Here is a 109,391-nt window from a genome sequence, read left to right as displayed (position 1 = left end):
GATGGCGCGGGCGGCGCTGACGGTGATGGCCGATGGGAGTGAGGGGGGCGACCCGGCCTTCCGTGCCGCCAAGCTGACCCACGCCCGCTTCTTCGCCGAACAGTACCTGCCCCAGGCCGCCGGCCTGCTGCTGCCGATCACCGAAGGCTGGCGCAGCGTGACCGGGGCGGAGGAGGATTGACGGCCCTCAGGCCTTGATCCCCAGCCGCTTCACCTCTTCGGCGGTATCGCGCCACTCCTGGGCGTAGTCGACATCCTGGTAGTTCTCGAACCACGGGCCGCCGCGGGTGTAGTGCACCGCCTGCGGCGTGCCCTGCGCCGGCTTGGGGTACCAGCCCTCCAGCCAGTTCCAGCCGGTGTCGAGCGAGCCGATCTGGTCGTCGGACAGCCACTGGAAGCGGTGCAGGAAGGCGCCGGTCTCGCGGTTCACCACCTCCGGCGTCAGGGTCTTGTTCGAGGGGTGGCCGCAGTTGAACAGCATCAGGCTGGACCAGTTCTTGCGGGGATAGGCGGCCTGGGCCTTGCCGTCCATCTTCACCGCTTCCTTCGGCTGGTAGTCGTGCTGCACCACCATCACCGCATAGCGGTCGTCGGCCTGGGCGAACAGGTCGGCGATGTCGCCGAACCACAGGAAGTCGCAGTCGCAGAACACCGCCCAGCCCTCGAACCCGGCCAGGGCCGGCACCAGGAAGCGGCTGAAGGTGAATTCGGTGGAGCCCAGCGTGTCGACCGGCCGGGTGTAGATGCCCTGGGCCCGCAGCTCCGGCAGCTTCAGCGGCGTCACCTCGACCGGCTTGGACGCGTGCTGCAGCACCGAATAGCGGCAGACCTGCCAGGCGATGTCCTCGCGCGAATCGTATCCGACATAGAGGCGCAGAGGTTCGCTCATTCCCACACTCCCACTTTGCGACCGGCTCGCAATCCGCGCCTTCCCTAGCACGGGTCCGGACCGCAGTCTAACGCTCGCCCTTGCGATAGGGCACCATCAAGGCCTTGGGCACCGCGGCGCGGCGCGACATCGCGATCAGCGCCAGGATGCTGAGGAGGTAGGGCAGCATCAGGAAGACCTGGTACGGCACCACCCCGCCGGCCAGCTGCTGCAGCCGCACCTGGAAGGCGTCGAAGGCGCCGAACAGCACGGCGCCGAGCAGCGCCTTGCCCGGCCGCCAGGAGGCGAACACCACCAGCGCGATGCAAACCCAGCCGCGCCCGGCCACCATCTCGAAGAAGAAGGCGTTGAAGGCCGACATGGTCAGGAAGGCGCCGCCCACCGCCATCAGCGCCGACCCGGCCATGACCGCGCCGAGGCGGACCGCGACCACGTCGACCCCCTGGGATTCGGCCGCCGCCGGGTTCTCGCCCACCGCCCGCAGCGCCAGGCCCAGCGGCGTGCGGTACAGCACCCAGGCGGTGGCGGCGACGGCGGCCAGCGCGAGATAGGTCAGCGGCGTCTGCTGGAACAGCACCGGCCCGATCCAGGGCAGGTCGGACAGGCCGGGCAGCGCGACCGGCTGGAACGGCTCGATCCGCGGCGGGGTCGAGGCGTTGGGCAGCACCATGCGGTAGGTGAAGTAGGACAGGCTGCTGGCCAAGAGGGTGACGCCGATGCCGGTGACGTGCTGCGACAGGCCGAGCGGCACGGTCAGCAGCGCGTGCAGCAGGCCGAAGGCGGCGCCCACCCCGGCCGCGAAGATCACCCCGGTCCACAGGTCGCCGCCCTGGTACACCCACATCCAGCCGGCCATGGCGCCGGCGGTGAAGATGCCCTCGATGCCGAGGTTCAGCACCCCGGCGCGCTCGCAGATCAGCTCGCCCAGCGTGCCGAAGATCAGCGGCGTGGCGATGCGCAGCGCCGCGGCCCAGAAGCTGGCGGCCAGCAGGATGTCGAGCACAGCACTCATCGCCAGCGCACCCGGTAGCGCAGGATGGTGCTGGACAGCAGCACGGTCAGCAGCGAGGTGGCGACGATCAGGTTGGCGATGTAGCTGGAGACGCCGATCGCCCGGCTCATGCTGTCGGCGCCGACGAACACCGCGGCCACGAACAGCGCCGCCAGCAGCACGCCCAGCGCATGCAGCTGCGCCAGCATGGCGACGACGATGCCGGCATAGCCGTAGCCGGGCGACAGGTCGAGGGTCAGGTAGCCCTTCAGCCCCGCCACCTCCCCCACCCCGGCCAGGCCGGCCAGGGCGCCGGAGATCAGCCCGACCCGCAGCATCACCCGGCCGACCGGCATGCCGGCAAAGCGGGCCGCGGCCGGGTTGGCGCCGGTGGCGCGCATCTCGAAGCCCCAGACGGTGCGCGTGGTCATCAGCCAGACCAGCACGGCGGCGGCGACGGCGATCAGCAGCCCGGCATGGATGCGGGTGCGCGGGATCAGCTTGGGCAGGGCGGCGGCGTCGAGCAGCGGCGCCGATTGCGGCCAGCCCATGCCCATCGGGTCCTTCATCGGCCCTTCCAGCATCATCGACACGAACAGCAGCACCACGAAGTTCAGCAGCAGCGTGGTCACCACCTCGTCGACGCCGAACCGGGTCTTGAGCAGGGTCGGCCCCAGCATCCACAGGCCGCCCGCCACCGCGCCCGCGGCCAGCACCAGCGGCAGCAGCGCCCAGCCGGGCAGGTCGAGCGCGCCGGAGCCCAGCGCCGCCGCCGCCAGCGCGCCGAGATAGAGCTGGCCCTCGGCGCCGATGTTCCACAGCTTGGCCCGGAAGGCGACGGTGGCGGCCAGGCCGGTCAGGATCAGCGGCGTGGCCCGCGACAGGGTCTCGGCCACGGCGAAGCGCGAGCCGAACGCCCCTTCGGCCATCACCCGGTAGGCGTCGAGCACCGGCGCCCCGGCCCAGAGCAGCGGGATGGCGCAGAGCAGCAGCGCCAGGATTGCGGCGCCGACCGAGACGCCAAGCACCAGCAAGGATGAGGCCCGCTCGCGCGGCTCAAGACGCATGAGCGAACTCCGGCTCCTGCCCGGCCATCATCAGGCCGAGCGCGCGGATGGTGAGGCCCTCGGCCGGACAGGGCGGGGTCAGGCGGCCGCGATACAGCACGGCGACACGGTCGGACAGGGCGAAGATCTCGTCGAGATCCTCCGAGATCAGCAGCACCCCGGCGCCGCGGTCGCGGGCGGCCAGCAGCCGGGCGTGGATCTCGGCCACCGCGCCGACATCGAGGCCGCGGGTCGGCTGACAGGCCAGCACCAACCCGGGCGACCGGTCCAGCACCCGGCCGAGGATCAGCTTCTGGATGTTGCCGCCGGACAGCAACCGCGTCCGCGCCTCCGGCCCCTGGCACTTCACGCCGTAGGACCCGATCAGCCAGCGGGCGCGGGCGCGCAGCGCGCCGCGGCGCAGCAGGCCCCAGCGCTGGGAATCGGGCCGGCGGTAATCCTCCAGCGCGAAATTCTCCCACACCGCCATGTCGCCGACCACGCCATCATGGTGGCGGTCCTCCGGGATGCGGCCGACGCCGGCCGCGACCATGGCGGCGGAGACGCCGACCGGGGCCGCGCCGCCGAACAGCACGATGCGGCCCGATTCGGGCATCGCCAGGCCGGAGACCAACCCGGCCAGCGCCGCCTGGCCATTGCCCGAGACCCCGGCGATGCCCAGCACCTCGCCGCCGCGCAGTTGCAGCGAGACATCCTCGAGCCGCAGCCGGCCGTCGGGTCCGCGCAGGCGGATGCCGTCCAGCGCCAGCACGGGGCTTCCAGGCGCCGCCGGCCGCTTCTGGGTCACCGGCACCGGGCGGCCGACCATGGCCTCGGCCAGGGCGGCGCGGTCGACGCCGGCGGTCGCGATCTCCGCCACCACCCGGCCGGCGCGCAGCACCACCACCCGCCGGCTGATCGCCAGCACCTCGGCCAGCTTGTGCGAGATGAAGACGATGGCGAGGCCCTGTTCCGCCAGCCGGCGCAGCGTGGCGAACAGCCCTTCGGCCTCCTGCGGCGTCAGCACCGCGGTCGGTTCGTCCAGGATCAGGATGCGGGCGTCGCGGTACAGCGCCTTCAGGATCTCGACCCGCTGGCGCTCGCCGACCGACAGCGACGCGACGGCGGCATCGAGCGGCACGGCCAGGCCGGAGCTTTCGATCAGCGCCGCCAGCTTCGCCCGCGCACTCGCGCGGCGCTGGGCCGGGCGCCACAGCGATTCCGACCCCAGCACGATGTTGTCGAAGACGCTGAGATTGTCGGCCAGGGTGAAGTGCTGGTGCACCATGCCGATGCCGGCGGCCAGCGCCGCCTGGGGCGAGCCCGGGCGCAGCGGGACCAGGCCGCCGCCCGGCCCCGCCACCTCGACCGTTCCCGCATCGGCGACGTAATGGCCGAACAGGATGTTCATCAGCGTGGTCTTGCCGGCGCCGTTCTCGCCGAGCAGCGCCAGCACCTCGCCCCGGGCGAGGTCGAGATCGATGCCGTCATTGGCGACCAGCGCGCCGAAGCGCCGGGTGATGCCGCGCAGGCGCAGGGCCGACGCGGCCTGCGCGGCCTCCGGGGTGATCATCACAGCGTCGGCTTCGGCTCGCTGTCGTCGACCTTGACCGTGAAGGCGCCGCTTTCGATCTCCTTCTGCCGGGCCAGGACCTTGTCGATGATGGCCTGGTCGACCAGCTTGGGATCCAGCGCGGCGAGTGAGGCGCCGCCGGCCTTCATGCTGCTGTAGGGGCCGTAATCCTCGGCCTTCCAGCTGCCGCCGGCCACCGCCTTGAGGGCGCGGTCGATGGTCGGCTCCATCTGCCACAGCGCGCTGGCCACCACGGTGCCGGGGTATTCGGCCTGGGTGTCGATGACGTTGCCGATGGCCAGCACCTTGCGCTCCTTCGCCGCGTCGGAGACGCCGTAGCGTTCGGCGTAAAGCACGTCGGCGCCGGCATCGACCATGGCGAAGGCCGCCTCCTTGGCCTTGGGCGGGTCGTACCAGGAGCCGATGAAGGTGATCGAGAACTTCGCCTGCGGGTTGACCGCCAGCACGCCGTCCATGAAGGCGTGCATCAGGCGGTTGACCTCGGGGATCGGGTAGCCGCCGACCATGCCGATCCTGTTCGACTTGGTCTTCAGCCCGGCGACCATGCCGGTGAGGTAGGAGGCGTCCTGGATGTAGTTGTCGAACACCGAGAAGTTCGGCTCGGCCGGCGGCAGGCTGGAGCCCATCAGGAAGGCGGTGTCGGGATAGTCCTTGGCCACGGCGCGGGCGCCGCGCTCGACCCCGAAGGCCTCGCCGATGATCAGCTTCTTGCCGCCCTCGGCGTATTCGCGCATCACGCGCTCATAGTCGGTGTTCGACACGTTCTCGGAATAGACGTAGTCGATCTCGCCGCGGTCCTGGGCCGCCTTCAGCGCCTTGTGCAGCCGGCTGACCCATTGCTGCTCGACCGGCACGGTGTAGACCGCCGCCACCGCCAGCTTGTCCGCCGCCCAGGCCTGCGGCAGCGTCGCGGCGCCCAGCGCCAGCGCGGCCACGCCCAGCACGGCGCGGCGTCCGATTCGTCCCAGCATCGATGCCCCCTGTTTCTTGTCGTTCTGACCAACCGGTCAAGTGTGCAGAAACCAGCGGGCGGTGCAACAGGCCGCCGGGACCACCGTCACATCCGTGCGGGCTGTCTCGTCTCTGTCTCTGAACGGGCACGGACGCGGTGTGCGGCCCCGGCCCGTCCTGGAGAGACGACATGACCTCGAATTCCAAGCGAGTCCTCGCCACCGCGGCCCTGGCCGGAATGCTGGCGCTGGGCTTCGCCGGCGGCCAGGCTTGGACGGCTGTCGCCGCGGCGGCGCGTGGCGAGACCGTTACCCCGCTGACGGCGCAGAAGCTGGCCAACATCCCGGGCAAGACGCTGACGGCGCTGACCGTCGACTACGCGCCGGGTGGCGCCTCGCCGGCGCATCACCACGCCGCCTCGGCCACGGTGTTCGCCTATGTCGTGTCCGGCGCCATCCGGTCCCAGGTCAATGGCGGCCCGACCGCGGTGTTCCAGGCCGGCCAGTTCTGGATCGAGCCGCCCGGCTCGGCCCATGGCGTCAGCGAGAACGCCAGCACCACGGAGCCGGCGAAGCTGGTGGCCATCGCGGTCGGCGACGACGGCGCGACCCTGACCACCTTCGACAAATAGGCCCGGGAAGGGCGGCCTGCGCTACAGCTTCCGGGGGTTGCCCTTCAGGATCTTGCCGGGGATGGCCGGGTCGCCCTGCGGCTTCAGGGTCACGCTGTCACCGGCGACCGAGATCGCAGCGCAATCCCCATCCTTGCGGGTCTTGCCGACCTCGACCACGCAGAGGGCTCCGTCCTCCCGAATCGACCATCGGATGGATTTCGGCCTGCCCGCAGCGTCGCCGCCGTCCATGGTGAAGCGCCCGGTCCCGTCCGCCAGGATGTAGAGGGCGACCTTGTCGCCGGGATCGCCGGGCGTGGTGAAGACGAGCGTGTTGCCGATCAGGGCCTTGACCGCCGCCTTGCCGGCGGAGACAGCCTCATTCCCCGTCGTCTGCGCCAGGGCCGCGCCGAAGATCGCCGGCTGCAACAGCACGGCCGCGACCAGCATCCGCAGTCTCAGCGACATCTCCGTCCCCTCCCCTATGTCCGATCCGCCACCCCCTCAACCCCGCAGCCCGATCACCTCGCGGCCGATCAGCATGCGGCGGACCTCGGAGGTGCCGGCGCCGATCTCGTACAGCTTGGCGTCGCGCAGCAGCCGCCCCGTGGCGAATTCGTTGATGTAGCCGTTGCCGCCCAGGGCCTGGATCGCCTGCAGCGCCATCCAGGTCGCCTTCTCCGCGGCGTAGAGGATGGCGCCGGCCGAATCCTGGCGGGTGACCCGGCCGCGGTCGCAGGCCTGACCGACGGCGTAGACGTAGGCGCGGCTGGCGTTGAGCGCGACATACATGTCGGCCACCTTGCCCTGCATCAGCTGGAACTCGCCGATCGCCCGGCCGAACTGCTTGCGGTCGCGGACATAGGGCAGGACGATGTCGAGGCAGGCCTGCATGATGCCGAGCGGGCCGGCGGCCAGCACCGTGCGCTCGTAGTCCAGGCCGCTCATCAGCACCCGCACGCCGCCGCCGACCTGGCCCAGCACGTTCTCCTCCGGCACCTCGCAATCCTGGAACACCAGTTCGCAGGTGTTGGAGCCGCGCATGCCGAGCTTGTCGAGCTTCTGGGCGGTGGAGAAGCCCTTGAACCCCTTCTCGACCAGGAAGGCGGTGATGCCGCGTGGGCCGGCCGCCGGGTCGGTCTTGGCGTAGACCACCAGCGTGTCGGCATCCGGGCCGTTGGTGATCCACATCTTGGTGCCGTTGAGGACGAAGCGGTCGCCCTTCTTCTCGGCCTTCAGCTTCATGCCGACCACGTCGGAGCCGGCCTCCGTCTCCGACATCGCCAGGGCGCCGACATGGTCGCCCGAGATCAGCTTCGGCAGATAGCGGCGCTTCTGCTCGTCGCTGCCGTTCAGCTTGATCTGGTTGACGCAGAGGTTGGAGTGGGCGCCGTAGGACAGGCCGACCGAGGCGGAGGCGCGGGAGATCTCCTCCATCGCCACCATGTGCTCGAGATAGCCCATACCGGCGCCGCCATACTCCTCCTCCACGGTCACACCGAGGACGCCGAGGTCGCCCATCTTGCGCCACAGGTCCATCGGGAACTGGTTGTCGCGGTCGATCGCGGCGGCGCGCGGCGCGATCTCGGCGTCGGCGAAGCTGCGGACCGAATCGCGCAGCATGTCGGCGGTCTCGCCGAGCATGAAGTCGAGGCCTTGCGGCGCATTGGGGATCATGGCGGGCGTCGCTCCCAGTCACAGCGTGTTTGGCCGCACTGTAGCAAAGCCCGGGCAACAAATGAAAAGCCCTGCGATGCCGGGACATCGCCCAGCCCTTGAGACAAAAGAAAAGCCGCGCGATCTGGAAGCATCGCGCGGCCCGTCCCCCGCAACGGGATCGGAGTCCCAGGCGCCCGTGGGCCAGGCGCCTGGGGCCGATCCCCCGATCAGCCGAAGCCGATCAGAGCACGAAGTCGGTCACGACCAGCGCGGTCGCGCCCTTCACCTGGATCTCGAAATCGGCATGGCCGTCGCCATTGATGTCGCCGCTCAGGATCCCGTTCTGGAAGTGCAGCTGACCGGCCACACCCGAGAAGTTCGCCGCGCCGATGAAGTTGAAGGCCTGGTCGCCCACAACCTTGGTGCTGGCGTCGATGAAGTGCAGGTCGATCTTGTCGCCCTGGGCGTGCGTGAAGTCGAGGATCACGTCCCGACCCGCGCCGACCGTGGTCTGGCCGATCGACAGGAACCGGAAGGTGTCGGCGCCCAGGCCGCCGGTCAGGGTATCGGTCCCTGCGCCGCCGTCGAGGATGTCGTTCCCGGCCTTGCCATCGAGGATGTCGTTCCCGGCCAGGCCGGCCAGGCCGTTGGCAAGCTCATTGCCCGTCAGGCTGTTGTTCAGGGCATTGCCGACGCCGTTGTTGCCGCCATGAGCGACGAACAGCAGGTTCTCGACGTTGTCGCTCAGCACCCAGTTCTTCGCCACGACCACCGTGTCGAGCCCGCCGTTGGCCAGCTCCTGCGTCCGGTCGCCGTTGTTGTCGGCGTAGTAGACGTCGTTGCCGCTGCCGCCGATCATGATGTCCGCGCCGGCACCGCCGACGATGACGTCATTGCCCAGGCCGCCCGTGATGGTGTCGTTGCCGGCATCACCATAGAGCGTGTCGTTGCCCGTGCCGCCATCGAGGCGATCGGACCCGTTGTTGCCATGGATCAGGTCGTTGCCGAGATAGCCGTTCAGGATGTCGGCATTCGCGGTGCCGTTGATGTGGTCGCTCGACCCGGCCACGTCGCCGACGATGTTGGCCAGGCTGTTGGCGCCCAGGCCGACCACGTTCAGCACCGAGCCGAGCAGGCCGGTGACGGCGCTGAGCGGGCCGACATGGCCCAGGCCGCTGACGTCGATGCCGCCCAGCGCGTCCCCGATCGAGGACAGGATGGTGTCGAGCGCCGCTTCGAGGGTGTTGCCGCCGCCGAGCAGGCCGGACAGCAGGTCGTTGATGTGCAGCAGGCTGCCGACGCCGTCCTGACCCAGGAGGCCGCCAACCACGCCTTCGACCGTCGACAGCACGCCGCCGAGGATGCCCTCGACCACGCCGCCGAGGTTGCCCAGGCCGCCGGTGCCGCCGAGGCCGCCCAGCACATTGCCGCCCAGCAGGCCGTCGAGCAGGCCGGTGACCGTGCCGAGCAGGCCGCCCAGCAGGTCGCCGCCGAGCAGGTTGCCGCCGGTGAGGCCGCCGAGCAGACCCTCGACCGTGGTGAGGATGCCGCCGACCAGGTCGCCGCCGATCGGCAGGTTGCCGAGCAGGTCGTGCAGCGTGTCGGTGATGCCGCCGAGCAGGTCGCCGCCCAACAGGTTGCCGCTGAGCACGCCGCCAAGCAGGCTCTCGACCGTGCCGAGCAGGCCGCCGAGCAGGTTGCCGTCCAGGATCCCGCCGCCGACGCCGCCGAGCAGGTCGCCGCCGAGCAGGCCGCTCAGCAGGTTGCCGACCGTGCCGAGCAGGCCGCCGAGCAGGTCGCCGCCGAGCAGGTCACCACCGAGCAGGCCGCCGACCAGGCCTTCGACCGTGCTGAGCAGGCCACCGAGCAGATCGCCGCCGAGCAGACCCCCGAGCAGGTCGCCGCCGCCGGTCAGGCCACCAAGCAGGCCACTGACCAGGTCGAGCACGCCGCCCAGGAGATCGTTGCTGCCGCCGATGCCGCCGAGCAGGTCGCCGCCGAGGATGCCGCCGAGCAGGCCGCTCACGGTATCCAGCAGGCCGCCGAGCAGGTCGCCGCCGAGCACGCCGTCCAGCAGGCCGCCGCCGAGCAGGTCGCCACCGAGCACGCCGTTCAGCAGGCCGCCGACGGTGTCGAGCACGCCGCCCAGCAGGTCGCCGTCCAGCAGGCCGCCAAGCAGGTCGCTGCCGCCGAGAATGCCGTCCAGCAGGCCGTGCGCGGTGTCGAGCGCGCCGCCGAGGGCGCCGTCAGCCGCGGCGCCGCCGAGCAGGCCGCCACCGAGCAGGCCGCCGAGCAGGCCGTTGACGGTCTCGAGCACGCCGCCGAGCACGCCGCCCAGCAGGTCGCCGCCGAGAATGTTGTGCAGCAGATCCTCGACCGAGCCGAGCAGGCCGTCGGTCAGCCCGGTGCCAAGGGCCCCGCCGAGCAGGCCGTTGAGCAGGCCGTCGACCAGACCGAACACGCCGCCGAGCAGGCCTTCGCCCTCGCCGCTGCCGAGAACGCCGTCAAGCGCGCCCAGGACGCCCTTCACGGTTCCGATCACGCCGCTGAGAAGATCCTCGCTCAGGAGATCCCCGAGCGCTCCATCGCCACCGAGCAGACCGCCGAGTAGGCCGTCGCTGCCGAGCAGGCCGCCGAGGAGACCGTCGTTGCCAAGCAATCCGCCGAGCAGTCCGCCGTCTCCGAGCAGGCCGTCAAGAAGACCCATCTTATTCCTCCTCCAAGAAACCCTTGCCAAGCTGACAGCCCGGCCGCCGCCCACAGGGCCAGCCAGCCGGCATTCAGGCAAAAAACGATAGGGCTGTCCATAGAAATTCTCGTTTTTTACTTTTCAATGACGAAATAGATAGATGAGTTTGATTCCATATAAGTTCTATCTGCAGGTTGAGTTCTTTATTTTCACACCTGCAGTTATTTTATTAACTTATGAATATAAATTAATTTCCAAATTCCAATCGAAAGCGACCGTTTGATGCGCAAAGCCGCTCTGGATCCCGCCAGCGTCGAACCGCACGCGCCGGGGCCATCGCCCCAGCGCCCGAATCCGGAACGTATCAAACACAACCCTGGCGCGCAGCGGCTACGGCCGGCCGACCGAAAGCAATACTGTCCAGCGGATCAACAGTCAGTCGTCGCCAGCGCGCGGCGGTCTCTGCTCTTGGCATGGTCTTGCGGCCGGGCAAGTCACGCCCGAAAAGCCATGCTATCGTCTGGTCCGGGGATGGACGCCGAGAGGGCAGTACTATGCGCATCATGGCGAAGGCGGTCATCGCGGCCGGTGTTCACCGTGCCGGCGGGCAAGTACCTGCTGTCGCTCGAGGTCGGCCAGACCGAGGTCGGCCTGCCGGTCGAGGTCGGGTCGGGCGCCACGGTGCAGCCGGAGGTGGTGCTGCAGGCCGGCGTGCTGGTGCTGAAGGCCACGGCAGGCAGCGCTCCGGCGGAGAAGGGCCTGAGCTGGAAGATCGTCTCGGCCCAGGCGGACATCCAGGGCAACCGCAAGGAGTTCGGCTACAGCTTCGACGCCGAGGCCAGCTTCACCCTGCCGGCCGGCGGCTACCTGGTGCAGGTCGAGCTCGACGACCGCAAAGCGGAGCAGCCGGTCGAGGTCGAGGCCGGCAAGCGCGGCGAGGTGACGATCGCCCTGCCCTGAGCAACGGGGCCCGTGTGGAGGGGCCATCATCGCATTGACCTTGCGGGAACGGCTGGACAGAAGCGATGATGGCCCCTTACAACCCTGAGTATTCATGACGGGTTATGCACTGCAATCGTGCAGTCGGCCCAGATCCGATTGATGGAGGCGTGTTGACATGGAGACCACGGGCATTGGCGAAGCCGAACTGCGCGACGCGCTGAAGAAGCTCGCGGTCGCGAGCGACCTGCGCTTCGGCCAGGTCGTCGGGCTGGCGGCGCTGGTGGCGCTGCTGCCGGGCGTCGAGACGGTGAGCGAGGAGAAGGTCAAGCAGCTCGTCGAGCACCTAACCAAGGGCGTGCCCGGCGGTCAGAATCTCACGATCCCGGCGGTCAACATCGCCTCCAACGTGATCAAGGCCGCGCGCGAGACCAAGAACGCCAGCATCGCCGGCACCGTCGGCACCGCCTGAGGCGGATGCGGAACCGGCCCCATCCCGCATCCGGCGGGATGGGGCGACGGTTCACAGCAGGATCAGGGCCGCCAGGCCGAGAAAGGCGAAGAAGCCGACCACGTCGGTGACGGTGGTCAGGAACACGGCGCTGGACACCGCCGGATCGATCCCGAAGCGCTGCATCGCCAGCGGGATCACAGTGCCCGAGAACGCCGCCGCCAGCAGGTTGATGATCATGGCCGCGCCGATCACCACCGCCAGGCGCGGATCCCCGAACCACAGCCACACCACCCCGCCGGCAATCCCCGCGAACAGCAGGCCGTTGATCACGCCGACCAGCACCTCCTTCCACAGGATGCGGGCGGCGTTGCTGTCGGTCAGCTCGCGCATCGCCAGCGCCCGCACCGCGACGGTCAGGGTCTGGGTGCCGGCATTGCCGCCCATCGAGGCGACGATCGGCATCAGCACCGCCAGCGCCACCACCCGGCTGATCACGTCCTCGAACAGGCCGATCACGGCCGAGGCCAGCACCGCGGTGAACAGGTTGACGAACAGCCAGGAGAAGCGCGAGCGGGTGGTGGCGGCGACGTCGCGGTAGAGGTCGCTCTGCTCGCCGATGCCGCCGAGCCGGAAGATGTCCTGCTCCGCCTCCTCGTCGATGACGTCGACCACGTCGTCGAGGGTGATGACGCCGAGCAGCTTGCCGTTCTGGTCGACCACCGGCGCCGAGACCATGCCGTAGCGCCGGAACAGCAGCGCCACCTCCTCCTGGTCCGTCTCCGCCTGGATCGGGTGGATGTCCTCCAGCCCGAGTTCGGCCAGCTTGGCCGGGCGGCGGCCGCGCAGGAAGCGCGACAGCGGCAGCTGGCCACTGGGCTTGCCGTGCACGTCGACCAGGAACAGGCTGTAGAACTCGTCCGGCAGCTCCTCGGCCGCGCGCAGCCAATCGATGGTCTTGCCCACGGTCCAGTAGTCCGGCACCGACACCAGCTCGCGCTGCATCAGGCGGCCGGCGGAATATTCCGGGAAGTCGAGCCCTTCGAGCAGGACCCGCCGCTCCTCCGCCGGGATGTTGGCCAGGACCTCGCGCCGCTCGTCCTCATCGAGATTCTCGATCAGGGCGAGGGCGTCGTCCGAATCGAGCTCCTGCACCGCCGCCGCGACGTCGCGCGGCCCGAGCAGGTCGAGCACCTCCTCGCGGACGTCCTCGTTCAGCCAGGTCAGCGCCTCGGCGTCGGTGGTCAGCTGGACCCGGATCAGGCCGACGACGACGCGCCGGTCGTCGGGATGCAGGGCCTCCAGCAGCGCCGCCAGGTCGGCGGAGTGGAGCGGCGCCAGCCGCTCCTCCACCTCGGCGAAGCGCTGGGCGTCCAGCGCCTCCTCGATTGCCTGCACGAAGCCGGGCGGCAGGCCGTACTCCTGGGGTTCGGCCGTGGCCGTGTCGACGTCAGGCCCCGAAGTCACCTCACACCGACAGGGCTTCGAGCGCCAGGTGCGACGCCTGACGGGCATGGGTGTCGATCGGGCACACCGCCCCCGCCAGCTGGGCGTCGACCGTCGCGATCGCGGTGACGTTGACCAGGCCGCGCACCGTGACCGACGGGGTCAGGATGTGCGCCGGCCGGGCGACGCCGAGCAGCAGGGGTCCGATCGAGATCGCCTCGCCCAGCACCTTCAGCATGTTGAAGGCGATGTTGGCGGCGTCGAGCGAGGGCAGCACCAGCAGGTTGGCGGTGCCGGTCAGCTTGCTGTCCGGGAAGATGCGCTGGCGGATCTCTTCCGACAGCGCCGCGTCGGCGTGCATCTCGCCCTCGACCTCGAGGTCCGGCGCCTGCAGGCGGATCAGCGACAGGGCGTGGCGCATCTTGACCGGCGACGCGCCGTCCATGGTCCCGAAATTGGAATGCGACAGCAGCGCCACCTTGGGCACGATGCCCAGGCGCTTGATCTCCTCCGCCGCCAGAAGCGTGGTTTCGGCGATCTGCTCCGGCGTCGGGTCGGGGGTGACGTAGGTGTCGGTCAGGAAGAAGGTGCCGCGCGGCAGCACCAGGGCGCTCATCGCCGCCGGGGCGGTGACGCCGGGGCGCAGGCCGATGACGCTGACGATGTCGCGCAGATGCGGCCGGTACGGGCCGAAGCTGCCGCAGATCATGGCGTCGGCTTCCTGCTTCTGCACCATCAGCGCGGCGATCACCGTGCTGTTGGTGCGCACCACCGTCCGGGCCACGTCGGGCGAGACGCCGCGGCGGGCCAGCAGCTGGTGGTACAGGCGCCAGTATTCGTTGTAGCGGGGATCGTCCTCGGGATCGACCAGCTCGACGTCGCGGTCCAGCTTCAGCCGCAGGCCCAGCTTCTCGATCCGGCGCTCGACCACGCCGCGGCGGCCGATCAGGATCGGCTTGGCCAGCTGATCGTCGAGCACCACCTGGGCGGCGCGCAGCACGCGCTCGTCCTCGCCCTCGGCGTAGACGATGCGCTTGGGCTCCTGCTTGGCCAGGTTGAACACCGGGCGCATCACCAGGCCGGAGCGGAAGACGAACTCCTCCAGCTTGCCGACATAGGCGTCGAAATCGGTGATCGGCCGGGTGGCCACGCCGGAATCCATCGCCGCCTTCGCCACCGCCGGCGCGATCTTGATGATCAGCCGCGGGTCGAACGGCTTCGGGATCAGGTATTCCGGGCCGAAGCTGAGCTGCTGGTCGCCATAGGCGGTGGCGACGATGTCCGACCCCTCCTGCATCGCCAGGTCGGCGATGGCCTTCACCGCGGCGATCTTCATCGCCTCGTTGATCGCCGTCGCGCCGACGTCGAGCGCGCCGCGGAAGATGAAGGGGAAGCACAGCACGTTGTTGACCTGGTTCGGATAGTCCGACCGGCCGGTGGCCATCACCGCATCCGGACGGATGGCCTTGACCTCCTCCGGCATGATCTCCGGCGTCGGGTTGGCCAGCGCCATGATGATCGGGCGGTCGGCCATGCTGGCCACCATCTCGCCGGTCAGCACCCGTGGGGCGGACAGGCCGAGGAAGATGTCGGCGCCGCCGATCACCTCGCCCAGCGTCCGCGCCTCGGTCTTGCGGGCGTAGCGCTGCTTGCGCGGGTCCATCAGCTCGTTGCGGCCGTCCCAGACCACGCCGACGACATCGGAGACCCAGATGTTCTCCAGCGGCAGCCCCATGTCGACCAGCAGGTCGAGGCAGGCCAGCGCCGCGGCGCCGGCGCCGGAGGCCACCAGCTTGACCGATTTCAAATCCTTGCCGACGACGCGCAGCCCGTTGGTGATGGCGGCGGCGACGATGATGGCGGTGCCGTGCTGGTCGTCGTGGAAGACCGGAATGTTCATCCGGGCTCGGGCCTTCGATTCGACCTCGAAGCACTCCGGCGCCTTGATGTCCTCGAGGTTGATGCCGCCGAAGGTCGGCTCCAGCGCCACGATGATGTCGACCAGCTTGTCCGGGTCGGTCTCGTTGACCTCGATGTCGAAGACGTCGATGCCGGCGAACTTCTTGAACAGGACGCCCTTGCCCTCCATCACCGGCTTGGCGGCCAGCGGGCCGATGTTGCCGAGGCCGAGCACCGCGGTGCCGTTGGTGATCACGGCCACCAGGTTGGCGCGGCTGGTCATCTGCGACGCCTGGGCCGGATCGGCCACGATCGCCTCGCAGGCCGCGGCAACGCCGGGCGAATAGGCCAGCGCCAGGTCGCGCTGCGTCGCCAGCGGCTTGGTCGGCGTGACCGCGATCTTTCCGGGCGTCGGCAGGCGGTGGTAGTCGAGCGCGGCTTCGCGCAGATCGCTGGACATTCGCGGGATCCGGAAAGCGTTTCGGGTCGACCCGTTATAGGGAGCGTTCCGCCCTGGCGGAAGGGCCGCAACGGGGCGCAGTGGCGCGAAACGCGAAAGGCCCGCCTTTAGGGCGGGCCTTACGATAATGGTGCGGTCGAGAAGACTCGAACTTCCACGGGGGTTAGCCCACAGCGACCTCAACGCTGCGCGTCTACCAATTCCGCCACGACCGCACGGCAGACAGGACCAAGAGGGCCTTGCCTTCCGAGGTGCGGGGGGATTAGCAGATCGGATGCGCCCGATCAAGCAGCCCGATGAGATGATCGCGATTCCGTCGTCAGTCGCTCCCGAAACCGCCCTCCGAGACAGCCCGGACTGGCGATTCGACGACGGGGCCGTGCCCTACCCCGAGGCCCTGGCGGCGATGGAGGCCCGGGTCGCAGCGATTCGCGCCGGCACCGCGCCGGAGCTGGTGTGGCTGCTGGAGCACCCGCCGCTCTACACCGCCGGCACCAGCGCCCATGATGCGGACCTGCTGACCCCCGACCGCTTCCCGGTCTACCGCACCGGCCGCGGCGGCCAATACACCTATCACGGGCCGGGACAGCGGGTCGGTTACGTCATGGTCGACCTGAAGCGGCGCAACCCGGATGTGCGCCGCTACGTCCAGTCGCTGGAGGAGTGGCTGATCCGCGCCCTGGCGCGGTTCCAGGTGAAGGGCGAGCGGCGCGAGGGCCGGGTCGGCATCTGGGTCGAGCGCGACGGTTTCGAGAAGAAGATCGCGGCGATCGGCGTGCGCGTGCGGCAATGGGTGACCTTCCACGGCGTGGCCCTGAACGTCGACCCCGACCTGTCGCATTTCGCCGGCATCGTGCCCTGCGGTCTGGCCCAGTACGGCGTCACCTCGCTGGTCGATCTCGGCCTGCCGGTGACGATGGCCGATGTCGACCTGGCCCTGCGCGAAGCCTGGGACGAGGTGTTCGAGGGGTAGGCCTCAGAAGCCCTGGAGCAGGAAGTCCAGGGCATCGACGATCACCGAGTGCTGATCGGCCAGGGAGGCGACGACATCGCCCAGTTCGCCGATCGGGATAGAGGCCATGTCGGTTGTCACGAGAACGTATTGCTGCCCGTCGACCGACAAGATTGGCTCCAACCGAACCATCGGCTTCGCAGGATAGGAACCGACAGGGACCATCGGGACGATGATCCTCGTCTGAAGGTGGTCGTGAAACTCCGATTGGACGCCCAGTGCCAGCACGTCATCGGCCCCTTTCAGCCGATGCACATCGAATCGCATCAGAAGCGCCGATACTTCGCGAGAATTGTGCCCTCTCGCTTGATCCTTTCGACGTGACTCTTGATCGCCTCCGCGTTCTGTTCTTTCCAAAGCTCGCCTTCGCGGCGGCGCACGGCCTCAACGATGGCGTCCTCAGCGATCCGAGACACGTTCAGCCCATACTCTTTGGCTCGGCGAGTGGCTTCGACCGAGAGGTTGAGATTGGTCGGACGGCGCAACGCCCGATCCAGATTCTGGCGGCTATCGAGCTTGGACATGGATAAATCTATGCGCAAGTTTATGCGCATGGCAAGTGCTACTCGGCCTACCGAACCGAACCAATCCGAAGATCCAAAGGATCAAAACAACCGAAGCTTCTCCAGGCTCAAACCTTCCCGCTCGACCCATTCGTTGTGGCTGGCGATCGCCTCGGCGTTCCGCTCCTTCCACAGCACCGCCTCCCGGCGCCTGCCGGCATCGGCCGCCTCCGTCGGGTCACAATCTTTCGCCTTATCCTGATCGGGCATCTGATACCCTCCCCCGTCCGATAGACGCATCCGTCCAGAGGCCCATCATGCTCCTCCAGGCCGAGACCATCACGCTCAAGATCGGCGGCCGGGCCCTGTTCCAGGATGCCAGCTTCGCCATCCATCCCGGCGAGCGGGTCGGGCTGGTCGGCGACAACGGCAGCGGCAAGTCGACCCTGATCCAGGCGCTGCTGGGCGAGATCGAACTCGACCGTGGCCGCATCATGCGCCGGCGCGGGTTGGTGATCGGCCATGTGCCCCAGGCGGTGCCGGTCGCGATCATGCCCCTGACCCTGCACGAGGCGTTGGTCCAGGCCTTGTCGGAGCAGGCCCGCGACGATCAGGCCTGGCGCGCCGACATGGTGCTGGACGAGTTGGGGATCGAGCCGGAGCAGTGGCACCGGCAGAAAGTCGCCGAGCTGTCGGGCGGCTGGCAGCGCCTGCTGCTGGTGGCGCGGGCGACTCTGGCCGAGCCCGACCTGCTGATCTTCGACGAGCCGACCAACCATCTCGACGTCGGCAAGGTGATGCGGCTGGAGCGCTGGCTGACCGAGCATCTGCGCCTGCCCTTCCTCCTGGTGTCGCATGACCGGGAGTTCCTGGACCGGGTCACCGACCGCACCATCATCCTGCGCGGCGACCGGGTACGCAGCTACGGCGCCTCGTTCTCTCAGGCCAGGCAGGAGCTGATCCGCGAGGACCTGGCGGCGATGCAGCAGGCCGAGCGCGACGAGAAGGAGGTCGATCGGCTGGAGCGCGCGGCCAAGCGGCTGATGCTGTGGGCCAACCTGAAGGGGCACAACCCCGGCATGGCCCAGCGGGCCAAGGCAGTGGCGTCGCGCGCCGAGCAGCGCCGGGCGGAGGCAACGGTGGCGCATCGAGAGGCCCGGCGGGACATCAACCTGGACACGTCAGAGGTCCAGCGCGCGACGCTGATCCGGATCAAGGACCATGTCGTGCGCACCGAGACCGGGCGCGAGCTGCTGCGCATCGAGCAGGAGTTCGTGCGCCGCGGCGACCGTATCGCGCTGCTGGGCCTGAACGGCACCGGCAAGTCACACCTGATCCGGGACCTGATGGCGGCGATCACCCGGGCGATCGCAGGCGACGCGCCGATCGGCGCGTCGATCACCGCCAACCCGCAGCTGCGGCCCGGCTATCTCGACCAGCACCTGTCCGACCTGCCGCGGCAGCTGCCGGTCAACCGGGCGCTGCAGGCGGCGTCGACCCTGCGCGACGCCGAGCTGGTGCGCGAACTGCACAACATCGGCATCCCGATCGAGAAGCAGGCCACGCCGATCGGCAATCTGAGCTACGGCGAGCAGCTGCGCGTCACCTTCCTGCTGCTGCGCCTGCGCCAGCCCAACATCTACCTGCTGGACGAACCGACCAACCATCTCGACATCGCCGGCCGCGAGCGGCTGGAGGACCTGCTGTCGCGCGACGACACCACCTGCGTCTTCGTCACCCATGACCGGCGCATGCTGCGCGGCATCGGCACGCGCTACCTGGAGATCCGCAACCGCCGCCTGGTCGAGGTCGAGGGGCCGGACGACTTCCTGGAGCGGGCGGCCGCCGCGGCGTAGCGGTTCCCGGCATTCGTGCCGGGCTGGGCTTCTATTCTTCGCGCCCTGAAGCGCAGCCGGCACGCGCTATCGGAAGATCCGCGACCGACGCTTGGTCGAGATCGCCAGGCTCGACGGTTTCCTGGAGCGGGCCGTCGTCGCGGCGGAACGGGCCCCGGCGGCCAGCGCGACACGGGTGGCGAGGGTCAGCGGCTCGGGCAGCGCATCGAGCGCGAACCAGCCGATCTCGGCCAGCGCCGCCGGCTCGCGGTTGACTGGCGCCCCGCTCGCGATCACCGCGCGATAGACCGGCGCCACCCAATGGGTGCCTGCCGCCATGTCGATCTGGTCGACCAGGCACAGCAGCCCGTCGAGCCGGATGGCGATGCCCAGCTCCTCCTCGATCTCCCGGGCCACCGCGGCCTCGACCGTCTCGCCGAAATCGACCTTGCCGCCGGGCAGGCCCCAATGCCCGGCCTCCGGCTCGCGCCGGCGCTGCACCAGCAGCAGCCGGTCGTAGTCGTCCAGGATGAAGGCGCCGACGCCGAGGCGCGGGACCGCCGTCGCGGCGGGATCGGTCACAGCGTCGGCCATTGGGCAAACCCTCGGTGATCGGGAGCCGCCGCCTCGGCGATCTGGACCCGGTCGACCAGCGCGACGTTCGGGCCCCGGCGGCAGGCGGCCGCCACCACATCCACTGCGCCGGCCGGGCCGGACAGCAGCGCTTCGACCGACCCGTCGCGGCGGTTGCGCACCCAACCGTCCAGCCCCGCCGCCTCGGCCTCGCCGGCCAGCCAGGCACGGTAGCCGACGCCCTGGACCCGGCCGGTGATGCGCAGCGACAGCGTCTTGCGGTCTGCGCTCATGCATCCCGCTCCGGCGCTTCCGGCAGGTCGCCGCCATACAGCGCCGTGGCGACCAGGCGGATGGCATAGCGCGCCTCGGCCTCCAGCCGCTCGGCCTCGAACCAGAACATGTCGACCGTCAGCGTCGGCGGGTCGGAGACGTGCAGCGCCCGGTTGCGGGCCCGGCGCAGCGTGTCGAAGCGCTCGTCCAGCCCGGCCTCGGCGAACAGCCTGCCGGCGCTGAGGTAAGGGTCGACCGCCCAGCCCGCCGCCATCGCTTGCTCGCGCAGATGCGCCTCGACCACCGCCACGGCCAGGATCACGGTGGCGACCCAGGCCCCGGCGCCGAACACGGTCTCCAGCTCGACCAGCAGCGCCTGGGTGTGGTCGCCGACCGTCACGGCGCCGCGCAGGCGGCCGCCCTCGCCCTTGCCGGCCATCACGTCGGCGAACCAGCCGGTGCGGGCCTCGACCTCGTCCGCGGCGCCCTTGCTCAAGCCCGGACGCTCATCAGAGCCTGGACGATCATTGGGCGAAGATCTCCTCGCATTTGCGCAGGTCGCCCTCGATCCGCGTCTTCTCGGGGCTGGGCGGGCGCTTCGGGCCGGCCAGGTCCTTGATCCGGGTGCAGTAGTCGGCCCAGGCGCCCATCGCCCGTTCGTCGACCCGGATCATGTAGGGGTCGGAGGGGCCGGGCGGCGGGTGCAGGTCGTCGTCCTTGATGGCGCCGACCGGCGGCGGCGGCCCCGGATTCTCCGGCGGGATGAAGTAGTCGCCGCATCCCGCCAGCAGCAGCAGCACCGGCAGGACGAGATGGGCGGATCGGTTCGGCATGGCGCTCTCCCGGCTCTCAGGCCGCTGCGAACTCAAGGATCTTCTGGTCGACGGCCAGGCTGTCGCCCGGCTTGGCGTGCACGGTCCCGACCACGCCGTCGCGTTCGGCGCGCAGGATGTTCTCCATCTTCATCGCCTCGACCACCGCCAGTTCCTGCCCGGCGCGGACCGGCTCGCCCGCCGCGACCGCCAGCGAGACCAGCAGGCCGGGCATCGGCGACAGCAGGAAGCGGGACATGTCGGGCGCGGCCTTGACCGGCATCAGCTCCGACAGCTCCGCAGCGCGCGGCGTCAGCAGCACCATGTCGACCTCGCCGCCGGCATGGGTCAGGCGCAGGCCGACCGGGCGCCGGTCGATCTGGGCGACCACGCGTTCGCCCTCGACCGTGCCGTCGAACAGCATGCCGCCCGGCCGCCAGTCGCCATGGACCACGAACAGGCGCCCGTCGAGCAGGACGCGCCAGCCGCCCGTCGCCTCCTCCACCGTCACCGGCCGGTTGGCGCGGCCGCTGCGCAGCACCCAGCTGCGTGGGCCGTCGACCGTGCCGCGCAACGCCTGGCGGTGCAGCAGCGCGGCCCCCAGGGCGGCCAGCCGTTCGGCGACCTCGCCCGCCGGCATGGTGCCGTGGAAGCCGTCGGGGAACTCCTCGGCGATGAACCTGGTGGTCAGCCGGCCCGCGACAAAGCGCGGATGGTGCATCAGCGCCGCCAGGAACGGGATGTTGTGGCTGACGCCGCGGATCACGAAGCCGTCCAGCGCGCCGCGAATCGAGGCGATCGCGGCGTTGCGGTCGGCGCCGATGCCGACCAGCTTGGCGATCATCGGGTCGTAGTGCATCGAGATCTCGCCGCCCTCCTCGACGCCGGTGTCGACGCGGACGTGCGGCCCCTCCTCCGGCGCGCGGTAGCGGGTCAGCCGGCCGATCGAGGGCAGGAAGCCGCGCAGCGGGTCCTCGGCATAGACCCGGGCCTCGATCGCCCAGCCCTTCAGCCGGACATCCTCTTGGCCGAACGGCAGTTCCTCGCCGGCGGCGATGCGAATCATCAGCTCGACCAGGTCCAGCCCGGTCACCGCCTCCGTCACCGGATGCTCGACCTGCAGCCGGGTGTTCATCTCCAGGAAGTAGAAGGACCGGTCGGCGCCGACAATGAACTCGACCGTGCCGGCGGAGCGGTAGCCGACGGCGCGGGCCAGGGCGCAGGCCTCCTCGCCCATCGCCTTGCGCGTCGCCGCGTCGAGGAAGGGCGACGGCGCCTCCTCGATCACCTTCTGGTGGCGGCGCTGGATCGAGCACTCGCGCTCGCCGAGATAGACGGTGTTGCCGAAGCTGTCGGCCAGCACCTGGATCTCGATGTGGCGCGGCTCGTCGATGAACTTCTCGGCGAAGACGCGGTCGTCGCCGAACGAGGACCGCGCCTCGTTGCGGGCGGAGCGATAGCCTTCGCGCGCCTCCTCGTCGTTGTTGGCGACGCGCATGCCCTTGCCGCCGCCACCGGCCGAGGCCTTGATCATCACGGGATAGCCGATGCGGCGGGAGACGGCGACCGCCTCCTCGTCGTCGAGGATCGGCGCGAGATGGCCGGGGACTGTCGAGACGCCGGCGGCCTGGGCCAGCTTCTTCGATTCGATCTTGTCACCCATCGCCTCGATGGCGGGCACGCCCGGGCCGATGAAGGCGATGCCGGCGGCCTCGAGCGCGGCGCAGAAGCGCGGATTCTCGGACAGGAAGCCGTAGCCGGGATGCACCGCCTGGGCGCCGGTGGTGCGGCAGGCTTCGACGATGCGGTCGATCAGCAGGTAGGACTGGGACGACGGCGCCGGGCCGATCGCCACCGCCTCGTCGGCCATCCGGACATGCACCGCGTCGGCATCGGCGTCGGAATAGACCGCGACGGTCTTGATGCCCATGCGCCGCGCGGTGCGGATGACGCGGCAGGCGATCTCGCCGCGATTGGCGATCAGGATCTTGTCGAACATCATCCCTGTCTACGGCCTTCCCAGCGAAGCGTCGATTGTGGCGCACCCACGCTGCGCCGCAACAGCAAAGCGGATCAATCCCCCGTCGGCGCCAGGACGCGGTTGGCGACCGGCGACGACAGGATCATCGACGAGGTGGTGGCGCCGAAGGCGGCGAGACGCAGCAGCGTCTCGTCGAGGTGCTGGATCGACCGGGCCACGACCTTGAAGACATAGGCGTCCTCGCCCGCGACCTCATGGCATTCCACCACCTCCGGCACCGACCGGGCGAATTCCTCGACCGCTGGGAACCTGTCGGCGCGGCAGCGCAGCCGGACGAAGGCCGACAGGCTGTAGCCCAGCCGGCCGCGGTCGATCTCGGCGCGGAAGCCCTTGACGATGCCCTGGTCCTCGAGCCGCTTCACCCGCTCGGCCACCGCCGGGGGCGACAGCCCGACCAACCGGCCGAGCTCGGCATAGCTGGCCCGGGCATTCTCCTGCAGGGCCAGCACGAGGGTGCGCCCGATGGCGTCGAGGCGGAGTTTCGCGTCCATCCGAATCGCCCCCGTTGGTTTCGATCTCGCATTGGTTTAATCGAAGGATCGGCGAACCACCATTCGCGATCTCTCTGTTCTGACACGAGGCGGACGGCTAACAAGACCGTGATGATCGATCCTTTCCTGTTCGCCAAGGGCATCGCGCTCGGTATCGCCATTGCCGCGCCGGTCGGTCCGATCGGCGTGCTGACCATCCGACGGACGCTGATCCACGGCCCCCGCCACGGCATCCTGACCGGCGTGGGCGCGGCCCTTGCCGACGGGGTGTTCGGCCTGATCGCCGCCTTCGGCATGGTGGCGCTGAGCACTTGGCTGATCAGCCTGAAGACCGGGCTGCACCTGATCGGCGGCACCGTCCTGCTGGTTCTGGCCATCCGCACCCTGCTCCATGCCGGCCATATCGAGCGCGATCCGGAGAAGGGCCGCACCGAAGGCGGTGAGATCCGGGCGGTGGCCAGCGCGTTCCTCCTGACCCTCAGCAACCCGATGACGATCCTGACCTTCGCCACCGCGTTCACCGCGGTCGGGCTGGCGGAGACGCTGTCCTTCGCCTCGGGCCTGATCCTCGTCGCCGGGGTGTTCCTCGGCTCCGCCTCCTGGTTCACCGCGCTGAGCCTGGTGGTGAGCGCGACCGGCGGCCGCCTGACGCCGCGGACGCTGCTGTGGATCGACCGGGTCGCCGGCGTGCTGCTGCTGGTGTTTTCGGCCTACATGTTCCTGGCACTCTGGCTGCGCTGGTAGCCGCTTCGCTGCGTTCTGGCGCATTGACAAGCCGCGCCGCTGTGGACGAGTGTGGCCCGCCCCGAAGGGGAGGCTCGAGACTCTCCTCCCGGAAAAATGAACGGACGCGTCCTGGAATGAAGCTTTCGACCCTCCGCGCCGGTGTGGCGCTGCTCCCGCTCCTGTTCGCCGTTCCGGCGATCGCGCAGCAGGCCACGACCCCCGCAAAGCCGGCGGAGGCGGCGCCCGCCGCCCCGGCCCAGCCCGCAGCCCCGGCCCCGGCGGCACCCGCCGCCCAGACCCAGCCGCCGGCGGCACAGGGTCAGCAGGCCCCGACGCCCAAGGAATTCCTGATCGACGCCGGCGGCTGGAAGGGTGGCGCTTTCGCCAACCCGAACACCCGGCAGTTCAGCTATTGCGGCATCCAGAAGGTCTATGACGCCGGGCTGACTCTGGTCTTCCAGATGAACCCCAACTACAACTTCAACCTGGCCGTGCTGAAGCAGGGCTGGGGGCTGAAGGAAGGCGACAAGGGCCAGGCCCGCATCCGGGTCGACGCCACCTACGACAAGAAATTCGACGCGGTCCCGGGCAGCCCGGAAGCCTATGTCGTGCCGACCGGTCAGAATGGCGACCTGTTCCAGGCGCTGGCCAAGGGCAGCAAGGCGATCGTGACCACGCCGAAGGGCGAGTTCACCTTCCCGCTCAGCGGCACGCTGGCCGGGCTCAACGCGCTGCGCGACTGCAACGAGGCGGCGCGCAAGCTGATCGCCTCGGCGCAGGGCGCCGCCCCTGCCGGCGGGGGCGCGCCGGCTGCCGCGAACAACGATCCGCGCGCCCTGATCGGCGCCCAGGGCTTCGGCATGCCGGTCGGCGCGCTGCAGGACACCCTCCACGCCGCCGGGCTGGAGAACGTCGCCATCGCCGATCCGCGCAAGCTGCCGCGCGACCCGCTGCAGATCAACCAGGCCTGGCAGGTCGGCACCGACGGCAAGGTCGTCGGCGGCCTGCACCAGGAGCCGCGTGGCGACGCGATCGAGATCGACCAGTTCGCCAAGCGCTATCTCGAGATCATGAAGTCGGTCTGCGCCACCGACTGGCAGAGCAGCGACCAGCCCTCCGTCGTCAACGGCCCCTACGCGATCAAGCGGGCCGAGCTAAGCTGCAAGATGGGCGAGCAGGCGATCAGCGCGTCGCTGGTCTTCACCCTCGACGACAACTACTACACCGCCTTCTTCCACCAGAGCCTGCTGGCCGAGAAGTCGCTGTCCGAGGACGCGTCGAAGAAGCTCGGCGACTTCATCGAAAAGCAGATGGCGCTGGTCGAGGAGAAGGCCAAGCAGGAAGGCAGCCAGGGCGCGGCGCCCGCCGCCCCGACCGACCAGCCGGCACCGGCGGCCGCCCCTGCGGCACCGGCGACGCCGCCGGCCGACGGCCAGGCCGCCCCGGCAGCCCCGACAACACCGGGCGGCTGACGGCGAAACCGGTCCTGTCGTGACCATGAGGGCGGATCCTTCCGGGATCCGCCCTTGTTGTTTCAGGAGAGAACCGGCCAAGATCACGGGCCGATGGAGGCTTCGATGACCCGGACCGCGCCCCCCCGTCCCCCGACCGCCCCGGACCTCCCGCCCAAGGCCGGTCTGACCGATGCCGCCGACGTCGCGGCGCTGGTCGCTTCCGACCACCGCGACCCCTTCGGCGTGCTCGGCCCCCATCCCGCGGCCGGCGGCACCGTGCTGCGCTGCTTCCGCCCCGACGCTGCAGCGATCGAAGCCATCGACCCGGACAGCGGCGTGGTGCTGGCCGCGTTGGAGCGGCGCCATCCGGATGGCGTGTTCGACGGCCGGATCGACGCCCCCTTCCCCGCCCGCTACCGGTTGCGCATCGATTACGGCGCGGCGGGCGGGGTGTGGGAGGTCGAGGACCCCTACCGATTCCCGTCCAGCTTCGGCGAGCTCGACCTGCATCTGCTCGGCGAAGGCACCCATCTCGAGCTCTACGAACGGCTCGGCGCCCATCCCAGGACGCTGGACGGCGTCGACGGCACCGTCTTCGCGGTCTGGGCGCCCAACGCCCGCCGCGTCGCCGTGGTCGGCGACTTCAACCGCTGGGACGGCCGTCTGCATCCGATGCGCCTGCATCCCGGCATCGGCGTGTGGGAGATCTTCCTTCCCGGAATCGGCCCCGGCGCCACCTACAAGTTCGAGATCCGCGGCCCGGACGGCACCCTGCTGCCGCCGAAGACCGACCCCTTCGCCTTCCGCGCCGAGCATCCACCGGCCACCGCCTCGATCGTGCACGGCCTGCCCCGCTATGACTGGGACGACGCCGCCTGGATGGACAGCCGTGCCGCGGCGCAGCGGCGCGACGCGCCGATCAGCGTCTACGAGGTGCATCCCGGGTCCTGGCGCCGGGTGCCGGAGGAGGGTGACCGCCCGCTGTCCTGGCGCGAACTGGGCGACCAGCTGATCCCCTACGCCGTCGGGCTGGGCTTCACCCATATCGAGCTGATGCCGATCAGCGAGTTCCCGTTCGACGGGTCCTGGGGCTATCAGCCGATCGGGCTGTACGCCCCGACCAGCCGGTTCGGCCCGCCGGAGGATTTCGCCGGCTTCGTCGACCGCTGCCACCGCGCCGGCCTCGGCGTGCTGCTGGACTGGGTCCCCGGGCATTTCCCGACCGACGAGCACGGCCTGGCCCGATTCGACGGCACCGCGCTGTACGAGCACGCCGACCCGCGCCAGGGCATGCACCAGGACTGGGGCACGCTGATCTACAATTACGGCCGGGCCGAAGTGCGCAACTTCCTGCTCGGCAACGCGCTGTTCTGGCTCGACCGCTTCCATGTCGACGGGCTGCGGGTCGATGCCGTCGCCTCGATGCTGTATCTCGACTACAGCCGCAAGGCCGGGGAATGGGTGCCGAACCGCTTCGGCGGGCGCGAGAACCTGGAGGCGGTGGATTTCCTGCGCCAGACCAATGTCGAGGTCTTCGGCCGGCATCAAGGCGTGACCACGGTGGCCGAGGAATCGACCGCCTGGCCGGCGGTGTCGCGGCCCGCCCATCTCGGGGGGCTGGGCTTCGGCTACAAGTGGAACATGGGGTGGATGAACGACACCCTGCGCTACATGCAGAAGGATCCGATCCACCGGACCTGGCACCATTCCGACCTGACCTTCGGCCTGCTCTACGCCTTCAGCGAGAACTTCGTGCTGCCGCTGAGCCATGACGAGGTGGTGCACGGCAAGGGCTCGATGCTGGGCAAGATGCCGGGCGACGACTGGCAGAAATTCGCCAATCTGCGGGCCTTCTACGGCTTCATGTGGGCCCATCCCGGCAAGAAGCTGCTGTTCATGGGCGGCGAGTTCGCGCAACCCGCGGAGTGGAGCCACGACCGCAGCCTGGACTGGCACCTGCTGGGTGACGAGCGGCATGCCGGGATGCAGCGGCTGATCGGCGACCTCAACCGCCTGTACCGCGAGGTCCCGGCGCTGCATGCGCGCGACTGCGAGCCGGAAGGCTTCGCCTGGATCGACGCCAGCAACAGCACCGATTCGATCCTGGCCTGGCTGCGCCTGGGCCATGACGGCGACCGGCCGGTGCTGGCGGTGTCGAACTTCACCCCGGTGCCGCGCCAGGGCTACCGCATCGGCGTGCCCCATGGCGGCCGCTGGATCGAGCGGCTGAACACCGACGCCGCCGGCTATGGCGGCTCCGGCCTGGGCAATTTCGGCGGGGTCGAGGCCGAGGCTTCGCCCTGGCACGGCCAGCCGCATTCGCTGCTGCTGACCCTGCCGCCGCTGGCGACGGTGCTGTTCGAATGGGCGGGCTGAGGGCCCGCCCTCCGGCTACGGCTTGACGGTCTCGGCCTGGCGCTTCAGTTCGTCGGCGGTGCGGGCGATCTGGCTCTGCAGGTCCGCCAGCTGCTGCCGCGCCGCGGCGAGGTCCGCCTGGGTCTTGCTGAGCTGGTCGGTGGCCTGGGCGACCTGCCCGTTCACCGCGGCGGCATCGGCGTTCAGCCGGGCGTAGCTGTCGCGCTGCGCCGCCTCCTGCGACCGCAGCTGGTCGAGCTGGCCGGCCAGGCTGTCGACCTCGGCCTGCTTCGCCGCGGCGGCGGCCTCGACCTCGGTCGCGCGGGCCTGCGCGGCCTGGACCCGGAGCCCGACCGCATCGGCCTCCTTGCCCACCGCCGCACGGCGGGACTCGGCCTCGGTCACAGCGTCACGGCCGCGGTCGATCTGCGTCTGCAGCTGGGCGGCTTCGGCCTTCAGCGCATCACGCTCGGCGCCGGCCTGCTTCAGCGCCGCCAGCTCCTGCTGCGTGGCGCCGAGCTTGGCCTGCACCGCGTCGCGCGCCTGGCTGGCGCTGCGGCTTTCGACGCCGAGATAGATCGCAGCGACCAGCGCGACGAAGGCGACGATGATCGCGGCGGCGATGGCGATTCGCGGCGCCTCGGCATCGCGCTTCGGGGCGGGTTCGGCCAGGTCGGCCGGGTCGGCCGGGCTGTGATCGGGATCGGCGAGGGTCACGCGGACGGTCCTTTCAACGGACGATTGGGGCGGCGATGACGGTTGACGAAGGCGCGTCGGATGGCGAGATGCCTTAGCCACGAAACTTGGTGAAATCGTGTCATAGGCCAAGGGCGTCTCGTCGCGCCGGCCGGTCGCGAGGGCCATCGCGATGGTCGGTGGACGGGTCCCGCCGCACGCCCCATCCTGCCGATCGGACAGAAGGAATCCACGATGCCCTTGCCCGACCGCCTCCCGGCCGGCCAGCCCTGGCCGTTTGGCGCCACCCTCGCCGAAGGGGGCGTGAACTTCGCCCTGTTCTCCGCCCATGCCGAGCGGGTCGAGCTGTGCCTGTTCGATGCCGAGGGGCGGCAGGAGGTCGCACGCCGCGACCTGACCGCCCGGACGGACCAGGTCTGGCACGGAATGCTGCCGGGGGCCGGCCCAGGCACCGTCTACGGCTACCGCGTCCACGGCCCCTATGCGCCGCTGGACGGGCACCGCTTCAACCCGAACAAGCTGCTGCTGGACCCCTACGCCAAGGCGCTGGCCGGCGGCTTCCAATGGGATGACGCCGTGCACGGGTACAGCCGCGGCGCCCCGGAGGCCGACCTGTCCTTCGACCCACGCGACAGCGCGCCCTTCGTGCCGAAATCGGTGGTAATCGACCCGGCGCATGACTGGGAGGGCGACGAGGCGCCGCGCACGCCGTGGGGCGAGACCGTGCTGTACGAGGCCCAGCTGCGCGGCCTGACCATGCGCCACCCCGGCATCCCCGAACCGCTGCGCGGCACCCTGGGCGGCCTGGCCCATCCGGTCATGGTCGACCATCTGCGCCGGCTCGGCGTCACCGCGGTCGAACTGATGCCGGTGCACGCCTTCCTCGACGAACGGGCGCTGTTCGAGCGGGGTTTGCGCAACTACTGGGGCTACAACACCGCCGCCTTCTTCGCCGTCCACCCCGCCTATGCCGGTGCGCCCTCTTCACTTTCATACCGGGCACCGCTCGATGCCCTGCGCAATGCAGTCAAGGCGCTGCACCGGGCCGGGATCGAGGTCATCCTCGACGTCGTCTACAACCACACGGTGGAGAGCGACGTCTTCGGCCCGACCCTGAACTTCCGCGGCATCGACAACCTGTCCTACTACCAGCACGCGCCGCATGACCGGCGCGAGCCGTTCAACCCCACCGGCACCGGCAACGCGCTCGACCTCGGCCATCCCCGGGTGCTGCAGCTGGTGGTGGACAGCCTGCGCTGGTGGGTGGAGGCGGCGCATGTCGACGGCTTCCGCTTCGACCTGGCCACCACCCTGGCCCGGGTCGGCGGCGACTTCACCTCCGCCGCCCCCTTCCTGCAGGCCGTGGCGCAGGACCCGGTGCTGGCGCCGTGCAAACTGATCGCCGAGCCCTGGGACATCGGCCCCGGCGGCTATCGCGTCGGCGGCTTCCCGACGGGATGGTCGGAGTGGAACGACCGCTATCGCGACGGCATCCGGCGCTATTGGCGCGGCGACGCCGGGCAGCGGCCGGAGCTGGCGCGCCGCCTGTCCGCCTCCGCCGACCTGTTCGACCATGACGGGCGCGGCGCCCGCACCAGCGTCAACTTCGTCACCGCCCATGACGGCTTCACCCTGGCCGACGTGGTCAGCTACGCCGGGAAGCACAACGAGGCGAATGGCGAGCGCAACCGCGACGGCACCGGCGACAACCATTCAGACAATCTCGGCGCCGAAGGCCCGGCCGACGATCCGGCGATCCTGGCCCGCCGGCTGCGGCGCCGGCGCAACCTGATCGCGACGCTGCTGTTCAGCCAGGGCACCCCCATGCTGCTGGCCGGCGACGAGCTGGGCCACAGCCAGCAGGGCAACAACAACGCCTATTGCCAGGACGGCCCCCTGACCTGGCTGGACTGGGCCGGCGCCGACCCGGCCTTCATCGACTTCATGGGCCGCGTGGTGGCGCTGCGCCGGGCCCATCCGGCGCTGCGCCGCACCGACTTCCTGCACGGCGCCCCGAGCGGAGCGACATCCGGCACCGGGGACGCCCTGCCCGACCTGGCCTGGCTGCGGCCGGACGGCCAGGCCATGGCCGGTGGCGACTGGGACGCCCCGGACTCCGTTCTTGGCATGCTGCTGAGCGAACCGACCGCCCCACCCCTGCTGCTGCTGTTCAACGCCGGCGCCGGGGACGTCGACTTCACCCTGCCGGCGCTGGGCGCCTGGCACGCCTGGCTGGACACCGCGCGCACGCCCAGCGTGCCGCAGTTCGATCCGGCGGCCACCGCCTATCCGCTGGCCGCCGAAAGCCTGGTGTTGCTGGCGCTCGGCATGGTGTCGCCGGCGGATATTGGGAATGACTTTCAGTAATGCTGCGACTGTTTCTCAATCACACAAGTAAAACTTTACGGACTCTTGTAATCGTTCTAGGGTACGGCCCGTGATACTGACAGACACAAGCCGAGGCGACCATGCAGGGCGACAAGAAGGTTCTCACCCACCTGAATGCGGTGCTGAAGAACGAGCTGACCGCGATCAACCAGTATTTCCTGCACGCCCGGATGCTGAAGAACTGGGACGTCAAGCGCCTGGCAAAGAAGGTGTATGAGGAATCGATCGGCGAGATGAAGCACGCCGATCTGCTGATCGAGCGCATCCTGATGCTGGAGGGCCTGCCCAACCTGCAGGATCTCGGCAAGCTCGGCATCGGCGAGAATGTGCCGGAAATGCTGGCCTCCGACCTCGGCCTCGAGACCTTCAACCAGAAGACGGTGAAGGAGGCGATGGTGCACTGCGAATCGGTGCGCGACTTCGTTTCCCGCGACATCCTGCTGAAGATCCTCGATGACACCGAGGAGCACATCGACTGGATCGAATCGCAGCAATACCTGATCAGCCAGATGGGCGTGCAGAACTACATCCAGCTGGTGTCCAGCGAAGAGAGCTGAAGTCGGCTCATCAGATCAAGTCTCGGCAAGGCCCCGTTTCGGCGGGGCCTTTTTCTATTGCATTGGGACTTCGTAGGTTGGGTTCGCTCTTGCGAACCCAACGCTGGCTCGGGCGACACGATGTTGGGTTCGCCTCGGCGAACCCAACCTACGCGAGCGCTCCAGCCGATCAGCGCTTCGGCTTGTTGATGGCGTCGAGCTGGCGCTGAAGGTCGTCGAGGCGCTGGCGCAGCGTGTCGAGCGAGCCGGTCTCCGGCGCTGCGGCGGCTTCGGCCGAGGCGGGCTGGGCCGGCTGGCCGGGGGCCTTGCCGCCGGCGCCCGGGCCGGTGCCGGGGACGGCGAAGGGCGTGAACATCTGCATGGCGCGCTCGAACAGCGCCATGTTCTGCTTGCTCATCTCCTCGAAGGCGCCGAACGGGAACACCCCGCTGACATCCTTGAAGTAGGTCCGCATCTGGTCCTGGTTGCGGGCGAAGGCCTCCATCGAGGATTCCAGATAGCGCGGCACCATGAACTGCAGGTTGTCGCCGTAGAGGGCGATCAGCTGCCGGAGGAAGCCGATCGGCAGCATGTTCTGCCCGCCCTTGCCTTCCTCCTCTACGATGATCTGGGTCAGCACCGAGCGGGTGATGTCCTCGCCCGACTTGGCGTCGAAGACCAGAAATTCGGCGCCGTCCTTGACCATCTGGGCCAGGTTTTCGAGCGTCACGTAGCTCGACGTCGCCGTGTTGTAGAGGCGGCGGTTGGCGTATTTCTTGATGGTGATGGGAGCGGCCTTCGGCTCCTCGGCCGACGGGGCGGGATTGGGCGCGGCCTGCGTGGTCGGCATGGTGGTCCCTATCGCTTCTTCGGGCCGCGGACACGGCCGCTTTCGCTGATTTGAGCCTATACTGGTCCGACCGGATCGGCATGTCACGATCCTTTCGCATCGCAGCACGCCGAACCCCGGGACCAGGGGCATAGGCAGGGATGCCTGCAGTGGTTATGATCGCCCGCCATGACCGCGCCGAAACCGCCTCCCCCGAATCCAGCCCCCCCAAATTCACCCCATGGCGACGGCGACAGCCCCGAGGCCCTCGCCCGCCGTTTCCTCGATCTCTGGCAAGAGCATTGGACCGCAACCCTGACCGATCCCGAGACGCTGCGAGGCTGGGCCGCCCTGTTCGACCCGGCCCATGCATCGCGCTGGCTGGCAGGGCTGGGCGGCGCGGCCGGAGCCGGCGGCGATGACAAGGCTAGGCCCCCGGCCGCTGCCGCTGCACCTGGGCGCGGCCGCCCTGAGCTGGACGAGCGGGATCGCCGCCTTGCCGCTCTGGAACAGCGTGTCGCCCAGCTCGAATCCGCCCTGGCCGGAGCCGCTGCGCCGCGCCGCCGAACGCCTCGCAAGCCTGGCACCTGACGCCGCCGTCGCGACCCTGACGGCGGAGGCGACGCGCCGCGCCGCCGCCTTCCTGACCGGGCTGGAGCGCTACACCCACCACGCCTACAGCCGCGACCTGCCGGATCCGCCCGTGCTGTGGCAGGCCGGGTCGGCCCGGCTGCGCGATTACGGCCCAGCCGGCGGCCTGCCGCTGCTGGTGGTGCCGTCCCTGGTCAACCGCGCCTATGTGCTGGACCTCACCGCGGAGCGCAGCCTGCTGCGCTTCCTGGCGGCGCAGGGCCTGAGGCCGCTGCTGCTGGAATGGGATGTGCCGCAGGGCGAGGAGCGCGACTTCACCCTGAGCGATATCGTCACCCGGCGGCTGGAGCCGGCGCTGGACGCGGTGCGGGCCGTAGCCCCAGGGCCGGTCGGGTTGCTCGGCTACTGCATGGGCGGCACGCTGGCGGCAGCGCTGGCGGCGCGGCGGGGTGCCGACATCGCCGGGACCGCCTTCCTCGCTGCCCCGTGGGACTTCCATGCCGGCGCGCCGCACCAGGCCGAAATCGGCCGGATGGCGGCAGCGGCCAGTCTGCCGATCGTCGCCTCGCTCGGCGTGCTGCCGGTCGACGGCATCCAGGCGCTGTTCGCCACCCTCGACCCGCTGACCGCGCTGCGCAAGTTCAGCGCCTTCGGCCGGCTGGACCCGGCCTCGCCGGAGGCGGCGCGCTTCGTCGCGCTGGAGGATTGGCTGAACGACGGCATCCCGCTGCCGGGCCCGGTGGCGCTGGAATGCCTGGCCGGCTGGTACGGCGAGAACATGCCGGGCCGCGGCCTGTGGCGGGTCGACGGCGACCCGGTGCGGCCGGAGGCGATCCGCATGCCCAGCCTGCACCTGATCCCGGCCCGCGACCGCATCGTGCCGCCGGCCAGCGCCAGGGCCCTGGCCGAGACGATGCCCGGCGCCGAGCGGATCGAGCCGCCGCTGGGCCATATCGGCATGGTGGTGGGCGGCACCGCCGAGACCCAGGTCTGGCGACCGCTGGCGGGCTGGCTGGCCGACGCTATTCGAACCTCACGACCAGCGTCACGGGCGCGAGCAGCAGCCCGTCGTAGCGCAGGGTCACCACCCCGCCGCGCGTCGGCCCCGTCGGCGCGCCGAAAGACCCCAGGCTGACCCGCTGGCCCGGCTGCAGCGCTTCGCCCCGGGCCGCCAGATCCTGCGCCAGCCAGATCACCGCGTTCAGCGGATTGCCCAGGACGGCAGAGCCCGGCGCCTCGGTCAGCACCTTGCCGGTCTCGTCGGTCAACGAGACCTTCATCGTCGCCAGCCGATCGGCCAGACTTGGCTCGATCGGGATCGCCGGACCGAGCACGCCGAGCCGGGCGCCGACATTGATCGCGGTGATCGCCTCGGCCGTCGGCTTCTCGGTCGGCGCCAGCACCAGGTCGGACAGCTCGATGAAGGGCTGCAGCGCCGCGAGATGGGCCAGCACTTCCCCCGGCGTCTTCGCCTGGTTCACCCCGTCGTCGCCGATCACCGCGACCAGGTCGGCCTCGACCATCGGGCGGGCGGCGAAATCGGCCGGGATCGGCGTGATCGGCTCGCGCAGCATGCCGCCCAGCAGCACGCCGGAGACGGGATGGCCGACGCCCAGCCGGTCCTGCATCGCCTGGCTGGTCAGGCCGACCTTGTAGCCGACCGGCTGCCCGGCATCGGCGGCCAGGTCCTGCACCAGCGTCTTCTGGACGCAGGCGGCGGTGGCGGCGTCGATGCCGGACAGGCCGGTCACCGGCGCCTTGGCTCGCCAGGCCTCAGCCAGCCGTGCCGCGGTCGCGGCGCAATCCTCGGCCGCCACCGCTGGCATCGTTCCCATCAGCGCGGCCAGCGCCAACGCCCACTGCATCGCCTTGCGCATCGATCCCGCTCCCTTTCGGTTGGGCGCTTCCGTGGCGGTTGCGCTGGCGGAAGCGCCGTGGCTATCGTCATCCTAACGCAATTTCCACCGGTGCGGCCGACCGCGCCGAACAGCAGAGGAAACGCCTTCATGGCCAACGTCGTCATCGCCGCAGCCGCGCGCACGCCGGTCGGGGCCTTCGCCGGCGCTTTCGCCGCCATCCCGGCGCATGAGCTGGGCATCGCCGCGATCACCGCGGCGCTGGGCCGGGCCAAGGTCGACGCCGCCGAGGTCGACGAGGTGGTGCTGGGCCAGGTGCTGACCGCCGCGGTCGGCCAGAACGCGGCGCGCCAGGCGGCGATCGGCGCCGGCATCCGCAAGGAAGCCACCGCCTACGGCATCAACCAGGTCTGCGGCTCCGGCCTGCGCACCGTGGCGCTGGGCAGCCAGGCGATCGCCCTGGGCGATGCCAGCATCGTGGTCGCCGGCGGACAGGAGAGCATGTCGCTGGCGCCGCATGCGCTGCATCTGCGCGCCGGCACCAAGATGGGCGACGCCAAGATGGTCGACACCATGATCCGCGACGGGCTGTGGGACGCCTTCAACGGCTACCACATGGGCAACACCGCGGAGAACGTGGCCCGGCAGTGGCAGATCAGCCGCGAGGACCAGGACCGCTTCGCCCTGGCGTCGCAGCAGAAGGCCGGTGCGGCGCAGCGCGAGGGCCGCTTCAAGGACGAGATCACGCCGTTCACGGTCAAGGGCCGCAAGGGCGATGTGGTGATCGATGCCGACGAGTACCTGAAGCCCGACACCACCATCGAGGTGCTGGCCAAGCTGCGCCCGGCCTTCGACAAGGAAGGCACGGTCACCGCCGGCAACGCCTCCGGCCTCAATGACGGCGCCGCCGCGCTGATCCTGATGACCGAGGAGGAGGCGCAGCGCCGCGGCATCACCCCGCTGGCCCGCATCGCCTCCTGGGCCACGGCCGGCGTCGACCCCGCGGTGATGGGCTCGGGCCCGATCCCGGCCAGCCGCGCCGCGCTGAAGAAGGCCGGCTGGTCGGCCGGGCAGCTGGACCTGATCGAGGCCAACGAGGCCTTCGCCGCCCAGGCCTGCGCCGTGAACAAGGACATGGGCTGGGACCCGGCCAAGGTGAACGTCAATGGCGGCGCCATCGCCATCGGCCACCCGATCGGCGCGTCCGGCGCCCGGATCCTGACCACCCTGCTCTACGAGATGGGCCGGCGGGACGCCAAGAAGGGCCTCGCCACCCTGTGCATCGGCGGCGGCATGGGCATCGCCCTCTGCGTCGAACGCTGAGGGCTTTGCGTGGAACGCTGAGGCCGGCGCAGACCGGCCGAAGCGGCATTCCGCCGATTTCCCGGGCCGCCCGCCGAATCCTCGTCGCGGCCGGCGGCCCATCAATCCAACCCTGGGAGGACGTCACATGGCACGTGTAGCGGTTGTGACCGGCGGGACGAGAGGTATCGGCGAGGCGATCTCGCTCGCCCTGAAGGAAAAGGGCTATAAGGTCGCCGCGACCTATGCCGGCAACGACGAGGCGGCCCGCAGCTTCTCGGAGCGGCACGGCATCGCCGTCTACAAGTTCGACGTCGCCGATTTCGGCCAGTGCGAGACGGCGATCGCCAAGATCGAGGCCGAGCTCGGCCCGGTCGAAATCCTGGTCAACAACGCCGGCATCACCCGCGACGGCACCATCCACAAGATGGACCGCAACGCCTGGGATGCGGTGATCGACACCAATCTCGGCTCCTGCTTCAACATGTGCCGCTGCGTCATCGACGGCATGCGGGCGCGCAGCTTCGGCCGGATCGTCAACATCGGCTCGATCAACGGCCAGGCCGGGCAGTACGGCCAGGTGAACTACGCCGCCGCCAAGTCGGGCATCCACGGCTTCACCAAGGCCCTGGCCCAGGAAGGCGCCGGCAAGGGCATCACCGTCAACGCCATCGCGCCGGGCTACATCGACACCGACATGGTCCGCGCCGTGCCGCCGAACGTGCTGGAGAAGATCGTCGCCCGGGTGCCGGTCGGCCGGCTGGGCAAGGCGTCGGAGATCGCCCGCGGCGTGCTGTTCCTGGTCGATGACGAGGGCGGCTTCATCACCGGGTCGACCCTGTCGATCAACGGCGGCCAGCACATGTACTGAGCCGGCGGGGCCGGCAGCCCCCGGCCGGCCCCTAGGCTGCCTGCGCGATTCCCTCCACCCGCTCCCGGAAGCTCTGGCCCCAGGCCCTCATGGCGTCGAGCACCGGGGCCAGGGTGCGGCCGTACTCGGTCAGGGAGTACTCCACCCGCGGCGGCACCTCGGCGAAGACCTGGCGGTGCACGATGCCGTCGGCCTCAAGTTCGCGTAGCTGCAGCGTCAGCGACCGCTGCGACACACCAACGAAGTGCTTCCGCAGCTCACCGAAGCGCCGCGGCCCGTTCAGCAGCTGGTAGAGGATCACCGGTTTCCACTTGCCGCCCATGACGGCGAGCGTGACTTCGACCGCGCAGCCATAGGATCGCCGGGCCTGATCTCGTGGCGACATCGCTCTCTCCCATGGGTGCAAAAGAGTATCCTATGGCAAGAAATGTTGCCTTCTTGCGTGAAGGCCTGCAAGCCGCAACATGACGCCCAGGCCGTCAGCCCGGCGGCAAGCCACGATATTCGGAGACCTGGAGCCATGCGCCTCTATCGCTTTCCCCGCATCGGCAGCATCGACAACCTGACCCTCGCCGAGGCCGAGACTCCTGTGCCCGGCCGCGGCCAGGCCCTGGTCCGGCTGCGCGCGGCGTCGCTGAACTACCGCGACCTGATGGTGGCGACCGGCCGCTACGGCCGCGGCGACGCGCTGCCGGACCTGGTGCCGCTGTCGGACGGCGCCGGCGAGGTGGTGGCGGTCGGCCCCGAGGTCACCCGCGTCAAGGTCGGCGACCGTGTCGCCGGCATCTTCATGCAGAGCTGGATCGGCGGCGGCATCGACCCGGCCGACCCCGCCAGCGCCCTGGGCGGCGCGGCGCATGGCGTCCTGGCCGAATACCGCGTCTTCGACCAGGACGGGCTGGTGCACCTGCCCGAGGGGCTGTCATTCGAGGAGGGGGCCGCCCTGCCCTGCGCCGGGGTCACCGCCTGGAACGCGCTGTACCATGGCGCGCAGCCGCTGCAGCCGGGCGAGACGGTGCTGGTGCTGGGCACCGGCGGGGTCTCGATCCTGGCGCTGCAATTCGCCCGCGCCGCCGGCGCCCGGGTGATCGCCACCTCCTCCAGCGACGCCAAGCTGGAACAGGCGAAGGCGCTGGGTGCCGCCGAACTGATCAACTACCGCAGCCATCCCGACTGGGAGCGGGAGGTGCTGCGCCTGACCGGCGGCCGCGGCGTCGACCATGTGGTCGAGGTCGGCGGCGCCGGCACGGTGCCGCGGTCGATCGCCGCCACCAGGATCGGCGGCAGCGTGTCCCTGATCGGGGTGCTGACCGCCGGCACCCCATTCGAGCCGACGCCGCTGATCGGCCGCTCGGTCACGCTGCGCGGCCTCTATGTCGGCTCCCGCCAGATGTTCGAGGCGATGAACCGGCACATCGCGCTAGCCGGCATCCGGCCGGTGATCGACCGGGTGTTTCCGTTCGAGCAGGCGAAGGACGCCTATCGCCACCTGGAGGCCGCCGGCCATGTCGGCAAGATCGTGATCGCCATCGGCTGACGCTGAGGGGCCTTCAGTCCCCGGCCGGGGCCGGCCGCCAGCTGACCTCGATCAGCACCCCGCCCGGGCCGGTGAGGTAGAACATCCAGCCGCCACGCATCGCCGAGGGCGGCTGGACCTCGACCCCGGCCGCGGCCAGATGCTCATACTGGGCATCGACCTCCTCCCTGGTCTCGACCAGGAAGCCGATGTGGAAGCCGTCGGGATAGGCTGCCGCGCCCTGCTTGCGCCAGCGGCTGAGCACCAGGACGAGGCCGCCGTCGTCGGCCAGGATCGCCAGCCCGTCACGGCCCAGGGTCTCGCGATGGTGCAGGCCGAAATGGCTGGTGAAGAAGTCCCGGGCCAGAGCGACGTCCGGCACGGCGAGGTCGAGATGGTTGAGGCGCATGGCGATCTCCTTCGGGGTTGCGGCCCGGGAAGATCGCGATCGCCAACCACGGCGTTCCGACACACCCGCCCGAGCCCCCGGCAGCGCTGCCGGGATCCTCGTCGCGGGTCCTCGCGCCCCACCGGTCAGGCGGGGCACGGAACAGACTTCCGCCCCCCTGCTCACACCGCGGGACGGAAGGGACCGGGCCTACCAACAACCGGTCCTGCCTTTTTCGACGGCGGCACGATACGGCCGACCAAAACGGGCGTCAAATCTCTCTGTCGACGCGGCGCTTCGGTTCGACGCCGATATCGATGCGCAGGTGGGCCGAGAGGTCGTCCGGCCGCAGCCGGTCGTGCGGCGGCCGCCGGGTCGGGCGCGGGACGTCCCCGGCCAGGCGGCGCAGGAGTTGCAGCATCCGGGCAGGCAGGGCGATCGACATCGGGCCCGCCCTCACGCCGGCACGATGGCGACGATGTCGAGCTCGAACAGCAGCCCGTCGCGGAAGAAGCGGTCGATCTGCAGCGTCGTGCTGGCCGGCGGCGCCGCACGATTGACGTAGCGGTCGCGCACCTGCCGCAGCGTCGGCCCCTGCGCGGCGAAGTCGGTGACGAACATGCCCAGCCGGATGACATGCTCGAAGCCGCTGCCGGCCGCGGCCAGTGCGGCCCGGACGTTCTCGAAGGCCTGGGTCGCCTGACTGGCGAAATCCGGACCGGCCAGGGTGCCGTCCGGACGCAGGCCGACCTGGCCCGAGACATAGGCCAGCCGGGCGCCCGGCGGCACCACGACCAGCTGGGAATAGCCGTTCGGCGGCGGCATGGTGCCGGGGTTGAGGAAGCTCAAGGATTCGGCGGGCATCGGCGGGCCTTTCACGGCGGTGGGATCGGCCGGACGATGCGCCGGGCGTCCCCGCCGAACCACGCAGGACCTCGCCACCATCGATAAGCGACGCTTATACTGGGGCATGCCGAACGACGCGCTGCCGCTGCCCGCCCTGAACGCCTTCGAAGCCGCGGCCCGGCATGGCAGCTTCACCCGTGCCGCGGCCGAGCTGGGGCTGACCCAGGCCGCCGTCAGCTATCACATCAATCGGCTGGAGCAGCGGCTGGGCACGCCGCTGTTCATCCGGCGCGGTCGCAGCCTGGCCCTCACCGAGGCCGGAGAGCGGCTGGCGGTGGAGGTGGTCGACGCCTTCGGCCGGCTGCGCGCCGCGGTCGGGGGCGAGACCGGCGCTGCCGCCCATGCCCTCGCCGTGGCCTCGGTGCCGACCTTCGCCACCCATTGGCTGGCGCCGCGGCTCGGTGCCTTCCAGGCGGCCCATCCGGACATCGCGATCAAGCTGGCCACCAGCACCGAACTCGGCGACCGGACCGACGACCGGCTGACCGCCGATGTCGAGATCCGCAGCGGCCCGGGCGGCTTTCCCCCGGCCCTGGCCGCGCACAGGCTGCTGGAGGTCCGGCTGGCCTGCGTCGTGGCCCCCCGGCTGGCGGCCGGGCTGCGCAGGCCGGCGGATGTGCTGTCGCTACCGCTGATCGGCATGACCATGAGCTGGGATGCCTGGTTCGATGCCGTCGGGGTGCGGGCGCCCGAATCGATGCGGAAACCGGCGCCGCGCTTCGACAGCCAAGTGGCGTCCGCACAGGCGGCGGCGACCGGGATGGGGGCGGCCCTGGTGACGCCGGACTTCTTCACCGAGGACCTCGCCGCCGGCCGGCTGGTCGCGCCCTTCCCGGTCGTGGTCGACCGCGGCAAGGGCTATTGGCTGGTCCATGCCGCGGACCAGCGCCACCGGCCCAAGATCCGGGCCTTCCGCGACTGGATCCTGGCCGCGGCCCGGCCATAAAAAAAGGCGGCCCGAGGGCCGCCCCCAACCCCGTCCGGCTGAGCCGGTCAGGTCGCCGATGCCGGCTGGAAGCCGAGGATGGTTTCGATCTGGTGCGTCACCGCATCCATCTCGGCCATGCCGTCCACCACCTTCAGCAGCCCCTTGTCCCGATAGTACGGGATGATCGGCGCGGTCTGCTCGCGATAGATGCCGAGGCGCTTGCGCAGCGTCTCCTCGGTGTCGTCGGCGCGCTTCTCGGTCGACAGCGCTGCGCGGTTGGCGATGCGGGTGAACAGCGCCGCCTCGTCGACCCGCATCTCGATCACCACGGCCAGCGACTTGCCGTGGCGGGCCAGCATCTCGTCCAGCCCCTCGGCCTGCGGCACGGTGCGCGGGAAGCCGTCGAGGATGAAGCCACGGTCGCAATCCGGCTGGGCGATCCGCTCGGCGATCATGTCGAGCATGACCGCGTCGGTGACCAGGTCGCCCCGGTCCAGAATCTCCTGCACCTGCTGGCCGAGCGGCGTGCGGGCGGCGATCGCCGCCCGCAGCATGTCGCCGGTCGAGAGCTGCTTCAGCCCGTAGCGCTCCTCCAGCCGTTTCGCCTGAGTTCCCTTGCCCGCACCGGGCGGGCCCAACAGGATCAGGTTCATCGGCGACTCCCCCGCAACTTCGACTTCTTGATCAGCCCTTCATACTGATGGGCCAGGAGATGCGAATGCACCTGGGCCACCGTGTCCATGGTCACGGTGACGACGATCAGCAGGCTGGTCCCGCCGAAGTAGAACGGGATCGAGTAGCTCGACGTCAGGAACTCGGGCAGCAGGCAGACGATCGTCAGATAGCCGGCACCGATCACCGAGATCCGGGTCAGGACGTAGTCGATGTAGTCGGCGGTCGACTTGCCCGGGCGGATGCCGGGGATGAAGCCGCCATACTTCTTCAGGTTGTCGGCCGTCTCCTCCGGATTGAAGACGATCGCGGTGTAGAAGAAGCAGAAGAAGATGATCAGGGCGGCGTAGAGGCCCATGAACAGCGGCTGGCCATGCGCCAGCTGGCCGGCGATCCAGGCGATCCAGCCGCCGGCGCCTTCGGCGCTGCCGGCCCCGGCGAAGCCGATCAGCGTCGCCGGCAGCAGCAGCAGCGAGGACGCGAAGATCGGCGGAATGACGCCCGAGGTGTTGAGCTTGAGCGGCAGGTGCGAACTTTCGCCGCCGAACATCCGGTTGCCGACCTGGCGCTTGGGGTATTGCACCAGAAGCCTTCGCTGCGCCCGCTCCATGTAGACGATGAAGAAGATCACCGCGACGCACAGCACCAGCAGCATCAGGATGACGAAGGGCGAGATCGCGCCGGTGCGGCCGAGTTCCAGCATCTGGATCAGGGCGTGCGGCAGCGAGGCGACGATGCCGGTGAAGATGATCAGCGAGATGCCGTTGCCGACGCCGCGCGAGGTGATCTGCTCACCCAGCCACATCAGGAACATGGTGCCGCCGACGATGGTCACCACCGTCGAGAAGCGGAAGTACCAGCCGGGATCGACCACCGCCGGACCGATCGTGCCATGCACGCTCTCCAGCCCGACCGCCAGCGCATAGGCCTGCGCCGTGGCCAGCACCACCGTGAAGTAGCGGGTGTACTGATTGATCTTCTTGCGCCCGGCCTCGCCTTCCTTCTTCAGCGTCTCGAGCGACGGCGACACCGCCGTGAGCAGCTGGATGATGATGGAGGCCGAGATGTACGGCATGATGTTCAGCGCAAAGATCGTCATACGACCGAGCGCGCCGCCGGCAAACATATTCAGGATGCCGAGGAGGCCGCCGCCCTGCTGGGCGAAGATTTCCCCCAGCACGCGGGGGTCGATCCCCGGAATCGGAACATAGGTGCCGATCCGGTAGATGATCAGCGCGCCAAGCGTGAACCAGATGCGCTTGCGAAGTTCCGTCGCCTTGGCGAAGGCGCCGAAATTCAGGTTCGCAGCGAGCTGTTCTGCAGCAGATGCCATGCACGGCCTCGAAAGAGAAAAGGCGGGGACTGCGATCGTGCGCGGTCCCCGCCCCTGTTTTACCCGCGACGAACGCCGGTGTTAAGCCTAGGACGACGCCCCGGCTTCAACGGGGGTGGCCTCGACCGGAGCAGGGTTGGTCTGCACGACCAACCCGCCAGCCTTCTCCACCGCCGCCACGGCAGCCGGGGAGGCGCTGTGGATGTGCAGCGTAACCTTGGCAGACAGCTCGCCCTTGGCCAGCAGACGGACCCCGTCCAGGACCTTGGCGATCAGCCCGCCGGCGATCAGCGCCTCGGCGTCGAGCGGCTTGGCTGCGTCGATCCGCCCCGCCTCGATCGCCTTCTGCAGGCGGCCGAGATTGACGATGGCATAGTTCGCGGTGAACTTCTTGTTGTTGAAGCCCCGCTTCGGCAGACGCATGTAGATCGGCATCTGGCCGCCTTCGAAGCCCTTGATGGCCACGCCGGTCCGGCTCTTCTGCCCCTTCACACCACGGCCGCCGGTCTTGCCCTTGCCGGAGCCGATGCCGCGACCGATGCGCATGCGCTTCTTGCGAGCGCCGGCATTGTCGCGAAGATCGTTGAGATTCGTCATGTTCGCTCCTCGTGAGCGGCGGGGTTCAGCCCGCCTGCTCGACCCGCACAAGATGCTTCACCTTCGCGATCATCCCGCGGACCGAAGGCGTGTCCTCCAGCTCACGGGTGCGATGCAGCTTGTTCAGGCCGAGGCCGACCAGCGTCTGGCGCTGGTCGTTGCGACGACCGATCGGGCTGCCGATCTGGGTGACGATCACGGTTGCCTTGGCCTCAGCCATTTGCAGCCTCCACCACTTCGACGCCGCCATCACGCTTGTTGGTGGTGGCGCCGATGATGTCGGCGACGCGCTTGCCGCGGCGGGCAGCGACGGCCCGCGGGCCCTCGATGATCCGCAGCGCCTCGAAGGTCGCCTTGATCATGTTGTGCGGGTTCGACGTGCCGATCGACTTGGCGACGACGTCCTGGACGCCGAGCGCCTCGAAGATGGCGCGCATCGGACCGCCGGCGATGATGCCGGTGCCCTGGGCGGCGCTGCGGAGCTGGACCTTGCCGGCGCCGAAGTGACCCATGATGTCGTGATGCAGCGTCCGGCCTTCGCGCAACGGAACGCGGATCATGCTGCGCTTCGCCTGCTCGGTCGCCTTGCGGATGGCTTCCGGAACCTCACGGGCCTTGCCCGAGCCGTAGCCGACCCGGCCGCGGCCGTCGCCGGTCACCACCAGGGCGGCGAAGCCGAAGCGCCGGCCGCCCTTGACCACCTTCGCGACGCGGTTGATCGAGACCAGCTTCTCGATCAGCTCATCACCGGCTTCCCGATCGCTCGGGCGCTTGTCGCCGCGATCCCTAGGACCGCGCGAGTCTCTGCTTTCGCGTGCCATGCGCGTCCTCCTTAGAAGTCCAGGCCGCCCTCACGGGCGGCATCGGCTAGGGCCTTGACCCGGCCGTGATACAGGTAGTGCCCACGATCGAACACGACCTTGTCGACCCCGGCCGCCTTGGCCCGCTCCGCGAGGAGCTTGCCGACCGCGGCTGCGGCCTCGATGGTGGCGCCGGTCTTCAGCGACCCGCGCAGGTCCTTCTCGATCGACGAGGCGGCGGCAAGGGTCTTGCCGGCCTGGTCGTCGATCACCTGGGCGTAGATCTGCTTGGACGAGCGGAACACGGACAGGCGCAGGCGGCCGTACCGGGCCGTGCTCAGCTTGTGGCGGAGACGCCCTTTGCGGCGCTCGCGCAGCTCGTTGGTCTTGGTGGTCATCCCGGCCGTCCTTACTTCTTCTTGCCTTCTTTGCGCAGAACGGTCTCGGTGTCGTACTTGATGCCCTTGCCCTTGAAGGGCTCGGGCTTCTTGTACCCGCGGATTTCCGCGGCAACCTGACCGACACGCTGCTTGTCGAAGCCGGAGATCGCGATCGAGGTCGGCTTCTCGCACTTGATCGTGATCCCCTCGGGGATCGGATAACGCACCTCGTGGCTGAAGCCGAGCGTCAGCACCAGCTCCTTGCCCTGGACCGCGGCGCGGTAACCGACGCCGTTGATCTCGAGGTTGGTGGTGAAGCCAGTGCTGACCCCGACCACCATGTTGTTGATCAGGGTGCGGCTGGTCGCCCACATGGTCTGGGCGAGGCGCGACTGGCTCTTCGGCTCAACCTTGATGGTGCCGTCCTCGAGCGAGACCTTGATCTCGCCGTTGACTGCAAGCTTGAGCTGACCGAGCTTGCCCTTGACCGAAACGTCCTGGCCCGAGACCGAGGCGTCGACCCCGGCCGGGACCTTGACCGCGTGTTTGCCGATACGTGACATCGCCGGTCTCCTCAGAACACGCGGGCGAGGATCTCGCCGCCGACATTGGCGGCGCGGGCCTCGACATCCGACATCACGCCGCGCGGGGTCGACAGGATGGAGATGCCCAGCCCGTTGTACACCTTCGGCAGGTCCTTGATGCCCGAATAGACACGGCGGCCCGGCTTCGACACGCGGTCGATGACGCGGATCACCGGCTGGCCTTCGGCGTATTTCAGCTCGACCTTGGTGGCCGAGATGCCGGGGCTGACCACATGGGTCTCGTAGCCGCGGATGTAGCCCTCGCGCTTCAGCACGTCGAGCACGCTCTCGCGCAGCTTCGAGGCCGGCGTTTCGATCACGGCCTTGCCCGAGCGCTGGCCATTGCGGATACGGGTGAGCAGATCGCCCAACGGATCACTAAGCGACATAATCCGTCCTCCTTACCAGCTCGACTTCGTCATGCCGGGGATCAACCCGCGCGAGGCCAGCTCACGCAGTGCGATCCGGCTCAACTTGAAGCGCCGATAGAATGCCTTGGGGCGACCAGTCAGTTCGCACCGGTTGTGGATGCGGACAGGCGATGAGTTCCGCGGCAGCTCCGCCAGCTTGAGGCGGGCGTTGAAACGGTCTTCCATCGTCAGGGTGTCGTTGTTCGCGATCGCCTTCAGGCGCTCACGACGCCCCGCGAAAGCCTTCGCCAGCTTCTCGCGACGCTTGTTCTTCTCGACCGAGCTCTTCTTGGCCATGATCTATCCTTGCTCGTTCAGCTGACGAACGGGAAATCGAAGGCCTTGAGAAGCGCACGCGCCTCATCGTCGGTCTTCGCGCTCGTCACGATAACGATGTCCATTCCCCGCACCGTTTCGACCTGGTCGTAGTCGACTTCGGGGAACACGATCTGCTCTTTGATGCCCAGGGCGTAGTTGCCCCGGCCGTCGAAGGACTTCACCGACAGGCCGCGGAAATCGCGGACCCGCGGCAGGGCGATGTTCACCAGACGATCGAGGAATTCGTACATCCGATCGCTGCGCAGCGTCACCTTGGTGCCGATCGACATACCTTCGCGCAGCTTGTAGACCGCGATCGACTTCCGGGCCTTGGTGACCACCGGCTTCTGTCCGGCGATCAGCGTCAGCTCGGCGACGGCCGCCTGGATCTTCTTGCTGTCAGCGACGGCGTCACCGACGCCCATGTTGATGATGATCTTCTCGAGCCGCGGCACCTGCAGGTCGTTCGCATAGGCGAAGTCCTGCTTCAGCTTCGGCCGGATGACCTTGTCGTAATGGGATTTGAGACGAGCCATGGCCATCCTCACCGATCAATCACTTCGCCGGAAGCCTTGGCGACCCGAACCTTGCGGCCGTCGTCGAGCGTCTTGAAGCCGACACGGGTCGGCTTGCCGCTCGTGGGGTCGACATGCGCCACGTTCGAGACGTGCAGCGCCGCTTCCTGCTCAACGATCCCGCCCTGCGTCTTCGCAGTCTGGCGGGTGTGGCGCTTCACGATGTTCACGCCGCGGACGACGACACGATCGTCGGCCGGACGGACTTCGATGACCTCGCCCTTCTTGCCCTTGTCACGGCCGGCGAGGACGACGACCTGGTCGCCTTTCTTGATCTTCGCAGCCATCACAGCACCTCGGGGGCGAGCGAGATGATCTTCATGAACTTCTTGGCCCGCAGCTCGCGCGTCACGGGCCCGAAGATACGGGTGCCGACCGGCTCGCCCTGCTTGTTGATCAGCACGGCCGCGTTGCGGTCGAACTTGATCGTCGAGCCATCCGGGCGGCGCAGTTCCTTGGCGGTCCGAACGATGACGGCGCGATGCACGTCACCCTTCTTCACGCGGCCCCGCGGAATCGCCTCCTTGATCGACACGACGATGACGTCGCCGACAGTGGCGGTCCGGCGGTGGGAACCGCCCAGCACCTTGATGCACATCACCCGACGGGCGCCTGAATTGTCGGCGACGTCAAGGTTCGTCTGCATCTGAATCATATTTACGCTCCCGAAACAGCGGGCGCGGGCGAAGTGCCGATGGCACTGGCCTCGGCCTCGGACAGGACGAGCCAGGTCTTCCGCTTGCTGATCGGCCGGGTCTCGATGATCGAGACACGGTCGCCGACCTTGCAAGCGTTGGCCTCGTCATGGGCGAGGTAGCGCTTGGTCCGCTTGATGAACTTCTTGTAGACCGGGTGCATCAGGTTGCGTTCGACCAGGACCGTGACGGTCTTGTCAGTCTTGTCGGACACAACCGTCCCGTTGAGCACGCGCCGCGGCATGGCTCACAATCCTCTTACTTGGCCAACGCGGCATCCTTGCCGCGTTGGCCCATGACGGTCTTGATGCGCGCGATGTCGCGACGGACGACGCGGACCCGCGCCGTGTTCTCGAGCTGGCCCGACGCGGCCTGGAAGCGCAGGTTGAACTGCTCCTTCTTCAGCGCGAGCAGATCGTCCTTCAGCTGGTCCGGCGTCTTGGCGCGGACGTCTTCGATATCCATGGTCAGACCTCCTCACCGAGACGGGCGATGAACTTGCAGGCGATCGGCAGCTTGGCGGCAGCCAGGGCGAAGGCTTCCTTCGCCAGGTCGCCGGGAACGCCGTCGAGCTCGAACATGACGCGGCCGGGCTTGACCTTGGCCGCCCAGAACTCCGGCGAACCCTTGCCGGAGCCCATGCGGACTTCGGCCGGCTTCGACGACACCGGCACGTCCGGGAAAATCCGGATCCAGACGCGGCCCTGACGCTTGATGTGGCGGGTGATCGCGCGGCGGGCCGCCTCGATCTGCCGCGCCGTCAGACGCGCCGGCTCCTGAGCCTTCAGGCCGTAGGCGCCGAAGTTCAGCGTGGTGCCGCCCTTCGCAACGCCGTGGATCCGGCCCTTGTGCTGCTTGCGATACTTGGTGCGCTTGGGACTCAGCATGATCCTCAGCCCTCCCGGCGGCCGCGACGATCGTCGCGGCGGTCACCACGCTCAGGCCGAGCCGAGGACGGGCCGGTGGCCGCTTCGGCCGCCCGCTTGTCCTGGGCCATCGGGTCATGGGCGAGGATCTCGCCCTTGAAGACCCAGACCTTCACGCCGCAGGTGCCGTAGGTGGTCTTGGCCGTCGCCGTGCCGTAGTCGACATCGGCGCGCAGCGTGTGCAGGGGAACGCGGCCCTCGCGGTACCACTCGGTGCGCGCGATTTCCGCGCCGCCGAGACGGCCACCGCAATTGATCCGGATGCCCTGGGCCCCCAGGCGCATCGCGTTCTGGACCGCGCGCTTCATCGCCCGGCGGAACGCCACGCGGCGCTCGAGCTGGTTGGCGATGTTCTCGGCGACCAGCTTGGCGTCGATCTCCGGCTTGCGGATCTCGACGATGTTCAGGCTGACCTCGCTGCCCGCCATCTTCGCCAGCTCCTGACGGAGCTTTTCGATGTCGGCGCCCTTCTTCCCGATCACAACGCCCGGACGGGCGGTGTAGACCGTGACGCGCGCCTTCTTCGCCGGCCGTTCGATGACGATGCGGCTGATGCCCGCCTGGGCCAGACGCTTCTCGAGGAACTCACGGATCTTCAGATCGGCATGCAGAAGACCGGCGTAGTCCTTGGTCGCGAACCAGCGCGAATCCCAGGTCCGGTTGATGCCGACCCGGAGGCCGATCGGATTGACTTTCTGACCCATTACGCCGTCTCCCGCCGCTCGCGGACGATGACCGTGAGGTTCGACCAGAGCTTTTCGATGCGGGACGCACGGCCGCGAGCACGGGCATGGAACCGCTTCATGACGATCTGCCGCCCCACATAGGCCTCGGCCACGTAGAGCTTGTCGACGTCCAGCTGATGGTTGTTTTCGGCATTGGCGATGGCCGACTGCAGCACCTTCTTCACGTCGACGGCGATGCGCCGGCGGGAGAAGGTGAGTTCGGCCAGAGCCTTCGCCGCGTCCTTGCCGCGGATGGTCTCGGCGACGAGGTTGAGCTTGCGCGGGCTGGTGCGCAGCGTCTTCGCGAAGGCGCGCGCCTCGTTTTCACCGAGGCGAGGGGGATTCTTCTCCTGGCCCATCGCTTACTTCCTCTTCGACTTCTTGTCCGACGCGTGACCGTAGTAGGTCCGCGTGGGCGAGAATTCGCCGAACTTGTGGCCGACCATGTTCTCGTTGACCAACACCGGCAGGAACTTCTGGCCGTTGTAGACACCGAACGTCAGGCCGACGAACTGCGGCAGGATGGTCGAGCGACGCGACCAAATCTTGATGATCTCGTTCCGGCCCGAACCGCGCGACTTGTCTGCCTTCTTGAGCAGATAGCCGTCGATGAACGGACCCTTCCAAACGGAGCGTGCCACCGTCGCTCTCCCTTACTTCTTGCGGCGACGGATAATGAGCTTATCCGTAGCCTTGTTGCTGCGGGTCTTGCGACCCTTGGTCGGCTTGCCCCACGGGGTGACCGGGTGGCGGCCACCGGAAGTGCGGCCTTCGCCGCCGCCGTGCGGATGGTCGACCGGGTTCATGGCGACGCCGCGGGTGACCGGCTTCTTGCCGAGCCAGCGGTTCCGGCCGGCCTTGCCGATCGAAACGTTCGACTGGTCCGGGTTCGAGACCGCGCCGACCGTGGCGAAGCACTCGCCGCGCACGACACGCAGCTCGCCCGAGGCCAGCTTCAGCTGGGCATAGCCCATGTCGCGGCCGACCAGCTGGGCGTAGGTGCCGGCGGAGCGCGCCAGCTGCCCGCCCTTGCCGGCCTTCAGCTCGACATTGTGGACGATGGTGCCGACCGGCATGCTGCGCAGCGGCATCGCGTTGCCCGGCTTGATGTCGACCTTTTCGCCCGACACGACCTTGTCGCCGGCGGCCACGCGCTGCGGCGCCAGGATGTAGGCCTGCTCGCCGTCCTCATAGGTGACGAGGGCGATGAACGCGGTCCGGTTCGGATCGTATTCCAGGCGCTCGATCGTGCCGACGACGCCAAGCTTGCGGCGCTTGAAGTCGATGATGCGATAGGTGCGCTTGTGACCGCCGCCCTGATGGAAGGCGGTGATCCGGCCGGTGTTGTTGCGGCCACCCTTCTTGGTCAGGCCTTCGGTCAGAACCTTGACCGGCTTGCCCTTCCACAGGCCCGAGCGGTCCACCTGGACCAGCTGGCGGAGGCCTGGGGTGATGGGATTGAAAGTCTTCAAAGCCATCGGATCAAACCCCCGTGGTCACGTCGATCTGCTGCCCTTCGGCGAGCGTCACGACGGCCTTCTTCACATCCGAACGCTTGCCCGGGATGCCCCGGAAGCGCTTGGTCTTGCCCTTGACGATCAGGGTGTTCACGGCGGTGACCTTGACCCCGAACACGCCTTCGACCGCAGTGCGGATCTCAGGCTTGGTGGCGTCGAGCGGCACCTTGAACACGACCTGGTTGTGGCCGGCGGCGAGCGTCGCCTTCTCGGTGATCACCGGCGCGCGGATGATGTCGTACATCCGCGGGGTGACGGCGGCCTCGGCCTTCTTCTTGCGAGAGCGGATCATTTCAGGCGAGCCTCGAGCTGCTCGACCGCCTGGCGCGACAACACGAGCGTGTCGCGGCGCAGGATGTCGTAGACGTTGGCGCCCTGGCTGGGCAGCACGTCGATGAGCGGCAGGTTCCGCACGGCGAGTGCGAAGTTGGTGTCGACCTGCTCACCGGCCAGGATCAGCGCGGAGTCGAGACCCAGCGCGGCGAGCTTGACGGCGAGGCCCTTGGTCTTGTGGCTGTCGGCCACGACCGCGTCGACCACCACCAGCTTGCCATCGGCGACCTTGGAGGACAGCGCGTGGCGCAGGGCCAGCTTGCGGACCTTCTTCGGCAGGTCATGCGCATGGCTGCGGACGACCGGCCCGAAAATCCGGGCGCCGCCGCGGAACTGCGGCGACCGCGTCGAACCCTGGCGGGCGTGACCCGTGCCCTTCTGCTTGTAGGGCTTCTTGGTCGTGCCGCTGATCTCGCTGATGCCCTTGGTCTTGTGGTTGCCGGAGCGGCGCTTGGCCAGCTGCCAGTTCACCATGCGGGCGAGCAGATCGGTGCGGACCTCGAGACCGAAGACCGAGTCATCGAGCTCGATCTCACCGGCGGCCGCATTGTCGAACGTCTTGACGGCGATCTTCATCGCTTAGCCCTCCTGCCCGGCAGCGTCGGCGCCCGGGGCTTCAGCAGCCGGAGCCTCGACGACAGGCGTCTCGACCGCCGCGGCGGCACCCTTGCGAACCGCACCCGGGAACGGGACGTTCTTCGGCGCCGGCCGCTTGACTGCGTCGCGGATCAGCACCCAGCCGCCTTCGGCGCCCGGGACCGCACCCTTGACCATGATCAGGCCGCGCTCGACATCGGTGGTCACGACGGTGAGGTTCTGCACCGTCACCCGCTCCGCACCGAGATGGCCGGCCATCTTCTTGTTCTTGAAGACCTTGCCCGGGTCCTGGCGCTGACCGGTCGAACCATGCGACCGGTGGGACACCGACACGCCGTGCGTGGCACGCAGGCCGCCGAAGTTCCAACGCTTCATGACGCCGGCGAAGCCCTTGCCGATCGAAGTGCCGGTGACGTCGACGACCTGGCCGGCAACGAAATGCTCGGCGGTCAACTCGTCACCGACGGTCAGCAGCGCATCGGTGCTGACGCGGAACTCGACCAGCTTCTTCTTCGGCTCGACCTCGGCCTTGGCATAGTGGCCGCGAACGCCCTTGGAGACGTTCTTGACCTTGGCCTTGCCGGCACCGAGCTGCACCGCGGTGTAGCCGTCGGTCTCCTCGGTCTTCACCGCGACGACCTGAACGCCGTCGAGCTTGAGGACCGTGACCGGGACGTGCTGCCCCTCGGCATCGAAAATTCGTGTCATGCCCAGTTTCTGGGCGATCAATCCAGAGCGCATCGTCACCGCCTCAGAGCTTGATCTCGACATCGACACCGGCCGCAAGGTCGAGCTTCATCAAAGCATCGACCGTCTGCGGCGTCGGGTCGACGATGTCGAGCAGACGCTTGTGGGTGCGGATCTCGAACTGCTCGCGCGACTTCTTGTCGACATGCGGCGAGCGGTTGACGGTGTAGCGCTCGATGTTCGTCGGCAGCGGGATCGGCCCGCGTACCCGAGCCCCGGTCCGCTTCGCGGTGTTGACGATCTCGCTGGTCGACTGGTCGAGCACGCGATGATCGAACGCCTTGAGGCGGATACGGATGTTCTGACTGTCCATCGTTCTGTATCCGAGTGTTCTTGCCGAGAGGTGGCTGACCGGGTCATTCCGGCCCCCACGTCGCGAACAGTCCAAAAAAAAACTCACCCAGGCCGCTGGAGGGCTCGGGTGAGGCGCGTTACATAGCCGAGCCCGCCGCGAATGTCACGTCCGGATTGCCGGTTGTGACGATTTCGTGATCGGGCCCGCCATGCGCGGGGCTCAATGCTCTCGCCTTGAGCCCCTCTCATCCCGGGCCGCCCTTTCCGCGCCGCCTTGCGGCGGGGGACGGAGGTACGGTCCTAGTCTCTCACCACCCCGGGGACCGAAGCCCCCGGAGCCGTGTTTCTCAAACCATCGTTACTTGATGATGCCGGCGACGACGCCGGCGCCGACGGTGCGGCCGCCTTCGCGGATGGCGAAGCGCAGGCCCTCATCCATGGCGATCGGCGCAATCAGCGTCACCGTCATCGAGATGTTGTCGCCCGGCATCACCATCTCGGTGCCTTCCGGCAGCGCCACCACACCGGTCACGTCCGTCGTCCGGAAGTAGAACTGCGGACGGTAGTTGGTGAAGAACGGCGTGTGACGGCCGCCCTCTTCCTTCGTCAGGATGTACGCCTCGGCCTTGAACTCGGTGTGCGGCGTGATCGAACCCGGCTTCGCCAGAACCTGGCCGCGCTCGACCTCCTCGCGCTTCGTGCCGCGCAGCAGCGCGCCCACGTTGTCGCCGGCCTCACCCTGGTCCAAGAGCTTGCGGAACATCTCGACGCCCGTGCAGATCGTCTTCTGCGTGTCCTTCAGGCCGACGATCTCCACTTCCTCGCCGACCTTCACGATCCCGCGCTCGATACGGCCCGTCACCACCGTGCCGCGACCCGAGATCGAGAACACGTCCTCGATCGGCATCAGGAACGGACGGTCCTTCGGACGCTCCGGCTGCGGGATGTACGCGTCCACCTTCGCCATCAGCTCCAGGATCGCGTCGTGGCCCAGCTTCTTGTCGCCGTCCTCCAGCGCCACCAGCGCCGAGCCCGGGACGATCGGAATGTCGTCGCCAGGGAAGTCGTACGAGCTCAGCAGCTCACGGACCTCGAGCTCCACCAGCTCCAGGAGCTCCGGATCGTCGACCATGTCGACCTTGTTCAGGAACACCACCAGCGCCGGAACGCCGACCTGCCGCGCCAGCAGGATGTGCTCGCGGGTCTGCGGCATCGGGCCGTCGGCCGCCGACACCACCAGGATCGCGCCGTCCATCTGCGCTGCACCGGTGATCATGTTCTTCACGTAGTCGGCATGGCCCGGGCAATCGACATGCGCGTAGTGACGGTTCGCCGTCTCGTACTCCACATGCGCCGTCGAGATCGTGATCCCGCGCGCCTTCTCTTCCGGCGCCTTGTCGATCTGGTCGTACGCCGTGAACGTCGCCCCGCCCGTCTCCGCAAGCACCTTCGTGATCGCCGCCGTCAGCGACGTCTTGCCGTGGTCAACGTGACCAATCGTCCCGATGTTGCAGTGCGGCTTCGTCCGCTGAAACTTCGCCTTCGCCATTATACTGTCTCCGTTTTTCTAACGCGCGCTTCAAGCAAGCTTGGCGCGGACTTCGTCGGCGATCGCCTGGGGCACCGGATCGTAATGATCGAAGTGCATCGAATACTGGGCGCGACCCTGGGTCATCGACCGCAGGTTGTTCACATAGCCGAACATGTTGGCCAGCGGAACCATCGCCGAGACGACGCTGGCGTTGCCGCGGGTGTCCATGCCCTGGATCTGGCCGCGCCGGCTGTTCAGATCGCCGATCACGTCACCCATGTAGTCCTCGGGCGTCACGACCTCGACCTTCATGATCGGCTCGAGCAGCGCCGGCTTGGCCTTCGGCAGACCCTCGCGGAACGCCGCGCGGGCTGCGATTTCGAAGGCCAGGACCGACGAGTCGACGTCGTGATAGGCGCCGTCGACCAGGCTCACCTTGAAGTCGATCACCGGGAAGCCGGCGATCACACCGGTCTCCTTGGACGAGTTCAGGCCCTTTTCGACGCCCGGGATGTATTCGCGCGGCACGGTGCCGCCGATGACCGAGCTGGCGAACTGATAGCCCGACCCGGCCGGAAGCGGCTCGAACACCAGCTTGATGCGGGCGTACTGGCCCGAACCGCCGGTCTGCTTCTTGTGGGTGTAGTCGATCTCGGCCCGCTGCGTGATCGTCTCGCGATAGGCGACCTGCGGCGCGCCGACATTGGCGTCGACCTTGAACTCACGCTTCATGCGGTCGACCAGGATCTCGAGATGGAGCTCACCCATCCCCTTGATCACGGTCTGGCCGCTCTCCTGATCGACGGCGACGCGGAAGGACGGATCCTCCTGCGCCAGGCGCTGCAGCGCCGTCGACATCTTCTCCTGGTCGGCCTTCGACTTCGGCTCGACCGCGACCTCGATCACCGGCTCCGGGAACTCCATGCGCTCGAGCACGATCGGCTTGGCCGGATCGCACAGCGTGTCGCCCGTCGTGGTGTTCTTCAGGCCGACCAGCGCGACGATGTCGCCGGCGCTGGCCTCCTTGATCTCCTCGCGGTTGTTCGCATGCATCAGCAGCATGCGACCAACGCGTTCCTTCTGGTTCTTCACCGAGTTCTGGACGTAGGACCCGGCGAGGAGCGTGCCCGAATAGATGCGGGCGAAGGTCAGCGAGCCGACGAACGGGTCGGTCATGATCTTGAAGGCGAGCGCCGAGAACGGCGCCTCGTCGTTGGTCGGGCGGCTCTCGGTCTCGTCGGAGTCGATCTTGTGGCCTTCGACCTGCGAAACGTCGAGCGGCGACGGCAGGAAGTCGACCACGGCGTCGAGCAAGGTCTGCACGCCCTTGTTCTTGAAGGCCGAGCCGCAGAGCACCGGCACGAACTTGAACGCCAGCGTGCCTTTGCGGATGCAGGCGCGCAGCTGGTCCGGCGTCGGCTCGGTGCCTTCGAGATAGGCCTCCATCACCGTGTCGTCCATCTCGACCGCGGTGTCGAGCAGGGTCTGGCGGTATTCGGCCGCCTTCTCCTTCAGGTCGTCCGGGATCTCGGCGAAATGGAAGTTCGCGCCGAGGCTGTCGTCTTCCCAGATCACGGCCCGGTTCTCGACCAGGTCTACCAGGCCGGCATAATCGTTCTCGACGCCGATCGGCAGGTTCAGCACCAGCGGCAGCGCGCCGAGCCGGTCCTTGATCATGTCGACGCAGCGATAGAAGTTCGCGCCGATCCGATCCATCTTGTTGACGAAGCAGATCCGCGGCACGTGGTACTTGTCGGCCTGGCGCCAGACCGTCTCGGACTGCGGCTCAACGCCCGCGACCGAATCGAACACCGTCACCGCACCATCGAGCACGCGCAGGGACCGCTCGACTTCAATGGTGAAGTCGACGTGGCCCGGCGTGTCGATGATGTTGACGCGGTGGTCGCGCCAGAAGGCGGTGGTCGCAGCCGACGTAATGGTGATGCCGCGCTCCTGCTCCTGCTCCATCCAGTCCATCGTCGCCGTGCCTTCATGCACTTCGCCGATCTTGTAGGACTTTCCGGTGTAGTAGAGGATTCGCTCGGTCGTGGTCGTCTTACCGGCATCGATGTGTGCCATGATGCCGATGTTGCGGTACTTTTCGATCGCGTGGCTACGCGGCATGATCAGTCTCTCGGGCCGGAGGCTGGGTTACCAGCGGTAGTGCGAGAACGCCTTGTTGGCGTCCGCCATCTTGTGCGTGTCTTCGCGCTTCTTGACCGCGGCGCCGCGCTGATTGGCGGCGTCCAGCAGCTCGTTCGAGAGGCGGTCGACCATGGTGGTCTCGGAGCGCTTACGCGCCGCCGCGATCAGCCAGCGGATGGCCAGGGCCTGGCCACGCTCGGCGCGGACTTCGACCGGCACCTGATAGGTGGCGCCGCCGACGCGGCGCGAGCGCACCTCGACATGCGGCCGCACATTGGCCAGGGCCTCGTGGAACGCCACGATCGGGTCGGCCTTGGTGCGGGTCTGCACCTTCTCGAGCGCGTCGTAGACGATCGTCTCGGTGGTCGACTTCTTGCCGTCGTACATGAGGTTGTTCATGAACTTCGACAGGATGATGTCGCCGAACTTCGGGTCCGGCAGGATCTCACGCTTCTCGGCGCGGTGACGACGGGACATGGTGAGCCCTCCTTACTTCGGACGCTTCGCGCCGTACTTCGACCGGCGCTGGCGACGATCCTTGACACCCTGCGTATCGAGCGTGCCGCGAATGATGTGGTAGCGCACGCCCGGCAAATCCTTGACGCGGCCGCCGCGGATCATGACGACCGAATGCTCCTGAAGGTTGTGGCCTTCACCCGGAATATAGCTGGTGACCTCGAACCCGTTGGTGAGGCGCACGCGCGCCACCTTACGAAGCGCCGAGTTCGGCTTCTTCGGGGTCGTGGTGTAGACCCGGGTGCAAACGCCGCGCTTCTGCGGGCAGGCCTGGAGAGCCGGCACCTTGTTGCGCGCCCGCTGAGGCTGGCGCGGCTTACGGATCAACTGATTGATCGTCGGCATATCTGCCCTTCTTGGTTCTTCGATGAAACGGCCCGGCAATGCGGCCCACCCGTTCCGGGCGCCGACCAAGACAACACGTTCCGAGAGAGGGGTGACGCAAACGATACAGGACCCCGAGGCGCCCACACCTGCGGGGCCAACCGGAGTCCTTCGCTTGTCGCGGGCGCATCATCGAGGCGTCCGCGGTCGTCGTATTCTCTGCGGAAAGCGCGTCTAGCCCGTCGTGCGACGGGCTACAGCCGGCTTCCGGAAAAAGCGCGCGGACTATACGGACGCACCCCCGCCACGTCAAGCCGCATCCCAAACCCCTCCGCAGCGGTCAAAACACGCCGGATTCCGGCACTTCGATCGACCCCAGCTTGTCGGGGTTGCGGACCCAGAAGACGCCGCTGATTCCCTCGGCGCCGACCGCCAGCCCGAGGGTCCCCATCATCTCCTCCCCGAGCAGGACGACATAGCCCGGCCGGCCGCTGATCCAGCGCGGCAGATAGGTGAAGGGCCGGGTCTGCTTGCCCCAGACGCCGTGGAAGAAGCGGGCCACCTTGTCGGCCCCTTCGATCACGTTCATCGACGCCCGCGCCTTGCCGCCGCCGTCGCTGTACAGCTGGGCGTCGCGGGCCAGCAGCGCCGTCAGCCGCGCCAGGTCGCCGGAGCGCAGGGCGTCGCGGAAGGCCTCCAGCATCGCCCCGTGCTGTGGCTGGGGCACCGGCTGGGCCGCGATGGCGCCGCCCTCCAGCTTGCGCCGGGCCCGGCTGACCAACTGCCGGGTGGCCGGGCCGCTGCGGTCGAGCGCCGCGGCCACGGCGGCGTGCTCCAGGCCGAAGACATGCTGCAGCAGGTAGGCAGCCCGCTCGACCGGCGTCAACCGCTCCAGCAGCAGCAGGAAGGCCGTGGTGAGGGTCTCGCTGCGCTCCATCTCCTCGTCGGCGGAGGGGGCGCTCTCGGTCACCAGCGGCTCCGGCAGCCAGGGGCCGACATAGGTCTCGCGGCGATGGCGGGCCGAGCGCAGCTGGTCGATGCACAGCCGGGTGCAGGCCGTGACCAGCCAGGCCCTGATGTTGTCGATCCGGCCGCGGTCGGCCGCCTGCCAGCGCAGCCAGGTCTCCTGCACCGCGTCCTCGGCATCGGCGCGCGAGCCCAGCATGCGGTAGGCCAGGCCGCGGAGAACCTGGCGGCTGGCTTCGAAATCCCCGGCATCGGAGCGGGCATCGGCGTGATCCATCTGCGTCTCGGAAGAAGGCGACAAGGACAAGACGGATCAGCCTCTCCGGAAGTGACAGGCGCGTCAGCGCGCGGCGAGATGGCGGGCGCGGATGTCGTCGAGCCCGGCGACGATGGCGCGGGCCTCGAAATGCGCGCGCGCCCGGGCCGGCCCCTCGACCTGCAGCCGGCGGCGCAGCGCCTCGTCCCCGATCAGGGTCTCGGCCGCGGCCTGGATCGCCTCCGCCGTCACCCGGGGCAGGATCACCGCCTTGTCGGCGGTGATCTCGCGCAGGCCCCCGGTGCCGGAGCAGATCAGCGCCGCGCCCCAGGCCATCGCCTCCAGCGCGGTGCGGCCGAACGGCTCCTCATAGACCGACGGCACCGAGGCGATGGCGGCGCGGCGGACCCAGCCCATCACCTCGTCATGCGGCATGAAGGGCAGGAACTGCGCCCGGTCGCCGGCCTCGGCCAGGGTGGCCTTGACCTGCTCGACGAAAGCCGGGTCGCGGCCGCGGCCGATCATCACCGCCCGCCAGTCGGGATGCGCCGCCAGCAGCGGCTTCATCGCCCGGGCGAACTCCAGCGGCCCCTTATCCGGGATCACCCGCCCGACCTGGATGATGATCTTCTCCTTGGCCTCCGGCAGCGGCGCCGGCTCGGCCATGTCGAGGCCGTTATAGACCACGTCCAGGGTGCCGCGGAACCACGGCGCATGCGCCTGGAAATGCCGGCGCAGCGCCTCCGACACGAAGACGTAGCCGGCGAAGCGCGACACCGCGTGGCGGTAGTGCAGCCGCCACAGCAGCCCCTTGTGGAAGCGGATGAAGTTGTGGCGGACGTAGAGCAGCGGCACCCGCGGCAGGCTGCGGGCGATCGCCGTCGCCGTCACCCGGTGGGCGTGGACCTCGATCAGCGACGGGTTCAGCGCCGCGATCTGCGGCAGCGCCCGGCGCATCCAGCGGCGGTGCGGCTCGCCCTCCTGCAGCGGGATCGCCAGGAAGCGGATGCCGGGGAACGGCTCGTCCGCCTCCTGCCCGACCACGACGATGTCCTCGCTGTAGCGGCTGAAGGCCACGGTGTCGCGGGCGTAGAGATCGACCGGGCTGGCGCCGACCGCGCCGAACTTCATCTTGCGCGGCAGGACGATGACGATGGGACCCATGGGCTACCTCCGAAGCCTTTATGGCGAGGCCCGGCAGGCGAAGCCAGCGTTTCGCGCGGGGCCGGCCCCGGCTGCGACCGCGCTGCGAGTTGATCGCAAATGACGGCGGCCTTATGTATGGCGCAGATTTGCGCGATGGCCGGGCCGCCAGCGACCCGGGCCGCGTTTCAGGAGACGCTGATGCTTCGCTACGATGTTCTGGAGGCGGCGACGGTGGATCGGGCGCCGTTCCCACATGTGATCTCCGCCGACGTGCTGCCGGAAGCGCGGCGTGCCGAGCTCGAGCGCGACTTCCCCGACATTCCGATCACCGGCTTCGTGCCGCCCGACGAGTACCCGGCCGGCGGCGCCTTCAAGGAGCTGGTGGCCGATGTCACCAGCCGGGAATTCGCCACCATGCTGGGCGCCAAGTTCGGCCTCGACCTGGCGTCGAAGCCGACGCTGGTGACTGTGCGCAAATGGTCGGAGCTGGCGGCCGGGCGGCCGCACACCGACGGGCCGGACAAGATCGTCACCGCCCTGGTCTATCTGAACCAGGAATGGGCGCCGACCGAAGGCTGCCTGCGCATCCTGCCGGCCCAGGACATCAATACGCCGGGCGCCCGGGAAGTGGCGCCGACCTTCGGCAACTTCCTGGCCTTCCAGCGCTCGGACCATTCCTGGCACGGCCACCTGCCGTTCAAGGGCGAGCGCCGGGTGCTGCAGATCGCGTGGTGCGTCAGCGACGAGGCGATCGCCCGCAAGCGCAAGCGCCATGGCCAGTCCAGCTTCCTGAAGAAGCTGTTTTCCTTCGGCCGGAAGCATTGAGCGCAGGCCCCGGCGCCCCATATCGCAGGGGGGCGCCGGGGCGTTCGGCCGCCTGATCCACTTTGGGGGAGGTGGCCATGGTCTCGATCCGGTTTGTCCCAGTCTGTACCCTGACGCTGATCGGCTGCGGCGGCATGTTGCCGACCACGGTGGCGGCGGACCCGGTCGTGGCCGAGAAGGTGCGGTCACTGTCCGCGGGCAACCCCTGCAGCGACGCGATCGCCGGAGTGCTGACCGCCTACCGCGTCCCGCCCGGCCGCATCGTCGAGCTGGATCTGCCGACGACCGCCCGCGACCACCCCGGCGCTCCGGCGGACCGCCAGGCCTGGTTCAAGCTGGCCGACCGCGGCGGCAGCATCGTGGTCGAATACGACCCCGACCACTGCCTGGTCACCGCGATCTACCCCCGCTACGGCGCGACGCTGCCGGAGATCGGCTGAGCCTCTCCGACATGGCCTGCGGCAACGCGGCGCACGAGCCGCCCGCAAGGCCAGGAGCGGCCTGCGACCGGGCTTCCTGGAGAGATCGTTAAGCTTCGGCAACGATCATTGAGCGGCCGGTCCGGCACCCCATATCGCGGGGAGGCGACGGTCCCTTCGGCCGCCTGGCCACTCGGAAGGCGGCCATGGTCCCGACCCGAACAATCCTTATCGGTTCTCTTCTTCTCCTCGCCGGCTGCGCCAGCCTGACGCCGCCGGCGCAGGTCGCCCCCGACCCGGCCGTGGCCGAGCGGGTCAGCCAGCTATCCGACGGCGGGGCCTGCAGCGCCGCGATCGCGGGGACGCTGACCGCCCGCCACATCACCGCCGGCCAGATCGCCTCCATCCGCGAGGGCACTCCGGGAGGCAGGCACGAACACTATGAGCAGAACCAGGCCTGGGTCACGCTGACCGGCCGCGGCGGCCACATCGTGGTGCAGTACACGCCGCTGACCTGCTGGATCGACACCGTCTACGCCAGCGATGGTGCAACGTTGCCGACGGCCGGCTGAGCCAAGCCCCCGCCCCTCCTCCCCGCACAGCCAAAGAAAAACCCCCTCCGGCGGACCGGAGGGGGTTTCTTGTCGTTGAGAAGGCCGACGCCTGGGATCAGGCGGCGCTGGCCTCGCCGGCGGGAAGCGCCGCTTCCTCCTGCTCCTCGTGCTGCAGCCGGGCCACGCGGTCGCGCTCGCCGGCGATCTGGCGCAGGCGGTTGACCACGGAGCCGGTGCCCGCGGGGATCAGGCGGCCGACGATGACGTTCTCCTTCAGGCCGGCGAGATCGTCGATCTTGCCGGAGACCGCCGCTTCGGTGAGGACGCGGGTGGTCTCCTGGAACGACGCCGCCGAGATGAACGACTTGGTCTGCAGCGAGGCCTTGGTGATGCCCTGGAGCACGGACACGCCCTTGGCCGGACGCAGATCCTCGCGGATCGCCTTCTCGTTCTCGGCTTCGAAGTCCTCGCGATCGACCTGGTCGCCGATCAGGAGGGTGGTGTCGCCGACCTCGGTGACCTCGATCTTCTGCAGCATCTGGCGGACGATCACCTCGATGTGCTTGTCGTTGATCTTCACGCCCTGCAGCCGGTAGACGTCCTGGATCTCGTTGACGAGGTAGTCAGCGAGAGCCTCGACGCCGAGGACTGACAGGATGTCGTGGGGCACCGGGTTGCCGTCCAGCAGCTGGTCGCCCTTGAGGACGTAGTCGCCTTCCTGCACCGAGATGTGCTTACCCTTCGGAATGAGGTATTCGCGCTCCTCGCCCGACTCCTCGCTCCGCACCACGATCCGGCGCTTGGTCTTGTAGTCCTTGCCGAATTCGACCCGACCATCGAGATCCGAGATGATCGCGTAGTCCTTCGGCTTGCGGGCCTCGAACAGCTCTGCCACCCGCGGCAGACCGCCGGTGATGTCGCGGGTCTTCGACCCTTCGCGCGGGATACGCGCCATGACGTCGCCGGCCTGGACCTGGCTGCCGTTGTCGACCTGCAGGATGGCGTCGACAGAGAGGAAGTAGCGCGCCTCCAGGCCGTTCGGCAGGCGGATGACCTCGCCCTTCTCGTCGCGCAGGACGATGCGGGGCTTCAGCTGGTCGCCGCGCGGCTGCTGCCGCCAGTCGACCACCACCTTGGCCGAGATGCCGGTCTGCTCGTCGACGACCTCGCGCATCGAGACGCCTTCGACCAGGTCGACATAGGTCGCCGTACCCGCCTTTTCGGTGATGATCGGCATGGTGTACGGATCCCACTCGGCCATCTTGCGGCCGCGCTCGATCTTCTCGCCTTCATCGACCAGCAGCTTGGCGCCGTAGGGCAGGCGGTGGCGGGCCTTTTCACGACCCTGCCCGTCGACGAGCTGGAGTTCGCAGTTCCGGCTCATCACCACCAGGACGCCCTGGCCGTTCTTGACGACGTTGCGGTTCTTGATCTGAACCTTGGCGTCGAACGACGCCTCGATCGCCGACTGCTCGGCACCGCGCTGGGCGGCGCCGCCGATGTGGAACGTCCGCATCGTCAGCTGCGTGCCCGGCTCGCCGATCGACTGCGCCGCGATGACGCCGACGGCCTCGCCGATGTTCACCGTGGTGCCGCGGGCCAGATCGCGGCCGTAGCACTTGCCGCAGATGCCGCCCTTGGTCTCGCAGGTCAGCGCCGAACGGATCAGGATCCGGTCGATGCCGGCGTTCTCCACCGCCTCGACCAGGGCCTCGTCGATCAGCTCGCCCGCCTGGACCACGATCTCGCCGGTCAGCGGATGCAGCACCGCCTCGCCGGCGCAACGCCCGAGGACGCGCTCGCCCAGCGGCACGATCAGCTCGCCGCCGTCGATCACGGCGCCGGTGGTGATGCCGTTCTTGGTGCCGCAATCCTCCTCGACCACCACGCAATCCTGCGCGACGTCGACCAGGCGGCGGGTCAGGTAGCCCGAGTTCGCGGTCTTCAAGGCGGTGTCCGCGAGGCCCTTACGGGCACCGTGCGTCGAGTTGAAGTACTCGAGAACGGTCAGGCCTTCCTTGAAGTTCGAGATGATCGGGGTCTCGATGATCGACCCGTCCGGCTTCGCCATCAGGCCGCGCATGCCGGCGAGCTGCCGGATCTGCGCCGCCGAACCACGAGCGCCCGAATGGGCCATCATGTAGACCGAGTTCACCTGCCGGGTCGGGTCGGTGAGCGTGGCCTGGATCTCGGCCATCATCTCGCGCGCCACCTCGTCGGTGGTGTTCGACCACACGTCGACCACCTTGTTGTACTTCTCGCCGCGGGTGATCAGGCCGTCGAGGTACTGGTTCTCGTACTCCTTCACCAGCTGCGTCGCCTTGGCGATCAGCTCTTCCTTCGCCTTCGGGATGACCATGTCATCCTTGCCGAAGGAGATGCCGGCGCGGCAGGCATGGGCGAAGCCCAGGCCCATCAGCCGGTCGCAGAAGATCACCGTCTCCTTCTGGCCGCAGTGGCGGTAGACGATGTCGATGACGTTGGTGACGTCCTTCTTCGTCAGCAGCCGATTGACCAGCGAGAACGGCACCGCGATGTTGCGCGGCAGGATCTCGGACAGCAGCATCCGGCCCGGCGTCGTGGTGACGCGCTGGATGATCTCCTGGCCGTTCTCGTCGACCGTCTTGAAGCGGGTCTTGATCCGGCTGTGCATGCCGATCGCACCCACCGACATCGCCTGTTCCATCTCGCCGATCGAGGCGAAACGGGGGATCTGATGGGCGGTCAGCTTGCCCGACTTCAGCTTCTCGAACACCGCCTTGACGTCGGTGACGTCGACCACATCCACCGGCTTGGCCGGGTTCTGCAGGATGATGTCGTCATTGGTGATCGCCGAGGTCAGTGCCTCGATCCCATCGATCGACAGCGCGGGGCCGAGCTTGTCGTTCCGCTCCATCGACAGATAGTAGATGCCGAGGACGATGTCCTGCGATGGCACGATGATCGGCTTGCCGTTGGCCGGGCTGAGGATGTTGTTGGTCGACATCATCAGCACGCGGGCCTCGAGCTGGGCCTCGAGCGCGAGCGGGACGTGAACCGCCATCTGATCGCCGTCGAAATCGGCGTTGAAGGCGGTGCAGACCAGCGGGTGCAGCTGGATCGCCTTGCCTTCGATCAGGGTCGGCTCGAACGCCTGGATGCCCAGGCGATGCAGCGTCGGGGCGCGGTTCAGCAGGACCGGGTGCTCGCGGATGACCTCCTCGAGGATGTCCCACACCTCCGGCCGCTCCTTCTCCACCATCCGCTTCGCGGCCTTGATGGTGGACGCCATGCCGTAGAGTTCAAGCTTGTGGTAGATGAACGGCTTGAACAGCTCGAGCGCCATCTTCTTCGGCAGGCCGCACTGGTGGAGCTTCAGCTCCGGCCCGACGACGATGACCGAACGGCCGGAATAGTCGACGCGCTTGCCGAGCAGGTTCTGACGGAACCGGCCCTGCTTGCCCTTCAGCATGTCGCTGATCGACTTCAGCGGACGCTTGTTGGCGCCGGTGATGACGCGGCCGCGGCGGCCGTTGTCGAACAGGGCGTCGACCGCCTCCTGCAGCATGCGCTTTTCGTTGCGCACGATGATGTCGGGCGCGCGCAGCTCGATCAGCCGCTTCAGGCGGTTGTTGCGGTTGATGACGCGGCGGTACAGGTCATTCAGGTCCGAGGTCGCGAAGCGGCCGCCGTCCAGGGGGACGAGCGGACGCAGCTCCGGCGGGATCACCGGCACGACGTCGAGCACCATCCATTCCGGATGCGAGCCGGATTCCAGGAAGGCGTCGATCAGCTTCAGACGCTTGACCAGCTTCTTGCGCTTGGCCTCGGAGCCGGTCTCGCGCAGATCCTCGCGGACCTGCACCTTCTGCTCCTCGAGGTCCATGCCCGAAAGCATGCCCTTGAGGGCCTCGGCGCCGATCTTGGCGGTGAAGGAATCCTCGCCGTACTCGTCCTGGGCGCGAAGATACTCGTCCTCGGTGAGGAGCTGGTTCTTCTTCAGCGCGGTCAGGCCGGGCTCGACCACCACGAAGCTCTCGAAGTACAGGACCTTCTCGAGATCCTTGAGCGTCATGTCGACCATCAGGCCGATGCGCGACGGCAGCGACTTCAGGAACCAGATGTGCGCCACCGGCGAGGCCAGCTCGATATGGCCCATGCGCTCGCGCCGGACCTTCGACAGCGTGACCTCGACGCCGCACTTCTCGCAGATGATGCCGCGATACTTCATGCGCTTGTACTTGCCGCACAAGCACTCGTAATCCTTGATCGGACCGAAAATCCGGGCGCAGAACAGGCCGTCGCGCTCCGGCTTGAAGGTCCGGTAGTTGATCGTCTCCGGCTTCTTGATCTCGCCGTACGACCAGGAGCGGATGCGCTCCGGGCTGGCGATCTGGATCTTGATCTGGTCGAAGCTCTGCGGCGTCGAGACCTGGCCGACGAGATTCATCAACTCGTTCATGTACCTGCTCCCCTGGGGGTAGGGACGGACGTATAGGGTTCAACGACGGCCGGTCCCGTCCGGGACCGGCCGCCGGAAGCGGCTTAGTAGTTGCGCTGCTCGAGCTCGACGTTGAGGCCCAGCGACCGCAGTTCCTTCATCAGAACGTTGAAGGATTCCGGGATGCCGGCCTCGAAGTTGTCGTCGCCACGGACGATCGCCTCGTAGACCTTGGTGCGGCCGGACACGTCGTCCGACTTCACCGTCAGCATCTCCTGCAGCGTGTAGGCCGCACCGTAGGCCTCGAGAGCCCAGACCTCCATTTCGCCGAAGCGCTGGCCGCCGAACTGGGCCTTGCCGCCCAGCGGCTGCTGGGTGACCAGGCTGTACGGGCCGATCGAACGGGCATGGATCTTGTCGTCGACGAGATGGTGCAGCTTCAGCATGTAGATGTAGCCGACGGTCACCTTGCGGGCGAACTGCTCGCCGGTCCGCCCGTCGCTGAGCGTCACCTGGCCGGAGGAGGCCAGACCCGCCTTCGCCAGCATCTCCACGATGTCGTCCTCGCGGGCGCCGTCGAACACCGGCGTCGCCATCGGCACGCCCTTGCGGAGGTTGCCGGACATCTCGATCACTTCGTCGACCGACATGTCCTTGATGTCTTCCGCATACTGGCCGTCGCCGTAGACGTCCTGCAGCTTGCCGTGCAGCGCCTTGACCGTCTTGGCGTTATCCTCGCCGCGCCGGGCATGGGCCTGGTACTGGTCGACAATGTCGCCGATCTGGCGGCCGATGCCGGCGGCCGCCCAGCCGAGATGGGTCTCCAGGATCTGTCCGACATTCATGCGGCTGGGCACGCCGAGCGGGTTCAGCACCAGGTCGACATGGGTGCCGTCATCCAGGTACGGCATGTCCTCGATCGGCATGATCTTGGACACGACGCCCTTGTTGCCGTGACGGCCGGCCATCTTGTCGCCGGGCTGCAGCTTGCGCTTCACCGCGACGAAGATCTTGACCATCTTCATCACGCCGGGCGGCAGTTCGTCGCCGCGCTGCAGCTTCTCGACCTTGTTGTCGAACCGCGCCTCGAGGGCCTTCACCTGATCGTCGAAATGGTGACCCATGGCCTCGATGTCGGCCATCCGCGCCTCGTCGGCGATGGTGACCTGGCGCCACTGGCCGCGGCTGAAGTCCTTCAGCTGCGCATCGGTGATCGCGCCGCCGGTGGCGAAGCCCTTCGGGCCGGAGACCGAGGTCTGCCCCAGCAGCAGCTCCTTCAGCCGGGCGAAGAAGCTGCGCTCCAGGATCGCGCGCTCGCTGTCACGGTCCTTGGCCAGCCGCTCGATCTCGGCCCGCTCAATCGCCAGCGCGCGCTCGTCCTTGTCGACGCCGCGGCGCGAGAACACCCGCACCTCGACGATCGTCCCGGTCACGCCGGGGGGCAGGCGCAGCGAGGTGTCGCGGACGTCGGATGCCTTCTCGCCGAAGATGGCGCGGAGCAGCTTCTCCTCCGGCGTCATCGGGCTTTCGCCCTTCGGCGTGACCTTGCCGACCAGGATATCGCCCGGCTTCACCTCGGCGCCGATGTAGACGATGCCGGCCTCGTCGAGGTGGCGCAGCGCCTCTTCACCGACATTCGGGATGTCGCGGGTGATCTCTTCCTGGCCGAGCTTGGTGTCGCGCGCCATCACCTCGAATTCCTCGATGTGGATCGAGGTGAAGACGTCGTCCTTGACGATGCGCTCGGAAATGAGGATCGAGTCCTCGAAGTTGTAGCCATTCCAGGGCATGAACGCGACGAGCACGTTGCGGCCGAGCGCGAGCTCGCCGAGCTCGGTCGACGGGCCGTCGGCGACGATGTCGCCCTTGGCCACGCGGTCGCCGACCTTCACCAGCGGCCGCTGGGTGATGCAGGTGCTCTGGTTCGAGCGCTGGAACTTCAGCAGGTTGTAGATGTCGACGGTGGAGACGGCACCTTCGGTGTCGGTCACCCGCACGACGATGCGGGTGGCGTCCACCGTGTCGACGACGCCGCCGCGGCGGGCGACGATGGTCACGCCGGAATCCCGGGCGACCGTGCCTTCCATGCCGGTGCCGACCAGCGGCGCGTCGGCGCGGACCAGCGGCACCGCCTGGCGCTGCATGTTCGAGCCCATCAGCGCGCGGTTGGCGTCATCGTTCTCGAGGAACGGGATCAGCGCCGCGGCCACCGAGACGATCTGCTTCGGCGAGACGTCCACCAGGTCGATCGCGTCCGGCTTCGACATGATGTAGTCGCCGCCCTGACGGCAGGAGACGAGGTCGCCGACGAAGCGGCCCTCGGCATCCAGCTCGGCATTCGCCTGGGCGATGGTGTAGCGGCTCTCCTCCATCGCCGAGAGGTAGATGACCTCGTCGGTGACGCGGCCTTCGACCATCTTGCGGTAGGGGCTTTCGATGAAGCCGTACTTGTTCACCCGGGCGTAGGTCGCCAGCGAGTTGATCAGGCCGATGTTCGGGCCTTCCGGCGTCTCGATCGGGCAGATCCGGCCGTAATGGGTCGGGTGCACGTCGCGCACTTCGAAGCCCGCACGCTCGCGGGTCAGGCCGCCCGGCCCGAGGGCCGAGAGGCGCCGCTTGTGCGTGATCTCGGACAGCGGGTTGGTCTGGTCCATGAACTGGCTGAGCTGCGAGGAGCCGAAGAACTCCCGCACCGCCGCCGCCGCCGGCTTCGCGTTGATCAGGTCGTGCGGCATGATCGTGTCGATGTCGACCGAGGACATGCGCTCGCGGATCGCGCGCTCCATGCGCAGCAGGCCGACGCGGTACTGGTTCTCCATCAGCTCGCCGACCGAGCGGACGCGGCGGTTGCCGAGGTTGTCGATGTCGTCGATCTCGCCGCGGCCGTCCTTGAGGTCGACCAGGATCTTCAGGATCGACAGCACGTCGGTCTTGCGCAGCACGCGCAGCTGGTCGTCGGTCTGGAAGCCCAGGCGCGCGTTCATCTTCACCCGGCCGACGGCCGAGAGGTCGTAGCGCTCCTGGTCGAAGAACAGGCCATTGAACAGCGCCTCGGCGCTCTCCAGCGTCGGCGGCTCGCCCGGGCGCATCACCCGGTAGATGTCGATCAGCGCGTCCTCGCGGCTGGCGTTGCGGTCGATCGCCAGGGTGCTGCGGACATACGGGCCGACATTGACGTGGTCGATCGCCAGCACCGTCAGCGTGTCGAAGCCCTTGTCCAGGAACAGGTCGAGCACGGCCTGGGTGACCTCGTCACCGGCCTCGAAGTAGATCTCGCCGTTGCTCTCGTCGATCACGTCGCCGGCCAGGTAGCGGCCGATCAGGTCCTCGGACGGGACCAGGATGTCGGTGACGCCCTGCTCGACCAGCTTCTTGATGACGCGCGGCGTCATCTTGGTCTCGCTCGGGGCCACGACCTCGCCCGAGGCGGCGTCGACCAGGTCGGCCGTCAGCTTGGCGCCCTTCAGGCGATCGCCGTCGAAGGCGGTCTTCCAGCCGTCCTTGGTGCGGGTGTAGGCGACCTCGTCGTAGAAGTAGCTGAGGATCTCCTCCCGGCTCATGCCCTGCGCCTCATAGGGCTGCAGGCCCCGGCCTTCCTTGCGGCGTTCGTCGCGCAGCGCGGCGGTCTCGGCCGAATCCAGCGCCATCAGCAGCGTCGTGGTCGGCAGCTTGCGGCGCCGGTCGATGCGGACATACATGTGGTCCTTGGCATCGAACTCGAAGTCGAGCCAGGAGCCGCGATAGGGGATCACGCGGGCCGCGAACAGGTACTTGCCCGAGGAATGGGTCTTGCCCTTGTCGTGGTCGAAGAACACGCCCGGGCTGCGGTGCATCTGGGAGACGATGACGCGCTCGGTGCCGTTGATGATGAAGGTGCCGTTCGCCGTCATGAGCGGCATGTCGCCCATGTAGACGTCCTGCTCCTTGATGTCGCGGATCGAGCGCAGGCCCGTATCCTCCTCGACATCGAACACGGTCAGGCGCAGCGTCACCTTGAGCGGCGCGGCGAAGGTCATGCCCCGCTGCTGGCACTCCTCGACGTCGTATTTCGGCTCTTCGAGCTCATAGGAAACAAAGTCGAGCTCGGCGCGTTCAGAGAAGTCCTTGATCGGGAACACCGACCGGAACACCTCCTGCAGGCCGAGAATGGACCGGGCCGCCGGCTTGATGTTCATCTGCAGGAACTGATCGTAGGAGCTGCGCTGCACCTCGATCAGGTTTGGCATCTGGGCAACCTCGGGAATCCGCCCGAAACTCTTGCGGACACGCTTACGGCCGGTGAAGGTCTGAGCCATGGGAGCCCCTCAATTCCAACAAATGCCGAACAGGTACAAAACACAAATGCCCGTTCGCGGTCGACCCCGAGGGATCGACCGCGCCCGGACTAGACTAACCAAACAGCTTGAAGTGCCACGCCGTCTTACTTGACGTCGACCTTGGCGCCGGCCTCTTCGAGCTGCTTGCGGATCTTGGCGGCCTCGTCCTTCGACACGCCATCCTTGACGGACTTCGGCGCGCCTTCGACGAGATCCTTGGCCTCCTTGAGGCCGAGTCCGGTGATCGCACGGACCTCCTTGATCACGTTGATCTTCTTCTCGCCGGCTTCCGTCAGGATGACGTTGAACTCGGTCTGCTCTTCCGCCGGGGCGGCAGCAGCAGCAGCCGGAGCGGCAGCAGCGGCGACAGGAGCAGCGGCGGACACGCCCCACTTCTCCTCAAGCAGCTTCGACAGCTCGGCGGCCTCGAGGACCGTCAGGCTCGACAGATCGTCGACAATCTTTGCAAGATCAGCCATTTCGTTCTCCTAAACTTGGGTCTTCTGGGTAGGGATTCAACAGGTGCGGCTCTATGCCGCCTCGTCCTTCTTGGCATAGGCCCCGATGACCCGGGCGAGCTGCCCGGCCGGCGCCTGCAGAACACCAGCGATACGCGTCGCCGGAGTCTGGATCATGCCCACCAGCTTCGCCCGCAGCTCGTCGAGCGACGGCAGCGTGGCGAGAGCCTCGACACCCTTCTGATCGAGCGTCTGAAGACCGAGTCCGCCGCCGATGATCTGCAGCTTGTCGTTCTTCTTGGCGTAGTCGACCGCCACCCTTGCCGCCGCAACCGGGTCCTGAGAGAACGCGATTGCGGTGGGGCCGGTGAACAGGTCCGCCAGATGCTCGAACTGGGTGCCCGAAAGGGCGATGCGGGCGAGCCGATTCTTGGTCACGCGGAACGAAGCGCCCGCCGCAAGCATTTGCCGCCGGAGATCGGTCGACTCGGCCACCGTCATCCCGCCTTGGCGGGTGACCACGACCATCGTCGCCGTCCGGAACGACTCCTGCAACGCGGCGATCTTCTCTTCCTTCTGTGTACGGTTCACGGATCGCCTCCGTTGTCGGGATCCCGCCCCGGCCGAAGCCGGAATGGAACCCCAGTCCACACTGGACCGGCACTCAGAACCCGAAGGCCCGGAGCACCGACCCGCTCTCCTGTCCCAGAAGTCCAAGCCCCGCGCGACGCCCGGACCGAGGTCCGGCCGCCGCCGTTGATTGGGTTCGACTCCCGTCTATGCAGGTGGGTTTTAAGCGTCTCGCGACGCGCCTGCAGTCTCGGACAGGTTCGGGCGGGGCCGGAGCCCCACCCTGTCCGCAGCCCTTGCGGGCCGCGTATTCCTCGAGGTCGGGACGCCGGTCAGGCGCCCGCGCCCTCGTGCAGCTTCGCCAAGTCGAGCTTGTAGCCCGGGCCCATGGTCGAGGTGACGGTCACCTTCTTGAGATAGGTGCCCTTCGCCCCGCTGGGCTTGGCGCGCTGGATCGCCTCGACGAAGGCGCGGATGTTGCCGAGCAGCGCCTCTTCCGTGAAGCTCGCCTTGCCGACGCCGGCATGGACGAGGCCGGCCTTCTCGGCGCGGAACTCCACGGCACCGCCCTTGGCGGCCTTGACCGCGGCAGCGACGTCGGCGGTGACCGTCCCGAGCTTCGGGTTCGGCATCAGGCCGCGGGGGCCCAGCACCTTACCGAGGCGACCGACCACACCCATCATGTCGGGGGTGGCGATGCAGCGGTCGAAGTCCATCCGGCCTTCGAGGATCTCCTTGGCGAGATCCTCGGCGCCGACGATGTCCGCGCCGGCGGCCTGGGCCTGCTCGGCCTTGTCGCCCTTCGCGAACACCAGGACGCGGACGTCCTTGCCGGTGCCGTTCGGCAGCTGGACCACGCCGCGGACCATCTGGTCGGCATGGCGCGGATCGATGCCGAGATTCATCGCGATCTCGACGGTCTCATCGAACTTGGCCGTGGCGCTGCCCTTGACGAGCTTGATGGCCTGAGCCAGCTCGTAGGAGGTCTCGGGGTTGAGCCCCTTGGTCACGGCGCGCAAGCGCTTGGAAATCTTCGCCATGGCTGGTTACTCCACCACCTCGATGCCCATCGATCGGGCGGAGCCCTTGATCATCTGGGCAGCCGCGTCGACGTCATTCGCGTTGAGGTCCTTCATCTTGACCTCGGCGATTTCGCGAATCTGCTTCATCGTGATCTGGCCGACCGTGCTGCCTTTGCCGGGCGTCTGGCTGCCCTTGGCGAGGCCGGCGGCCTTCTTGATGAAGTAGGTGTTCGGCGGAGTCTTGGTGACGAAGGTGAACGTCCGATCGCCATAGGCCGTGATCACGACCGGGATCGGCATCCCCTTCTCGAGATTCTGGGTCAGCGCGTTGAACGCCTTGCAGAACTCCATGATGTTCAGACCGCGCTGACCCAACGCCGGGCCGATCGGCGGCGACGGGTTGGCGGCGCCCGCGGGCACCTGCAGCTTGATCTGACCGACGATCTTCTTCGCCATCTGTTATCCCTCAACAAGGCATCCCCCCGGCAGGGCCGGAGGGACGGGGAAGCGCGGTAACGACCCCCGGAGGACTTTCCGGGAGGGTCTCCCGCACTGCTGCCCCGCACCCGAAGGCGCGGGGTGTTCAAACCACGATCGCACCCCCCGCATCAGCGGGGAGCGCGGACCGTCACGAAACCTTCTCGACCTGCGTGTACTCCAACTCGACCGGAGTCGCACGACCGAAGATGGAGACCGCGACCTTGAGCCGCGACCGTTCCTCGTCCACTTCCTCCACCACGCCGTTGAAGCTGGTGAATGGACCGTCAGCCACGCGGACCGTCTCGCCGATCTCGAAGATGATGGACGGCTTCGGCCGCTCCACACCTTCCTGGACCTGCTTCATGATCCGCATCGCCTCGGCCTCGCTGATCGGGATCGGCTTGTTGCCGGACCCGAGGAAACCCGTGACCTTCGGCGTGTTCTTCACCAGGTGCCAAGCCCGGTCGGACAGCTCCATCTTCAGGAGCACATAGCCCGGAAAGAACTTCCGTTCGGTGTTGACCTTCTGACCGCGGCGGATCTCGACGACCTCCTCGGTCGGCACGACGATCTGCTCGAAATGGTCGGAAAGCCCCTTCTGTTCCGCCTGCTCGCGGATCGACTCCGCAACCTTCTTCTCGAAATTCGAATAGACGTGCAGCACGTACCAACGTATCGCCATGGCTCAGCCCCCCAGACCGATGATGGAGGTCACGAGCATTCCGGCGCCCCAGTCGACGAGGAGGAAGAACAACGACATGATGATCACGAACACGAACACCATGCCGGTGGTGATCGCGGTCTCCTTCCGTGTCGGCCAGGTGACCTTGGCGGTCTCCTGACGCACCTGCCTGAAGAACTGGACGGGGCTGGTCTTGGCCATGTCTACCAAATCAATTCGCCGGTCAGGCGGGCGTGGCAGGAGTGGAGGGTTTCGAACCCCCAGCCTTCGGTTTTGGAGACCGACGCTCTACCAGTTGAGCTACACTCCTCCGGGGACCGCCCTGCCTTCAGGAAACACGTCGAGGCGCGCTCGCCGCCCTGACCGCGGAGCGAACGGTCTTCTAGCGGAAGCGCGTCCGGGAATCAACACCTGTTCCTGACCGGCTCCGCTTTTACGGCGGGGACGCGCTCAGGCCGCCCGGTGCGCCTCGCCGCCGGCCGCCGCCATGTCGCGGAACAGGCGGTGCACCCGCCGGTCGGCCGACAGCTCGGGATGGAAGGTCGCGGCCAGCAGCCGGCCCTGGCGCACCAGTACCGGCTCACCATCGCGCGTCGCCAGCACCTCGACCGCCGGCCCGGTGGCGACGATCCGCGGCGCCCGGATGTAGACCGCCTCCATCGCACCGCCCGGCAGCACCGTCGGCGTCTCCAGGATCGCGGAGTCGATCTGCCGGCCATAGCCGTTGCGCTCGACCGTGGCGTCGAGCACGCCCAGGCTCGCCTGCTCCGGCCGCAGCACCCGGCGGGCCAGCAGGATGCAGCCGGCACAGGTGCCGAACACCGGCATGGTCTCGGCGAAGCCCTTGAGCCCCGCGAACATGCCGTCCCGCGCCGCCAGCTTCAGCAGGGTGCTGGACTCGCCGCCCGGGATCACCAGCCCGTCGAGGCCGGCGAGCTGGGCCGGCAGGCGCACCGGCACCGCCACGGCGCCCACCTCCGCCAGCGCCCGGGCATGGGCGTCGACGTCGCCCTGCAGCGCCAGGACGCCGATGCGCGGCCCCGCCGTCACCATCCGCGGGTCTGCAGCAGCTGGGCCGGCTGCAGCGATGCGATCGCCAGGCCCCTCATCGCGCCGGTGCACTCCTCGCTGGCCTCGGCCAGGATCTCGGCATTGTCGTAATGGGTGGTGGCGCGGACGATGGCGCGGGCCCGACGCTCGGCCTCATCCGGCTCGGCGAAGGTCTGCGAATCCTGCATGAAGATGCCGGAGCCGACGAACACCGCCTCGGCGCCCAGCTGACGCACCAACGCCGCATCGGCCGGGGTGGCGATGCCGCCGGCCGAGAAGTTCGGCACCGGCAGCCGGCCGGTCTGAGCCACCATGCGGACCAGCTCGTAGGGCGCGGCGAGCTCCTTGGCCGCGGCGTACAGCTCCTCAGGCCCGAGCACGGTCAGGCCGCGCATGTCCTTGACGATCTGGCGCAGGTGCTGGACCGCATGGACGACGTCGCCGGTGCCGGCCTCGCCCTTGGTGCGGATCATCGCCGCGCCTTCGGCGATCCGGCGCAACGCCTCGCCCAGGTTGCGGGCGCCACAGACGAAGGGGGTGACGAAGGCGTGCTTGTCGACGTGATGGGCCTCGTCCGCCGGGGTCAGCACCTCGGATTCATCAATGAAGTCGACGCCCAGCGCCTGAAGCACCTGCGCCTCGACGAAATGGCCGATGCGGCACTTGGCCATCACCGGGATCGAGACCGCGGCCAGGATCTCCTTGATCTTGACCGGCGACGCCATGCGGGCCACGCCGCCCTCGGCGCGGATCTGCGCCGGCACCCGCTCCAGCGCCATCACCGCGACGGCGCCGGCGCGCTCGGCGATCTCGGCCTGGCGGGCATCGGTCACGTCCATGATGACGCCGCCCTTCAGCATCTCGGCGAGGCCGGTCTTCAGGCGCAGCGCCGAGGCGGGCGGGGCGGCGGTGTCGTGAGGGGTCGCGCCGTTGGTCGTCATGTCCAGTCTCCGAACGAAAAATCGTCCGGCACACTAGGATCCGCCGACCGGTCGGAGAAGATCCACCAATCCGGTGATTTCAAGGAGCCACTTCAGCACGGATAGTGTGGCGATCCCGACAGTGGATTCCGATTTCTGCGAAATCCTTGGTACCAGTCGGCCAGCGCGATGCCCGATTCAGCCCTCTCCGCCGCGGCGGAAGGACTGCACCGCCTCGTGCAGCAGGGCGACGCCCTGGCGGATGTCCGCATCCTCCAGCGCGGCATAGCCCATCAGGAAGCCGGCCCGCCCTTCCGCCCGCTCGCCGGCCATCTCGGCCGGCACGATGCCGACGGAGCGCAGCGCCGCCGCCTCGGCCACGCTGCTGGCCAGGGCCGACGGGATGTCGCGGAAGCGGACCACCACATGCATCCCGGCCTTCGCTCCCTGGATCTCCACCGCCGGGCCGAAGGCGGCCTGCAGCGCGGCCACCAGCACGTCGCGGCGGCGCTGGTTGCGCCGGCGGGTGCGGCGGATGTGGCGTTCGAAATGGCCATCGCGGATGAAATGGGCGAACACCGCCTGGTCGAGCGAAGCGGTGTGGCGGTCGGTCAGCTGCTTGGCGTGCAGGAACGGCCCGACCAGGTCCGGCGGGAGCACCATGTAGCCGAGGCGCAGGCCGGGCGACAGCACCTTGGATACGGTGCCGGAATAGATCACCAGCCCCGAGCGGTCGAGCGCCTGCAGCGATTCGACCGGCCGGCCCTCGTAGCGGTACTCGCTGTCGTAGTCGTCCTCGAAGACCACGGTGCCGCCGCGCCCGGCCCAGTCGAGCAGGGCAAGGCGGCGCGACACCGGCATCACCCCGCCGGTTGGGAACTGGTGCCCGGGCGTGACGAAGGCCAGGCGCGCACCGGCCTCGGGCGGCGGCAGACGGCCCGTGTCCATGCCCTCGGCATCGACCGGGACGCGCAGCAGACGGGCGCCGATCGCCTCGCAGGCCAGGCGCGCGCCGGAATAGCCGGGATCCTCGACCACCACGGCGTCGCCGGGGTCGACCAGCACCCGCAGCGCCAGGTCGACCGCCTGCTGCGAGCCGTTGACGATCAGGATCTGCTCCGGCCGCGCTCGCACGCCCCGGGCCCGCGACAGGTAGTCGGACAGGGCCGCCCGCAGCTCCGGCAGCCCCTGCGGGTTCTCGTAGAGATAGGGCTTGCCGGCGCGCCGCCGGATCTCGCGCAGCAGCAGCCGGCGCCAGGTGTCGGCCGGGAAGTCGGCGGCGCTGACCGTGCCGTAGTGGAAGCTGTAGCGCAGGCCGCCGCCGCGGGTCAGGCTGTCGATGTCCAGGCCGCGCAGGCGCTCGCTGTAGCGCGACAGCCGTGGCGGCGGGTGGGGTATCGACCCGGCGGCCGCGTCGCCCGGCAGCGCCTCGGCCCCCGCCGGCAGCGCCGTGCCGACGAAGGTGCCGGCGCCGGGCCGCGTCTCGAGATAGCCCTCGGCCAGGAGCTGCTCATAGGCGATCAGCACGGTGTTGCGCGAGATCGCGAACTGGTCGGCCAGGGCGCGCGACGAGGGCAGCCGCGTGCCGGGCGCGGTGGCGCCGGTCAGGATCGAGGCCTTCAGCTGGTCGTAGAGCTGGGGCTGCAGCGGCGCCGCGCGGTCGAGACGGATCACCATCGCCTGGGTCCTTTCGCCCCCATCCTGGTCGCCCTCATCTTGGGCGGCGCCATCTTCGGCCATCGCCCGAAACGACGAAAGGGCGGGGAGATCCCCGCCCTTTCGCATCTTCGAGACCGGCAGCCGCCGAAGGGGGCCGCCAGCCCTACCTGACGTATCTTACTTGATGATGCCGGCGACGACGCCGGCGCCGACGGTGCGGCCGCCTTCGCGGATGGCGAAGCGCAGGCCCTCATCCATGGCGATCGGCGCAATCAGCGTCACCGTCATCGAGATGTTGTCGCCCGGCATCACCATCTCGGTGCCTTCCGGCAGCGCCACCACACCGGTCACGTCCGTCGTCCGGAAGTAGAACTGCGGACGGTAGTTGGTGAAGAACGGCGTGTGACGGCCGCCCTCTTCCTTCGTCAGGATGTACGCCTCGGCCTTGAACTCGGTGTGCGGCGTGATCGAACCCGGCTTCGCCAGAACCTGGCCGCGCTCGACCTCCTCGCGCTTCGTGCCGCGCAGCAGCGCGCCCACGTTGTCGCCGGCCTCACCCTGGTCCAAGAGCTTGCGGAACATCTCGACGCCCGTGCAGATCGTCTTCTGCGTGTCCTTCAGGCCGACGATCTCCACTTCCTCGCCGACCTTCACGATCCCGCGCTCGATACGGCCCGTCACCACCGTGCCGCGACCCGAGATCGAGAACACGTCCTCGATCGGCATCAGGAACGGACGGTCCTTCGGACGCTCCGGCTGCGGGATGTACGCGTCCACCTTCGCCATCAGCTCCAGGATCGCGTCGTGGCCCAGCTTCTTGTCGCCGTCCTCCAGCGCCACCAGCGCCGAGCCCGGGACGATCGGAATGTCGTCGCCAGGGAAGTCGTACGAGCTCAGCAGCTCACGGACCTCGAGCTCCACCAGCTCCAGGAGCTCCGGATCGTCGACCATGTCGACCTTGTTCAGGAACACCACCAGCGCCGGAACGCCGACCTGCCGCGCCAGCAGGATGTGCTCGCGGGTCTGCGGCATCGGGCCGTCGGCCGCCGACACCACCAGGATCGCGCCGTCCATCTGCGCTGCACCGGTGATCATGTTCTTCACGTAGTCGGCATGGCCCGGGCAATCGACATGCGCGTAGTGACGGTTCGCCGTCTCGTACTCCACATGCGCCGTCGAGATCGTGATCCCGCGCGCCTTCTCTTCCGGCGCCTTGTCGATCTGGTCGTACGCCGTGAACGTCGCCCCGCCCGTCTCCGCAAGCACCTTCGTGATCGCCGCCGTCAGCGACGTCTTGCCGTGGTCAACGTGACCAATCGTCCCGATGTTGCAGTGCGGCTTCGTCCGCTGAAACTTCGCCTTCGCCATTCTCTGAAAACCTTAATGTTCGCGGTGGGACCTGTGGATCCACGGATGGAGCGGGTGAAGGGAATCGAACCCTCGTATTCAGCTTGGAAGGCTGCTGCTCTACCATTGAGCTACACCCGCCCGGGTGTCCGGGACGCGCCATGTCCTCGACCGTGACTCGAAGCCAAAGGGCTTTGGTGGAGGGGGCTGGATTTGAACCAGCGTACTCTTACGAGGGCAGATTTACAGTCTGCTGCCATTAACCACTCGGCCACCCCTCCACAGGGCTTCGCCGCACGGCTCGGCGAATGGCGGGGCGGAATATCGACATCCCGGCGAGGATGTCAAGCATGCGTGTTGCGGAAATCGGAATCTTGACCCGGGACCGGCGACGGCGCACAGGACGACGATGACCCGCACGCCGCAAAACCGCCCGCCCTACGCCCCTCGGTCCAACCCTCAGGCCAACTCGTCCCAGGCCGCCCCGCCCCAGGCCAGCCCGCATCAGGGCCAGCGCCCGGACCAGCGCGGCCCCGGCGGCCGCGCACCCGACGGCCGCCCGCCGGCGCGCGAGCCCGACCGCTACCTCTACGGCGTCCATGCCGCCACCGCCGCGGTGCTGAACCCGGACCGCGAGATCACCCGGGTGCAATGCACCGAGGCCGGGCTGGCGATTCTGGAGCCGGTGCTGGCCCAGGCCGCCGAGGCCGGCATCGCCCGCCCGGCGCCGGAGCTGGTGACGCGCGAGCTGATGGACCGCTTCCTCAAGGGCGCGGTGCACCAGGGCATCGCGCTCGAGATCAAGCCGCTGGACGCGCCCGACATCGACGACCTCGGCCGCGAGGCGGACCTGCGTGAGCACAGCGTGGTGGTGGTGCTGGACCAGGTGACCGACCCGCACAACATCGGCGCGATCCTGCGCTCCGCCGCTGCCTTCGGCGCGCTGGCGGTGATCGTCACCGACCGCAACACGCCCGAGGTCACTGGGGTGCTGGCCAAGGCGGCGTCGGGCGCGGTCGAGCATGTCCCGCTGACCCGGGTGAAGAACCTGGCTCGCGCCCTCGAATCGCTCGGCGAACTGGGCTTCCACCGAATCGGCCTGGCCGAGGAGGGCGAAACCACCCTGGCCGCGGCGATGCAGGGCGACCGGGTGGCGCTGGTGCTGGGCGCGGAGGGCGACGGGCTGCGCCACCTGACGCGCGAGACCTGCGACGTGCTGGCCAGGCTGCCGACGCAAGGCGCGGTCGGCAGCCTGAACGTCTCCAACGCCGCCGCCATCGCGCTGTATGAGACGGCGCGGGGACGCTGACGCGTTGTCGCTTCGTTACAGCGACGCCGGACACTGCTTCGCACTGAGCAGTCTCCACGTGGCTGCGCCACGCGTAGCCCGTAAGGGCGAAGCGTGGTGGGCCCGGCAGGATTCGAACCTGCGACAACACCGTTATGAGCGGCGGGTTCTAACCGCTGAACTACAGGCCCGTCCGGCGCCCTTCTAGCAAGCGGCGCCGGTGCGGGGAAGGCGTTGCTTCTCCGGGTGCGGCGCCCGGCCGTGGGCCGGCCGGGCGTCGCGATCCGGTTACTGGGCCTTCTGGCCGCCGGCGAGCATCTGCTTGATGATGCCGACGATGACCATGAGGACGCCGCCGCCGACGCCACCACCGACGATCTGACCGATGATGGCGCCGATGTCGAGGCCGCCGCCGGCAGCCGCGCCAGCGAGGCTGGGGACGAGCGCCGCCAGGATCTGACCGCCGATGCCGCCGCCGACGATGCCGGCGATCGAGTTGCCGATCGTGCCGAGGCTGTACTGCTTGACCGCGGCGCCGGCAACATTGCCGCCGACCGCTCCTGCCACGAGCTGGATAATCAGGGAAACGATGTCCATCGGATCTCCTTCCGATCCATGGAGCGCCGTCGGGCGGGGCGGCGCATGAAGCCGAATCGCCGATTTCTCGGCCCCGCATAAATAAAGATGCGCCTCGCCCCGCTTGGTCTCAAGAGATATTTGGGCATGGACTGGAGGTCCAGTCCTGCCGGCGAAGAAGCCCGGTGTCGTCGGCAAGCTGGTTTTACGATTCTATTGTCGGATTTACCGCCGCTATTCGGAGTCCGGGATTGCCGGATCAGGTCGGCCGGCCGAAGCCGCCGAGTCCGATCACGACACCACCCCAGACGACACTGCCGGCGGCAAGGTCGATCGCAATGAGATCCTCGCCGGCCAGCCCAGTCGCTGACGAAACGTCAAAAATAACACTCGTATTCTGTTATACAACATATAACACAAATTAATTGGATTGATATTTCCCCGTCTTCTCCAAATGTTTGTCCTTATCGAAGCCAGCCAGAGACCGCCCGTATGCGCGCCCCCATCCTCGGATCCTTCCTCGCAGCGGCGGCGATGCTCGCCCTGGCCACACCGGCCCAGGCCGAGACCGCGACGCTGCGGATCGCGCAGCAATTCGGCATCTCCTACCTGCCGATGATCGTGGCCAAGGAGCAGAAGCTGATCGAGGCGGCGGCCACCGAGGCCGGGCTGCCGGCGCCGGACATCGACTGGATCCAGGTCAGCGGCGGCGCCGCGATGAACGAGGCGCTGCTGTCGGGCAGCCTGGACGTCGCCGCGGCCGGGGCGCCGCCGGCGATCACGCTGTGGGCCAAGACCCGCGGCTCGATCGACGTCAGGGGCATCGCGGCGCTGGGGTCGATGCCGATCTACCTGACCACCACCAACCCCGACGTGAAGACGCTGGCGGACTTCACCGACAAGGACCGCATCGCGCTGCCGGCGGTGAAGGTCGGGTTCCAGGCGGTGGTGCTGCAGATGGCGGCGGCCCAGGCCTTCGGCCAGGACCAGGCGACCAAGCTGGACGACCTGACCGTCAGCATGGCGCATCCGGACGCGACCGCGGCGCTGCTGTCCGGCGGGTCCGAGGTCACCGCCAATTTCGGCGCCCCGCCGTTCCAGAACCAGCAGTTGCAGGATCCGAAGGTGCACCGGGTGCTGAGCAGCTACGACGTGCTGGGCGGCCCGCACACCTTCAACGTGATCTACGCGACCGGCGCCTTCTACGCCGACAACCCGAAGACGGTGGCGGCGATCGTCACCGCGCTGGACCGCGCCGACCAGTTCATTGCCGCCCATCCGGCCGAGGCGGCGAAGCTGTACATCGCCGCCGAATCGTCGAAGCTGCCGGAATCCTTCGTCGAAGGCCTGATCACCGCCCCCGACACCCGCTACACGGTGGCGCCGGAGAACGTGCTGAAGTTCGTCGAGTTCCAGCACCGCATCGGCCAGATCGCGACCACCACGACGGATTGGCGCGACCTGTTCTTCCCGCCGCTCTACGACCGTCCGGGGAGCTGAGATGGCATCCCCGGCCCTCGCCCCGGTCTCCGACGCCACGACAGCCGACACGCCGGCCCTGACGCTCGACGGCGTCTCCCTGGCCTATGTCGCTGACGGCCGCCGGGTGACGGCGGTCGAGGGGGTGACCCTGGACATCCGCCGCGGCGAGCGGCTGGTGCTGCTGGGCCCGTCCGGCTGCGGCAAGTCGAGCCTGCTGCGCAGCATCGGCGGCTTCCTGCCGCCCAGCGCCGGCCGGGTGCTGCTGGACGGTCGGCCGGTGTCTCGGCCAGGGCCGGATCGGATGATGGTGCTGCAGGATTTCGACCAGCTGCTGCCGTGGCAGACGGTGCGGCGGAACCTGATCTCCGCCCTGGCCTGGGCGCGCGGCACCCGGCGGGCCGAGGCCGAGGCGGTGGCCGACGACATGCTGCGCCGGGTCGGGCTGGCCCGCGTCGCCGACCAGTATCCCCACACCCTGTCCGGCGGCATGAAGCAGCGCGCCGCCATCGCCCGGGCTTTGGTGCTGCGGCCCGCGGTGCTGCTGATGGACGAACCCTTCGCCGCGCTGGACGCCATGACCCGGCGGCGCATGCAGGAGGAGCTGCTGGCGCTGTGCGAGGAGACCGGGGTCACCACCGTCTTCGTCACCCATGCCATCGACGAAGCCATCGTGATCGGCAGCCGGATCGTGGTGATGACCGCCCATCCCGGCCGGGTCCGCGCCGTGATCGACCTGCCGTGTGGCCGCGGCCCGGACCGGGGCGACCCGGCCTTTGCCGCGCTGGAGGCCCGGATCGGGGGGCTGATCGCGGACCAGATCGGCGACCCGGGGACGGAGGCGACCCATGGTCGCCCCGAGGCGGAGGCGACCGATGGTCGCCCCGCGGCGGAGGCGACCGATGGTTGACTATCAGGGCCTGCTGCAGGCCGGGTCGCCGGTGCGCCCGGCCGGGGGCGAGAACCATTCCTCCCGCCTGATCGGGTCCGGGGCCTGGCGCCGGCTGCTGATCCTGGTCGCGCTGGCCGCGATCTGGGAGATCACCGCCCGCATCGTCGGCAGCCCGCTGCTGCTGCCCAGCTTCCTGACCACCGTGGCCGCCTTCGGCCAGGGCATCGCCAATGGCGAGCTGCCGCTGCGCACCCTGGCGTCGCTGCAGGTGCTGGTGGTGGGCTACGGCATCGGCATCATCGCGGCGGCGATCCTGGCCGGGCTGGCCACGGCCAGCCGCCTGGGCGCCGAGCTGCTGTCGACGCTGACCGCGATGTTCAACCCGCTGCCGGCGATCGCGCTGCTGCCGATCGCGCTGCTGTGGTTCGGCCTCGGCACCCCCAGCCTGCTGTTCGTCATCGTGCATTCGGTGCTGTGGCCGCTAGCCCTGGCCGCCCATTCGGGCTTCCGCGCCGTGCCGCGGCCTCTCGCCATGGTCGGGCAGAATCTGGGGCTGACCGGCTTCCGCTACGTCGCCCGCATCCTGGTGCCGGCCGCCTTCCCGGCGATCCTGGCCGGGCTGAAGATCGGCTGGGCCTTCGCCTGGCGCACCCTGATCGCGGCCGAGCTGGTGTTCGGCGTGTCCTCACGCTCCGGCGGGCTCGGCTGGTTCATCTATGTCAACCGCAACCAGCTGGAGACGACCAACGTCTTCGCCGGCCTCCTGACCATCATCCTGATCGGCCTGCTGGTCGAAAGCCTCTTGTTCCGGACCCTGTCCCGGCTCACGGTCGAGCGCTGGGGCACCCAGCAGGCTTGAGCCGCCCCCAAACGGAATCACCGAATCCACGGAAACGCCGCCATGTCCTTCACCACCAATCCCCTGTCCGACCTGATCGGCCTCGAGATCAGCGGGCTCGACCTCACCGGCCCGCTCGACGACGCCACCTTCGCCACGGTCAAGTCGCTGTTCGAGACGAATTCGGTCGTGGTGTTCCGCGACCAGCGGATCACGCCGGAGCAGCACATCGCCTTCAGCCGCCGCTTCGGCGAGCTGGAGATCCACGTCCAGCACCATTTCCACCTGGCCGGACATCCGGAGATCCTGATCGTCTCGAACGAGACGCGGGAGGACGGCAAGCCGCTGGGCCTGGCCGATGCCGGCCGCTACTGGCATTCCGACCTGTCCTACAAGGCGGAGCCGAGCCTGGGGTCGCTGCTGCACGCCCAGACCCTGCCGGCGGTCGAGGGCGACACGTTATTCGTCAGCATGGCCGCCGCCTATGACGCGCTGGACGACGAGACCAAGGCGCAGATCGAGGGGCTGACCGCGGTGCACGACTACACCGCCCGCAACGTGGCGCAACAGGCCAAGAGCGCGCTGCGGCCCGGCCTGACCGCGGACCAGGCGAAGACGGTGCCGCCGGTGGTGCATCCGGTGGTGCGGGTGCACCCGGCGACGGGCCGCAAGGCGCTGTTCGTCAACGAGGGCTTCACCACCCACATCGTCGAGCTGGAGCGGCCGCAGAGCGACACGCTGCTGCGCCGGCTGTTCGCGCACATGACCCAGCCGCAGTTCCAGTACCGCCACCGCTGGCAGGCGCATGACATGGTGTTCTGGGACAACCGGGCCACCATCCACCTGGCCACCGGCTGCCCGCCGCACCTGGCGCGCACCCTGTACCGGACCACGGTGAAGGGCGACAAGCCGATCGGTCCCGCCGAGCGCGTGGCGGCCTGAGGTCTCAAGGTTCGGCGTAGCCTCTCGCCCTGCGGCGGGTCCCCGCCGCAGGAAAGCGTGATCCGCGGCGCGATCCGCGATAGGCTGCGCCTCCCCTTCCCTGTGCGGCGGTCGGCGCGATGGTCTCCTTCCTCAAATCCCTGTTCGGTGGCGGCAAGCGCGAGGGCGCTGAGGGCGGGGCCGAAGCCCCGGCCGGCGAGGCGGTCGAATACAAGGGCTTCCGCATCCGCCCGGCGCCCTATGCCGCGGGCGGCCAGTACCAGACCGCCGGGCTGATCGAGAAGGACTTCCCGGAGGGCACCAAGACCCACCGCTTCGTCCGCGCCGACAAGCACGCCAGCAAGGACGACGCCACCGCCTTCTCGCTGTCCAAGGCGCAACAGATCATCGACGAGCAGGGCGACCGGGTGTTCGGGCTTTAGCCCACCTATTCCATTACCTTCGAGGTCATTGGTTTCGGGCAGGTCACCAGCCATCCTCGGCGCCTCGCCACCGCACGCCCGAGGCCGCCGATGCCCACATCAACCGTCACCCGCCCGGACGACGGGACGGTCGCCTTCACCGTCACCCTGCATGCGAAGCCGGGCCGCGAGGCCGAGTTCCTGGACCTGCTGACGCCGGTGCTGGACGCGATGCGGCACGAGCCGGGCTTCATCAACGCGGTGCTGCACCGGTCGCCCGACGACCCCACCCTGTTCATGCTGTACGAGACCTGGGCCGACCTCGACGAGCTGGTGCGGGTGCAGATCCCGCGCGCCTACCGCCAGGCTTATATCGCGGCGCTGCCCGACCTGTTGCGCCAGGAGCGCGGCGTCACCCTGTGGCAGCCGATGCGCGGCGACTTCGCGATCGACCGGAGCGGCGGCTGAAGCGGCTTATGGCGCCCATCGGGTGAAGACGAAGTCGTGCCCCTTCACCCGCGCCTCGTGGCAGGCGAAGCAGGTCTGGTGCTGCGCCTCGTCGACCGGCTTGCCGTTGATGAAACGGCCGAAGCCCCAGCCACCGCTGTCGGGGTACCGCTTCGAATCCTTGACCATTACCTGGACCGTCGTCGCCGCGCCGGGGACGGAGGCGGGCTCGAACTCGGTGGACTGGACATGCTTCCAGGCCAGCTTGACCAGGATGGTGCCGTCCGGAAACGGCAGGGTCCCGCTCTGGTAGGCCTTGATCGCGGTGGGATTGCCGAGGACGGCGCGGAGCTCGTTCAGCGGCTCCGCCTCCTGGGCCGGCCCGATCAGCTCCCACTGCCGGTATCCCTCGGGAATGGTGACGCCGTAGATCGGCGACGCGTTCTCGGCATCCGTGCCCTCGGCAGCCAAGGACACCGCAGCCAGAGCGGATGACGCCAGGGTCGCGGCAAACAGGGCGACACGGATCGATCTCATCGGAAGGCTCCTTCTGCTCCATGGACCCGGCGGCGGGGCCTCGACCATCGAAGCAGAGGCCGCGGGGAAGCGCCTGTTATAACTTGTGAGCTGTCAGCCGCTGCCGGCCAGGCCGTCGCGGACACAGCCGCCCTTGCCCCCTCGCGGCGGAGAAGGGATCGTGGTTTCGTGACGGCCTTCCACTGCCTCGGGCCGCTGCTGCTCGACCGGATCATTGAGGTCGCCGTGCGGCTTGACCCCGAGCGCTCATCCGGTACCATGGTCGGATGCGCAAGACGGACGCCCTGTTTCGAATTATCCGCCCGGCCCTCTGACGGGGGTCGGGTCGCTGCGCCGTTGCGCCATGTCTCCTCACGCCGCCGAATGGACCCATCCGGGGTCGACCGGCTGGTATCCGAGCGCCAAAGCGGGTAATTGAGCCCGCGTGGATCCACGAGCCCCCAAGTCATGACCGTCCAGCCTGCCGAGACCCCGGGTGCCGCCGCCCCGGCCGCTCCCGACTACAAATCCACTGTCTTCCTGCCGAAGACGGACTTCCCCATGCGTGGCGGCCTGCCGCAGAAGGAGCCGGAGCTGCTGGCCCGGTGGGAGGCAATCGACCTGCACGGCAAGCTGCGGGCGCTGTCCAAGGGGCGCGAGAAGTTCGTCCTGCATGACGGCCCGCCCTACGCCAATGGCGACATCCACATCGGCCACGCGGTCAACAAGATCCTGAAGGACATCGTCGTCCGCACCCGCCAGATGCTGGGCCGCGATGCGGTCTACGTCCCGGGCTGGGACTGCCACGGCCTGCCGATCGAGTGGAAGATCGAGGAGAAGTACCGCAAGGCCGGCCAGGACAAGGACGCGGTGCCGGTGCTGCAGTTCCGCGAGGAGTGCCGCGCCTTCGCCCGGCATTGGGTCGAGGTGCAGTCGGCGCAGTTCCAGCGCATCGGCGTGATGGGCGACTGGGCGCACCCCTACACCACCATGACCGACGCCGCCGAGGCGCAGATCGTCCGCGAGATCCACAAGTTCCTGCTCAATGGCGGGCTGTATCGCGGGCTGAAGCCGGTGCTGTGGTCGGTGGTCGAGAAGACCGCCCTGGCCGAGGCCGAGGTCGAGTACCAGGACATCACCTCGGACATGGTCTGGGTGCGCTTCCCGGTGACCGCGGCGTCGCGGCCGTCGCTCGGGGGCGCGTCTGCGGTGGCCTGGACCACCACGCCCTGGACGCTGCCGGCCAACCGCGCCATCGCCTACGGCCCCGACTTCGAATACGGCGTCTACACCGTCGATGCCGTGGCCGAGGGAAGCCTCGCCAAGGTCGGCGAGACGCTGGTGCTGGCGACGGCCCTGGCCGACACGGTGGCCAAGGACCTCGCCGTCACCGCCTGGACCTGCGTCGACAAGTTCCCGGGTTCGGCCCTGGCCGGCACCGTGTCCCGCCATCCGCTGGCGGGACAAGGCTACGACTTCGCCGTGCCATTCCTGCCCGGCGGCCATGTCACGGTCGATGCCGGCACCGGGCTGGTCCACACCGCGCCCAGCCATGGCGCCGACGACTTCGACCTCGGCCGCGCCCACGGCATCGCCGCGACCGAGACGGTGACCGAGGATGGCCGCTACCACGACAGCGTGCCGCTGTTCGCCGGCCGGGTGATCTACCGCCCCGACGGCAAGAAGGGCGACGCCAACAAGGTGGTGACGCTGGCGGTGGAGGCGGCCGGCGGCCTGCTGGCCCGCGGCCAGATCCGCCATTCCTACCCGCACAGCTGGCGGTCCAAGGCGCCGCTGATCTTCCGCGCCACGCCGCAATGGTTCATCTCGATGGAGACGAACGGGCTGCGGCAGACCGCGCTGGCCGCGCTGAAGACCACGAAGTTCTACCCGCCCCAGGGCTACAACCGCCTGTCCTCGATGATCGAGAGCCGGCCGGACTGGGTGATCAGCCGCCAGCGCGCCTGGGGCGTGCCGATCGCGATCTTCGTCGACAAGAAGACCGGCGAGCCGCTGCGCGACGTCGCGGTTACGCAGCGCATCGCCGCGGCTTTCGAGCTCGAGGGTTCGGACGCCTGGTACAAGCACGACGCCCAGTTCTTCCTCGGCAACACCTTCAAGGCCGACGACTACGAGCAGATCTTCGACATCGTCGACGTCTGGTTCGAATCCGGCTCGACCCATGCCTTCGTGCTGGAGCAGCGGCCGGACCTGAAATGGCCGGCCGACCTCTATCTCGAAGGCTCGGACCAGCATCGCGGCTGGTTCCACTCCTCGCTGCTCGAAAGCTGCGGCACCCGCGGCCGCGCGCCCTACGACGCGGTGCTGACCCATGGCTTCGCGCTGGACGAGCAGGGCCGCAAGATGTCGAAGTCGCTCGGCAACGGCGTCGAACCGCAGGAGGTGGCGAACCAATCCGGTGCCGACATCCTGCGCCTGTGGATCGTCTCGACCGACTATTCCGAGGATCTGCGCATCGGCAAGGAGATCCTGAAGTACCAGGCCGACGCCTATCGCCGGCTGCGCAACACGCTGCGCTACCTGCTGGGTGCCCTCGACGGCTTCCAGGAGGCCGAGCGGCTGCCGGCGGCAGAACTGCCGGAGCTGGAGCGCTGGGTGCTGCACCGGCTGTGGGAGCTCGACCGCACCATCCGCAAGGGGATCGAGGACTACGACTTCCACGCCATGTCGACGGCGCTGCACAATTTCTGCGCGGTCGACCTGTCGGCCTTCTACTTCGACATCCGCAAGGACTCGCTCTACTGCGACCGGCCGGACGACCTGCGCCGGCGGGCGGTCCGCACCGTGCTCGACACGCTGTTTGACCATCTCGCCATCTGGCTGGCGCCGATCCTGTGCTTCACGGCGGAGGAGGCCTGGCTGGCCCGGCGCGGTGATGGGCCGGACATCAGCGTCCATCTCCGCACCTTCCCCGACGTCCCTGATACCTGGCAGGACGATGCCCTGGCGGCGCGCTGGGCCCGGCTGCGCGACCTGCGCCGCGTGGTCACCGGCGCGATCGAGCTGGAGCGGGCGGCCAAGCGCATCGGCTCGTCGCTGCAGGCGCACCCGGTGGTCCATGCCGGCGCGGCCGAGGCCGAACTGCTGGCCAGCCTCGACTTCGCCGAGATCTGCATCACCTCGACCCTGGCGGTCGAGACCGGTGCCGTGCCGGACGGCGCCTTCGCCCTGGCGGACGTGCCGGGCGTCGGCGTCATCGTCGGCTCCGCCTCGGGCGACCGCTGCGACCGCTGCTGGCGGGTCCTGCCCGAGGTCGGCACGGTGGCGGCGCATCCGGACCTGTGCCATCGCTGTTCGGACGCGGTCGATGCTGCGGTGGCCGGAGTGACGGCATGACCGATGCGCGGCTGTTCCGGCGCGGGTTGATCGTCGCGGCGCTGATCCTGATCGCCGACCAGCTCTCGAAATACTGGGTGCTGAAGGTTCTGTTCGGCCTGCCCGACCCGATCACCACCGCCAGCTGGGCGCCGTCGATCCGGATCACCGGCTTCCTCGATTTCGCCATGGTCTGGAACTATGGAATCAGCTTCGGTCTCCTCGCCGGCGACTCGCCGCTGGCGCGTTGGGGCCTGTCGGTGGTTGCGCTCGCAGTCGTCGTAGGCCTCCTGATCTGGCTGCGGCGCAACGATCGCGGTCTGATCGCCGGCGGCGTCGGGTTGATCATCGGCGGGGCGATCGGCAACGTGATCGACCGGCTGCGGTTCGGCGCCGTCGCCGATTTCTTGCATTTTTACGCGGGGCAGTATTCCTTCTGGGTGTTCAACGTGGCCGACAGCGCGATCAGCATCGGTGTGATGCTGCTGATCGCCGACAGTCTGTTCGGCCGCCGCGCCCACCCGGTGGCAGCGCAGAGGGATCGATCGTGAGCGGGCAGTCTCGTTTCTTCCAGTCGACCTGTTTCTTCCAGCCCGGCCGGGTGTGGGGGGGCAGACTGGTCACGCTGACCGGCCTGGTCATCGCCACCCTGGCGGTCGCCGGCTGCGACGCCGGCAGCAAGACGGTGCAGGAGTTCATCGGCTACGACAAATCGACGCCGGACGAATTCGCGGTGATGCCGCGCGCGCCTTTGGCGATGCCGAGTTCGCTGACCGATCTGCCGCCGCCGACGCCGGGCATCCCACGGCCGCAGGAGACCCAGCCGCGTGAGCAGGCCGAGGCGATCCTGTTCGGCCAGGGGCGCAAGATTCCGCGCGGCGACACTGCCGGTGCCGGCGCTGCGGCCAGCGCCAGCGGCGCGGCGATCCTGGCCAAGGCCGGGCCGGCGGAACCGGGGATCCGCTCGACCGTCGACCAGGAGACGACGCAGATCGCCCAGGACGACGACCGCTTCATCGACAACATCCTGTTCTGGCAGTCCAAGCCGCTGCCCGGCACGGTGGTCGACCCCTACAAGGAGGCGGCGCGCCTCAATGCCGCCGCCGACACGGGCAAGCCGCTGACCAGCGGCGACACGCCGATCATCATCCGGCGCCGCAAGGGGATCTTCGAGGGCGTCACCGACCTCGTCAATTGACATCCAAGGCCGGGCGCGTGCCCCGGCCTTTTCGTTTGTGTCCTGTGATCCGACACCGTTCCCGCAACGGAGGCGACCCCTCATGTCCGATCTGACCCGTTCGCCCGCCTGGACCGCGCTCGACGCCCATCGCAAGGCGATGGACGGCGTGCACATGCGCGACCTCTTCGCCGCCGACCCCAAGCGCTTCGACAGCTTCTCGCTGCGCCTCGGCGACCTGCTGCTCGACTATTCCAAGAACCGGGTGACGGCGGAGACGCTGGGCCTGCTGTTCGACCTCGCCCGGCAGCAGGGCGTCGAGACCTGGCGCGACCGCATGTTCGCCGGAGAGCCGATCAACGGCACCGAGCACCGGGCCGTGCTGCACACCGCCCTGCGCGCCGACCTGGCCGGCTCGATCGAGGTCGACGGCCAGAATGTGCTGCCGGAGGTGGCGGCCAGCCTGAAGCACATGCGCGAATTCTCCGACGCCGTGCGCGACGGCAGTTGGACCGGGCACACCGGCAAGCCGATCACCGACATCATCAACATCGGCATCGGCGGCTCCGACCTCGGCCCGGTGATGGTGTCCGAGGCGCTGGTCCCCTACCACCACCCGCGCATCCGGATGCATTTCGTTTCCAATGTCGACGGCACCCACATCGCCGAGACGCTGAAGCGGATCGACCCCGAGACCAGCCTGTTCCTGATCGCGTCGAAGACCTTCACCACGCAGGAGACCCTGACCAACGCCAACACCGCGCGGCGCTGGTTCCTGCATTCCGGCGCGCCGGAGGCGGCGATCGCCAAGCATTTCGCCGCGCTGTCTACCAATGCGACGGAGGTGTCCAAGTTCGGCATCGACACCGCCAACATGTTCGGCTTCTGGGACTGGGTCGGCGGCCGCTATTCCGTGTGGTCGGCGATCGGCCTGCCGGTGATGATCGCGATCGGCGCCGACGCCTTCGAACGCTTCCTGGCCGGCGGCCGCGCCATGGACGCGCATTTCCGCTCGGCGCCGCTGGAGCAGAACCTGCCGGCGGTGCTGGGCGTGCTCGGCGTCTGGTACGGCAACTTCTGGGACGCGCAGACCCACGCCGTGCTGCCCTACGACCAGTACCTGCACCGGCTGCCGGCCTATCTGCAGCAGGCCGACATGGAATCGAACGGCAAGTCGGTCGACCGCCAGGGCCACCGGGTCGACTACCAGACCGGGCCGGTGATCTTCGGCGAGCCCGGCACCAACGGCCAGCATTCCTTCTACCAGCTGATCCACCAGGGGACGAAGGTGATCCCCTGCGACTTCATCGCCCCGGTGGAAAGCCACAACCCGGTCGACGACCACCACCCGATCCTGCTGTCCAACGTCCTGGCCCAGACCGAGGCGCTGATGGTCGGCAAGACACCGGACCAGGTGCGGGCGGAGCTGACCAAGTCGGGGCTGTCAGGCGCGGCGCTGGAGGCGTTGCTGCCGTTCAAGGTGTTCGAGGGCAACCGCCCGTCCAACACCATCCTGGTGCGGGAAATCGACCCCTACACGCTGGGCCTGCTGGTCGCGCTGTACGAGCACAAGATCTTCGTCCAGGGCACCATCTGGAACGTCTACTCCTTCGACCAATGGGGGGTGGAGCTGGGCAAGCAGTTGGCCAAGGCGATCCAGCCCGCGCTGCTGGGCGAAAAGGCGCCGGGCGCGCATGACAGCTCGACCCTCGGCCTGCTCGCCGCGATCCGCGACTGGAGCTGACCCGGTCCGATCCGGACGATATCATATCGAAAACGTATGATATCGTCCGGATCAATATATTGGACATGATATCCATCACGGCCCATTTCTAGGGCGCCGGGGACGTCGTTCGTCCCGCAAGCCGATGGAAACGCCATGACGGACTGGAATCCCGCCCTCTACCGCCGCTTCGAGGATCAGCGCACCCGCCCGGCCCGGGAACTGCTGGCCCGGGTCGACCTCGCCCCGGCCGCCCGGCCCTTCCGGATCTTCGACCTCGGCTGCGGCCCCGGGAATTCGACCGAACTGCTGGTCGACCGCTTCCCCGGCGCCGACATCACCGGCATTGACAGCTCCGACACCATGCTGGCCGACGCCCGGGCCCGGCTGCCGCAGTGCCGGTTCGAACGGCACGACATCGCCGAATGGCAGCCGGAGCAAGCGCCCGACCTGATCTATGCCAACGCCACGCTGCAATGGGTGCCGGACCACCCGGTGCTGGTGCCGCGGCTGTTCGAGCTGCTGGCCCCGGGCGGCGTCCTGGCCGTACAGATCCCCGACAACCGCGAGGAGCCGACGCACCGGCTGATGCGCGCGGTGGCGACCGAAGGCCCCTGGGCGGCGACCATCGGCGAGGCCGCGCTGGTGCGCACCAAGATCCTGCCGCTCGGTGCCTATTACGACCTGCTGGCGCCGCGGGCTGATGTGACCGATGTCTGGCGCACCGCCTACCAGCACCCGATGGACACGCCGCAGGCGATCGTCGACTGGGTGCGTGCTACCGGGCTGCGCCCCTTCATCGACCCGCTGTCGGACAACCAGCGCGCCGCCTTCCTGGCGGATTATGTCGGCCGCATCGGCCAGGCCTACCCGCCTCATGCCGACGGCAAGCGTCTGCTGGCCTTCCCCCGCCTGTTCTTCGTTGCCAAGCGCGCGGCCTGAACCCATCTCGCCATCGCCGCGATCCTGTGGAAGGATCGCGGCATGGCTCTTCACCTCTGCCGCACCTGCGGCACCCAGTATCCCGACAGTCCCGCCCCGCCGGCCGCCTGCCCGATCTGCGAGGATGAGCGGCAATATGTGCCCGAATCCGGCCAGACCTGGCTGACTTTGGACGAGCTGCGGCGCGGCCATCGCGCCGTGATCACGCCGGTCGAGCCGGGGCTCGACCAGATCGAGGTCGAACCGCATTTCGCCATCGGCGAGCGCGCCTTCCTGATCCGGCTGCCCGGCGGCGGCGTGCTGATGTGGGATTGCGTGGCGCTGATCGACGATGCCGTGGTGGCGACGATCCGGGCGCTCGGCGGGCTGCGCGCCATCGCCATTTCCCATCCCCACTACTACACGACGATGGTGGAGTGGGCGCAGGCCTTCGGCTGTCCCGTCCACCTGCACGAAGGCGACCGCGGCTGGGTGCAGCGGCCCGATTCGGCCCTGTCCTTCTGGTCGGGCGAGACCCTGGCGCTGGCTGACGGCATCACCATGATCCGCTGCGGCGGCCATTTCGCCGGCGCATCGGTGCTGCATTGGGCAGCGGGGGCGGAAGGCCGTGGGGTCCTGCTCAGCGGCGACACCATCCAGGGCGTGCCGGACCGGCGCTGGGTGTCCTTCATGTACAGCTATCCCAACCTGATCCCGCTGCCGGCCCAGGCCGTCCGGGCCATCGCCGACGCGGTGGCGCCGTTCGATTTCGACCGGCTGCACGGCGCCTTCGCCGGCCGCTGGGTACCCCGCGACGCGCGCGGCGCGGTGCTGCGCTCGGCCGAGCGCTACATCCGCGCAATCGAGGGCTGAGGTGCCGGCCCATCGGCCGACGACAATCATTTCGCACTCGAGAGGGCAGGCATGACCCGCAGGATCGTGATCACCGGCGCCGGGGCGGGGCTGGGGCTGGAACTGACGCGCTGGTACGCGGCGCAGGGCGACACCGTGATCGGCGTGGTCCGCAACGACGAGGCGGCGGCGGAGTTCACGAACGCGGCCGGGCCGGACGGCATCCTGGTCCGCGGCGACGTCACCGATCCGGCCTGCGCCGAACGGCTGCGCGCGGTGCTGGCGGAACGGGCGCCGGCGGTCGACATCCTGATCAACAACGCCGGCATGTCCGGCCGCGGCGCCCAGCTGGCCGCGATCAACTTGGCCGATGTGCAGCAGTCGCTCGACGTCCACTGCCTCGCTGCGCTGCGCATCGCCCAGGCTGCGATCGGCGCCCTGCTGGCGGCGGAGCGGCCGACCATCGTCAATGTCAGCAGCCGGCTGGGGTCGGTCAGCCGGGTCGCCTCGGGGGATTTCGACCATCTCGGCATCGCCTACGCCACCCGGATCTCGAAGGCGGCGCAGAACATGCTGACCGCCTGCCTGCACCGCGAATTCGGCCCGCGCGGCCTGGCGGTCTACGCCATCCATCCCGGCCGCATCCGCACCCGCATGGCCAGCGCCGACGCCGATCTCGAGGCGCCGGAGGCGGCGGCGCGGCTGGCCGGCTGGATCGACCGCACCCGGCCGGACCGGCTGGTGTTCTACGGCGAACCCGATGCCGGTGAGTTCGCCTGGTAGGGCGGGCATTGGAACGAATCGAGGCCGTCCTCTAGGATGGTGCGATGACCGTCCGGACCTTGCACAGCATCCGCCGCCTGCCGCCCAATCTGGTCAACCAGATCGCCGCCGGCGAGGTGATCGAACGCCCGGCCGCGGCGGTGAAGGAGCTGGTGGAGAATGCCATCGACGCCGGCGCCCGCCGCATCGATGTCTCCCTACGCGACGGCGGCCGCAGCCTGATCGCGGTGGCCGATGACGGCGCCGGCATGGACCCGGACGCGCTGCAGCTGGCGATCGAGCGCCACGCCACCTCCAAGCTGCCGGACGACGACCTGGTGCGGATCTCGACCCTGGGCTTCCGCGGCGAGGCGCTGCCGTCGATCGGCGCCGTCTCGCGCCTGACCATCGCCAGCCGGCCCCGCAGCGCGGCGGAGGCCTGGAGCCTGACGGTCGAGGGCGGGGCGGTCGGCGCGCCGGTGCCGGCGGCGCTGAACCAGGGCACCCGGGTCGAGGTCCGCGACCTGTTCTACGCCACCCCGGCGCGGCTGAAGTTCCTGAAGGGCGAGCGGGCCGAGACCCAGGCCGCAGTCGACATGGTCGAACGCCTGGCCATGGCCCATCCGACCCTCAGCTTCACCGTCTCCGACGCCAGCCGTACCCTGCTGCGGCTGGAGGCGGCGCAGGGCGAGCTGTTCGACGCCCGGCTGGCGCGGGTGGGCGCCATCATGGGTGGCGACTTCGCCGACAACGCGCTGCCGATCGACGCGCTGCGCGAGGGCATCCACCTCACCGGCCACGCCGCCCTGCCGACGCTTAACCGCGGCACCGCCCAGGCGCAGTACCTGTTCGTCAACGGCCGGCCGGTGCGCGACCGGCTGTTGCTCGGCGCCATCCGCGGCGCCTATGCCGACGTGTTGCCGCGCGACCGCCACCCGATGCTGGCGCTGTATTTCGAGCTGCCGCCGGAGGAGGTCGACGTCAACGTCCACCCGACCAAGGCCGAGGTCCGGTTCCGCGACCCGGCGCTGGTGCGCGGGCTGATCGTCAGCGCCCTGCGCCACGCCATCGCCGGAGCCGGCTTCCGCGCTTCCACCAGCGTCGGCGCCGACACCCTGGCGGCGTTCGTCAGCCAGGGAGGCGTGAGCCAGGGAGGCGTCTCCCCGGGCGAGCTACCGCCGCTCTCCCGGCCAACCGGCGGGTTCCTGACCCCGTCCCCCTGGGGCCAGCAGCGCGGCGTGGTGCGGCCCTCCACCGGCCTGGCCGAGGCCGCGGCCGGCTGGCAGGCGCCGATCGCGTCCGACCTTACCCGGCCCTCGGCGCGGGCCGGGGACGAGGTGGCCGAGCCCACGGCCGAGCATCCGCTCGGCGCGGCGCGGGCTCAGGTCCACGCCACCTACATCGTCGCCCAGACCGGCGACGGGCTGGTGATCGTCGACCAGCACGCCGCGCATGAGCGCATCGTCTATGAGCGGATGAAGGTCGAGCTGCTGTCCGGCACGGTCAAGAGCCAGGGCCTGCTGCTGCCGGTGGTGGTCGAGCTGAACGAGGCCTCGGTCGAGCGGCTGGCCGCGCGGCAGGCCGAGCTGGCGGAGCTGGGGCTCGAACTCGAACCCTTCGGCCCCGGCGCCGTGGTGGTGCGCGGCGTGCCGGCGCTGCTCGGCCAGTCCGACGTGCCAGGGCTGGTGCAGGACCTGGCCGACGCCCTGGCGGAATGGGACGACGCCCGGCCGCTGACCGAGCGCCTGGCCCATGTCTGCGCCACCTTGGCCTGCCATGGCAGCGTCCGCGCCGGCCGCCGGCTGAACGCGGCGGAGATGGACGCGCTGCTGCGCAGCATGGAGGTCACGCCCAATGCCGGCCAGTGCAACCATGGCCGCCCGACCTATGTCGAGCTGAAGCTGGCCGATATCGAGAAGCTGTTCCAGCGGCGCTAACCGGGCCGGGGCGCTGTCGCCCCGGCCCGGTTTCGCCTCAGCCTTCCCGCATCATCCGTTCACGCCGGGCCAGTTCGGCCGCGGTCGGCTCGGCCAGGGCGAAGGATCCGGTGGTGACCGGTCCGCCGCGCCGGTAGGTGCTCATGACCACGCCGGTGGTCGATACCTTGCTCTCGACCAGCTTCAGCCCGGCCGGAATGGCGCCTTGGCCGAACAGGCGCTTGCCGGAGCCCAGCACCACCGGGAAGACCAGCAGATTGAACTCGTCGATCAGGTCGTGCGTCAGCAGGGTCTGGATCAGCCCGCTGCTGCCCTGGATCAGCAGGGTCGGCCCGTCCTGCTGCTTCAGCCGGGCGACATCCGCCGCCGCGTCGTGCACGGCGATGGAGTTCTGCCAGGCCAGCGGCGCGGTCGACGAGGTGGCGACGTATTTGGTCGCCGCGTTGAAGACCTTGCCGACCGGGTCGTCGACCAGCTGGGGCCAATGGGCGGCGAAGATCTCGTAGGTCTTGCGGCCGAGCAGCAGGTCGAAGGGCGCGCCGAAGGTCTTGGCCATCGCCTGGCCCATCACGTCGTCCCAGTAGTGGAACGTCCAGCCGCCGAAGCGGAAGCCGCCGGTCGGGTCCTCCTCCGGCCCGCCCGGGGCCTGCATCACGCCGTCCAGGGACACGAAGGTGGCGGCAACGACATTTCTCATCTGGCTCTCCTGTCGATGGCGGCGCTGGGCCGCTGAAGATATCCCAAGGACGAACGCGTCATGTGGGATCCGACAGTCCGGGCGATTTTTTCGCGACCCGGTCGGAATGTGACTGCGCCGGTTGGCCCTGGTGATCCTTCGCCCTATCCTGGCGGCATGGCCGATCCCGAATCCCTCGGCGAGCATCAGGGCCTGCCGGTCCTGTACTTCGCCGATGCCGCTGCCTGGGGCGTCTGGCTCGCGGCAAATCACAGCACCGGCCGTGGTGCCTGGCTCGCCATCGCCAAAGTGGCAACCGGCGAATCCTCTGTGTCTTACGACGATGCGCTCGACCTTGCCTTGTGCCATGGCTGGATCGACGGGCAGAAACAGGGGCGTGGCGACGGGGTCTGGCTGCAGAAATTCAGCCCGCGCGGCCCCCGCAGCGTGTGGTCGCTGCGCAACCGGGAGAAGGCGGAGACGCTGGTCGCCGCCGGGCGGATGGTGCCTGCCGGGCTGGATGCGGTCGAGGCGGCGAAACGGGACGGACGGTGGGGGCGCGCCTATGGGCTGGGTCGTCACCGCGGCGTGCCGAAGGACCTGCAGGCGGCGCTGGACGGCGAACCCGCGGCGGCCGCCTTTTTCGCCGCGCTCGATTCGCGCAACCGCTACGCTGTGCTGTATCGCGTGCAGACCGCGAAGAAGGCCGAAACCCGGGCCCGGCGGATCGCCGATTTCGTCGCCATGCTGGCGCGGGGGGAGACCATCCATCCGGCTTGAACCACCCCATCCCATGCGGCTGCGCACCCGGCATGTTCGATCGGCAGTTGGAACTATCGATGGTTGAGCATATCTAGTGCATCCGCGCGGGCGGCGTTCGCCTTCCCGCCGGTGAATCGGGGATATATGCAACGAGACGACGGAACGATGAGCGGTTACAGGGAAAAGGGATTCGGTGACCGGCTGAGCAGCGCTCAGAATGCGAAGAAGGCCGCGCTGGAACAGTTCCGCGCCAAGGTCGCGCCGGACAATCCGGAGTTGGCCCGGCAGCGGGCGGAACGTGCGGCCCTCGTCGCCGCCCGCGAGGCCCGCGAGGCCGAGCGCAAGGCAGCGAAGGAGGCCGAGGCCGCCCGCCTGAAGGCCGAGGCCGAACTCCGCGCCGCCGAGGAGGCCCGGATGGCCGCCGAAGCCGCCGAGTTGAAGGCTGCGGCCGAGCGCGAAGAGGCGGACCGGCTGGTGGCGCTGGAGGCCGAGCAGAAGGCCGCCCGCGACGCCCGCTACGCCGCCCGCAAGGCCCGCAAGCGCTGATTCTGGGGCGCGGTGGATCGAACCAGGCGCCTGGGTCTCGGGCGCCTGGTCATTTCGATCCACCACCCCGATGATTGCGGGAGCCGGCGGATGTCGAAGACCACCCGCGCCACCCAGGCGCTGCAGCAGGCGGGCATCCGTTTTGCTGTCGCGACTTATGACTACGATCCGGGCGCCGACCGCATCGGGCTGCAGGCGGCCGAGGCGATGGGCGTGCCGCCCAGGATCGTGCTGAAGACGCTGATGGCCGAGGCCGACGGCAAGCCGGTCTGCGTCGTGGTGCCGTCGGACCATGAGGTCGGCATGAAGAAGCTGGCCGCCGCCTTCGGCGCCAAATCGGCGCAGATGATGCGGCCGGCCGACGCCGAGCGCTTGACCGGCTATCATGTCGGCGGCATCAGCCCGCTGGGCCAGAAGCGGGCGGTGCCGACCGCGATCGAGGAATCGGCGATGGCCGAGGCCGAGATCTTCGTCAATGGCGGCCAGCGCGGGCTGCAGATCCGCCTCAGCCCGCAGGACCTGCAATCGGCGCTCAAGGCCAAGGTCGCGGCGCTGATCGCGTGACTGTGGGATCGAGAACTCTCCCTTTTCCCTGAATGTCATTCCCGCGAAAGCGGGAATCTCCCTCCGGTCGGGCGCGACGAGATCCCCGCTTTCGCGGGGATGACGACATGGGAATTGTGAAGCGTCCCGGCCACGCGGGGTGGTTTGATCGGCTCGACAGGCCGCGCAGGGGAACAGGGTGCAGTCTTTCGACGTGGTGGTGATCGGGGCCGGGGCGGCCGGGATGATGTGCGCAGCCGAGGCCGGCAAGCGCGGCCGCCGGGTGCTGATCCTCGATCATGCCGCGGCGCCGGGCGAGAAGATCCGCATCTCCGGCGGTGGCCGCTGCAACTTCACCAACCTGCACGCGGCGCCGGCGAACTTCGTCTCGGCCAACCCGCATTTCTGCATCTCGGCGCTGCGCCGTTACACCCAGCGCGACTTCATCGCCCTGGTCGAGCGCCACGGTATCGCCTTCCACGAGAAGACGCTGGGTCAGCTGTTCTGCGACGGCCCGTCGCGGCAGATCATCGACCTGCTGCTGGCCGAAATGGCCCAGGTGGGAGTCGAACTGTGCCTGCCCACCAAGGTCGAGGCGGTCGAACGCAACGCCGACGGCTTCGCCCTGAGATTGGCGGGCGCGGCACCGGATTCCGGCCCGGTGCAGTGCCGGTCCCTGGTGGTCGCCACCGGCGGCCGGTCGATCCCGAAGATGGGCGCCACCGGCTTCGGCTACGACCTCGCTGCCCGCTTCGGCCTCGCGGTGACCGAGACCCGGCCGGCCCTGGTGCCGCTGACCTTCGACCCGGCGACGCTGGAGCGGCTGAAGCCCCTGGCCGGCATCGCCGTCGACGCCGTGGTCGGCTGCGGCAAGGCACGATTCGCCGAGGCGATGCTGTTTACCCATCGCGGCCTCAGCGGCCCCTCGATCCTGCAGATCTCCTCCTATTGGCGCGAGGGCCGGGAGATCGAGGTGGCGATGCTTCCCGGCACCGACGTCTTCGCCCTGCTGCGCGCGGCCAAGGCCGAGAACGGCCGCCGGGCGCTGCACACCGTGCTCGGTACGGTGCTGCCGAAGCGGCTGGCCCAGGCGGTCGCCGCGGCCGAGGGCGCCGAGGGCAACCTCGCCGACCTCTCCGACAAGGCACTGCGCCGGGTCGATGCCGCGGTGAATGGCTGGCGGGTGCTGCCCGCCGGCTCCGAAGGCTATCGCACCGCCGAGGTGACCCTGGGCGGCGTCGACACCGCCGGCCTCGATTCGCGGACCATGGAGGCGAAGGCGGTGCCGGGCCTTTATTTCATCGGCGAGGTGGTCGACGTCACCGGCTGGCTCGGCGGCTACAACTTCCAATGGGCCTGGTCGTCGGGATGGTGCGCGGGTCAGGCCGCTTAGGGCTTAGGGCCGCCTATCTCTGATTCCACTTCCGGATGACGGGTTCGGTGAGGTCGTGCTCATAGCCGAGGACGCTCAGGCTGGCGGTGTCCAGCACGAAGCGCGACCCGTCCTCCGGCGGCAGGCCGAGCCAGCGCGCGGCCAGGACCCGCAGGAAATGGGCGCTCGAGAAGATCAGCACATTGCCGGCGACCTGGCGGGCGGCTGCGACGATGACATCGGCCCTGGCGCCGGCAGCGGCGGAGGTCTCGCCCTGGGGGTAGCCGTCGCGGAACATCTGCCATCCCGGGCGCTGGGTAAGGATCTGCTCGGTGGTCAGGCCCTCATAGGCGCCGTAATCCCACTCTGCCAGCTCGGGCTTGACCACGCCGGCCGCGCCGTAGCCGGCCAGCGCGCAGGTGCTCTTCGCCCGCTGCGACGGGCTGGTCCAGACCGCGGCGAAGGACAGGCCGTGCAGGCGGTCGGCGACCCGGCGCGCGGCCTCCTCGCCGGCGGCCGTCAGCGGGATGTCGGTCCGGCCGGTATGCCTCCCGGTCGCGCTCCATTCGGTCTCGCCATGCCGGATGAGGGTGATTTCGGGAAATGCGCTGCTCATCGGCTCGTCTTTCGATCGGGCGCGGCGTTCCCCGCGAACGCCCGCTGCTGGAGGACACCAAGGCTATCCGCAATGCCCGCCGCGCGTCACCTGTCTCGCGCCGTCACGAACCGGCCAGTCGGCGCCCGCGAGCCCTTACAGCGCCAGCACTCGCCGGGCGGCGGCGCAGTCGCGGTCGATCTGGGCGATCAGCGTCTCGAGCGAGTCGAACTTCTCCTCGCCGCGCAGCCATTCCACCAGCTGCACCCGCAAATGGCGGTGGTAGAGGTCGCCGCTGAAATCGAACAGATAGGCTTCCAGCAGCGGCGCCTGCGTCCGCCACATCGGCCGGATGCCGAGGCTGGCGACGCCGTCGTGCCAGACCGGCGGCCCCTCCCCATCCACCGCGCAGCGCACTGCATAGATGCCGTAGGACGGGCGCAGGAACTCACCGAGTTCGACATTGGCGGTGGGGTAGCCGAGCTCGCGGCCGCGCTTGTCGCCATGCTCGACCCGGCCCTCGATCTCCCAGGGCCGGCCCAGGATCTCGGCCGCGCCGCGGGTGTCGCCGGCGGCCAGCATCTCGCGCGCCCGGCTGGCGGAGAGCAGCCCGCCGGTCTCGTCCGAGGCCTGGGTGACGATGGTGACGCCGAAGCCACGGCGGCGGCCGAAGGCGGTCAGCGTCTCCGGCGTGCCGGCGCGGCGGTGGCCGAAGCAGAAATCATAGCCGACCACGACATGGCGGGCGCCAAGCGCCCCGACCAGCACGGTCTCGATGAAGTCCTCGGCCGAGCGCGCGGCGAAGGCCTGGTCGAAATGCAGCACGACATGCAGGTCGACGCCCAGCGCCTCCAAGAGCCGCGCCTTGATCCGGAACGGGGTCAGGCGGAAGGGCGGATCGTCCGGCCGGAACAGGCTGCGCGGATGCGGTTCGAAGCTGAGCACGCAGACCGGCACGCCCAGCCGGCGGGCCTCGGCCTGCGCCGCCTCGACCACGGTCTGGTGCCCGCGATGCACGCCGTCGAAATTGCCGATGGCGACCACGGCGCCGCGCGCCGCAGCCGGCAGGTTCTCGTAGTGGCGGAAGATCTGCATGGGCCTCGTCCCGGCCCGGCCGGTCGCGCCGGGCATCGCAGGATATAGCGGGGACGGACGCGTCGAACCAGGGGGCAGGCCCCCGGGGATCAAGCCTCGGCGCGCGAAGGCACCAGGATCACCGCCTCGCCGTCGATCACCAGCGTGTCGCCGACGGTGCAGCGGGTCTGCAGCACGGCGCGGTTCCGCTCCGGCACCAGCTCGGTCACGGTGACCCGGGCGGTGACCGTGTCGCCCGGCCGCACCGGCGCCTTGAACTGGAGGTTCTGCGAGATGTAGATCGAGCCGGGCCCGGGCAGCCGGGTGCCAATCACCGCGGAGATGAAGCCGGCGCTGAGCAGACCATGCGAGATCCGACCCTTGAAGCGGGTGGTCTCGGCATAGACCTGGTTGAGATGCACCGGGTTGGTGTCGCCCGACACGCCGGAGAACAGCAGGATGTCGGCCTCGGTCACCGTCTTGGCGAAGCTCGCCGACATGCCGACGGCGAGGTCCTCGATGCAGTAGCCCTGGGTGTCGTCGCGATAGGTCTTCACGTTGTCCATGACCGGCCTCCGGCCTCGTCAGCCGCGGAATCGCGCCGCGCGCGGTCGTTCTCGCACCGCAACAATCTGGGGATGCCGCCGGTTTTCGCAACCGGCGGGCGCAGCACTTCTGCAATGCAACATGGCCGGACCGCCGCCTCGCACCCTAGGATCGTGCCCTCGGGTGGCGGCCGGCTGGCGCCAGCGACGCCGTCGGCGCCAGCCGGCGCTGCACCAGGTAGATCGGCCCGGCCGGCATGTTGTCGGTGACCACCAGATGCAGCGTCACCGATCCGCCGGGCGGGATGGTGCCATCCTGGAACACGATGCCGTCATGCGGTTCGTCGACGACCCGGCCCGAGGCGAAGCCTTCGGCCCAGATCGACCGCGTCACCTGGGGCCCCTGGGCGAAGGACAGGCCGTCATCATAGGTGCTGCCCTCGCCGCGGTGCCGCTCCAGCTCGACCGGAAAGTCGCGCCAGACCTGGTTGGTGCCGTTGCGCACGATCTTGGTCAGGGCGAAGCCGGTCAGATGCGCCGTGTCGATGCGGTTGCCGAACGCCGCCGTCAGCCCTTCGATGGTCAGCGCCGCCTCGCCGTTGCCGGTGATCCGCTCGACCACCACGAACGGATCGTCGAGCCGCCCGGTGCCGGTCGCGGATTCGAGCACGAAGCCGCCCTCGGCGTCGCTGAACACCAACCCCGCGGCCGAGACCTCGCCCGCCCGGGCGGTCGTGGCCGGGAGCGAGAGGCATAGGACGGCGCCGAAAGCCAACCCGGCACATCTCCGGAACCTGGGAAAGGCCTGACTCATCCGTCCGCGCGCCGGGTGCGGGCGACACGGCGCGGCGGCGACAGTGACGCGGTCGGCTGGATCCGGCGCTGCACGACGTAGAAGCGCGCCGCCGGCGTGTTGTCGGTGACGATGATGCGCAAGGTCACCGTCTCGCCCGGCGCCACCATGCCGTCATGGAACAGCACGACGTCGCGCGGCTCGTCGAACATCTGGGCGGCGGCGAAACGGTCGGACCGGATGCTGCGGATCGCCGCCGGCGCCTGGGCGAAGGACAGGCCGTCGCCATAGGGGCTCTGGTCGCCGCGGCGCTCCTGCAGCTCCACCGGGAAATCGCGCCAAGCCTCGGTGGTGGCGTTGCGCACCACCTTGACCAGGGCGAAGCCGGCGAGATGCGCGGTGCCGACGCGGTTGCCGAAGGCCGGCGTGAGGCCGCTGACGCTGAGCGCCGCCTCGCCCTTGCCGGTGATCCGCTCGACCACCACGAACGGGTCGTCGAGCTGGCCGGTCCCGGTCGCGGATTCGAGCACGAAGCCACCTTCGGCGTCGCTGAAGGTGATCCCAGCAACCGTCACCTCTGCCCCGTGGGCGGCCACCCCCCATGCCAGCAGGACGATGACGGGGGCGCATGACGCCAAGCGCCTCATGGAGGTCAGTGTGGCGTGCGCCTGCGTCGCGGTAAAGCCGGGATCGACGGGTGACTGCCCGTCGCAATTATGCGCCGCTTGGGTTTCTATAAACGTTTAGGCATATTGAATGAAACAGAGGCGGCGCGGATTCTGGCGCAGGCCGTCCTGCCCGACCATCGGACCCGGCCTCCATGACGACCGACCTGACCGAAGCCGCGATCGCCATCCTGCGGGCCAACGACCGGGGCGACCACACCGTCCCGACCTCCTCCGGCCTGTATCCGGCGCAGTGGAACTGGGATTCCTGCCTGGTCGCGCTGGGCTTCGCCGAATTCGACCCGGACCGGGCCTGGACCGAGATCGAGACCCTGTTCGACGGGCAATGGCCCGACGGCATGGTCCCGCACATCCTGTTCCACGGTGACGATTCCAGCTACTTCCCGAACGCCGCGATCTGGCAGGCGGGGCCGGGACAGCGGTCCTCGGGCATCACCCAGCCGCCGGTCGCCGCGACCATCATCCGCCATCTGTTCGAGCGCTTCGGAGTGCAGCGGTCGCGCCCGCATATCCGGCTGCTGGCGCCGAAGCTGCTGGCCTGGCATCGCTGGTTCTACACGGCGCGGGACCCGGACGGCACCGGCCTGGTGGCGATCCTGCACCCCTGGGAGAGCGGGATGGACAACAGCCCGGTCTGGGACGCGGCGCTGGCGGCGGTCGAGCCCGGCCCGTCGGTCGCCCATCTGCGCCGGGACACCGCCTTCGCCGACGCCGCGGTGCGGCCGACCGCCGCCGAATACGACCGCTACATCAACCTCGTGCTGGCCTTCCGGGCCGAAGGCTATCGCGCCGACCGGCTGTACGGCATGGCACCGTTCCGGGTCGCCGATGTCGGCTTCAACGCCATGCTGCAGCGCGCCAACCGCGACCTGCGCTTCCTGCTCGACATGATCGACGACACTGCCGGCGTGGCCGAGGTCGACCGGATGATCTCGAACACCCGCGCGGCGCTGGAGGCGCGCTGGGACCAGGCCGAGGGCTTCTACCTCTCGGTCGATACCCGCACTGGCCAGGCCATCCGCCAGCCCGGGATCGGCGGGCTGCTGCCGCTGTACGCCGACCCGATGACGGCGTCGCGCCACCCGGCGCTGATCACGCGGCTGGAGCGCTGGCTGGACCAGGTCGAGATCGCCGTGCCGAGCTTCGAGCCCGGGCGGCCGGAGTTCGAACCCCGGCGCTACTGGCGCGGGCCGATCTGGCTGGTGGTCAATTGGATGCTGATCGACGGGCTGAAGCGCAACGGCCGCCCGGACCTGGCGCGCCGCATCCGCCGCGACAGCCTGGCGGTTGTGGCCAGAAGCGGCTTCCGCGAGTATTTCGACCCGACGACCGGCGAAGGGCTGGGTGGCACCGACTTCTCCTGGACCGCGGCGATGGTGCTGCTGCTGGCCGGCCTCAAGGACTGACCACCACGACGGGACGGGCGCATGGCGGAACGCAAGCGGGTGGGCATCGTCGACCTCGCCCGGTCGCTTGGACTATCGACCTACACCGTCTCCCGCGCCCTCAACGGCCATGGCGACGTCGCCGCGGCGACCCGCGAACGGGTGGTGGCGGCGGCGCGGACGATCGGCTACACGCCGAACGCGCTCGGCCGGACCCTGCGCCGCGGCCGCACCGACGCCGTCGGCTTCCTGCTGACGCCGTCGCCGGCCGGCTTGGTCGACAGCTATTTCCTGCCGTTGCTGACAGGCCTCGACGCCGTGCTGTCGCCGGCGGGCTACGCCCTGCTGGTCGCCGGAGCCGCGCCCGACGAGCAGGAGATCGAGACGCTGCACCGACTGGTCGAGGGTCGTCGGGTCGACGCCGTGATCCTCACCCGGGTCCGCGTCGACGATCCGCGCGCCGCCTATCTGCGCCGGCAGGGTTTCCCCTTCACCATGCTCGGCCGTGACGGCGACCGGCCGGGGACGCCCTTCATCGACGCCGATCACCGCACCAGCGGCCGGATCGCCACGGCCTGGCTGATCAGCCGGGGCCATCGCCGCATCGCCGTAATCAACACCCCGGCGCAGGTCAACGGCAGCCGCCAGCGCCTGCTCGGCTGGCAGGAGATGCTGGCCGAGTCCGGCCTGGCCACCGACCCAGCCTGGCACCGCTGCGGCGATTACACCGCTGAGAGCGGCTGCCGGGAAACCAGGGCCCTGCTGGCGCTGTCGCCGCGGCCGACGGCGATCCTGTGCGGCAATGACGAGATGGCATTCGGCGCCGTCGGGGCGGTGCGCACCGCCGGGCTGTCGGTCGGCAGCGACATCTCGATCATCGGCTGCGACGACATCCCGATCGCGGCGCTGACCAACCCGCCCCTGACCACCTTCCGCACCTCGCTGCGCCCGTTCGGCGAAACCCTGGCCCAGCAGGTGTTGGCGCTGCTGCGTGGCGAGACACCGGCGTCGCAGCTGGGGGTGCCGGAAATGGTCGAGCGTGGCTCGGCAGGGCCGGCGCCGGCCGAGCCAGGCTAGCCCAGGTCGCCGCGCCGGGTGATGCCGGACAGCGGCCCGAGCGCCTGCAGCAGTGCCGCGATGCTGCGGCCATCGACCGGATGGCGCCAGTCCGCCGCGATGTCGGCGGCCGGCGCCAGCACGAAGGCACGCTCCGCCATCCGGGGGTGCGGCACCACCAGCTCCGGCCGGTCGACGGTGCGGTCGCCGTAGAGCAGCAGGTCGATGTCGATCAGCCGTGGCCCGTTGCGGCGGCCGGGGATGCGGCCGATCTCCGCCTCCGCCTGCTTCAACAGCGGCAGCAGGTCCTCGGGAGCCAGGAGAGTGCGGGCCACGACGCACATGTTGAGGAAGGGCGCCTGGTCGGTGACGTACATCGGCGCCGTCTCGTACACCGCCGAGACGGCATCGATGGTGGCGATGTCGCGCAGCCGGCCGATCGCCCGGCGCAGATTGGCCTCGCGGTCGCCGAGATTGGTGCCGAGTGAGAACAGGACGGGAACCGGCGCATGTTCCAGGGCCATGATCGATCGAATCCTGCCTGTCGCCGCGAATCGGCCGATGGGTGTCGCGGGCTCACCGGCAGGGCGCCGGCGGGTTATGGCCTCGTGACCGGGAAAAGTCGAGCCGGGGAGCGTCGTGATGGTGTATCCCGGACCCTGACGCCTGGACAGGACCTGTGATGGCGGGCCATGCGGCTGCAGCGCCGGGCCGGGAGACTGTGATGACCGACGACACCGAAGACAGCCTGTGGCGCTGGCCGCTCGGCACCTTCCGTGACGCCCTGGCCAGCGATTCGCCGACCCCGGGTGGCGGCTCGGCGGCGATGGTGACGGCGACGCTCGGCCTCGGCCTCGTGGTGATGGCGCTGCGCATCACCGCCAACAAGGCCGCGGACCGCGTGTTCCTGGATACCCTGATCCTCTCGGGCGAACGGCTGATGGCCGAGCTGTCGGCCCATGCCGAGGCCGACATCGCGGTGTTCGACGCCTATATGGCGGCGCTGAAGCTGCCCAAGGCGACCGAAGATGAGAAGGTGGCGCGACGGGCGGTGCTGCAGGAGGCGACTGTCGCCGCCACCGAGATCCCGCTGAACGCGGCGCAAACCGTGCTGGAGGCGATCGACCTCGCCGGCCAGGCCGCCACCCTGGCGACGACCCAGATCGTCAGCGACGTCGGCGCGGGCACCGCGACGCTGCGCGGCGCGATCGAGGCCGTGCTCTATGCCGTCGACGTCAATCTGCGCGGCCTCGACGATGCACGCAATCGTGCCGACTACGCCGGCAGCCGCGACCGGTTGCTGGCGACGGCGGAGCAGCGCGCGGGCGGCATCGCCCGGCTGGTCCGCGATCGCCTGCGCTGAGACTCGGCCACATCCGAATCTCCGTCGGCCTCAGAGGCCGCTGAAGTGGTGTGGCGGACCGTCTCCGGACCGGGGTGGCCTCGAGCGAAGGTATAGTTACAGATTGTCAATCCACTACGCTGTTTTCATTGATGAATCCCACGATTCTTTGATTTTCGGCCAAATCCGATCCGGTGTCACAACAACGTCGCATTTACCAAGCCATTTGCTTTCGGCGCTTTTCCGTTTCCAAAATCCAAACAATCGGTTAACCCGATCGCGAATGGCCGTGCCGGGGTGGTGGTGCATCGCTGCAACACTGCGCGAAATTCGCAACAGCATGGTCCATTTCAATTGCGGTCTACGCCCGACCATCGTACATCCAAAGGGAGCGGTCTGGTCGCAGCCCTTGAAGGAAGCGGGGGACGAGACCTCGGTTGAACCGTGATCAGCGAGGTATTGGATATGAAGAAGAACTTGATGTACGCCGCAGTCGGCGCGGCCGCCCTGCTCGTTGCAGCCCCTGCGATGGCGCAGCAGTACCAGGCGACCGGTCTGTATGTCGGTGCCGGCGCTGGTGTGAATTTCCGCCAGGAAGACAGTGTCGACGTCCGCAACGGTTCCAGCAGCGGCTTTACCGGCGCGACCGAAGGCAAGTCCAAGTACAATGTCGGCCCGGCCGGCGACATCTACCTCGGTTACGACTGGGGTTCGATCCGCGCGGACGCTGAAGTCAGCCTGCGCAACAACGACATCGACAAGGGGACGTTCAACAACGGCGTCACCTTCAAGAACGGCAACGTTCGCACCATCGGCATCATGGCGAACGCCTACTACGACTTCGATTTCGGCTCGCCGTTCGTGCCGTACATCGGTGGTGGCGTCGGTGTCGCCCTGATCAATGCCGAGCTGAAGCGCGGCAACGGCGGCACCCACTTCAACGACTTCAACACCCAGTTTGCCTATCAGGGCATCGCCGGTGTGTCGTACAACTTCTCGCCGAACCTGGCCGCCAACCTTGAATACCGCTACCTCGGCAACACCTCGCCGAAGTTCAAGGACGCCGGCGACAGCCTGAAGTACGACAGCAGCAACAACCACACGGTGCTGGTCGGCCTGCGCTACACCTTCGCGCCGGCTCCGGTCGTCGAGGAGGTCGTGACCACCCAGGCTCGCAGCTACCTGGTGTTCTTCGACTTCGACAGCTCGCGTCTGACCCCGGAAGCCAAGCAGATCGTGGCCTCGGCCGCGGCTGACGCGCTCCAGGGCAAGACGACGCAGATCGGCGTCACCGGCCACACCGACCGGTCCGGTTCGGACCGCTACAACCAGGCCCTGTCGGTGCGTCGCGCCGAGTCGGTCCGCCGCGAGCTGGTCTCGGACGGCGTCGCCGACAGCCTGATCGTCACCCGCGGCGTCGGCGAAGCCGATCCGCTGGTCCCGACGGCGGATGGTGTCCGCGAGCCGCAGAACCGGCGCGTCGAGATCGTCCTGCAGTAATCTACGGCTACCAAAGATCCCATCGGGAGATCGGGGCGTCCTTCGGGGCGCCCCTTTCTTCGTCTGGGGTCTGGAAATGCTTCGTCTTCATTCCCGCGAAAGCGGGACTCTCTCGCCGCGATCGACGTGAAGAGATCCCCTGACTTCACAAACGAAGTGCAACACCCTTTGAAGGGGGTGTTGCGATGGGACGAAGCTACCGACAGTTCAGCCTCGAGGACCGGTGTGAGCTTGCCCGCCTTTACGCCGCCGGAGCCTCGCTCCGGCAAATCGCTGCAGCTCTGGATCGCGCGCCATCGAGCGTGTCTCGGGAGCTGAAGCGCAACAGCGGCGCCGCCGGAGACTACAAACCAGCCTATGCCGGCCAACAAGCCGGCGCCCGACGCTGGCACGGCAGCCGCCTGGTGCGCGACGCCGCCCTCCGGCAGACCGTGCTCGACCGGCTGGGCCGCGGCTGGTCGCCGCAACAGGTCGCCGGCCGACTGGCCCGGGACCAGGGCCGCCCCGTGATCAGCCATGAGACGATCTATCGCTTCATCGCCGCCCAGATCGCCCGCACCAAGGATTACCGCTGGCGCCTCTTGCTACCGCGCGGCAAGAGCAAACGCGGCTGGCGCGGACGCAAAGGCGGCTCCCCCGCCCAGACCATCCCACAGCGCGTGCCCATCCAGCAGCGCCCTGCCACCGCCGAAGATCGCCGCACCCCCGGACATTGGGAAGCCGATCTGATGCTGTTCTCCATCTACGGCCAGGCCGTGCTCGCCCTGCACGAACGCACCTCCCGCCTGCTCGCCATCATCCGACAGCCCAGCAA

119 protein-coding genes and 5 tRNA genes (1 of these 124 running past the window's edge) are annotated in these 109,391 nt (G+C 68.8%); 43 read left to right on the top strand and 81 right to left on the bottom strand.

Going from position 1 to position 109,391, the window contains the following annotated elements:
- Positions 1-181, top strand: the final stretch of a protein-coding gene (locus tag E9232_RS00620; RefSeq protein WP_309791465.1) for an acyl-CoA dehydrogenase. The gene continues 1,601 nt to the left of window position 1, outside the view; only the last 181 of its 1,782 coding nucleotides appear in the window; the start codon falls outside the window, past its left edge; its stop codon occupies positions 179-181.
- Between the two features lie 6 nt (positions 182-187).
- On the opposite strand, the gene E9232_RS00615 is transcribed toward E9232_RS00620, so the two are convergent.
- From E9232_RS00615 to E9232_RS00595, 5 genes are all read right to left on the bottom strand, one after another.
- Positions 188-889 carry a hypothetical protein gene (locus E9232_RS00615; RefSeq protein ID WP_309791463.1) on the bottom strand — a complete coding sequence of 234 codons (702 nt, stop codon included), beginning with the start codon at positions 887-889 and terminating at the stop codon, positions 188-190.
- A 67-nt stretch (positions 890-956) separates the two neighbouring features.
- Positions 957-1,901, bottom strand: coding sequence for an ABC transporter permease (locus E9232_RS00610; protein ID WP_309791462.1), 945 nt, complete (start codon positions 1,899-1,901; stop codon positions 957-959).
- Positions 1,898-2,947: an ABC transporter permease gene (locus tag E9232_RS00605; protein WP_309791461.1), complete on the bottom strand. Its 1,050-nt coding sequence runs from the start codon at positions 2,945-2,947 to the stop codon at positions 1,898-1,900. Before E9232_RS00605 ends, E9232_RS00610 begins: the two co-directional genes overlap by 4 nt.
- Entirely contained in the window at positions 2,937-4,499 is a 1,563-nt protein-coding gene (locus E9232_RS00600; protein ID WP_309791459.1) for an ABC transporter ATP-binding protein, read from the bottom strand. Before E9232_RS00600 ends, E9232_RS00605 begins: the two co-directional genes overlap by 11 nt.
- Complete coding sequence (locus E9232_RS00595; protein ID WP_309791458.1) at positions 4,499-5,491, bottom strand: BMP family protein; 993 nt, start codon at positions 5,489-5,491, stop codon at positions 4,499-4,501. The genes E9232_RS00600 and E9232_RS00595 overlap by 1 nt, the downstream gene beginning before the upstream one ends.
- Before the next feature lie 170 nt (positions 5,492-5,661).
- Here E9232_RS00595 and E9232_RS00590 point away from each other — a divergent pair, with 170 nt between their 5' ends.
- Positions 5,662-6,102, top strand: a complete 441-nt coding sequence (locus E9232_RS00590) for a cupin domain-containing protein (RefSeq protein ID WP_309791456.1) — start codon at positions 5,662-5,664, stop codon at positions 6,100-6,102.
- A gap of 21 nt (positions 6,103-6,123) precedes the next feature.
- Here E9232_RS00590 and E9232_RS00585 read toward each other — a convergent pair whose 3' ends face one another.
- The 3 genes from E9232_RS00585 to E9232_RS00575 all read right to left on the bottom strand — a co-directional run bounded on the left by E9232_RS00585 (position 6,124) and on the right by E9232_RS00575 (position 10,447).
- Positions 6,124-6,549: a hypothetical protein gene (locus E9232_RS00585; protein WP_309791454.1), complete on the bottom strand. Its 426-nt coding sequence runs from the start codon at positions 6,547-6,549 to the stop codon at positions 6,124-6,126.
- A gap of 36 nt (positions 6,550-6,585) precedes the next feature.
- Positions 6,586-7,758, bottom strand: coding sequence for an isovaleryl-CoA dehydrogenase (locus E9232_RS00580; RefSeq protein ID WP_309791453.1), 1,173 nt, complete (start codon positions 7,756-7,758; stop codon positions 6,586-6,588).
- 223 nt (positions 7,759-7,981) lie between these two features.
- The gene (locus E9232_RS00575) at positions 7,982-10,447 is read right to left on the bottom strand and encodes a calcium-binding protein (protein ID WP_309791452.1); all 2,466 of its coding nucleotides are present in this window, start codon (positions 10,445-10,447) and stop codon (positions 7,982-7,984) included.
- 570 nt (positions 10,448-11,017) lie between these two features.
- On the opposite strand from E9232_RS00575, the gene E9232_RS00570 reads away from it, so the two are divergent.
- Both E9232_RS00570 and E9232_RS00565 read left to right on the top strand, forming a co-directional pair.
- Positions 11,018-11,389: a hypothetical protein gene (locus E9232_RS00570; RefSeq protein WP_309791450.1), complete on the top strand. Its 372-nt coding sequence runs from the start codon at positions 11,018-11,020 to the stop codon at positions 11,387-11,389.
- A 157-nt stretch (positions 11,390-11,546) separates the two neighbouring features.
- On the top strand, positions 11,547-11,840 hold the full coding sequence (locus E9232_RS00565) for a hypothetical protein (protein WP_309791448.1): 294 nt from the start codon (positions 11,547-11,549) through the stop codon (positions 11,838-11,840).
- 51 nt (positions 11,841-11,891) lie between these two features.
- Here E9232_RS00565 and mgtE read toward each other — a convergent pair whose 3' ends face one another.
- The 3 genes from mgtE to E9232_RS00550 form a co-directional block, all read right to left on the bottom strand.
- Positions 11,892-13,286 (bottom strand): magnesium transporter, encoded by a 1,395-nt coding sequence (gene mgtE, locus E9232_RS00560; protein ID WP_309791445.1) that lies wholly within the window; start codon positions 13,284-13,286, stop codon positions 11,892-11,894.
- Between the two features lies 1 nt (position 13,287).
- Positions 13,288-15,624, bottom strand: coding sequence for an NADP-dependent malic enzyme (locus tag E9232_RS00555; protein ID WP_309791444.1), 2,337 nt, complete (start codon positions 15,622-15,624; stop codon positions 13,288-13,290).
- A gap of 128 nt (positions 15,625-15,752) precedes the next feature.
- A tRNA-Leu gene (locus E9232_RS00550) sits at positions 15,753-15,839 on the bottom strand.
- A gap of 86 nt (positions 15,840-15,925) precedes the next feature.
- On the opposite strand from E9232_RS00550, the gene lipB reads away from it, so the two are divergent.
- The gene (gene lipB / locus E9232_RS00545) at positions 15,926-16,597 is read left to right on the top strand and encodes a lipoyl(octanoyl) transferase LipB (RefSeq protein WP_309792232.1); all 672 of its coding nucleotides are present in this window, start codon (positions 15,926-15,928) and stop codon (positions 16,595-16,597) included.
- Between the two features lie 3 nt (positions 16,598-16,600).
- On the opposite strand, the gene E9232_RS00540 is transcribed toward lipB, so the two are convergent.
- The 3 genes from E9232_RS00540 to E9232_RS00530 form a co-directional block, all read right to left on the bottom strand.
- Positions 16,601-16,903, bottom strand: a complete 303-nt coding sequence (locus tag E9232_RS00540) for a CcdB family protein (protein ID WP_309791442.1) — start codon at positions 16,901-16,903, stop codon at positions 16,601-16,603.
- The gene (locus tag E9232_RS00535; protein ID WP_309791440.1) at positions 16,903-17,160 is read right to left on the bottom strand and encodes a type II toxin-antitoxin system CcdA family antitoxin; all 258 of its coding nucleotides are present in this window, start codon (positions 17,158-17,160) and stop codon (positions 16,903-16,905) included. The genes E9232_RS00540 and E9232_RS00535 overlap by 1 nt, the downstream gene beginning before the upstream one ends.
- An 81-nt stretch (positions 17,161-17,241) precedes the next feature.
- Positions 17,242-17,409, bottom strand: coding sequence for a type II toxin-antitoxin system CcdA family antitoxin (locus tag E9232_RS00530; protein WP_309791439.1), 168 nt, complete (start codon positions 17,407-17,409; stop codon positions 17,242-17,244).
- Between the two features lie 47 nt (positions 17,410-17,456).
- Here E9232_RS00530 and E9232_RS00525 point away from each other — a divergent pair, with 47 nt between their 5' ends.
- Positions 17,457-18,995: an ABC-F family ATP-binding cassette domain-containing protein gene (locus E9232_RS00525; protein WP_309791438.1), complete on the top strand. Its 1,539-nt coding sequence runs from the start codon at positions 17,457-17,459 to the stop codon at positions 18,993-18,995.
- A gap of 66 nt (positions 18,996-19,061) precedes the next feature.
- Here E9232_RS00525 and E9232_RS00520 read toward each other — a convergent pair whose 3' ends face one another.
- From E9232_RS00520 to E9232_RS00495, 6 genes are all read right to left on the bottom strand, one after another.
- Entirely contained in the window at positions 19,062-19,568 is a 507-nt protein-coding gene (locus E9232_RS00520; RefSeq protein ID WP_309791437.1) for an NUDIX domain-containing protein, read from the bottom strand.
- Positions 19,553-19,840: an acylphosphatase gene (locus tag E9232_RS00515; RefSeq protein WP_309791436.1), complete on the bottom strand. Its 288-nt coding sequence runs from the start codon at positions 19,838-19,840 to the stop codon at positions 19,553-19,555. Before E9232_RS00515 ends, E9232_RS00520 begins: the two co-directional genes overlap by 16 nt.
- Positions 19,837-20,316, bottom strand: coding sequence for a hypothetical protein (locus E9232_RS00510; protein WP_309791435.1), 480 nt, complete (start codon positions 20,314-20,316; stop codon positions 19,837-19,839). The genes E9232_RS00515 and E9232_RS00510 overlap by 4 nt, the downstream gene beginning before the upstream one ends.
- A 28-nt stretch (positions 20,317-20,344) precedes the next feature.
- Positions 20,345-20,653 carry a hypothetical protein gene (locus tag E9232_RS00505; protein ID WP_309791434.1) on the bottom strand — a complete coding sequence of 103 codons (309 nt, stop codon included), beginning with the start codon at positions 20,651-20,653 and terminating at the stop codon, positions 20,345-20,347.
- Positions 20,654-20,669: 16 nt separating this feature from the next.
- Positions 20,670-22,631, bottom strand: coding sequence for an acetyl-CoA carboxylase biotin carboxylase subunit (locus tag E9232_RS00500; protein ID WP_309792231.1), 1,962 nt, complete (start codon positions 22,629-22,631; stop codon positions 20,670-20,672).
- Between the two features lie 74 nt (positions 22,632-22,705).
- The gene (locus E9232_RS00495) at positions 22,706-23,164 is read right to left on the bottom strand and encodes an Lrp/AsnC family transcriptional regulator (protein ID WP_309791433.1); all 459 of its coding nucleotides are present in this window, start codon (positions 23,162-23,164) and stop codon (positions 22,706-22,708) included.
- 111 nt (positions 23,165-23,275) lie between these two features.
- On the opposite strand from E9232_RS00495, the gene E9232_RS00490 reads away from it, so the two are divergent.
- From E9232_RS00490 to glgB, 3 genes are all read left to right on the top strand, one after another.
- Positions 23,276-23,908: a LysE family translocator gene (locus E9232_RS00490; protein ID WP_309791432.1), complete on the top strand. Its 633-nt coding sequence runs from the start codon at positions 23,276-23,278 to the stop codon at positions 23,906-23,908.
- A gap of 116 nt (positions 23,909-24,024) precedes the next feature.
- Positions 24,025-25,362 (top strand): hypothetical protein, encoded by a 1,338-nt coding sequence (locus E9232_RS00485; RefSeq protein ID WP_309791431.1) that lies wholly within the window; start codon positions 24,025-24,027, stop codon positions 25,360-25,362.
- 105 nt (positions 25,363-25,467) lie between these two features.
- Positions 25,468-27,720: a 1,4-alpha-glucan branching protein GlgB gene (gene glgB, locus E9232_RS00480; protein WP_309791429.1), complete on the top strand. Its 2,253-nt coding sequence runs from the start codon at positions 25,468-25,470 to the stop codon at positions 27,718-27,720.
- Positions 27,721-27,735: 15 nt separating this feature from the next.
- Here the strand turns inward: glgB and E9232_RS00475 are convergent, their stop codons facing one another.
- A complete protein-coding gene (locus tag E9232_RS00475) occupies positions 27,736-28,416 on the bottom strand; it encodes a hypothetical protein (protein ID WP_309791428.1) in 681 nt (226 codons plus the stop codon).
- A gap of 213 nt (positions 28,417-28,629) precedes the next feature.
- Between E9232_RS00475 and glgX the strand changes: the two genes are divergently transcribed.
- Positions 28,630-30,762 (top strand): glycogen debranching protein GlgX, encoded by a 2,133-nt coding sequence (glgX, locus tag E9232_RS00470; protein WP_309791426.1) that lies wholly within the window; start codon positions 28,630-28,632, stop codon positions 30,760-30,762.
- A 101-nt stretch (positions 30,763-30,863) separates the two neighbouring features.
- On the top strand, positions 30,864-31,340 hold the full coding sequence (bfr, locus tag E9232_RS00465; RefSeq protein WP_309791425.1) for a bacterioferritin: 477 nt from the start codon (positions 30,864-30,866) through the stop codon (positions 31,338-31,340).
- Between the two features lie 169 nt (positions 31,341-31,509).
- Here bfr and phaR read toward each other — a convergent pair whose 3' ends face one another.
- Positions 31,510-32,169 carry a polyhydroxyalkanoate synthesis repressor PhaR gene (gene phaR, locus E9232_RS00460; protein WP_309791424.1) on the bottom strand — a complete coding sequence of 220 codons (660 nt, stop codon included), beginning with the start codon at positions 32,167-32,169 and terminating at the stop codon, positions 31,510-31,512.
- 346 nt (positions 32,170-32,515) lie between these two features.
- Here phaR and E9232_RS00455 point away from each other — a divergent pair, with 346 nt between their 5' ends.
- The gene (locus tag E9232_RS00455; protein WP_309791423.1) at positions 32,516-33,874 is read left to right on the top strand and encodes a dienelactone hydrolase family protein; all 1,359 of its coding nucleotides are present in this window, start codon (positions 32,516-32,518) and stop codon (positions 33,872-33,874) included.
- Here E9232_RS00455 and E9232_RS00450 read toward each other — a convergent pair.
- On the bottom strand, positions 33,762-34,616 hold the full coding sequence (locus E9232_RS00450; RefSeq protein ID WP_309791422.1) for a 2-keto-4-pentenoate hydratase: 855 nt from the start codon (positions 34,614-34,616) through the stop codon (positions 33,762-33,764). The two genes, E9232_RS00455 and E9232_RS00450, sit on opposite strands and share 113 nt — an antisense overlap.
- 129 nt (positions 34,617-34,745) lie before the next feature.
- Between E9232_RS00450 and E9232_RS00445 the strand changes: the two genes are divergently transcribed.
- Positions 34,746-35,918: an acetyl-CoA C-acetyltransferase gene (locus E9232_RS00445; protein WP_309791420.1), complete on the top strand. Its 1,173-nt coding sequence runs from the start codon at positions 34,746-34,748 to the stop codon at positions 35,916-35,918.
- A gap of 127 nt (positions 35,919-36,045) precedes the next feature.
- Complete coding sequence (phbB, locus tag E9232_RS00440; RefSeq protein ID WP_309791419.1) at positions 36,046-36,768, top strand: acetoacetyl-CoA reductase; 723 nt, start codon at positions 36,046-36,048, stop codon at positions 36,766-36,768.
- A gap of 31 nt (positions 36,769-36,799) precedes the next feature.
- Here phbB and E9232_RS00435 read toward each other — a convergent pair whose 3' ends face one another.
- Positions 36,800-37,153, bottom strand: a complete 354-nt coding sequence (locus E9232_RS00435) for a winged helix-turn-helix transcriptional regulator (protein WP_309791418.1) — start codon at positions 37,151-37,153, stop codon at positions 36,800-36,802.
- A 135-nt stretch (positions 37,154-37,288) separates the two neighbouring features.
- Here E9232_RS00435 and E9232_RS00430 point away from each other — a divergent pair, with 135 nt between their 5' ends.
- Positions 37,289-38,305: a zinc-dependent alcohol dehydrogenase family protein gene (locus tag E9232_RS00430; protein ID WP_309791417.1), complete on the top strand. Its 1,017-nt coding sequence runs from the start codon at positions 37,289-37,291 to the stop codon at positions 38,303-38,305.
- Between the two features lie 13 nt (positions 38,306-38,318).
- On the opposite strand, the gene E9232_RS00425 is transcribed toward E9232_RS00430, so the two are convergent.
- The 3 genes from E9232_RS00425 to E9232_RS00415 all read right to left on the bottom strand — a co-directional run bounded on the left by E9232_RS00425 (position 38,319) and on the right by E9232_RS00415 (position 39,536).
- The gene (locus E9232_RS00425; protein WP_309791416.1) at positions 38,319-38,693 is read right to left on the bottom strand and encodes a VOC family protein; all 375 of its coding nucleotides are present in this window, start codon (positions 38,691-38,693) and stop codon (positions 38,319-38,321) included.
- A 250-nt stretch (positions 38,694-38,943) separates the two neighbouring features.
- Complete coding sequence (locus tag E9232_RS00420; RefSeq protein WP_309791414.1) at positions 38,944-39,117, bottom strand: hypothetical protein; 174 nt, start codon at positions 39,115-39,117, stop codon at positions 38,944-38,946.
- An 11-nt stretch (positions 39,118-39,128) separates the two neighbouring features.
- Positions 39,129-39,536 (bottom strand): RidA family protein, encoded by a 408-nt coding sequence (locus E9232_RS00415; RefSeq protein WP_309791412.1) that lies wholly within the window; start codon positions 39,534-39,536, stop codon positions 39,129-39,131.
- Between the two features lie 106 nt (positions 39,537-39,642).
- On the opposite strand from E9232_RS00415, the gene E9232_RS00410 reads away from it, so the two are divergent.
- Complete coding sequence (locus tag E9232_RS00410; RefSeq protein ID WP_309791410.1) at positions 39,643-40,524, top strand: LysR substrate-binding domain-containing protein; 882 nt, start codon at positions 39,643-39,645, stop codon at positions 40,522-40,524.
- 47 nt (positions 40,525-40,571) lie between these two features.
- Here E9232_RS00410 and E9232_RS00405 read toward each other — a convergent pair whose 3' ends face one another.
- The 29 genes from E9232_RS00405 to E9232_RS00265 form a co-directional block, all read right to left on the bottom strand.
- Entirely contained in the window at positions 40,572-41,159 is a 588-nt protein-coding gene (locus tag E9232_RS00405; protein ID WP_309791408.1) for an adenylate kinase, read from the bottom strand.
- Complete coding sequence (gene secY / locus E9232_RS00400) at positions 41,156-42,511, bottom strand: preprotein translocase subunit SecY (protein ID WP_309791407.1); 1,356 nt, start codon at positions 42,509-42,511, stop codon at positions 41,156-41,158. Before secY ends, E9232_RS00405 begins: the two co-directional genes overlap by 4 nt.
- 87 nt (positions 42,512-42,598) lie before the next feature.
- Entirely contained in the window at positions 42,599-43,108 is a 510-nt protein-coding gene (rplO, locus tag E9232_RS00395) for a 50S ribosomal protein L15 (RefSeq protein ID WP_309791405.1), read from the bottom strand.
- A 25-nt stretch (positions 43,109-43,133) separates the two neighbouring features.
- Positions 43,134-43,328, bottom strand: coding sequence for a 50S ribosomal protein L30 (rpmD, locus tag E9232_RS00390; protein ID WP_309791404.1), 195 nt, complete (start codon positions 43,326-43,328; stop codon positions 43,134-43,136).
- Positions 43,321-43,929, bottom strand: a complete 609-nt coding sequence (gene rpsE / locus E9232_RS00385) for a 30S ribosomal protein S5 (protein WP_309791402.1) — start codon at positions 43,927-43,929, stop codon at positions 43,321-43,323. The genes rpmD and rpsE overlap by 8 nt, the downstream gene beginning before the upstream one ends.
- 11 nt (positions 43,930-43,940) lie before the next feature.
- Complete coding sequence (rplR, locus tag E9232_RS00380; RefSeq protein ID WP_309791400.1) at positions 43,941-44,306, bottom strand: 50S ribosomal protein L18; 366 nt, start codon at positions 44,304-44,306, stop codon at positions 43,941-43,943.
- Between the two features lie 11 nt (positions 44,307-44,317).
- The gene (rplF, locus tag E9232_RS00375) at positions 44,318-44,851 is read right to left on the bottom strand and encodes a 50S ribosomal protein L6 (RefSeq protein WP_309791398.1); all 534 of its coding nucleotides are present in this window, start codon (positions 44,849-44,851) and stop codon (positions 44,318-44,320) included.
- A gap of 11 nt (positions 44,852-44,862) precedes the next feature.
- Complete coding sequence (rpsH, locus tag E9232_RS00370) at positions 44,863-45,261, bottom strand: 30S ribosomal protein S8 (protein WP_309791396.1); 399 nt, start codon at positions 45,259-45,261, stop codon at positions 44,863-44,865.
- A gap of 12 nt (positions 45,262-45,273) precedes the next feature.
- Positions 45,274-45,579, bottom strand: coding sequence for a 30S ribosomal protein S14 (gene rpsN / locus E9232_RS00365; protein ID WP_309791394.1), 306 nt, complete (start codon positions 45,577-45,579; stop codon positions 45,274-45,276).
- Positions 45,580-45,596: 17 nt separating this feature from the next.
- Positions 45,597-46,136: a 50S ribosomal protein L5 gene (rplE, locus tag E9232_RS00360; protein WP_309791392.1), complete on the bottom strand. Its 540-nt coding sequence runs from the start codon at positions 46,134-46,136 to the stop codon at positions 45,597-45,599.
- Between the two features lie 8 nt (positions 46,137-46,144).
- Complete coding sequence (gene rplX / locus E9232_RS00355; protein WP_309791390.1) at positions 46,145-46,465, bottom strand: 50S ribosomal protein L24; 321 nt, start codon at positions 46,463-46,465, stop codon at positions 46,145-46,147.
- Positions 46,462-46,830, bottom strand: a complete 369-nt coding sequence (rplN, locus tag E9232_RS00350; protein WP_026873847.1) for a 50S ribosomal protein L14 — start codon at positions 46,828-46,830, stop codon at positions 46,462-46,464. The genes rplX and rplN overlap by 4 nt, the downstream gene beginning before the upstream one ends.
- Positions 46,831-46,832: 2 nt before the next feature.
- Complete coding sequence (gene rpsQ / locus E9232_RS00345; RefSeq protein ID WP_309791389.1) at positions 46,833-47,114, bottom strand: 30S ribosomal protein S17; 282 nt, start codon at positions 47,112-47,114, stop codon at positions 46,833-46,835.
- Between the two features lie 14 nt (positions 47,115-47,128).
- Positions 47,129-47,335, bottom strand: a complete 207-nt coding sequence (gene rpmC / locus E9232_RS00340) for a 50S ribosomal protein L29 (RefSeq protein WP_309791387.1) — start codon at positions 47,333-47,335, stop codon at positions 47,129-47,131.
- A 2-nt stretch (positions 47,336-47,337) separates the two neighbouring features.
- Positions 47,338-47,757 carry a 50S ribosomal protein L16 gene (rplP, locus tag E9232_RS00335; protein WP_034837008.1) on the bottom strand — a complete coding sequence of 140 codons (420 nt, stop codon included), beginning with the start codon at positions 47,755-47,757 and terminating at the stop codon, positions 47,338-47,340.
- Positions 47,758-47,762: 5 nt separating this feature from the next.
- The gene (gene rpsC / locus E9232_RS00330) at positions 47,763-48,500 is read right to left on the bottom strand and encodes a 30S ribosomal protein S3 (protein ID WP_309791385.1); all 738 of its coding nucleotides are present in this window, start codon (positions 48,498-48,500) and stop codon (positions 47,763-47,765) included.
- The gene (gene rplV, locus E9232_RS00325; protein ID WP_309791384.1) at positions 48,500-48,880 is read right to left on the bottom strand and encodes a 50S ribosomal protein L22; all 381 of its coding nucleotides are present in this window, start codon (positions 48,878-48,880) and stop codon (positions 48,500-48,502) included. Before rplV ends, rpsC begins: the two co-directional genes overlap by 1 nt.
- Before the next feature lie 3 nt (positions 48,881-48,883).
- Entirely contained in the window at positions 48,884-49,162 is a 279-nt protein-coding gene (gene rpsS / locus E9232_RS00320; RefSeq protein ID WP_309791383.1) for a 30S ribosomal protein S19, read from the bottom strand.
- Positions 49,163-49,174: 12 nt separating this feature from the next.
- Positions 49,175-49,999, bottom strand: coding sequence for a 50S ribosomal protein L2 (gene rplB / locus E9232_RS00315; RefSeq protein ID WP_309791381.1), 825 nt, complete (start codon positions 49,997-49,999; stop codon positions 49,175-49,177).
- 4 nt (positions 50,000-50,003) lie between these two features.
- Complete coding sequence (locus tag E9232_RS00310) at positions 50,004-50,330, bottom strand: 50S ribosomal protein L23 (RefSeq protein WP_309791380.1); 327 nt, start codon at positions 50,328-50,330, stop codon at positions 50,004-50,006.
- Complete coding sequence (gene rplD, locus E9232_RS00305) at positions 50,327-50,947, bottom strand: 50S ribosomal protein L4 (RefSeq protein WP_309791379.1); 621 nt, start codon at positions 50,945-50,947, stop codon at positions 50,327-50,329. The genes E9232_RS00310 and rplD overlap by 4 nt, the downstream gene beginning before the upstream one ends.
- A 3-nt stretch (positions 50,948-50,950) precedes the next feature.
- Positions 50,951-51,709, bottom strand: coding sequence for a 50S ribosomal protein L3 (rplC, locus tag E9232_RS00300; RefSeq protein WP_309792230.1), 759 nt, complete (start codon positions 51,707-51,709; stop codon positions 50,951-50,953).
- A 10-nt stretch (positions 51,710-51,719) separates the two neighbouring features.
- Positions 51,720-52,028: a 30S ribosomal protein S10 gene (gene rpsJ / locus E9232_RS00295; protein ID WP_026873858.1), complete on the bottom strand. Its 309-nt coding sequence runs from the start codon at positions 52,026-52,028 to the stop codon at positions 51,720-51,722.
- Positions 52,029-52,367: 339 nt separating this feature from the next.
- Positions 52,368-53,558 carry an elongation factor Tu gene (gene tuf / locus E9232_RS00290; protein ID WP_309791344.1) on the bottom strand — a complete coding sequence of 397 codons (1,191 nt, stop codon included), beginning with the start codon at positions 53,556-53,558 and terminating at the stop codon, positions 52,368-52,370.
- Between the two features lie 30 nt (positions 53,559-53,588).
- Positions 53,589-55,664 (bottom strand): elongation factor G, encoded by a 2,076-nt coding sequence (fusA, locus tag E9232_RS00285; RefSeq protein WP_309791377.1) that lies wholly within the window; start codon positions 55,662-55,664, stop codon positions 53,589-53,591.
- Positions 55,665-55,691: 27 nt separating this feature from the next.
- Positions 55,692-56,162: a 30S ribosomal protein S7 gene (gene rpsG, locus E9232_RS00280; RefSeq protein ID WP_309791375.1), complete on the bottom strand. Its 471-nt coding sequence runs from the start codon at positions 56,160-56,162 to the stop codon at positions 55,692-55,694.
- 12 nt (positions 56,163-56,174) lie between these two features.
- Positions 56,175-56,546, bottom strand: coding sequence for a 30S ribosomal protein S12 (gene rpsL / locus E9232_RS00275; protein WP_026873043.1), 372 nt, complete (start codon positions 56,544-56,546; stop codon positions 56,175-56,177).
- A gap of 319 nt (positions 56,547-56,865) precedes the next feature.
- The gene (gene sigJ / locus E9232_RS00270; protein WP_309791370.1) at positions 56,866-57,768 is read right to left on the bottom strand and encodes an RNA polymerase sigma factor SigJ; all 903 of its coding nucleotides are present in this window, start codon (positions 57,766-57,768) and stop codon (positions 56,866-56,868) included.
- Positions 57,769-57,831: 63 nt separating this feature from the next.
- Positions 57,832-58,911 carry a glycosyltransferase family 4 protein gene (locus E9232_RS00265; protein WP_309791368.1) on the bottom strand — a complete coding sequence of 360 codons (1,080 nt, stop codon included), beginning with the start codon at positions 58,909-58,911 and terminating at the stop codon, positions 57,832-57,834.
- 180 nt (positions 58,912-59,091) lie between these two features.
- On the opposite strand from E9232_RS00265, the gene E9232_RS00260 reads away from it, so the two are divergent.
- The 3 genes from E9232_RS00260 to E9232_RS00250 all read left to right on the top strand — a co-directional run bounded on the left by E9232_RS00260 (position 59,092) and on the right by E9232_RS00250 (position 60,709).
- A complete protein-coding gene (locus E9232_RS00260; protein WP_309791366.1) occupies positions 59,092-59,718 on the top strand; it encodes a 2OG-Fe(II) oxygenase in 627 nt (208 codons plus the stop codon).
- A 77-nt stretch (positions 59,719-59,795) separates the two neighbouring features.
- Complete coding sequence (locus E9232_RS00255; protein ID WP_309791364.1) at positions 59,796-60,158, top strand: hypothetical protein; 363 nt, start codon at positions 59,796-59,798, stop codon at positions 60,156-60,158.
- 185 nt (positions 60,159-60,343) lie between these two features.
- Complete coding sequence (locus E9232_RS00250; RefSeq protein ID WP_309791363.1) at positions 60,344-60,709, top strand: hypothetical protein; 366 nt, start codon at positions 60,344-60,346, stop codon at positions 60,707-60,709.
- Between the two features lie 97 nt (positions 60,710-60,806).
- Here E9232_RS00250 and rpoC read toward each other — a convergent pair whose 3' ends face one another.
- The 15 genes from rpoC to E9232_RS00175 form a co-directional block, all read right to left on the bottom strand.
- On the bottom strand, positions 60,807-65,132 hold the full coding sequence (rpoC, locus tag E9232_RS00245; protein ID WP_309791361.1) for a DNA-directed RNA polymerase subunit beta': 4,326 nt from the start codon (positions 65,130-65,132) through the stop codon (positions 60,807-60,809).
- An 83-nt stretch (positions 65,133-65,215) separates the two neighbouring features.
- Complete coding sequence (rpoB, locus tag E9232_RS00240) at positions 65,216-69,406, bottom strand: DNA-directed RNA polymerase subunit beta (RefSeq protein ID WP_309791359.1); 4,191 nt, start codon at positions 69,404-69,406, stop codon at positions 65,216-65,218.
- Positions 69,407-69,531: 125 nt separating this feature from the next.
- The gene (gene rplL, locus E9232_RS00235) at positions 69,532-69,906 is read right to left on the bottom strand and encodes a 50S ribosomal protein L7/L12 (protein ID WP_309791358.1); all 375 of its coding nucleotides are present in this window, start codon (positions 69,904-69,906) and stop codon (positions 69,532-69,534) included.
- Positions 69,907-69,957: 51 nt separating this feature from the next.
- Positions 69,958-70,476: a 50S ribosomal protein L10 gene (gene rplJ, locus E9232_RS00230; protein ID WP_309791356.1), complete on the bottom strand. Its 519-nt coding sequence runs from the start codon at positions 70,474-70,476 to the stop codon at positions 69,958-69,960.
- Between the two features lie 311 nt (positions 70,477-70,787).
- Positions 70,788-71,495 (bottom strand): 50S ribosomal protein L1, encoded by a 708-nt coding sequence (rplA, locus tag E9232_RS00225; RefSeq protein ID WP_309791355.1) that lies wholly within the window; start codon positions 71,493-71,495, stop codon positions 70,788-70,790.
- Between the two features lie 6 nt (positions 71,496-71,501).
- Positions 71,502-71,933 (bottom strand): 50S ribosomal protein L11, encoded by a 432-nt coding sequence (gene rplK, locus E9232_RS00220; RefSeq protein WP_309791353.1) that lies wholly within the window; start codon positions 71,931-71,933, stop codon positions 71,502-71,504.
- 172 nt (positions 71,934-72,105) lie between these two features.
- Complete coding sequence (gene nusG, locus E9232_RS00215; RefSeq protein WP_309791351.1) at positions 72,106-72,639, bottom strand: transcription termination/antitermination protein NusG; 534 nt, start codon at positions 72,637-72,639, stop codon at positions 72,106-72,108.
- A gap of 3 nt (positions 72,640-72,642) precedes the next feature.
- Positions 72,643-72,840 carry a preprotein translocase subunit SecE gene (gene secE, locus E9232_RS00210; protein WP_309791349.1) on the bottom strand — a complete coding sequence of 66 codons (198 nt, stop codon included), beginning with the start codon at positions 72,838-72,840 and terminating at the stop codon, positions 72,643-72,645.
- A 33-nt stretch (positions 72,841-72,873) separates the two neighbouring features.
- Positions 72,874-72,949: transfer RNA gene (locus E9232_RS00205), tRNA-Trp, on the bottom strand.
- Positions 72,950-73,089: 140 nt separating this feature from the next.
- On the bottom strand, positions 73,090-73,692 hold the full coding sequence (gene pdxT / locus E9232_RS00200; protein ID WP_309791348.1) for a pyridoxal 5'-phosphate synthase glutaminase subunit PdxT: 603 nt from the start codon (positions 73,690-73,692) through the stop codon (positions 73,090-73,092).
- Positions 73,686-74,630, bottom strand: a complete 945-nt coding sequence (gene pdxS, locus E9232_RS00195) for a pyridoxal 5'-phosphate synthase lyase subunit PdxS (RefSeq protein WP_309791347.1) — start codon at positions 74,628-74,630, stop codon at positions 73,686-73,688. Before pdxS ends, pdxT begins: the two co-directional genes overlap by 7 nt.
- Before the next feature lie 177 nt (positions 74,631-74,807).
- Positions 74,808-76,286: a MocR-like pyridoxine biosynthesis transcription factor PdxR gene (gene pdxR / locus E9232_RS00190; protein WP_309791345.1), complete on the bottom strand. Its 1,479-nt coding sequence runs from the start codon at positions 76,284-76,286 to the stop codon at positions 74,808-74,810.
- A gap of 159 nt (positions 76,287-76,445) precedes the next feature.
- The gene (gene tuf, locus E9232_RS00185) at positions 76,446-77,636 is read right to left on the bottom strand and encodes an elongation factor Tu (RefSeq protein ID WP_309791344.1); all 1,191 of its coding nucleotides are present in this window, start codon (positions 77,634-77,636) and stop codon (positions 76,446-76,448) included.
- Between the two features lie 46 nt (positions 77,637-77,682).
- Positions 77,683-77,756, bottom strand: a tRNA-Gly gene (locus E9232_RS00180).
- A 54-nt stretch (positions 77,757-77,810) separates the two neighbouring features.
- Positions 77,811-77,896 (bottom strand) — tRNA-Tyr (locus E9232_RS00175).
- A gap of 128 nt (positions 77,897-78,024) precedes the next feature.
- On the opposite strand from E9232_RS00175, the gene rlmB reads away from it, so the two are divergent.
- Entirely contained in the window at positions 78,025-78,924 is a 900-nt protein-coding gene (gene rlmB / locus E9232_RS00170; RefSeq protein ID WP_309791342.1) for a 23S rRNA (guanosine(2251)-2'-O)-methyltransferase RlmB, read from the top strand.
- 94 nt (positions 78,925-79,018) lie between these two features.
- On the opposite strand, the gene E9232_RS00165 is transcribed toward rlmB, so the two are convergent.
- Together E9232_RS00165 and E9232_RS00160 are read right to left on the bottom strand one after the other, a co-directional pair.
- Positions 79,019-79,094 (bottom strand) — tRNA-Ile (locus E9232_RS00165).
- Positions 79,095-79,191: 97 nt separating this feature from the next.
- Complete coding sequence (locus E9232_RS00160) at positions 79,192-79,500, bottom strand: hypothetical protein (RefSeq protein WP_309791340.1); 309 nt, start codon at positions 79,498-79,500, stop codon at positions 79,192-79,194.
- Between the two features lie 471 nt (positions 79,501-79,971).
- On the opposite strand from E9232_RS00160, the gene E9232_RS00155 reads away from it, so the two are divergent.
- The 6 genes from E9232_RS00155 to E9232_RS00130 all read left to right on the top strand — a co-directional run bounded on the left by E9232_RS00155 (position 79,972) and on the right by E9232_RS00130 (position 84,499).
- Positions 79,972-80,979, top strand: coding sequence for an ABC transporter substrate-binding protein (locus E9232_RS00155; RefSeq protein ID WP_309791338.1), 1,008 nt, complete (start codon positions 79,972-79,974; stop codon positions 80,977-80,979).
- A gap of 1 nt (position 80,980) precedes the next feature.
- Positions 80,981-81,868, top strand: a complete 888-nt coding sequence (locus E9232_RS00150) for an ABC transporter ATP-binding protein (protein WP_309791336.1) — start codon at positions 80,981-80,983, stop codon at positions 81,866-81,868.
- Positions 81,861-82,709, top strand: a complete 849-nt coding sequence (locus E9232_RS00145) for an ABC transporter permease (protein WP_309791335.1) — start codon at positions 81,861-81,863, stop codon at positions 82,707-82,709. The genes E9232_RS00150 and E9232_RS00145 overlap by 8 nt, the downstream gene beginning before the upstream one ends.
- A 42-nt stretch (positions 82,710-82,751) precedes the next feature.
- Positions 82,752-83,630, top strand: a complete 879-nt coding sequence (locus E9232_RS00140; protein WP_309791334.1) for a TauD/TfdA dioxygenase family protein — start codon at positions 82,752-82,754, stop codon at positions 83,628-83,630.
- A 119-nt stretch (positions 83,631-83,749) separates the two neighbouring features.
- A complete protein-coding gene (locus tag E9232_RS00135) occupies positions 83,750-84,052 on the top strand; it encodes an HlyU family transcriptional regulator (protein ID WP_309791333.1) in 303 nt (100 codons plus the stop codon).
- 90 nt (positions 84,053-84,142) lie between these two features.
- Positions 84,143-84,499 (top strand): putative quinol monooxygenase, encoded by a 357-nt coding sequence (locus E9232_RS00130; protein WP_309791332.1) that lies wholly within the window; start codon positions 84,143-84,145, stop codon positions 84,497-84,499.
- A gap of 6 nt (positions 84,500-84,505) precedes the next feature.
- Here the strand turns inward: E9232_RS00130 and E9232_RS00125 are convergent, their stop codons facing one another.
- Positions 84,506-85,015, bottom strand: a complete 510-nt coding sequence (locus E9232_RS00125; RefSeq protein WP_309791331.1) for a cytochrome P460 family protein — start codon at positions 85,013-85,015, stop codon at positions 84,506-84,508.
- Between the two features lie 447 nt (positions 85,016-85,462).
- On the opposite strand from E9232_RS00125, the gene ileS reads away from it, so the two are divergent.
- The 8 genes from ileS to mutL all read left to right on the top strand — a co-directional run bounded on the left by ileS (position 85,463) and on the right by mutL (position 95,702).
- A complete protein-coding gene (gene ileS / locus E9232_RS00120) occupies positions 85,463-88,351 on the top strand; it encodes an isoleucine--tRNA ligase (RefSeq protein WP_309791329.1) in 2,889 nt (962 codons plus the stop codon).
- A gap of 26 nt (positions 88,352-88,377) precedes the next feature.
- Complete coding sequence (gene lspA / locus E9232_RS00115) at positions 88,378-88,881, top strand: signal peptidase II (RefSeq protein ID WP_309791328.1); 504 nt, start codon at positions 88,378-88,380, stop codon at positions 88,879-88,881.
- On the top strand, positions 88,878-89,528 hold the full coding sequence (locus tag E9232_RS00110) for a DUF3035 domain-containing protein (protein WP_309791326.1): 651 nt from the start codon (positions 88,878-88,880) through the stop codon (positions 89,526-89,528). The genes lspA and E9232_RS00110 overlap by 4 nt, the downstream gene beginning before the upstream one ends.
- Before the next feature lie 82 nt (positions 89,529-89,610).
- Positions 89,611-91,251, top strand: coding sequence for a glucose-6-phosphate isomerase (gene pgi / locus E9232_RS00105; protein ID WP_309791325.1), 1,641 nt, complete (start codon positions 89,611-89,613; stop codon positions 91,249-91,251).
- A gap of 135 nt (positions 91,252-91,386) precedes the next feature.
- Positions 91,387-92,172, top strand: coding sequence for a trans-aconitate 2-methyltransferase (gene tam / locus E9232_RS00100; protein WP_309791324.1), 786 nt, complete (start codon positions 91,387-91,389; stop codon positions 92,170-92,172).
- Between the two features lie 42 nt (positions 92,173-92,214).
- Positions 92,215-93,024 (top strand): MBL fold metallo-hydrolase, encoded by an 810-nt coding sequence (locus tag E9232_RS00095; RefSeq protein ID WP_309791323.1) that lies wholly within the window; start codon positions 92,215-92,217, stop codon positions 93,022-93,024.
- 51 nt (positions 93,025-93,075) lie between these two features.
- Positions 93,076-93,786, top strand: coding sequence for an SDR family NAD(P)-dependent oxidoreductase (locus E9232_RS00090; RefSeq protein WP_309791321.1), 711 nt, complete (start codon positions 93,076-93,078; stop codon positions 93,784-93,786).
- Between the two features lie 44 nt (positions 93,787-93,830).
- A complete protein-coding gene (mutL, locus tag E9232_RS00085; protein WP_309791320.1) occupies positions 93,831-95,702 on the top strand; it encodes a DNA mismatch repair endonuclease MutL in 1,872 nt (623 codons plus the stop codon).
- A 37-nt stretch (positions 95,703-95,739) separates the two neighbouring features.
- Here mutL and E9232_RS00080 read toward each other — a convergent pair whose 3' ends face one another.
- Positions 95,740-96,399: a dihydrofolate reductase family protein gene (locus tag E9232_RS00080; RefSeq protein WP_309791319.1), complete on the bottom strand. Its 660-nt coding sequence runs from the start codon at positions 96,397-96,399 to the stop codon at positions 95,740-95,742.
- Between the two features lie 156 nt (positions 96,400-96,555).
- Here E9232_RS00080 and E9232_RS00075 point away from each other — a divergent pair, with 156 nt between their 5' ends.
- From E9232_RS00075 to E9232_RS00060, 4 genes are all read left to right on the top strand, one after another.
- Positions 96,556-97,158, top strand: a complete 603-nt coding sequence (locus tag E9232_RS00075) for a YdeI/OmpD-associated family protein (protein ID WP_309791318.1) — start codon at positions 96,556-96,558, stop codon at positions 97,156-97,158.
- A 126-nt stretch (positions 97,159-97,284) separates the two neighbouring features.
- On the top strand, positions 97,285-97,686 hold the full coding sequence (locus E9232_RS00070; protein WP_309791317.1) for a DUF6481 family protein: 402 nt from the start codon (positions 97,285-97,287) through the stop codon (positions 97,684-97,686).
- A 90-nt stretch (positions 97,687-97,776) separates the two neighbouring features.
- Positions 97,777-98,250 (top strand): Cys-tRNA(Pro) deacylase, encoded by a 474-nt coding sequence (gene ybaK, locus E9232_RS00065; protein WP_309791315.1) that lies wholly within the window; start codon positions 97,777-97,779, stop codon positions 98,248-98,250.
- 178 nt (positions 98,251-98,428) lie between these two features.
- On the top strand, positions 98,429-99,622 hold the full coding sequence (locus E9232_RS00060) for a BaiN/RdsA family NAD(P)/FAD-dependent oxidoreductase (protein ID WP_309791314.1): 1,194 nt from the start codon (positions 98,429-98,431) through the stop codon (positions 99,620-99,622).
- Between the two features lie 13 nt (positions 99,623-99,635).
- On the opposite strand, the gene E9232_RS00055 is transcribed toward E9232_RS00060, so the two are convergent.
- From E9232_RS00055 to E9232_RS00035, 5 genes are all read right to left on the bottom strand, one after another.
- Positions 99,636-100,217 carry a histidine phosphatase family protein gene (locus E9232_RS00055; RefSeq protein WP_309791313.1) on the bottom strand — a complete coding sequence of 194 codons (582 nt, stop codon included), beginning with the start codon at positions 100,215-100,217 and terminating at the stop codon, positions 99,636-99,638.
- Positions 100,218-100,352: 135 nt separating this feature from the next.
- Positions 100,353-101,291 carry a bifunctional riboflavin kinase/FAD synthetase gene (locus E9232_RS00050; RefSeq protein WP_309791312.1) on the bottom strand — a complete coding sequence of 313 codons (939 nt, stop codon included), beginning with the start codon at positions 101,289-101,291 and terminating at the stop codon, positions 100,353-100,355.
- Positions 101,292-101,380: 89 nt separating this feature from the next.
- Complete coding sequence (locus E9232_RS00045) at positions 101,381-101,836, bottom strand: MaoC family dehydratase (RefSeq protein WP_309791311.1); 456 nt, start codon at positions 101,834-101,836, stop codon at positions 101,381-101,383.
- A 145-nt stretch (positions 101,837-101,981) separates the two neighbouring features.
- The gene (locus tag E9232_RS00040; protein ID WP_309791310.1) at positions 101,982-102,590 is read right to left on the bottom strand and encodes a hypothetical protein; all 609 of its coding nucleotides are present in this window, start codon (positions 102,588-102,590) and stop codon (positions 101,982-101,984) included.
- A gap of 35 nt (positions 102,591-102,625) precedes the next feature.
- Positions 102,626-103,183, bottom strand: coding sequence for a hypothetical protein (locus E9232_RS00035; protein ID WP_309791309.1), 558 nt, complete (start codon positions 103,181-103,183; stop codon positions 102,626-102,628).
- Positions 103,184-103,428: 245 nt separating this feature from the next.
- Here E9232_RS00035 and E9232_RS00030 point away from each other — a divergent pair, with 245 nt between their 5' ends.
- Both E9232_RS00030 and E9232_RS00025 read left to right on the top strand, forming a co-directional pair.
- Entirely contained in the window at positions 103,429-104,700 is a 1,272-nt protein-coding gene (locus E9232_RS00030; RefSeq protein ID WP_309791308.1) for an amylo-alpha-1,6-glucosidase, read from the top strand.
- A gap of 21 nt (positions 104,701-104,721) precedes the next feature.
- Complete coding sequence (locus E9232_RS00025) at positions 104,722-105,756, top strand: LacI family DNA-binding transcriptional regulator (protein WP_309791307.1); 1,035 nt, start codon at positions 104,722-104,724, stop codon at positions 105,754-105,756.
- Here the strand turns inward: E9232_RS00025 and folK are convergent.
- On the bottom strand, positions 105,753-106,259 hold the full coding sequence (gene folK, locus E9232_RS00020) for a 2-amino-4-hydroxy-6-hydroxymethyldihydropteridine diphosphokinase (protein ID WP_309791306.1): 507 nt from the start codon (positions 106,257-106,259) through the stop codon (positions 105,753-105,755). The two genes, E9232_RS00025 and folK, sit on opposite strands and share 4 nt — an antisense overlap.
- 200 nt (positions 106,260-106,459) lie before the next feature.
- On the opposite strand from folK, the gene E9232_RS00015 reads away from it, so the two are divergent.
- The 3 genes from E9232_RS00015 to E9232_RS00005 all read left to right on the top strand — a co-directional run.
- A complete protein-coding gene (locus tag E9232_RS00015; protein WP_309791304.1) occupies positions 106,460-107,098 on the top strand; it encodes a cyclodeaminase/cyclohydrolase family protein in 639 nt (212 codons plus the stop codon).
- A gap of 444 nt (positions 107,099-107,542) precedes the next feature.
- On the top strand, positions 107,543-108,577 hold the full coding sequence (locus E9232_RS00010) for an OmpA family protein (protein WP_309791303.1): 1,035 nt from the start codon (positions 107,543-107,545) through the stop codon (positions 108,575-108,577).
- A 185-nt stretch (positions 108,578-108,762) separates the two neighbouring features.
- The coding region (locus E9232_RS00005) for an IS30 family transposase (protein ID WP_309791302.1) at positions 108,763-109,391 on the top strand (629 nt) is incomplete at its 3' end.

The organism is Inquilinus ginsengisoli (assembly GCF_031453975.1).
Classification (GTDB): Bacteria; Pseudomonadota; Alphaproteobacteria; order DSM-16000; family Inquilinaceae; genus Inquilinus; species Inquilinus ginsengisoli_A.
This window is presented reverse-complemented; position numbering and strand designations above follow the sequence as displayed.

Excerpts from the sequence above, each read along its gene's own strand:
- E9232_RS00615 (WP_309791463.1), bottom strand. The coding sequence starts at position 889 with ATGAGCGAACCTCTGCGCCTCTATGTCGGATACGATTCGCGCGAGGAC.
- E9232_RS00610 (WP_309791462.1), bottom strand. The coding sequence starts at position 1,901 with ATGAGTGCTGTGCTCGACATCCTGCTGGCCGCCAGCTTCTGGGCCGCG.
- E9232_RS00605 (WP_309791461.1), bottom strand. The coding sequence starts at position 2,947 with ATGCGTCTTGAGCCGCGCGAGCGGGCCTCATCCTTGCTGGTGCTTGGC.
- E9232_RS00600 (WP_309791459.1), bottom strand. The coding sequence starts at position 4,499 with ATGATCACCCCGGAGGCCGCGCAGGCCGCGTCGGCCCTGCGCCTGCGC.
- E9232_RS00595 (WP_309791458.1), bottom strand. The coding sequence starts at position 5,491 with ATGCTGGGACGAATCGGACGCCGCGCCGTGCTGGGCGTGGCCGCGCTG.
- E9232_RS00590 (WP_309791456.1), top strand. The coding sequence starts at position 5,662 with ATGACCTCGAATTCCAAGCGAGTCCTCGCCACCGCGGCCCTGGCCGGA.
- E9232_RS00585 (WP_309791454.1), bottom strand. The coding sequence starts at position 6,549 with ATGTCGCTGAGACTGCGGATGCTGGTCGCGGCCGTGCTGTTGCAGCCG.
- E9232_RS00580 (WP_309791453.1), bottom strand. The coding sequence starts at position 7,758 with ATGATCCCCAATGCGCCGCAAGGCCTCGACTTCATGCTCGGCGAGACC.
- E9232_RS00575 (WP_309791452.1), bottom strand. The coding sequence starts at position 10,447 with ATGGGTCTTCTTGACGGCCTGCTCGGAGACGGCGGACTGCTCGGCGGA.
- E9232_RS00565 (WP_309791448.1), top strand. The coding sequence starts at position 11,547 with ATGGAGACCACGGGCATTGGCGAAGCCGAACTGCGCGACGCGCTGAAG.
- E9232_RS00555 (WP_309791444.1), bottom strand. The coding sequence starts at position 15,624 with ATGTCCAGCGATCTGCGCGAAGCCGCGCTCGACTACCACCGCCTGCCG.
- lipB (WP_309792232.1), top strand. The coding sequence starts at position 15,926 with ATGATCGCGATTCCGTCGTCAGTCGCTCCCGAAACCGCCCTCCGAGAC.
- E9232_RS00540 (WP_309791442.1), bottom strand. The coding sequence starts at position 16,903 with ATGCGATTCGATGTGCATCGGCTGAAAGGGGCCGATGACGTGCTGGCA.
- E9232_RS00535 (WP_309791440.1), bottom strand. The coding sequence starts at position 17,160 with ATGTCCAAGCTCGATAGCCGCCAGAATCTGGATCGGGCGTTGCGCCGT.
- E9232_RS00530 (WP_309791439.1), bottom strand. The coding sequence starts at position 17,409 with ATGCCCGATCAGGATAAGGCGAAAGATTGTGACCCGACGGAGGCGGCC.
- E9232_RS00525 (WP_309791438.1), top strand. The coding sequence starts at position 17,457 with ATGCTCCTCCAGGCCGAGACCATCACGCTCAAGATCGGCGGCCGGGCC.
- E9232_RS00520 (WP_309791437.1), bottom strand. The coding sequence starts at position 19,568 with ATGGCCGACGCTGTGACCGATCCCGCCGCGACGGCGGTCCCGCGCCTC.
- E9232_RS00515 (WP_309791436.1), bottom strand. The coding sequence starts at position 19,840 with ATGAGCGCAGACCGCAAGACGCTGTCGCTGCGCATCACCGGCCGGGTC.
- E9232_RS00505 (WP_309791434.1), bottom strand. The coding sequence starts at position 20,653 with ATGCCGAACCGATCCGCCCATCTCGTCCTGCCGGTGCTGCTGCTGCTG.
- E9232_RS00500 (WP_309792231.1), bottom strand. The coding sequence starts at position 22,631 with ATGTTCGACAAGATCCTGATCGCCAATCGCGGCGAGATCGCCTGCCGC.
- E9232_RS00495 (WP_309791433.1), bottom strand. The coding sequence starts at position 23,164 with ATGGACGCGAAACTCCGCCTCGACGCCATCGGGCGCACCCTCGTGCTG.
- E9232_RS00490 (WP_309791432.1), top strand. The coding sequence starts at position 23,276 with ATGATCGATCCTTTCCTGTTCGCCAAGGGCATCGCGCTCGGTATCGCC.
- E9232_RS00485 (WP_309791431.1), top strand. The coding sequence starts at position 24,025 with ATGAAGCTTTCGACCCTCCGCGCCGGTGTGGCGCTGCTCCCGCTCCTG.
- glgB (WP_309791429.1), top strand. The coding sequence starts at position 25,468 with ATGACCCGGACCGCGCCCCCCCGTCCCCCGACCGCCCCGGACCTCCCG.
- glgX (WP_309791426.1), top strand. The coding sequence starts at position 28,630 with ATGCCCTTGCCCGACCGCCTCCCGGCCGGCCAGCCCTGGCCGTTTGGC.
- bfr (WP_309791425.1), top strand. The coding sequence starts at position 30,864 with ATGCAGGGCGACAAGAAGGTTCTCACCCACCTGAATGCGGTGCTGAAG.
- phaR (WP_309791424.1), bottom strand. The coding sequence starts at position 32,169 with ATGCCGACCACGCAGGCCGCGCCCAATCCCGCCCCGTCGGCCGAGGAG.
- E9232_RS00455 (WP_309791423.1), top strand. The coding sequence starts at position 32,516 with ATGCATCGCGCTGGCTGGCAGGGCTGGGCGGCGCGGCCGGAGCCGGCG.
- E9232_RS00450 (WP_309791422.1), bottom strand. The coding sequence starts at position 34,616 with ATGCGCAAGGCGATGCAGTGGGCGTTGGCGCTGGCCGCGCTGATGGGA.
- E9232_RS00445 (WP_309791420.1), top strand. The coding sequence starts at position 34,746 with ATGGCCAACGTCGTCATCGCCGCAGCCGCGCGCACGCCGGTCGGGGCC.
- phbB (WP_309791419.1), top strand. The coding sequence starts at position 36,046 with ATGGCACGTGTAGCGGTTGTGACCGGCGGGACGAGAGGTATCGGCGAG.
- E9232_RS00435 (WP_309791418.1), bottom strand. The coding sequence starts at position 37,153 with ATGTCGCCACGAGATCAGGCCCGGCGATCCTATGGCTGCGCGGTCGAA.
- E9232_RS00430 (WP_309791417.1), top strand. The coding sequence starts at position 37,289 with ATGCGCCTCTATCGCTTTCCCCGCATCGGCAGCATCGACAACCTGACC.
- E9232_RS00425 (WP_309791416.1), bottom strand. The coding sequence starts at position 38,693 with ATGCGCCTCAACCATCTCGACCTCGCCGTGCCGGACGTCGCTCTGGCC.
- E9232_RS00420 (WP_309791414.1), bottom strand. The coding sequence starts at position 39,117 with ATGTCGATCGCCCTGCCTGCCCGGATGCTGCAACTCCTGCGCCGCCTG.
- E9232_RS00415 (WP_309791412.1), bottom strand. The coding sequence starts at position 39,536 with ATGCCCGCCGAATCCTTGAGCTTCCTCAACCCCGGCACCATGCCGCCG.
- E9232_RS00410 (WP_309791410.1), top strand. The coding sequence starts at position 39,643 with ATGCCGAACGACGCGCTGCCGCTGCCCGCCCTGAACGCCTTCGAAGCC.
- E9232_RS00405 (WP_309791408.1), bottom strand. The coding sequence starts at position 41,159 with ATGAACCTGATCCTGTTGGGCCCGCCCGGTGCGGGCAAGGGAACTCAG.
- secY (WP_309791407.1), bottom strand. The coding sequence starts at position 42,511 with ATGGCATCTGCTGCAGAACAGCTCGCTGCGAACCTGAATTTCGGCGCC.
- rplO (WP_309791405.1), bottom strand. The coding sequence starts at position 43,108 with ATGACGAATCTCAACGATCTTCGCGACAATGCCGGCGCTCGCAAGAAG.
- rpmD (WP_309791404.1), bottom strand. The coding sequence starts at position 43,328 with ATGGCTGAGGCCAAGGCAACCGTGATCGTCACCCAGATCGGCAGCCCG.
- rpsE (WP_309791402.1), bottom strand. The coding sequence starts at position 43,929 with ATGGCACGCGAAAGCAGAGACTCGCGCGGTCCTAGGGATCGCGGCGAC.
- rplR (WP_309791400.1), bottom strand. The coding sequence starts at position 44,306 with ATGACCACCAAGACCAACGAGCTGCGCGAGCGCCGCAAAGGGCGTCTC.
- rplF (WP_309791398.1), bottom strand. The coding sequence starts at position 44,851 with ATGTCACGTATCGGCAAACACGCGGTCAAGGTCCCGGCCGGGGTCGAC.
- rpsH (WP_309791396.1), bottom strand. The coding sequence starts at position 45,261 with ATGTCGCTTAGTGATCCGTTGGGCGATCTGCTCACCCGTATCCGCAAT.
- rpsN (WP_309791394.1), bottom strand. The coding sequence starts at position 45,579 with ATGGCCAAGAAGAGCTCGGTCGAGAAGAACAAGCGTCGCGAGAAGCTG.
- rplE (WP_309791392.1), bottom strand. The coding sequence starts at position 46,136 with ATGGCTCGTCTCAAATCCCATTACGACAAGGTCATCCGGCCGAAGCTG.
- rplN (WP_026873847.1), bottom strand. The coding sequence starts at position 46,830 with ATGATTCAGATGCAGACGAACCTTGACGTCGCCGACAATTCAGGCGCC.
- rpsQ (WP_309791389.1), bottom strand. The coding sequence starts at position 47,114 with ATGCCGCGGCGCGTGCTCAACGGGACGGTTGTGTCCGACAAGACTGAC.
- rpmC (WP_309791387.1), bottom strand. The coding sequence starts at position 47,335 with ATGGATATCGAAGACGTCCGCGCCAAGACGCCGGACCAGCTGAAGGAC.
- rplP (WP_034837008.1), bottom strand. The coding sequence starts at position 47,757 with ATGCTGAGTCCCAAGCGCACCAAGTATCGCAAGCAGCACAAGGGCCGG.
- rpsC (WP_309791385.1), bottom strand. The coding sequence starts at position 48,500 with ATGGGTCAGAAAGTCAATCCGATCGGCCTCCGGGTCGGCATCAACCGG.
- rplV (WP_309791384.1), bottom strand. The coding sequence starts at position 48,880 with ATGGGCCAGGAGAAGAATCCCCCTCGCCTCGGTGAAAACGAGGCGCGC.
- rplB (WP_309791381.1), bottom strand. The coding sequence starts at position 49,999 with ATGGCTTTGAAGACTTTCAATCCCATCACCCCAGGCCTCCGCCAGCTG.
- E9232_RS00310 (WP_309791380.1), bottom strand. The coding sequence starts at position 50,330 with ATGATCCGCTCTCGCAAGAAGAAGGCCGAGGCCGCCGTCACCCCGCGG.
- rplD (WP_309791379.1), bottom strand. The coding sequence starts at position 50,947 with ATGAAGATCGCCGTCAAGACGTTCGACAATGCGGCCGCCGGTGAGATC.
- rplC (WP_309792230.1), bottom strand. The coding sequence starts at position 51,709 with ATGCGCTCTGGATTGATCGCCCAGAAACTGGGCATGACACGAATTTTC.
- rpsJ (WP_026873858.1), bottom strand. The coding sequence starts at position 52,028 with ATGGACAGTCAGAACATCCGTATCCGCCTCAAGGCGTTCGATCATCGC.
- tuf (WP_309791344.1), bottom strand. The coding sequence starts at position 53,558 with ATGGCGAAGGCGAAGTTTCAGCGGACGAAGCCGCACTGCAACATCGGG.
- fusA (WP_309791377.1), bottom strand. The coding sequence starts at position 55,664 with ATGCCGCGTAGCCACGCGATCGAAAAGTACCGCAACATCGGCATCATG.
- rpsG (WP_309791375.1), bottom strand. The coding sequence starts at position 56,162 with ATGTCCCGTCGTCACCGCGCCGAGAAGCGTGAGATCCTGCCGGACCCG.
- rpsL (WP_026873043.1), bottom strand. The coding sequence starts at position 56,546 with ATGCCGACGATCAATCAGTTGATCCGTAAGCCGCGCCAGCCTCAGCGG.
- sigJ (WP_309791370.1), bottom strand. The coding sequence starts at position 57,768 with ATGGATCACGCCGATGCCCGCTCCGATGCCGGGGATTTCGAAGCCAGC.
- E9232_RS00265 (WP_309791368.1), bottom strand. The coding sequence starts at position 58,911 with ATGGGTCCCATCGTCATCGTCCTGCCGCGCAAGATGAAGTTCGGCGCG.
- E9232_RS00260 (WP_309791366.1), top strand. The coding sequence starts at position 59,092 with ATGCTTCGCTACGATGTTCTGGAGGCGGCGACGGTGGATCGGGCGCCG.
- E9232_RS00255 (WP_309791364.1), top strand. The coding sequence starts at position 59,796 with ATGGTCTCGATCCGGTTTGTCCCAGTCTGTACCCTGACGCTGATCGGC.
- E9232_RS00250 (WP_309791363.1), top strand. The coding sequence starts at position 60,344 with ATGGTCCCGACCCGAACAATCCTTATCGGTTCTCTTCTTCTCCTCGCC.
- rpoC (WP_309791361.1), bottom strand. The coding sequence starts at position 65,132 with ATGAACGAGTTGATGAATCTCGTCGGCCAGGTCTCGACGCCGCAGAGC.
- rpoB (WP_309791359.1), bottom strand. The coding sequence starts at position 69,406 with ATGGCTCAGACCTTCACCGGCCGTAAGCGTGTCCGCAAGAGTTTCGGG.
- rplL (WP_309791358.1), bottom strand. The coding sequence starts at position 69,906 with ATGGCTGATCTTGCAAAGATTGTCGACGATCTGTCGAGCCTGACGGTC.
- rplA (WP_309791355.1), bottom strand. The coding sequence starts at position 71,495 with ATGGCGAAGATTTCCAAGCGCTTGCGCGCCGTGACCAAGGGGCTCAAC.
- rplK (WP_309791353.1), bottom strand. The coding sequence starts at position 71,933 with ATGGCGAAGAAGATCGTCGGTCAGATCAAGCTGCAGGTGCCCGCGGGC.
- nusG (WP_309791351.1), bottom strand. The coding sequence starts at position 72,639 with ATGGCGATACGTTGGTACGTGCTGCACGTCTATTCGAATTTCGAGAAG.
- secE (WP_309791349.1), bottom strand. The coding sequence starts at position 72,840 with ATGGCCAAGACCAGCCCCGTCCAGTTCTTCAGGCAGGTGCGTCAGGAG.
- pdxT (WP_309791348.1), bottom strand. The coding sequence starts at position 73,692 with ATGGTGACGGCGGGGCCGCGCATCGGCGTCCTGGCGCTGCAGGGCGAC.
- pdxS (WP_309791347.1), bottom strand. The coding sequence starts at position 74,630 with ATGACGACCAACGGCGCGACCCCTCACGACACCGCCGCCCCGCCCGCC.
- pdxR (WP_309791345.1), bottom strand. The coding sequence starts at position 76,286 with ATGGTGATCCGTCTCGACCGCGCGGCGCCGCTGCAGCCCCAGCTCTAC.
- tuf (WP_309791344.1), bottom strand. The coding sequence starts at position 77,636 with ATGGCGAAGGCGAAGTTTCAGCGGACGAAGCCGCACTGCAACATCGGG.
- rlmB (WP_309791342.1), top strand. The coding sequence starts at position 78,025 with ATGACCCGCACGCCGCAAAACCGCCCGCCCTACGCCCCTCGGTCCAAC.
- E9232_RS00160 (WP_309791340.1), bottom strand. The coding sequence starts at position 79,500 with ATGGACATCGTTTCCCTGATTATCCAGCTCGTGGCAGGAGCGGTCGGC.
- E9232_RS00155 (WP_309791338.1), top strand. The coding sequence starts at position 79,972 with ATGCGCGCCCCCATCCTCGGATCCTTCCTCGCAGCGGCGGCGATGCTC.
- E9232_RS00150 (WP_309791336.1), top strand. The coding sequence starts at position 80,981 with ATGGCATCCCCGGCCCTCGCCCCGGTCTCCGACGCCACGACAGCCGAC.
- E9232_RS00145 (WP_309791335.1), top strand. The coding sequence starts at position 81,861 with ATGGTTGACTATCAGGGCCTGCTGCAGGCCGGGTCGCCGGTGCGCCCG.
- E9232_RS00140 (WP_309791334.1), top strand. The coding sequence starts at position 82,752 with ATGTCCTTCACCACCAATCCCCTGTCCGACCTGATCGGCCTCGAGATC.
- E9232_RS00135 (WP_309791333.1), top strand. The coding sequence starts at position 83,750 with ATGGTCTCCTTCCTCAAATCCCTGTTCGGTGGCGGCAAGCGCGAGGGC.
- E9232_RS00130 (WP_309791332.1), top strand. The coding sequence starts at position 84,143 with ATGCCCACATCAACCGTCACCCGCCCGGACGACGGGACGGTCGCCTTC.
- E9232_RS00125 (WP_309791331.1), bottom strand. The coding sequence starts at position 85,015 with ATGAGATCGATCCGTGTCGCCCTGTTTGCCGCGACCCTGGCGTCATCC.
- ileS (WP_309791329.1), top strand. The coding sequence starts at position 85,463 with ATGACCGTCCAGCCTGCCGAGACCCCGGGTGCCGCCGCCCCGGCCGCT.
- pgi (WP_309791325.1), top strand. The coding sequence starts at position 89,611 with ATGTCCGATCTGACCCGTTCGCCCGCCTGGACCGCGCTCGACGCCCAT.
- tam (WP_309791324.1), top strand. The coding sequence starts at position 91,387 with ATGACGGACTGGAATCCCGCCCTCTACCGCCGCTTCGAGGATCAGCGC.
- E9232_RS00095 (WP_309791323.1), top strand. The coding sequence starts at position 92,215 with ATGGCTCTTCACCTCTGCCGCACCTGCGGCACCCAGTATCCCGACAGT.
- E9232_RS00090 (WP_309791321.1), top strand. The coding sequence starts at position 93,076 with ATGACCCGCAGGATCGTGATCACCGGCGCCGGGGCGGGGCTGGGGCTG.
- mutL (WP_309791320.1), top strand. The coding sequence starts at position 93,831 with ATGACCGTCCGGACCTTGCACAGCATCCGCCGCCTGCCGCCCAATCTG.
- E9232_RS00080 (WP_309791319.1), bottom strand. The coding sequence starts at position 96,399 with ATGAGAAATGTCGTTGCCGCCACCTTCGTGTCCCTGGACGGCGTGATG.
- E9232_RS00075 (WP_309791318.1), top strand. The coding sequence starts at position 96,556 with ATGGCCGATCCCGAATCCCTCGGCGAGCATCAGGGCCTGCCGGTCCTG.
- E9232_RS00070 (WP_309791317.1), top strand. The coding sequence starts at position 97,285 with ATGCAACGAGACGACGGAACGATGAGCGGTTACAGGGAAAAGGGATTC.
- ybaK (WP_309791315.1), top strand. The coding sequence starts at position 97,777 with ATGTCGAAGACCACCCGCGCCACCCAGGCGCTGCAGCAGGCGGGCATC.
- E9232_RS00055 (WP_309791313.1), bottom strand. The coding sequence starts at position 100,217 with ATGAGCAGCGCATTTCCCGAAATCACCCTCATCCGGCATGGCGAGACC.
- E9232_RS00050 (WP_309791312.1), bottom strand. The coding sequence starts at position 101,291 with ATGCAGATCTTCCGCCACTACGAGAACCTGCCGGCTGCGGCGCGCGGC.
- E9232_RS00045 (WP_309791311.1), bottom strand. The coding sequence starts at position 101,836 with ATGGACAACGTGAAGACCTATCGCGACGACACCCAGGGCTACTGCATC.
- E9232_RS00030 (WP_309791308.1), top strand. The coding sequence starts at position 103,429 with ATGACGACCGACCTGACCGAAGCCGCGATCGCCATCCTGCGGGCCAAC.
- E9232_RS00025 (WP_309791307.1), top strand. The coding sequence starts at position 104,722 with ATGGCGGAACGCAAGCGGGTGGGCATCGTCGACCTCGCCCGGTCGCTT.
- folK (WP_309791306.1), bottom strand. The coding sequence starts at position 106,259 with ATGGCCCTGGAACATGCGCCGGTTCCCGTCCTGTTCTCACTCGGCACC.
- E9232_RS00015 (WP_309791304.1), top strand. The coding sequence starts at position 106,460 with ATGACCGACGACACCGAAGACAGCCTGTGGCGCTGGCCGCTCGGCACC.
- E9232_RS00010 (WP_309791303.1), top strand. The coding sequence starts at position 107,543 with ATGAAGAAGAACTTGATGTACGCCGCAGTCGGCGCGGCCGCCCTGCTC.